This is a genomic window from Corynebacterium appendicis CIP 107643 (genome assembly GCF_030408415.1).
Lineage (GTDB): Bacteria > Actinomycetota > Actinomycetes > Mycobacteriales > Mycobacteriaceae > Corynebacterium > Corynebacterium appendicis.
In genome coordinates, this window is sequence record NZ_CP046976.1 from 1132535 (window position 1) to 1246376 (window position 113842).

107 protein-coding genes, 2 tRNA genes and 1 pseudogene (2 of these 110 cut by a window edge) are annotated in these 113842 nt (G+C 64.6%); 59 read left to right on the forward strand and 51 right to left on the reverse strand.

What is annotated here, in order from left to right; all coding sequences use genetic code 11:
- Nucleotides 1-2804 carry the 3' portion of an excinuclease ABC subunit UvrA gene (gene uvrA, locus CAPP_RS05565; protein ID WP_076598496.1) on the forward strand. 55 nt of this gene lie to the left of the window's left edge, so 2804 of the gene's 2859 nt are visible here — the last part of the coding sequence; its start codon lies beyond the left edge, outside the window; it ends in the stop codon at nucleotides 2802-2804.
- A 24-nt stretch (nucleotides 2805-2828) separates the two neighbouring features.
- On the opposite strand, the gene CAPP_RS05570 is transcribed toward uvrA, so the two are convergent.
- Entirely contained in the window at nucleotides 2829-4859 is a 2031-nt protein-coding gene (locus tag CAPP_RS05570) for a DUF2339 domain-containing protein (RefSeq protein WP_076598497.1), read from the reverse strand.
- Nucleotides 4860-5567: 708 nt separating this feature from the next.
- Between CAPP_RS05570 and infC the strand changes: the two genes are divergently transcribed.
- From infC to CAPP_RS05590, 4 genes are all read left to right on the forward strand, one after another.
- On the forward strand, nucleotides 5568-6146 hold the full coding sequence (infC, locus tag CAPP_RS05575; RefSeq protein ID WP_084560494.1) for a translation initiation factor IF-3: 579 nt from the start codon (nucleotides 5568-5570) through the stop codon (nucleotides 6144-6146).
- Nucleotides 6147-6197: 51 nt separating this feature from the next.
- The gene (gene rpmI / locus CAPP_RS05580) at nucleotides 6198-6392 is read left to right on the forward strand and encodes a 50S ribosomal protein L35 (protein WP_005290299.1); all 195 of its coding nucleotides are present in this window, start codon (nucleotides 6198-6200) and stop codon (nucleotides 6390-6392) included.
- Between the two features lie 59 nt (nucleotides 6393-6451).
- Nucleotides 6452-6835, forward strand: a complete 384-nt coding sequence (gene rplT / locus CAPP_RS05585; RefSeq protein WP_076598499.1) for a 50S ribosomal protein L20 — start codon at nucleotides 6452-6454, stop codon at nucleotides 6833-6835.
- A gap of 196 nt (nucleotides 6836-7031) precedes the next feature.
- On the forward strand, nucleotides 7032-7841 hold the full coding sequence (locus CAPP_RS05590) for a TrmH family RNA methyltransferase (protein ID WP_076598500.1): 810 nt from the start codon (nucleotides 7032-7034) through the stop codon (nucleotides 7839-7841).
- On the opposite strand, the gene CAPP_RS05595 is transcribed toward CAPP_RS05590, so the two are convergent.
- On the reverse strand, nucleotides 7739-8920 hold the full coding sequence (locus tag CAPP_RS05595; RefSeq protein WP_143313826.1) for a dioxygenase family protein: 1182 nt from the start codon (nucleotides 8918-8920) through the stop codon (nucleotides 7739-7741). The two genes, CAPP_RS05590 and CAPP_RS05595, sit on opposite strands and share 103 nt — an antisense overlap.
- Nucleotides 8921-9151: 231 nt before the next feature.
- Here CAPP_RS05595 and pheS point away from each other — a divergent pair, with 231 nt between their 5' ends.
- The 30 genes and pseudogenes from pheS (at nucleotide 9152) to CAPP_RS05745 (ending at nucleotide 39096) form a co-directional block, all read left to right on the forward strand.
- Nucleotides 9152-10240 carry a phenylalanine--tRNA ligase subunit alpha gene (pheS, locus tag CAPP_RS05600; RefSeq protein ID WP_076598501.1) on the forward strand — a complete coding sequence of 363 codons (1089 nt, stop codon included), beginning with the start codon at nucleotides 9152-9154 and terminating at the stop codon, nucleotides 10238-10240.
- A 27-nt stretch (nucleotides 10241-10267) separates the two neighbouring features.
- On the forward strand, nucleotides 10268-12802 hold the full coding sequence (gene pheT, locus CAPP_RS05605) for a phenylalanine--tRNA ligase subunit beta (protein ID WP_076598502.1): 2535 nt from the start codon (nucleotides 10268-10270) through the stop codon (nucleotides 12800-12802).
- 55 nt (nucleotides 12803-12857) lie between these two features.
- A complete protein-coding gene (gene argC / locus CAPP_RS05610; protein WP_076598503.1) occupies nucleotides 12858-13901 on the forward strand; it encodes an N-acetyl-gamma-glutamyl-phosphate reductase in 1044 nt (347 codons plus the stop codon).
- Between the two features lie 54 nt (nucleotides 13902-13955).
- Complete coding sequence (gene argJ, locus CAPP_RS05615) at nucleotides 13956-15116, forward strand: bifunctional glutamate N-acetyltransferase/amino-acid acetyltransferase ArgJ (protein WP_076598504.1); 1161 nt, start codon at nucleotides 13956-13958, stop codon at nucleotides 15114-15116.
- Nucleotides 15117-15132: 16 nt separating this feature from the next.
- Nucleotides 15133-16065, forward strand: a complete 933-nt coding sequence (argB, locus tag CAPP_RS05620; protein ID WP_076598505.1) for an acetylglutamate kinase — start codon at nucleotides 15133-15135, stop codon at nucleotides 16063-16065.
- On the forward strand, nucleotides 16065-17252 hold the full coding sequence (locus CAPP_RS05625; protein ID WP_076598506.1) for an acetylornithine transaminase: 1188 nt from the start codon (nucleotides 16065-16067) through the stop codon (nucleotides 17250-17252). Before argB ends, CAPP_RS05625 begins: the two co-directional genes overlap by 1 nt.
- Nucleotides 17249-17752, forward strand: coding sequence for an arginine repressor (locus CAPP_RS05630; RefSeq protein ID WP_076598507.1), 504 nt, complete (start codon nucleotides 17249-17251; stop codon nucleotides 17750-17752). Before CAPP_RS05625 ends, CAPP_RS05630 begins: the two co-directional genes overlap by 4 nt.
- Before the next feature lie 81 nt (nucleotides 17753-17833).
- Complete coding sequence (locus CAPP_RS05635) at nucleotides 17834-19036, forward strand: argininosuccinate synthase (protein WP_076598508.1); 1203 nt, start codon at nucleotides 17834-17836, stop codon at nucleotides 19034-19036.
- Nucleotides 19036-20472 (forward strand): argininosuccinate lyase, encoded by a 1437-nt coding sequence (argH, locus tag CAPP_RS05640; protein ID WP_076598509.1) that lies wholly within the window; start codon nucleotides 19036-19038, stop codon nucleotides 20470-20472. The genes CAPP_RS05635 and argH overlap by 1 nt, the downstream gene beginning before the upstream one ends.
- 17 nt (nucleotides 20473-20489) lie before the next feature.
- Nucleotides 20490-20633 (forward strand): annotated as a pseudogene (locus CAPP_RS05645) (VWA domain-containing protein); the annotation flags it as partial.
- A complete protein-coding gene (locus CAPP_RS05650) occupies nucleotides 20620-20895 on the forward strand; it encodes a hypothetical protein (RefSeq protein WP_076598511.1) in 276 nt (91 codons plus the stop codon). The pseudogene CAPP_RS05645 and the gene CAPP_RS05650, both read left to right, overlap by 14 nt.
- Before the next feature lie 20 nt (nucleotides 20896-20915).
- Nucleotides 20916-21110, forward strand: a complete 195-nt coding sequence (locus CAPP_RS05655; protein WP_076598512.1) for a Trm112 family protein — start codon at nucleotides 20916-20918, stop codon at nucleotides 21108-21110.
- 91 nt (nucleotides 21111-21201) lie between these two features.
- Entirely contained in the window at nucleotides 21202-22476 is a 1275-nt protein-coding gene (tyrS, locus tag CAPP_RS05660) for a tyrosine--tRNA ligase (RefSeq protein ID WP_076598513.1), read from the forward strand.
- Nucleotides 22477-22512: 36 nt separating this feature from the next.
- Nucleotides 22513-23415: a hypothetical protein gene (locus CAPP_RS05665; RefSeq protein WP_076598514.1), complete on the forward strand. Its 903-nt coding sequence runs from the start codon at nucleotides 22513-22515 to the stop codon at nucleotides 23413-23415.
- A 26-nt stretch (nucleotides 23416-23441) separates the two neighbouring features.
- Nucleotides 23442-24446: an HAD-IIA family hydrolase gene (locus CAPP_RS05670; protein ID WP_076598515.1), complete on the forward strand. Its 1005-nt coding sequence runs from the start codon at nucleotides 23442-23444 to the stop codon at nucleotides 24444-24446.
- A gap of 5 nt (nucleotides 24447-24451) precedes the next feature.
- Nucleotides 24452-24673 carry a hypothetical protein gene (locus CAPP_RS05675; RefSeq protein ID WP_076598516.1) on the forward strand — a complete coding sequence of 74 codons (222 nt, stop codon included), beginning with the start codon at nucleotides 24452-24454 and terminating at the stop codon, nucleotides 24671-24673.
- 3 nt (nucleotides 24674-24676) lie between these two features.
- Nucleotides 24677-25504 carry a TlyA family RNA methyltransferase gene (locus tag CAPP_RS05680; RefSeq protein ID WP_076598517.1) on the forward strand — a complete coding sequence of 276 codons (828 nt, stop codon included), beginning with the start codon at nucleotides 24677-24679 and terminating at the stop codon, nucleotides 25502-25504.
- The gene (locus tag CAPP_RS05685) at nucleotides 25504-26514 is read left to right on the forward strand and encodes an NAD kinase (RefSeq protein ID WP_076598518.1); all 1011 of its coding nucleotides are present in this window, start codon (nucleotides 25504-25506) and stop codon (nucleotides 26512-26514) included. The genes CAPP_RS05680 and CAPP_RS05685 overlap by 1 nt, the downstream gene beginning before the upstream one ends.
- Nucleotides 26515-26559: 45 nt before the next feature.
- Complete coding sequence (recN, locus tag CAPP_RS05690) at nucleotides 26560-28287, forward strand: DNA repair protein RecN (RefSeq protein ID WP_076598627.1); 1728 nt, start codon at nucleotides 26560-26562, stop codon at nucleotides 28285-28287.
- 110 nt (nucleotides 28288-28397) lie between these two features.
- Nucleotides 28398-29795, forward strand: coding sequence for a putative cytokinetic ring protein SteA (steA, locus tag CAPP_RS05695; protein WP_234958714.1), 1398 nt, complete (start codon nucleotides 28398-28400; stop codon nucleotides 29793-29795).
- 20 nt (nucleotides 29796-29815) lie between these two features.
- On the forward strand, nucleotides 29816-30814 hold the full coding sequence (locus CAPP_RS05700; RefSeq protein ID WP_076598519.1) for a copper transporter: 999 nt from the start codon (nucleotides 29816-29818) through the stop codon (nucleotides 30812-30814).
- A gap of 22 nt (nucleotides 30815-30836) precedes the next feature.
- Nucleotides 30837-31505, forward strand: coding sequence for an NUDIX domain-containing protein (locus tag CAPP_RS05705; protein WP_076598629.1), 669 nt, complete (start codon nucleotides 30837-30839; stop codon nucleotides 31503-31505).
- A 24-nt stretch (nucleotides 31506-31529) separates the two neighbouring features.
- Nucleotides 31530-32435, forward strand: a complete 906-nt coding sequence (xerD, locus tag CAPP_RS05710) for a site-specific tyrosine recombinase XerD (RefSeq protein ID WP_076598520.1) — start codon at nucleotides 31530-31532, stop codon at nucleotides 32433-32435.
- 88 nt (nucleotides 32436-32523) lie between these two features.
- Entirely contained in the window at nucleotides 32524-33393 is an 870-nt protein-coding gene (locus CAPP_RS05715; protein ID WP_076598521.1) for a ParA family protein, read from the forward strand.
- 37 nt (nucleotides 33394-33430) lie between these two features.
- Nucleotides 33431-34279, forward strand: a complete 849-nt coding sequence (locus tag CAPP_RS05720) for a segregation and condensation protein A (protein ID WP_076598522.1) — start codon at nucleotides 33431-33433, stop codon at nucleotides 34277-34279.
- Nucleotides 34280-34290: 11 nt separating this feature from the next.
- A complete protein-coding gene (gene scpB, locus CAPP_RS05725; protein ID WP_076598523.1) occupies nucleotides 34291-34890 on the forward strand; it encodes an SMC-Scp complex subunit ScpB in 600 nt (199 codons plus the stop codon).
- An 11-nt stretch (nucleotides 34891-34901) separates the two neighbouring features.
- The gene (locus tag CAPP_RS05730; protein ID WP_076598524.1) at nucleotides 34902-35918 is read left to right on the forward strand and encodes a pseudouridine synthase; all 1017 of its coding nucleotides are present in this window, start codon (nucleotides 34902-34904) and stop codon (nucleotides 35916-35918) included.
- Nucleotides 35918-36643: a (d)CMP kinase gene (gene cmk, locus CAPP_RS05735; RefSeq protein WP_076598525.1), complete on the forward strand. Its 726-nt coding sequence runs from the start codon at nucleotides 35918-35920 to the stop codon at nucleotides 36641-36643. Before CAPP_RS05730 ends, cmk begins: the two co-directional genes overlap by 1 nt.
- A complete protein-coding gene (gene der, locus CAPP_RS05740) occupies nucleotides 36640-38307 on the forward strand; it encodes a ribosome biogenesis GTPase Der (protein ID WP_084560482.1) in 1668 nt (555 codons plus the stop codon). The genes cmk and der overlap by 4 nt, the downstream gene beginning before the upstream one ends.
- 33 nt (nucleotides 38308-38340) lie before the next feature.
- The gene (locus CAPP_RS05745; protein WP_076598526.1) at nucleotides 38341-39096 is read left to right on the forward strand and encodes a CE1 family esterase; all 756 of its coding nucleotides are present in this window, start codon (nucleotides 38341-38343) and stop codon (nucleotides 39094-39096) included.
- 38 nt (nucleotides 39097-39134) lie between these two features.
- Here CAPP_RS05745 and CAPP_RS05750 read toward each other — a convergent pair whose 3' ends face one another.
- Entirely contained in the window at nucleotides 39135-39923 is a 789-nt protein-coding gene (locus tag CAPP_RS05750; RefSeq protein WP_076598527.1) for a class I SAM-dependent methyltransferase, read from the reverse strand.
- Nucleotides 39924-40090: 167 nt separating this feature from the next.
- On the opposite strand from CAPP_RS05750, the gene CAPP_RS05755 reads away from it, so the two are divergent.
- The gene (locus CAPP_RS05755) at nucleotides 40091-41047 is read left to right on the forward strand and encodes a CE1 family esterase (protein WP_084560483.1); all 957 of its coding nucleotides are present in this window, start codon (nucleotides 40091-40093) and stop codon (nucleotides 41045-41047) included.
- On the opposite strand, the gene CAPP_RS05760 is transcribed toward CAPP_RS05755, so the two are convergent.
- Together CAPP_RS05760 and CAPP_RS05765 are read right to left on the reverse strand one after the other, a co-directional pair.
- On the reverse strand, nucleotides 41026-42366 hold the full coding sequence (locus tag CAPP_RS05760; protein WP_159437725.1) for a DUF418 domain-containing protein: 1341 nt from the start codon (nucleotides 42364-42366) through the stop codon (nucleotides 41026-41028). The two genes, CAPP_RS05755 and CAPP_RS05760, sit on opposite strands and share 22 nt — an antisense overlap.
- A gap of 173 nt (nucleotides 42367-42539) precedes the next feature.
- Nucleotides 42540-42616 (reverse strand) — tRNA-Pro (locus tag CAPP_RS05765).
- A 107-nt stretch (nucleotides 42617-42723) separates the two neighbouring features.
- Between CAPP_RS05765 and secA2 the strand changes: the two genes are divergently transcribed.
- The 5 genes from secA2 to CAPP_RS05790 all read left to right on the forward strand — a co-directional run bounded on the left by secA2 (nucleotide 42724) and on the right by CAPP_RS05790 (nucleotide 47722).
- On the forward strand, nucleotides 42724-45021 hold the full coding sequence (gene secA2 / locus CAPP_RS05770; protein ID WP_076598529.1) for an accessory Sec system translocase SecA2: 2298 nt from the start codon (nucleotides 42724-42726) through the stop codon (nucleotides 45019-45021).
- A gap of 109 nt (nucleotides 45022-45130) precedes the next feature.
- A complete protein-coding gene (odhI, locus tag CAPP_RS05775) occupies nucleotides 45131-45562 on the forward strand; it encodes an oxoglutarate dehydrogenase inhibitor Odhl (protein WP_076598530.1) in 432 nt (143 codons plus the stop codon).
- Between the two features lie 105 nt (nucleotides 45563-45667).
- Complete coding sequence (gene ftsR, locus CAPP_RS05780; RefSeq protein WP_076598531.1) at nucleotides 45668-46405, forward strand: transcriptional regulator FtsR; 738 nt, start codon at nucleotides 45668-45670, stop codon at nucleotides 46403-46405.
- Between the two features lie 6 nt (nucleotides 46406-46411).
- Complete coding sequence (locus CAPP_RS05785; RefSeq protein ID WP_076598532.1) at nucleotides 46412-47026, forward strand: bifunctional nuclease family protein; 615 nt, start codon at nucleotides 46412-46414, stop codon at nucleotides 47024-47026.
- 123 nt (nucleotides 47027-47149) lie between these two features.
- Nucleotides 47150-47722 carry a MerR family transcriptional regulator gene (locus CAPP_RS05790; protein WP_076598632.1) on the forward strand — a complete coding sequence of 191 codons (573 nt, stop codon included), beginning with the start codon at nucleotides 47150-47152 and terminating at the stop codon, nucleotides 47720-47722.
- Between the two features lie 82 nt (nucleotides 47723-47804).
- On the opposite strand, the gene CAPP_RS05795 is transcribed toward CAPP_RS05790, so the two are convergent.
- From CAPP_RS05795 to gnd, 6 genes are all read right to left on the reverse strand, one after another.
- On the reverse strand, nucleotides 47805-49283 hold the full coding sequence (locus CAPP_RS05795; RefSeq protein ID WP_076598533.1) for a vWA domain-containing protein: 1479 nt from the start codon (nucleotides 49281-49283) through the stop codon (nucleotides 47805-47807).
- A gap of 39 nt (nucleotides 49284-49322) precedes the next feature.
- Complete coding sequence (locus CAPP_RS05800; RefSeq protein WP_076598534.1) at nucleotides 49323-50195, reverse strand: 3-methyladenine DNA glycosylase; 873 nt, start codon at nucleotides 50193-50195, stop codon at nucleotides 49323-49325.
- A gap of 7 nt (nucleotides 50196-50202) precedes the next feature.
- Entirely contained in the window at nucleotides 50203-51255 is a 1053-nt protein-coding gene (locus CAPP_RS05805) for a hemolysin family protein (RefSeq protein ID WP_076598633.1), read from the reverse strand.
- Nucleotides 51252-52634, reverse strand: coding sequence for a hemolysin family protein (locus tag CAPP_RS05810; RefSeq protein ID WP_076598535.1), 1383 nt, complete (start codon nucleotides 52632-52634; stop codon nucleotides 51252-51254). Before CAPP_RS05810 ends, CAPP_RS05805 begins: the two co-directional genes overlap by 4 nt.
- A gap of 6 nt (nucleotides 52635-52640) precedes the next feature.
- On the reverse strand, nucleotides 52641-53966 hold the full coding sequence (locus tag CAPP_RS05815; protein WP_076598536.1) for a DEAD/DEAH box helicase: 1326 nt from the start codon (nucleotides 53964-53966) through the stop codon (nucleotides 52641-52643).
- Between the two features lie 64 nt (nucleotides 53967-54030).
- The gene (gnd, locus tag CAPP_RS05820) at nucleotides 54031-55533 is read right to left on the reverse strand and encodes an NADP-dependent phosphogluconate dehydrogenase (RefSeq protein WP_084560497.1); all 1503 of its coding nucleotides are present in this window, start codon (nucleotides 55531-55533) and stop codon (nucleotides 54031-54033) included.
- Nucleotides 55534-55648: 115 nt separating this feature from the next.
- Between gnd and CAPP_RS05825 the strand changes: the two genes are divergently transcribed.
- Nucleotides 55649-56083, forward strand: coding sequence for a PaaI family thioesterase (locus CAPP_RS05825; RefSeq protein WP_076598538.1), 435 nt, complete (start codon nucleotides 55649-55651; stop codon nucleotides 56081-56083).
- 3 nt (nucleotides 56084-56086) lie between these two features.
- Here CAPP_RS05825 and CAPP_RS05830 read toward each other — a convergent pair whose 3' ends face one another.
- Nucleotides 56087-57166, reverse strand: coding sequence for a magnesium and cobalt transport protein CorA (locus CAPP_RS05830; protein WP_076598539.1), 1080 nt, complete (start codon nucleotides 57164-57166; stop codon nucleotides 56087-56089).
- Nucleotides 57167-57572: 406 nt separating this feature from the next.
- Nucleotides 57573-58973, reverse strand: coding sequence for an NAD(P)/FAD-dependent oxidoreductase (locus CAPP_RS05835; RefSeq protein ID WP_076598541.1), 1401 nt, complete (start codon nucleotides 58971-58973; stop codon nucleotides 57573-57575).
- A gap of 119 nt (nucleotides 58974-59092) precedes the next feature.
- Between CAPP_RS05835 and CAPP_RS05840 the strand changes: the two genes are divergently transcribed.
- Nucleotides 59093-60409, forward strand: a complete 1317-nt coding sequence (locus CAPP_RS05840; RefSeq protein ID WP_234958716.1) for a class I SAM-dependent methyltransferase — start codon at nucleotides 59093-59095, stop codon at nucleotides 60407-60409.
- Between the two features lie 164 nt (nucleotides 60410-60573).
- Here CAPP_RS05840 and CAPP_RS05845 read toward each other — a convergent pair whose 3' ends face one another.
- Together CAPP_RS05845 and CAPP_RS05850 are read right to left on the reverse strand one after the other, a co-directional pair.
- A complete protein-coding gene (locus tag CAPP_RS05845) occupies nucleotides 60574-61269 on the reverse strand; it encodes a YceI family protein (RefSeq protein ID WP_076598635.1) in 696 nt (231 codons plus the stop codon).
- Between the two features lie 21 nt (nucleotides 61270-61290).
- Nucleotides 61291-61611 (reverse strand): hypothetical protein, encoded by a 321-nt coding sequence (locus tag CAPP_RS05850; RefSeq protein ID WP_076598542.1) that lies wholly within the window; start codon nucleotides 61609-61611, stop codon nucleotides 61291-61293.
- A 143-nt stretch (nucleotides 61612-61754) separates the two neighbouring features.
- Between CAPP_RS05850 and CAPP_RS05855 the strand changes: the two genes are divergently transcribed.
- Complete coding sequence (locus CAPP_RS05855) at nucleotides 61755-62138, forward strand: RNA polymerase-binding protein RbpA (RefSeq protein ID WP_076598543.1); 384 nt, start codon at nucleotides 61755-61757, stop codon at nucleotides 62136-62138.
- A gap of 84 nt (nucleotides 62139-62222) precedes the next feature.
- Here CAPP_RS05855 and CAPP_RS05860 read toward each other — a convergent pair whose 3' ends face one another.
- The 5 genes from CAPP_RS05860 to CAPP_RS05880 are packed head-to-tail and all read right to left on the reverse strand — an operon-like array spanning nucleotide 62223 to nucleotide 67234.
- On the reverse strand, nucleotides 62223-63128 hold the full coding sequence (locus CAPP_RS05860) for a polyprenol monophosphomannose synthase (protein ID WP_076598544.1): 906 nt from the start codon (nucleotides 63126-63128) through the stop codon (nucleotides 62223-62225).
- Between the two features lie 38 nt (nucleotides 63129-63166).
- The gene (gene lnt, locus CAPP_RS05865; protein WP_076598545.1) at nucleotides 63167-64789 is read right to left on the reverse strand and encodes an apolipoprotein N-acyltransferase; all 1623 of its coding nucleotides are present in this window, start codon (nucleotides 64787-64789) and stop codon (nucleotides 63167-63169) included.
- On the reverse strand, nucleotides 64786-65295 hold the full coding sequence (locus CAPP_RS05870) for an FxsA family protein (protein WP_076598546.1): 510 nt from the start codon (nucleotides 65293-65295) through the stop codon (nucleotides 64786-64788). Before CAPP_RS05870 ends, lnt begins: the two co-directional genes overlap by 4 nt.
- Before the next feature lie 27 nt (nucleotides 65296-65322).
- On the reverse strand, nucleotides 65323-66066 hold the full coding sequence (locus CAPP_RS05875; RefSeq protein ID WP_076598547.1) for an SDR family oxidoreductase: 744 nt from the start codon (nucleotides 66064-66066) through the stop codon (nucleotides 65323-65325).
- 37 nt (nucleotides 66067-66103) lie between these two features.
- Nucleotides 66104-67234: a M24 family metallopeptidase gene (locus CAPP_RS05880; protein WP_076598548.1), complete on the reverse strand. Its 1131-nt coding sequence runs from the start codon at nucleotides 67232-67234 to the stop codon at nucleotides 66104-66106.
- A gap of 38 nt (nucleotides 67235-67272) precedes the next feature.
- Here CAPP_RS05880 and CAPP_RS05885 point away from each other — a divergent pair, with 38 nt between their 5' ends.
- Nucleotides 67273-67842 carry a trypsin-like serine peptidase gene (locus tag CAPP_RS05885; protein WP_076598549.1) on the forward strand — a complete coding sequence of 190 codons (570 nt, stop codon included), beginning with the start codon at nucleotides 67273-67275 and terminating at the stop codon, nucleotides 67840-67842.
- Here the strand turns inward: CAPP_RS05885 and CAPP_RS05890 are convergent.
- From CAPP_RS05890 to dop, 8 genes are all read right to left on the reverse strand, one after another.
- A complete protein-coding gene (locus tag CAPP_RS05890; RefSeq protein ID WP_076598636.1) occupies nucleotides 67839-70589 on the reverse strand; it encodes a DEAD/DEAH box helicase in 2751 nt (916 codons plus the stop codon). The genes CAPP_RS05885 and CAPP_RS05890 overlap by 4 nt on opposite strands.
- A gap of 21 nt (nucleotides 70590-70610) precedes the next feature.
- Complete coding sequence (tatC, locus tag CAPP_RS05895) at nucleotides 70611-71582, reverse strand: twin-arginine translocase subunit TatC (RefSeq protein ID WP_084560486.1); 972 nt, start codon at nucleotides 71580-71582, stop codon at nucleotides 70611-70613.
- A gap of 93 nt (nucleotides 71583-71675) precedes the next feature.
- Nucleotides 71676-72002 carry a Sec-independent protein translocase subunit TatA gene (tatA, locus tag CAPP_RS05900; protein WP_076598551.1) on the reverse strand — a complete coding sequence of 109 codons (327 nt, stop codon included), beginning with the start codon at nucleotides 72000-72002 and terminating at the stop codon, nucleotides 71676-71678.
- A gap of 61 nt (nucleotides 72003-72063) precedes the next feature.
- Nucleotides 72064-73017 carry a helix-turn-helix transcriptional regulator gene (locus CAPP_RS05905; RefSeq protein WP_076598552.1) on the reverse strand — a complete coding sequence of 318 codons (954 nt, stop codon included), beginning with the start codon at nucleotides 73015-73017 and terminating at the stop codon, nucleotides 72064-72066.
- The gene (locus CAPP_RS05910) at nucleotides 73010-73966 is read right to left on the reverse strand and encodes a helix-turn-helix transcriptional regulator (protein ID WP_076598553.1); all 957 of its coding nucleotides are present in this window, start codon (nucleotides 73964-73966) and stop codon (nucleotides 73010-73012) included. The genes CAPP_RS05905 and CAPP_RS05910 overlap by 8 nt, the downstream gene beginning before the upstream one ends.
- Nucleotides 73959-75353 carry a Pup--protein ligase gene (gene pafA / locus CAPP_RS05915; protein ID WP_076598637.1) on the reverse strand — a complete coding sequence of 465 codons (1395 nt, stop codon included), beginning with the start codon at nucleotides 75351-75353 and terminating at the stop codon, nucleotides 73959-73961. Before pafA ends, CAPP_RS05910 begins: the two co-directional genes overlap by 8 nt.
- 23 nt (nucleotides 75354-75376) lie before the next feature.
- Entirely contained in the window at nucleotides 75377-75568 is a 192-nt protein-coding gene (locus CAPP_RS05920; protein WP_076598554.1) for a ubiquitin-like protein Pup, read from the reverse strand.
- Nucleotides 75569-75577: 9 nt separating this feature from the next.
- The gene (gene dop / locus CAPP_RS05925; RefSeq protein ID WP_076598555.1) at nucleotides 75578-77089 is read right to left on the reverse strand and encodes a depupylase/deamidase Dop; all 1512 of its coding nucleotides are present in this window, start codon (nucleotides 77087-77089) and stop codon (nucleotides 75578-75580) included.
- Between the two features lie 169 nt (nucleotides 77090-77258).
- On the opposite strand from dop, the gene CAPP_RS05930 reads away from it, so the two are divergent.
- Both CAPP_RS05930 and CAPP_RS05935 read left to right on the forward strand, forming a co-directional pair.
- Nucleotides 77259-77498: a ribbon-helix-helix domain-containing protein gene (locus tag CAPP_RS05930; RefSeq protein ID WP_143313829.1), complete on the forward strand. Its 240-nt coding sequence runs from the start codon at nucleotides 77259-77261 to the stop codon at nucleotides 77496-77498.
- Complete coding sequence (locus tag CAPP_RS05935; protein WP_200803255.1) at nucleotides 77488-77835, forward strand: type II toxin-antitoxin system PemK/MazF family toxin; 348 nt, start codon at nucleotides 77488-77490, stop codon at nucleotides 77833-77835. Before CAPP_RS05930 ends, CAPP_RS05935 begins: the two co-directional genes overlap by 11 nt.
- A gap of 17 nt (nucleotides 77836-77852) precedes the next feature.
- Here the strand turns inward: CAPP_RS05935 and pdxS are convergent, their stop codons facing one another.
- Nucleotides 77853-78752, reverse strand: a complete 900-nt coding sequence (gene pdxS, locus CAPP_RS05940) for a pyridoxal 5'-phosphate synthase lyase subunit PdxS (RefSeq protein ID WP_412459487.1) — start codon at nucleotides 78750-78752, stop codon at nucleotides 77853-77855.
- Nucleotides 78753-78815: 63 nt separating this feature from the next.
- On the opposite strand from pdxS, the gene pdxR reads away from it, so the two are divergent.
- Nucleotides 78816-80243 carry a MocR-like pyridoxine biosynthesis transcription factor PdxR gene (gene pdxR, locus CAPP_RS05945; RefSeq protein WP_076598557.1) on the forward strand — a complete coding sequence of 476 codons (1428 nt, stop codon included), beginning with the start codon at nucleotides 78816-78818 and terminating at the stop codon, nucleotides 80241-80243.
- 241 nt (nucleotides 80244-80484) lie between these two features.
- Here pdxR and arc read toward each other — a convergent pair whose 3' ends face one another.
- From arc to CAPP_RS05960, 3 genes are read right to left on the reverse strand one after another with little or no spacing between them, the layout of a single operon-like run.
- Nucleotides 80485-82041, reverse strand: coding sequence for a proteasome ATPase (gene arc, locus CAPP_RS05950; RefSeq protein ID WP_076598558.1), 1557 nt, complete (start codon nucleotides 82039-82041; stop codon nucleotides 80485-80487).
- Between the two features lie 11 nt (nucleotides 82042-82052).
- On the reverse strand, nucleotides 82053-82886 hold the full coding sequence (locus tag CAPP_RS05955; protein ID WP_076598559.1) for a tRNA (adenine-N1)-methyltransferase: 834 nt from the start codon (nucleotides 82884-82886) through the stop codon (nucleotides 82053-82055).
- Between the two features lie 56 nt (nucleotides 82887-82942).
- Complete coding sequence (locus tag CAPP_RS05960; protein ID WP_076598560.1) at nucleotides 82943-84181, reverse strand: M18 family aminopeptidase; 1239 nt, start codon at nucleotides 84179-84181, stop codon at nucleotides 82943-82945.
- A 27-nt stretch (nucleotides 84182-84208) separates the two neighbouring features.
- Here CAPP_RS05960 and CAPP_RS05965 point away from each other — a divergent pair, with 27 nt between their 5' ends.
- Entirely contained in the window at nucleotides 84209-85117 is a 909-nt protein-coding gene (locus CAPP_RS05965; RefSeq protein ID WP_084560487.1) for a RecB family exonuclease, read from the forward strand.
- A 14-nt stretch (nucleotides 85118-85131) separates the two neighbouring features.
- Here CAPP_RS05965 and CAPP_RS05970 read toward each other — a convergent pair whose 3' ends face one another.
- The 10 genes from CAPP_RS05970 to CAPP_RS06015 all read right to left on the reverse strand — a co-directional run bounded on the left by CAPP_RS05970 (nucleotide 85132) and on the right by CAPP_RS06015 (nucleotide 95693).
- Nucleotides 85132-86805 (reverse strand): formate--tetrahydrofolate ligase, encoded by a 1674-nt coding sequence (locus CAPP_RS05970; protein ID WP_076598561.1) that lies wholly within the window; start codon nucleotides 86803-86805, stop codon nucleotides 85132-85134.
- 37 nt (nucleotides 86806-86842) lie between these two features.
- Nucleotides 86843-88153 (reverse strand): anaerobic C4-dicarboxylate transporter, encoded by a 1311-nt coding sequence (locus CAPP_RS05975; protein ID WP_290172650.1) that lies wholly within the window; start codon nucleotides 88151-88153, stop codon nucleotides 86843-86845.
- Nucleotides 88154-88352: 199 nt separating this feature from the next.
- Nucleotides 88353-89771 carry an aspartate ammonia-lyase gene (aspA, locus tag CAPP_RS05980; protein WP_076598562.1) on the reverse strand — a complete coding sequence of 473 codons (1419 nt, stop codon included), beginning with the start codon at nucleotides 89769-89771 and terminating at the stop codon, nucleotides 88353-88355.
- 21 nt (nucleotides 89772-89792) lie between these two features.
- A complete protein-coding gene (gene hisG, locus CAPP_RS05985) occupies nucleotides 89793-90638 on the reverse strand; it encodes an ATP phosphoribosyltransferase (RefSeq protein ID WP_076598563.1) in 846 nt (281 codons plus the stop codon).
- A gap of 17 nt (nucleotides 90639-90655) precedes the next feature.
- Nucleotides 90656-90919, reverse strand: a complete 264-nt coding sequence (locus CAPP_RS05990; protein WP_076598641.1) for a phosphoribosyl-ATP diphosphatase — start codon at nucleotides 90917-90919, stop codon at nucleotides 90656-90658.
- 235 nt (nucleotides 90920-91154) lie between these two features.
- Nucleotides 91155-91847, reverse strand: a complete 693-nt coding sequence (locus tag CAPP_RS05995) for an HAD family hydrolase (protein WP_412459485.1) — start codon at nucleotides 91845-91847, stop codon at nucleotides 91155-91157.
- Entirely contained in the window at nucleotides 91840-92220 is a 381-nt protein-coding gene (locus CAPP_RS06000; RefSeq protein WP_076598643.1) for a hypothetical protein, read from the reverse strand. The genes CAPP_RS05995 and CAPP_RS06000 overlap by 8 nt, the downstream gene beginning before the upstream one ends.
- Nucleotides 92221-92241: 21 nt before the next feature.
- The gene (mshC, locus tag CAPP_RS06005) at nucleotides 92242-93474 is read right to left on the reverse strand and encodes a cysteine--1-D-myo-inosityl 2-amino-2-deoxy-alpha-D-glucopyranoside ligase (protein ID WP_076598564.1); all 1233 of its coding nucleotides are present in this window, start codon (nucleotides 93472-93474) and stop codon (nucleotides 92242-92244) included.
- 169 nt (nucleotides 93475-93643) lie between these two features.
- Nucleotides 93644-94720, reverse strand: coding sequence for an HNH endonuclease signature motif containing protein (locus CAPP_RS06010; RefSeq protein WP_076598565.1), 1077 nt, complete (start codon nucleotides 94718-94720; stop codon nucleotides 93644-93646).
- A 145-nt stretch (nucleotides 94721-94865) separates the two neighbouring features.
- Nucleotides 94866-95693, reverse strand: a complete 828-nt coding sequence (locus tag CAPP_RS06015) for an undecaprenyl-diphosphate phosphatase (RefSeq protein ID WP_076598644.1) — start codon at nucleotides 95691-95693, stop codon at nucleotides 94866-94868.
- A gap of 104 nt (nucleotides 95694-95797) precedes the next feature.
- On the opposite strand from CAPP_RS06015, the gene CAPP_RS06020 reads away from it, so the two are divergent.
- Together CAPP_RS06020 and CAPP_RS06025 are read left to right on the forward strand one after the other, a co-directional pair.
- Nucleotides 95798-96808, forward strand: coding sequence for a YncE family protein (locus tag CAPP_RS06020; protein WP_234958717.1), 1011 nt, complete (start codon nucleotides 95798-95800; stop codon nucleotides 96806-96808).
- Between the two features lie 57 nt (nucleotides 96809-96865).
- On the forward strand, nucleotides 96866-97942 hold the full coding sequence (locus CAPP_RS06025; RefSeq protein ID WP_076598566.1) for a quinone-dependent dihydroorotate dehydrogenase: 1077 nt from the start codon (nucleotides 96866-96868) through the stop codon (nucleotides 97940-97942).
- Here CAPP_RS06025 and CAPP_RS06030 read toward each other — a convergent pair.
- Nucleotides 97939-98469 carry a YbhB/YbcL family Raf kinase inhibitor-like protein gene (locus CAPP_RS06030; RefSeq protein ID WP_076598567.1) on the reverse strand — a complete coding sequence of 177 codons (531 nt, stop codon included), beginning with the start codon at nucleotides 98467-98469 and terminating at the stop codon, nucleotides 97939-97941. The two genes, CAPP_RS06025 and CAPP_RS06030, sit on opposite strands and share 4 nt — an antisense overlap.
- Nucleotides 98470-98575: 106 nt before the next feature.
- Here CAPP_RS06030 and CAPP_RS06035 point away from each other — a divergent pair.
- A tRNA-Leu gene (locus CAPP_RS06035) sits at nucleotides 98576-98664 on the forward strand.
- 44 nt (nucleotides 98665-98708) lie between these two features.
- Here CAPP_RS06035 and CAPP_RS06040 read toward each other — a convergent pair.
- Nucleotides 98709-99014: a hypothetical protein gene (locus tag CAPP_RS06040; protein WP_143313831.1), complete on the reverse strand. Its 306-nt coding sequence runs from the start codon at nucleotides 99012-99014 to the stop codon at nucleotides 98709-98711.
- A 363-nt stretch (nucleotides 99015-99377) separates the two neighbouring features.
- Here CAPP_RS06040 and CAPP_RS06045 point away from each other — a divergent pair, with 363 nt between their 5' ends.
- Together CAPP_RS06045 and CAPP_RS06050 are read left to right on the forward strand one after the other, a co-directional pair.
- Nucleotides 99378-100058: a TVP38/TMEM64 family protein gene (locus CAPP_RS06045; protein WP_076598569.1), complete on the forward strand. Its 681-nt coding sequence runs from the start codon at nucleotides 99378-99380 to the stop codon at nucleotides 100056-100058.
- 10 nt (nucleotides 100059-100068) lie between these two features.
- Nucleotides 100069-100626, forward strand: a complete 558-nt coding sequence (locus CAPP_RS06050; protein WP_076598570.1) for a MarR family transcriptional regulator — start codon at nucleotides 100069-100071, stop codon at nucleotides 100624-100626.
- Here CAPP_RS06050 and CAPP_RS06055 read toward each other — a convergent pair.
- The 3 genes from CAPP_RS06055 to CAPP_RS06065 are packed head-to-tail and all read right to left on the reverse strand — an operon-like array spanning nucleotide 100601 to nucleotide 103239.
- The gene (locus tag CAPP_RS06055; protein WP_076598571.1) at nucleotides 100601-101920 is read right to left on the reverse strand and encodes an SPFH domain-containing protein; all 1320 of its coding nucleotides are present in this window, start codon (nucleotides 101918-101920) and stop codon (nucleotides 100601-100603) included. The two genes, CAPP_RS06050 and CAPP_RS06055, sit on opposite strands and share 26 nt — an antisense overlap.
- 2 nt (nucleotides 101921-101922) lie before the next feature.
- A complete protein-coding gene (locus CAPP_RS06060) occupies nucleotides 101923-102348 on the reverse strand; it encodes an NfeD family protein (RefSeq protein WP_076598572.1) in 426 nt (141 codons plus the stop codon).
- A gap of 39 nt (nucleotides 102349-102387) precedes the next feature.
- Nucleotides 102388-103239 (reverse strand): DUF3097 domain-containing protein, encoded by an 852-nt coding sequence (locus CAPP_RS06065; RefSeq protein WP_076598573.1) that lies wholly within the window; start codon nucleotides 103237-103239, stop codon nucleotides 102388-102390.
- Nucleotides 103240-103274: 35 nt separating this feature from the next.
- On the opposite strand from CAPP_RS06065, the gene CAPP_RS06070 reads away from it, so the two are divergent.
- Entirely contained in the window at nucleotides 103275-104051 is a 777-nt protein-coding gene (locus CAPP_RS06070; protein WP_076598646.1) for an Rv1486c family protein, read from the forward strand.
- Nucleotides 104052-104067: 16 nt separating this feature from the next.
- On the opposite strand, the gene CAPP_RS06075 is transcribed toward CAPP_RS06070, so the two are convergent.
- The 3 genes from CAPP_RS06075 to CAPP_RS06085 form a co-directional block, all read right to left on the reverse strand.
- On the reverse strand, nucleotides 104068-105132 hold the full coding sequence (locus tag CAPP_RS06075) for a ferrochelatase (RefSeq protein ID WP_076598574.1): 1065 nt from the start codon (nucleotides 105130-105132) through the stop codon (nucleotides 104068-104070).
- A gap of 35 nt (nucleotides 105133-105167) precedes the next feature.
- Complete coding sequence (locus CAPP_RS06080; RefSeq protein ID WP_076598575.1) at nucleotides 105168-107015, reverse strand: DIP1281 family NlpC/P60 protein; 1848 nt, start codon at nucleotides 107013-107015, stop codon at nucleotides 105168-105170.
- 512 nt (nucleotides 107016-107527) lie between these two features.
- On the reverse strand, nucleotides 107528-108037 hold the full coding sequence (locus CAPP_RS06085) for an Rv1476 family membrane protein (RefSeq protein WP_076598576.1): 510 nt from the start codon (nucleotides 108035-108037) through the stop codon (nucleotides 107528-107530).
- A gap of 202 nt (nucleotides 108038-108239) precedes the next feature.
- Here CAPP_RS06085 and acnA point away from each other — a divergent pair, with 202 nt between their 5' ends.
- Together acnA and CAPP_RS06095 are read left to right on the forward strand one after the other, a co-directional pair.
- Nucleotides 108240-111020, forward strand: a complete 2781-nt coding sequence (gene acnA, locus CAPP_RS06090; protein WP_076598577.1) for an aconitate hydratase AcnA — start codon at nucleotides 108240-108242, stop codon at nucleotides 111018-111020.
- A gap of 131 nt (nucleotides 111021-111151) precedes the next feature.
- Nucleotides 111152-111877, forward strand: coding sequence for a glutamine amidotransferase-related protein (locus tag CAPP_RS06095; RefSeq protein ID WP_076598578.1), 726 nt, complete (start codon nucleotides 111152-111154; stop codon nucleotides 111875-111877).
- Here the strand turns inward: CAPP_RS06095 and CAPP_RS06100 are convergent.
- Nucleotides 111874-112551 (reverse strand): SDR family oxidoreductase, encoded by a 678-nt coding sequence (locus CAPP_RS06100; RefSeq protein WP_076598579.1) that lies wholly within the window; start codon nucleotides 112549-112551, stop codon nucleotides 111874-111876. The two genes, CAPP_RS06095 and CAPP_RS06100, sit on opposite strands and share 4 nt — an antisense overlap.
- Nucleotides 112552-112616: 65 nt before the next feature.
- On the opposite strand from CAPP_RS06100, the gene CAPP_RS06105 reads away from it, so the two are divergent.
- Both CAPP_RS06105 and CAPP_RS06110 read left to right on the forward strand, forming a co-directional pair.
- Nucleotides 112617-112886 carry an ACT domain-containing protein gene (locus CAPP_RS06105; RefSeq protein WP_076598580.1) on the forward strand — a complete coding sequence of 90 codons (270 nt, stop codon included), beginning with the start codon at nucleotides 112617-112619 and terminating at the stop codon, nucleotides 112884-112886.
- Nucleotides 112887-112892: 6 nt separating this feature from the next.
- Nucleotides 112893-113842 carry the 5' portion of a PFL family protein gene (locus CAPP_RS06110; protein WP_076598581.1) on the forward strand. The gene runs 421 nt beyond the window's last position, so only the first 950 of its 1371 coding nucleotides appear in the window; it begins with the start codon at nucleotides 112893-112895; its stop codon lies beyond the right edge, outside the window.

Below are 113842 nucleotides of genomic sequence, written 5' to 3' on the forward strand. Positions count from 1 at the left end.
ACGTGGAGCTGCCGCGCGACAAGATGGTGGTGTTCACGGGGCTGTCGGGTTCCGGCAAGTCGTCGCTGGCGTTCGACACGATCTTCGCGGAGGGGCAGCGGCGCTACGTCGAGTCGCTGAGCTCGTACGCCCGCATGTTCTTGGGGCAGATGGATAAGCCCGACGTCGAGTACATCGACGGGCTGAGTCCAGCCGTGTCCATTGACCAGAAGTCGACGAACCGCAACCCGCGCTCCACGGTGGGCACGATCACGGAGATCTACGACTACCTGCGCCTGCTGTACTCGCGTGCGGGCACACCGCACTGCCCGGTGTGCGATGCGGTGATTCAACGACAGACGCCGCAGCAGATCGTCGACCGCGTCATGGAGCAGCCGGAGCGCACGAAATTTCAGGTGCTCGCCCCCATCGTGCGCAAGCGCAAGGGCGAGTTCGTGGACCTCTTCGCGGACTTGTCGGCGCAGGGCTACGCACGCGTCACCGTCGACGGGGAGACGCACCAGCTCTCTGACCCGCCGAAACTGGAGAAGCAGGTCAAGCACAATATCGACGCTGTCGTCGACCGCTTGACGGTCAAGGAGAGCCAGAAGCAGCGCCTCACCGACTCGGTGGAGACCGCGCTGAAGCTCGCCGACGGACTTGTCGCTTTCGATTGGGTCGAGCGCGAGCAGGACGATCCAGGTCGCGTGGAGGTCTTCTCCGAGAAGACGGCGTGCCCGAATGGCCACAAGCTCTCCGTCGAGGAGTACGAGCCGCGCGCGTTCTCCTTCAACTCGCCGTTCGGCGCGTGTCCCGCCTGTGACGGCCTGGGCACCCGCTCGGAGATCGACGAGGACCTCGTCATTCCCGACCCGGACGCGCCTGCAGTCGATGCGTTCCAACCGTGGAACTCGTCGCCGAACAAGGGCTATTTCGAAAAGCTTGTCGTCGCGTTGGCGAAAGCGGAAGGGTTCGACGCGCACGCGCCGCTGTCGTCCCTGAGCGCGAAGCACCGCAAGGCGCTTATCGACGGAACGTCCACCAAAGTCTCCGTCCGCTACAAGAACCGCTACGGCCGGCAGCGTTCTTTCACCTCCGCCTTTGAAGGCGTGAAGGGGTATTTGCAGCGCAAGATCGAACAGTCCGAGTCCGAGCACGCGAAGGAGCGCTACCTGGCGTATACCCGCGAGGTGGCCTGTCCGACGTGCAAGGGCACGCGTTTGAAACCAGAGATTCTCGCGGTGCGCCTGGATTCCACCACTCACGGCGAGAAGTCCATTGCAGGCCTGACGGAGCTGTCCATCGAGGACGCGTCCGAGTACTTGGACCATCTCGTTCTCGGCTACCGCGAAGAGATGATCGCCGGCGCAGTGCTGCGCGAGATCCAGGCGCGCCTGCACTTCCTGCTCGACGTTGGCCTGAACTACCTCACGTTGTCGCGGTCGGCCGGCACGCTCTCCGGCGGCGAGGCCCAGCGTATCCGTCTGGCCACGCAGATCGGTTCCGGTCTAGCGGGCGTGCTGTACGTTCTCGACGAGCCGTCGATCGGCCTGCACCAGCGTGACAACCAGCGCTTGATCGCCACGCTGCAGAAGCTGCGCGACATCGGCAACACCCTCGTCGTCGTCGAGCACGACGAGGACACCATCCGCGCCTCCGACTGGCTTGTCGACGTCGGGCCTCTCGCTGGCGAATATGGCGGCCAGATCGTCTACCAGGGCGAGCCGAAGGGCATCGAGAAAGCGGAGAACTCTCTCACCGGTGATTACCTTTCTGGCAGAAAGGTGATTGAGGTGCCGGAGGAAAGGCGGGGCGTCGATAAGCAGCGCATGCTGAAGATCGTCGGTGCGCGCGAGAACAACCTCGATAACGTCTCTGTGAACGTTCCGCTCGGCGTGCTGACTGCCGTGACTGGCGTGTCAGGATCAGGTAAGTCGACGCTGGTGAACCAGACTCTGGCGAAGACGCTCCAGAACCGCCTCAACGGCGCCCGCCAGGTGCCGGGGCGCGTGAAGAAGGTCGAGGGGCTCGAGCACCTGGACAAGCTCGTGCAGGTGGACCAGTCGCCGATCGGCCGCACGCCGCGGTCGAACCCGGCGACGTACACTGGCGTGTTCGACAAGATCCGCACCCTGTTCGCCGAGACACAGGAGGCGAAGGTCCGCGGCTACAAGGCCGGGCGCTTCTCCTTCAACGTCAAGGGCGGGCGCTGCGAGGCGTGCCGCGGCGACGGCACCATCAAGATCGAGATGAACTTTCTGCCGGACGTCTACGTCCCGTGCGAGGTGTGCGGCGGCGCGCGCTACAACCGCGAGACCCTCGAGGTGCGCTACAAGGGCAAGAACATCGCCGAAGTGCTGGACATGCCGATCAGGGAGGCCACCGAGTTCTTCGAGCCCATCACCTCGATCCACCGCTACCTGCAGACGCTGTGCGACGTCGGACTCGGCTACGTCCGACTCGGCCAGGCTGCCACGACGCTGTCCGGCGGCGAGGCCCAGCGCGTGAAGTTGGCGGCCGAGCTGCAGAAGCGCTCCAACGGACGCACGGTCTACATTCTCGACGAGCCGACCACTGGCCTGCACTTCGAGGACATCCGCAAGCTCATGCTGGTCCTCAACGGGCTGGTGGACAAGGGCAACTCCGTTCTGGTCATCGAGCACAACCTCGATGTGATCAAATGCGCCGACTGGATCATCGACATGGGTCCCGAGGGCGGTTCCGGCGGCGGCACCGTCGTTGCGCAGGGCACGCCCGAGGATGTCGCCACGGTCGACGGCTCATTCACCGGCCAGTTCCTGTCCGAGGTCCTGCCGGCGAAGTAACCGTCGCCTGCGCCCGAGCGTTAGTTAGCGTGGGTCCGCTTCCGGCCCGGCGATGTCACGTCCACTAGCCTCACGGGCGGCGGGAGTGCCGTTGCCTGCTGCCTGGCCGTGCTCGGTGGCTGTCTTAGTCTTTTCGTTGGCCATATCACCGTGCTCGGGAAAGGGGCCTTGGGGCGACTTCTGTTCCGGAGCGGGCTCTGGTCCGCGGCTCACAGCCACACTGATGCGCGGCTCCGGGTTCTCGGTTCCCGGATTTCTACGCTCCGGGGGTTGCGGCGCATCTGCAAAAGCGGGCTGGGACGAAACGTTCGGAAAGGGGTCAACGCCTTCCTGCGTTGCAGAGTCGTCGTACGGATTCGGCACCGCGTTCCCATTTGCTGGGAGAGAGCCTGAAGCAACGTCCTTTCTCCCAGCGCTGTCGCCGTTGCGCTGCTCCCCGAGCACAGCCACTGCGATGAGCAACAGGCCACAGACAACGAAGGTGATCACGCGCGGGATGCCGCTGAGCGAGGCCATGTCGAACAGCACGAGTTTTGCAGTCGCGCAGATCGCGATGACTAGGCCCGCGACGCGGGCAGCCTTTGGATCGGCGCCCGGCCTTGGGCGTTTGACGATGAGCCAGGCCGCGAGTGCCATCCAGGAGATGGAGACGATCATGTGCCCCACGAAGAAGCCGACCTGGAAGCCTTGCGGCCCAGCGCACGCGCTGTCCAGGCCGATTTCGGGAGTGGACGACCCCTTGCTGTAACAGTTCGGCGAAACGAGCTCGCCGATGGCTGTCGAGGCGGTGACAATGCCCACGACGGAGAACAACAGTCCGGCGGCGGCAAAAAGATTTCTCACGGCCGGTTTCAGGGAACGCCACAGCCTGAACTGGCTGGCTGCGAATCCGAGGAACGCGATGAGAGCTAGGCCCACAGCGAGGTCGTAGGCAGATGCATAGCGCGCCAAACTGCTGAAGATCGTGCTTGGGATCCAATTGTGAATGGCGAAGAACAGCGCCACCGACCATGCGGTGAGCAATGGAACCTTGTGCGCCGCTCGGAAACGCATGAGTACCAGAACGGCTGCGAAAACAACGAGAAAAACGACGACAGAGATGGTCTCAGGAAGCGTCCTCCGCTCGGCCGTTGCACCCGCGTCGATGATCACGGGAACGAAGGTGAACGGAAGGATCCCCAGCCATGCAGAAAGACAAACATCGCCGTGAGCGGCCTGCTCCGGGTCGCGTGCTCGGAATCGCAGCACGCCGATGAGAGTGGTGGCAGCGAGCGTGACCACCACCGGCACCCACGGCGAGACCCACCAGATCACAGTGTAAGACGTCAGAATCACGGCTGCGGGCGCATAGATGGACGTGAAATTGCGAGTGTTCAACGATAGCTGCCGGATGGGGAAATAGCGGTCGCCGATGATCAAGAGAAAGACGCCGACGTAAGCAACGAGAGGCACAGAGCCCAAGTCGTTTTGGAACCACGTCACGAATGAAAGCAGAATGAGCTGGCGAATCAGCATGGCCGCGGTGAGCAGTCGAGTGGCCACCGCCAGTCGGGGAGTCGTTGTCGACGGGATGATCCAGGTGCAGACGAGCGCCAATGGCGGGTAGAACATCGGCAGCAGGGCATTGGCGACGCTGTGGTCGAAAATCGGGCCTGCGAAGAAGAGGAAGGCAATGCACATGCACAGCACCAGCCACATGTTCTTTCGCCAGATGGCCATCCCGAGGAACGCTATCCACACAGCTAACGCCGCGACGTTCAATCCGGTCGGCGATAGCCAGTGCTGGGAGTGCGTCATATAGGCGAGGTCAGCGAGGACGACCAAAAACGATGTCGCATACAGAGCTGTTACACCCGGCTGCGCGCCATGGCGGATATCGATCCTCACACCGATGCCGAGAAGAATGAGCGCGAAAAGAAGGGCTCCGACAGCTCGGCCGACAGGCCCGAGCAACCCCGACTGAATAGCGAGAGCGACACCGAAGCTCGCGCCGATGAACGTGATGATCGACCCAAGGACTGCCGCCGCCCGAATGACCTTTTGCTCAGTCGTCAACGGCTGCTTCACTGGCCGGGGCAGCTGCTGAGCAATGAAGGCGGGAGGCTGGCCGGGTGGCGCGACTGGCTGAGTGCCCTGGCTGAACGGCGGTGGTAGCGGACCCGCGGTCGAACCCGGTCCGCGGGGCGCAGCTGGTTGCCTGGGTGGTGCGGGTGGTCCAGGATGCGGCGGGCGCGGCGGTCGATCAGCCGGGGCAGGAGCATCTCCTGGCCCGCCGCTACGAGGGGCCCCGAGGTGATCAACCGGCGCAGGAGGACCGGGGGAACGGAGGTGGTCGAGGTTGAGGGAGAGGTCGTCGATAAGCTGTTGCGCGTGGTCCGAGGTGGACCGCAACTCGGCTAGTGTCTTCTTGATGTGCGCGATGCGCTGGTCGTCGCTGTTCATGGTTCTCCTCGCTGAAATGGGCTTATCCGTTAGACGGTGCGAGGCGGACAAAAGGTTCCCGGCGAACCGAAAGTTTATGAAGATTTTGTCCGGCGGCCCACAAGTGCTACTGTCTTACCCACTACCGCCTGACGCGCCGCAAAGCGCGCGGGTTGCAAGTGGAGTTTCTCCCACCTGATGCCGCCGAGAAAGGAAGGCTAAGGGTAAAAACAACGGTACGAAGCGCACTCGTAATGCGCGGACTGCCGTGTTGAGGATGAGCTCCCACGTGCCACTGCGAAACGACGCAGAGGAACGTGGGTTTTTGTCGTGGAGGGAGCGCTGCACGAGCGATTCGGTAGCGAACAGCACACGTCTTTCTCACCACTAGGAGTTCTCATCAGCGCTGAAGCTCGGATCAACGAACGCATCCGCGTTCCGGAAGTTCGTCTTGTCGGCCCGTCCGGCGAGCAGGTTGGAATTGTCCGTACCGATGATGCACGCAAGCTCGCGTACGAAGCCGACCTCGATCTGGTCGAGGTCGCGCCGAAGGCGAAGCCGCCGGTGTGCAAGATCATGGACTACGGCAAGTACAAGTACGAGCAGGCCCAGAAGGCCCGCGAGTCCCGTAAGAACCAGCAGCAGACGGTGGTCAAGGAACAGAAGTTCCGCCCGAAGATCGATGAGCACGACTACCAGACGAAGAAGAGCAACGTTGAGCGCTTCTTGGAGAAGGGCAACAAGGTCAAGGTGACCATCATGTTCCGCGGCCGCGAGCAGTCGCGCCCGGAGCTCGGCTACCGCCTGCTGGAACGCCTCGCTGAGGACATCCAGGAGGTCGGCCAGGTCGAGTCCCGTCCGAAGCAGGATGGCCGCAACATGACCATGGTTCTTGGGCCCGTTCGCAAGGGTAAGAAGTAGAGTTCCGCCGGCCGGGCCGGCGAAACGAGTAAAGCTAAAGGATTTACCACTATGAAGCAGAAGACCCACAAGGGCACCGCAAAGCGCATCAAGGTCACCGGTTCCGGCAAGCTGCGCCGCGAGCAGGCCGGTAAGCGCCACCTGAACGAGAAGCTGTCAGCGAAGCGTCGCCGTAAGCTGTCCGGCACCACCGACGTCGCCAAGGGCGATGTCAAGCGCACCAAGCGCCTCCTCGGCAAGGCTTAATAGAGCGCCTGCCTTCAGAAATAAACACCTACATCTCTCACAAGTAAGGAAGTATCACTGTGGCACGTGTTAAGCGCTCAGTTAACGCCAAGAAGAAGCGCCGCGACATTCTGAAGTCCGCCAAGGGCTACCGCGGCCAGCGTTCCCGCCTGTACCGCAAGGCGAAGGAGCAGTGGCTGCACTCCCAGACTTACGCGTACCGCGACCGTCGCGCCCGTAAGTCTGAGTTCCGCAAGCTGTGGATCCAGCGCATCAACGCTGCGGCCCGCATGAACGACATCACCTACAACCGTCTCATCCACGGCCTGAAGCTGGCCGAGGTCGAGGTGGACCGCAAGATCCTTGCTGACCTGGCTGTGAACGACTTCGCCGCGTTCTCCGCTATTTGCGAGGTCGCGAAGAACGCTTTGCCGGAGGACGTCAACGCGCCGAAGGCCGCCTAAGAGCTTTTCGCTTATCGACGCCCCGCTGCTCCCGATTCCGCCCCGGGACAGCGGGGCGTTGTGCTGCAATTTGTCGTGTCTGCCGCGGAGCGCCGCCGTGGGCGGGCTCATGGGTAGGCGTAGCTCGGCGGCGGGGAGGGCCGGTCACACAAGGCGTAATAGCGCTGGCGGGATAGTGCTTATACGCTGGGTCAGCATGAGTCTGGATTTCTCGCAGCCTTTCACTGAACGCACGCCGCGCTTGGTCAACGCGGGGAAACTGAAGCGGGCGGCGGGGCGTCGTAAAGCGAAAGCTTTTTTGGCGGAGGGGGAGAACTCCGTTGAGGCTGCTGTGGCGACAGGCGCGGCGACGGACCTGTTCGTGACGGAGGCGGCGGCGGACCGGTTCGCGGATGTGGTGACGGCGGCGGGCTACATGGACGTGTTCACGCACGCGATCACGGACAAGGCCGCGCAGACCCTGACCGACACTGTGCACACGACGGGACTTTTCGCGGTGTGCAAGCCGGTGACGTGGACGCTCGGCTCGATCCTGAAGGGTCGGCCGAAGCTCGTCGCGGTGTGCGTGGAGACGAACGACCCGGGCAACGCCGGCACGATCATCCGGCTCGTGGACGCGCTCGGCGCTGACGCTGTCGTCTTCGCCGGCGACACGGTCGACCCGGAGTCCCCGAAGGTCGTGCGCTCGTCCGCCGGCTCGCTGTTCCACGTGCCGGTCGCCCGCGAGCGCGACATCAAGGGGGCACTCGGGCAGCTGAGGGCAGCAGGCTTATCGACGTTCGCCACCACCATGCACGGCGACGTCAACCTCGCCGATTCCGGTGATGTGCTCGACCAGCCGACCGCGTGGCTGTTCGGCAACGAAGCCCACGGCTTGCCCGAGGACGTCCTCGAGTCCGCCGATTACACAGTCTCCATCCCGATCCAGGGATCGGCCGAGTCGCTGAACCTCTCCACCGCCGCGTCGATTTGCTTGTGGGAGTCGGCGAAGACGCTCGGCGACTGACCCCCAAGTCGATCCGGCGTCAGTGGGTCACCCCTGGGAAGACGGCGGGGGACCAGAGGGTCGTTGCCCGTCTGGAGGCTCGGACATTCCTTCTGGAGGCTGCCCTCCCGGGCCTCCCGGTCCGCCACCGCTGTGAGGGGCAGAATTGCCGCCGGAGTTCGGTGTCGTGGTGTCGTGGTGTCGATGGCGATATCGAGTTCCATGTCGTACCCGCTTTCAATGCTGCCACTGAAACTCGGCAGTTGGCCCTCCCATCCGTCGCTGAAAACATTGTCGGTGTCCAAGGAGGCGCCGGAGTACGGTGTCCGCGACTTCGTGTAGTTGTCTGTTTGATAGACGGCATCGCACGCCTCCGCCGGGACGACGATTTGGGAGGTGAGAAGGGCATTGGAGGCATCCGAAATCTCATCCGCGGATCGGAATATCTCGAAGTGGATATGCGGATAACGTCCCTCGTAACACCCCGGCACAATTGAGGTGAACTCAACCGAGCCGTCGTCACCCGTGACCTGCACTCCGCGCAAGTAGGTCTCGTCCTCGAGCCCCGATGAGTACATCGAATACCTGCCCTCGCCGTCGCAGTGCCAGATGTAGACCGCCGCACCGGCCATCGGTGCATTGCTGTTGACCATGTCGATGATGTTCATCTTCAGCGTCATCGGCACACCGCTCGCGGCGGTGCCGCCGCCGATCGAGCCGCGGATGTCGCGCCGCTGGACACCGACTTCCTCAAGCACGTCGGGTCCGTTCGACCCGTCGCCGGGGTATGGACCCGCAGTTTCCGTTTTGGTTTCGGTGAGGTCGGTGGCGGAAACACCGTCGGTGGTCGACGGGGCGCCGTTCGTTGTGGTGGAAGACGAGCCGTTCCCCTTCTCCGGGTTGTTCGGTGCGCAGGTGGCCAGTGCGGCGGAACCCGCTCCGATGCCTATCAGGCCGAACAACTTACGGCGGGAGAGACGGCTTTCAATTGTCTTCACGTCGAAAGCCAGACCCTGGTCTTCGACGTCTTCGTCCTGTCTGTCGAGGACTCGACCCTCGAATGTCTTCAGACGTGGCTGCGGAAACAGCTCGTTGGACATGTTCAGTTGTCCTTTCCGGGTAGGCCCACTCCGCGGAGATGTCTCTGGATTCTCGGTGCGTAGCCAATCAGGACACTATTTTCTGATTCTTGGGCATCCGTCTCGTTGAGCGGTCGGCAATGCACAGATTCGTCGTGGATTAGCTTGGGCCGATGAGCCAATTGCAATAGGGCAGCCTCGACACCTCAGCGCAGAAGAGCGCGGGTAAGCTAGTCACCGTTTTGAAATCGAATGTCTCGAAAGGCGCGGGTGAACGGCAGCGTGGCTGATCAGAGCACTCCCACACAGGAAATCGAACTGACCGAAGAGAACCTGAACGCGGCGGCTGACGCGGCGATCGCGGCCTTTGAGGCGGCGCTGGATCTGGCATCGCTGGAGGAGGTCAAGCGCGAACACCTCGGCGAGCAGTCTACGATCATGCAGGCACGTAAGTCGCTCGGTTCGATCCCGAAGGACCAGCGCAAGGACGCTGGTCGCTTTGTGAATATGGCGCGTGGTCGTGCAGAAAAGCGCTACAGCCAGTTGCACGCCGAGCGCGAAGCGGAGCACCGCGATCAGCAGCTGCGCGAAGAGAAAGTCGACGTCACCCTGCCGACGTCGCGTGCGCAGGCAGGTGCGATGCACCCGATCACGGCGCTGAGCGAGCAGATCGCCGACATCTTCATCGGCATGGGCTGGGAAGTCGCCGAAGGCCCGGAGGTCGAAGCGGAGTACTTCAATTTCGACGCGCTCAACTTCATCCCGGACCACCCGGCACGCACCCTGCAAGACACGTTCTACGTCGGGGAGGAAGGCTCCCGCCAGGTCATGCGCACGCACACCTCACCGGTGCAGGTGCGCACGATGCTGGAGCGCGACCTGCCGATCTACATTGCCTGCCCGGGGCGCGTGTTCCGCACCGACGAGCTCGACGCCACGCACACCCCGGTCTTCCACCAGGTGGAGGGCCTAGCGGTGGACAAGGGCCTGACAATGGCGCACCTGCGCGGCACGCTCGACCACCTGGCCAAGGTGCTGTTCGGTCCGGAGACCAAGACGCGCATCCGCACCAACTACTTCCCGTTCACCGAGCCGTCTGCCGAGGTGGACGTGTGGTTCCCGAACAAGAAGGGCGGCGCCGGCTGGATCGAGTGGGGCGGCTGCGGCATGGTCAACCCAAATGTGCTCCGCGCGGTCGGAATCGACCCGGAGGAGTACTCCGGCTTCGCGTTCGGCATGGGCATCGAGCGCACGCTGCAATTCCGCAACGGTCTGACGGACATGCGCGACATGGTCGAAGGCGACGTGCGCTTCACACTGCCGTTCGGTGTTCAGGCGTAACAGGGAAAGGTCTAAGGAGAGTAGAAAATGCTGATTTCTCAGAAATGGTTGACGTCCCTGCTGAACAACGCCGGTAATCCCGGCTGGTCCGTGAGCCCGGAAGAGCTCGACGCAGGCTTCGTCCGCGTCGGTTTCGAGACGGAAGGCTACGAGCCACTGCCGGAGACGACCGGTCCGCTCGTAATCGGCCGTGTGGAGGAGATCGAGGAGCTCACCGACTTCAAGAAGCCGATCCGCTACTGCCAGGTCAACGTCGGCGACGCTAACAGCACCGGCGAGCTGCAGGGCATCATTTGCGGTGCGCGCAACTTCAAGTTGAACGACCTCGTGGTGGTCTCCCTGCCGGGCGCAGTCCTGCCGGGCGGCTTCGAGATTTCCGCGCGCAAGACCTACGACCACATCTCCAACGGCATGATGGCCTCCGAGGCGGAGCTGGGCTTCACCTCCAAGAGCGACGGCATCATCGTTCTTCCGGAGGGCGCCGGTGAGCCTGGGCAGGATGCCCGTGAGGTTCTCGGCGGCTTCGACGACACGGTCTTTGAGGTCAACATCACCCCGGACCGTGGCTACGCACTCTCCGCGCGCGGCTTGGGCAGGGAAGTGGCTTCCGCCTTCGGGTTGGAGTACACGGATGTGGCAGTGGAGCCGTCGATAAGCGGCATTGATTTGTCCGCCGTTACGGAGCCTGCGGGCGACGTGCTGCCGATCACCGTCGAGGAGTCGACCAAGGCCCTGCGTTTCGGTCTGCGCAAGGTTGAGGGCATCGACCCGTCCGCCCAGGCGCCGTTCTGGATGAAGCGCGCGCTGATGCTCGCCGGTATCCGCTCCGTCAACGCCGCGACAGACGTGACCAACTACATCATGCTGTTGCTCGGCCAGCCGATGCACGCCTTCGACGCGGACAAGATCGCCGGTGGTCTGCGGATCCACAATGCCGCTGGCGGCGAGGAATTCGAGACCCTCGACCACGTGAAGCGCACGCTCACGCCGGGCGACGTGGTCATCTCCGACGACAACGGCATCCAGTCGCTCGCCGCGATCATGGGCGGCACGACCTCCGAGATCGCCGACGACACCACTGATGTCTACTTCGAGGCCGCGACGTGGGATCCGCTGACCGTCGCGCGTTCCGCACGCCACCATAAGCTGAGCTCGGAAGCTTCTCGACGCTTCGAGCGCGGCGTCGACCCCGCCATCGTCGAGGTCGCGCTCGACTTGGCCTGCGGCCTGCTGGTGTCCATCGCCGGCGGCACCGTGGTGGATAAGCGCACGATCGTGGGTGACGCGCCGCAGCGCGATGCGATCCGTCTGCGCGCGTCCCGCCCGTCTGAGCTGATCGGCGTGGATTACTCGGTTGAGACCGTGGTCAAGCGCCTCGAGGAGGTCGGCTGCTCCGTCGAGCAGGATGAGGAGAACGGCGAGACCGTTCTTTCGGTGATTCCGCCGACGTGGCGCACCGACCTGAATGAGCCGGTGGAGCTCATCGAGGAGATCGTCCGCCTCGAGGGTCTCGACGAGATTCTGCTCGAGCTGCCGACTCCGCGCGGCGGCCGCGGCCTCTCGCCGCTGCAGCGCCGCCGCCGTGCCGTGACGCACGCGCTGGCGTACTCCGGCTACGCGGAGGTCATCCCGACGCCGTTCATGTCCAACACTGTGCTGGACGCCTGGGGCCTGGATGCGGACGACGACCGCCGCCGTGTTGTGAAGGTGCAGAACCCGCTCGATGCCGACTACGGCGTTCTCGCGACGACCCTGCTGCCGGCGATGCTCGAAGCTGTCGGCCGCAACGTTGCCCGCGGCCGCAACGACCTGTCGCTGTTCTCCGTCGCGCAGGTCGCGTTCAAGCAGGCTGATTCCTCGCCGATGCCGGATGTTGCCCAGCGCCCGGACGACGCCGAGATCGAGGAGCTCGTTTCGTCGCTGCCAAAGCAGCACCTGCACGCGGCCACTGTCGCGACCGGCAACACGGAGCTCGAAGGCCCGTGGGGCGGCGGCCGCACTTACACGTGGTCCGATGCAGTCGAGTCTGCACAGATCGTGGCTCGTTCAGCTGGTGTGGACTTGGAGATTGCTTCCGCCGAGGAATTGCCGTGGCACCCGGGCCGTTGCGCTGAATTGTCCGTCGAGGTCGAGGGCGAAAAGGTCGTTGTCGGCCACGCCGGCGAGCTGCACCCGCAGGTGCTCGAGGCACTCGGTCTTCCGACGCGCACCTGCGCGATGGAGATCGACCTGACCTCTCTACCGCTGACCGAGAAGCTTCCCGCACCGGTGCTGTCGTCCTTCCCGGCACTGCACCAGGATGTCGCGCTCGTGGTCGACGAGGAGATCCCGGCGGAGTCCGTGCGCCGTACGCTTGAGGCTTCGGCAGGCGATCTCATCGAAGATGTCACGCTCTTCGACGTGTACCGCTCCGAATCTCTCGGCGCGGGCAAGAAGTCGCTCGCGTTCGGGCTCGTGTTCCGCGCACCTGACCGCACCCTGACCGAGGACGAGGCATCTGAGGGGCGTCTCGCCGCGGCAGAGGCGGCGAAGAAGGAATTCGGCGCGGAGATGCGCGCATAAAATTATTTGCAATGAATTAATTGCAAACCGCGCGGGTGCTGTGTAGCCTGACGCTATGACCATCACAGTCGCAGTCGCAGGCGCCACCGGCTACGCGGGCGGAGAGATCCTCCGCCTGCTCGTCGGGCACCCGCGCTTTCTTGACGGAACGCTCGAGATCGGCGCATTGACCGGCAATTCTAATGCGGGCCAATCTGCGGCTGACGTGCTACCGCACATCCCGCAGCTGGCGGACCGCGTGATCGACGAGACCACGGTCGAGGTGCTGGGAAAGCATGATGTCGTGTTCCTCGGCCTCCCGCACGGTTTCTCCGCGGAGATCGGTGCCGCGCTGCCGGAGTCGACGCTCGTGCTCGACTGCGCGGCCGATTTCCGTCTCCGAAATGCAGAGGATTGGACTGCATATTACGGATCCGATCACGCCGGGCACTGGCCGTATGGCATTCCCGAGATGCCGGGGCACCGCGAGGAAATCAGGTCGGCACGACGCATTGCCATTCCGGGGTGCTTTCCCACGGGCGCGACTTTGGCCGCGCTGCCAGCAGCTGACCGGAGTTTGGTGGACCCGTCGTTCAGTGTCGTTTCGGTGACGGGTGTCTCTGGCGCAGGCAAGAAGGCGAATGTGGACCTGCTTGGCGCGGAGACGATGGGCTCGGTCAAGGCGTACAACACTGCGGGCAAGCACCGCCACACCCCGGAGATGGTGCAGAACCTCTCCGAGGTGACTGACGAGAATGTCTCGGTCAGTTTCACACCGGTGCTGGCGCCGATGCCGCGCGGGATTCTCTCCACGGTCACGGCCCCGTTGCGGGACGACGTGACGGAAGAGCAGGCGCGCGCGGCCTACGAGGACTTCTACGCGGGCGAGCCGTTCGTGCGCTTGTTGCCTGAGGGGCGTCAGCCGCAGACCCAGCACATCGTCGGCACGAATATGTGCCTGATGCAGGTGGAGGTCGATGAGGGCGCCGGTGTTCTGTTGTCTACCTCGGTGATCGACAACCTGACCAAGGGAACCGGCGGGGCAGCGGTGCAGTGCATGAACCTCGCCCTCGGCTTCGACGAGACCGACGGCCTGCCACTGGCAGCGGTCGCGCCGTAAAAGTGAATCTTCAGTGAAACCCTCACGCATTCGCGGACAGTTAAGGAACTAGACATGGCTACAACAGGTGTGACAGCCCCCGCCGGATTCTCCGCGGCAGGCGTCACGGCAGGAATCAAGCAGTCCGGAAAGCCGGACATGGCGCTCGTGGTCAACAACGGCCCGCGCTTCGACGCGGCTGCCGTGACCACCCGCAATAAGGTCGTTGCCGCACCGGTCAAAGTCACCCGCGACGCGCTGAACAACGGCACGCTGACCGCCGTGGTGTACAACTCCGGCAACGCCAATGCGTGCAACGGCCGCCAAGGCGACCTCGACGCGGCGGAGATGCAGGAGGCCACCGCACGCGAACTCGGCGTGAAGCCGTCCGAGGTCGCAGTCTGCTCCACCGGGTTGATCGGCGATCTGCTGCCGATGGACACGATCCGCGCCGGCATTTCGAAGCTGGGGGAGAACCTCGGCGACAACGGCAACCTGGCCGCTGAAGCGATCCTGACCACCGATCTTGTAGCCAAGGAAGCGATTGTTTCCCGCGACGGTTGGTCTGTCGCAGGCATGGCCAAGGGGGTGGGCATGATGGCGCCGTCGTTGGCGACGATGCTGGTGTGCATCACCACCGACGCTGTGGTCAGCTCCGCCGTGCTGGATTCGGCGCTGCGCGATGCATCGGGCGAGACGTTCAACACCCTCGACATCGACGGCGCCACCTCCACCAACGACACCGTCGTCGCTATGGCATCGGGCGCGTCGAGTGTTCAGCCGACCTCCCAGGAATTCGCCGAAGCGGTCACGGAGCTCTGCGAGGAGCTGTCCCGCCTACTCCAGGCCGACGCAGAGGGCGTGACCAAGCGCGTCGTCATCACCGTGGAAGGCACCGCGGACAACGCGCAGGCGCTCAACGCGGCGCGCACCATCGGCCGCGACAACCTGGTCAAGTGCGCCATGTTCGGCTCGGACCCGAACTGGGGCCGCGTGCTCGCCGCTGTGGGCATGGCGGATGCGGAGATGGATCCGGAGAAGATCACTGTCTCCTTCAACGGAACCCCTGTGTGCATCGACAGCACCGGTGCGCCCGGGGCACGCGATGTGGATCTGAGCGGGGCGGATGTCGAGGTTCTCGTGGATCTGGGCACCGGCGGCCCGGGCCGCGCCAGTGTGCGCACCACGGACTTGTCGTACTCGTATGTGGAAATCAACTCGGAATACTCGACGTAGGAGCGGAAATTCACCCATGAAGCTGAGCAATCAGGACCGCGCGCACGTCCTCGCTGAGGCGCTGCCGTGGCTGCAGCACTACCGCGATAAGATCGTCGTGGTGAAATACGGCGGTAACGCCATGATCGACGACGACCTGAAATCCGCGTTCGCCGCGGACATGGTCTTCTTGAGGACTGTCGGCGCGAAACCCGTTGTCGTGCACGGTGGCGGCCCGCAGATCACCGCGATGCTGGGGCAGTTGGGCCTCGACGGCGGGGAATTCATCGGCGGGTTCCGCGTGACCACCCCGGAGATCCTCGACGTCGTCCGCATGGTGCTCTTCGGCCAGGTCGGCCGCGATCTTTTGGGCCGCATCAACTCCCACGGTCCTTACGCGGTGGGCACCTCCGGCGAGGACGCAGGACTATTCACCGCGCAGAAGCGCTACGTCGACGTCGACGGGGAGAAGAAGGACATCGGCCTGGTCGGCGAGATCGTCGACGTGGATCCGTCGGCTGTCATGGACATCATCGAGGCGGGCCGCATTCCGGTCGTGTCCAGCATCGCCCCGGGCGACGACGGGCATGTCTACAACGTCAACGCCGATTCTGCTGCGGGCGCTCTGGCGGCTGCCCTTCGCGCGGAGCGCCTCGTGGTGCTCACCAACGTCGAAGGGTTGTACACCGACTGGCCGAATAAGGACTCGCTGCTGTCCAAGATCACGCTGAGCCAGCTGGAGGCCATGGTGCCGGACCTTGATTCTGGCATGATCCCGAAGATGGAGGCGTGCATGACAGCGGTGGGCGGCGGCGTGAACGCGGCGCACGTCATTGACGGCCGGATCCCGCACTCGGTGCTTCTGGAGCTGCTGACCATGGGCGGCGTCGGCACAATGGTGCTGCCGGACAACTACGAGAAGGACGACTATCCCGAAGGAACCGTGTTCAGGAAGGATGATCCGCAGTGATGAGCAATCAGGACGCGCTGAACCAGTGGTCGGATGTGTTCATGAACACCTACGGCACGCCGCAGCTCCACCTCGTCAAAGGAGGGGGAGCGACGGTCACCGACGCCGACGGCAAACAGTACGTGGACATGCTCGCCGGCATCGCGGTGAACTCACTGGGGCACGCACACCCGGCACTCGTGAGCGCTGTGGCGACACAGGCCGGCACGCTGGGCCACATCTCCAATTTCTTCGGCTCCGACTCGGCGCTGCACGCGGCGACGACCCTGCGGGAGCGCTTAGGCGACAAGGACGCCAAGGTCTTCTTCTGCAACTCCGGGGGCGAGGCCAATGAGGCCGCGTTCAAGCTGACCCACTTGACGGGTCGAACGACCGTGCTGGCTGCCGAGAACGGCTTCCACGGACGCACGATGGGTGCGCTGTCGCTCACAGGCCAGCCGGGCAAGCGCGAGCCTTTCGCGCCGCTGGTGCCGGGAGTGGAGTACTACCGTTATGGTGACATCGACCATGTTCGCGAACTCGTGGAGAAGCACGCGGGCGATGTTGCGGCGATCTTCCTGGAGCCGATTCAAGGTGAAGTCGGGGTCGTCCCGGCACCGGACGGGTTCCTGCAGGACATTCGCGCGTTGTGCGATGAGCACGGAATCCTCATGGTGGTCGACGAAGTGCAGACCGGTGTCGGCCGCACCGGCGACTTCTTCGCGTTCACTCAGTCGGGTGTGCAGCCGGACATCGTCACCATGGCGAAGGGGTTGGCCGGCGGCATGCCGATCGGAGCCGTGATAGCCAACGCGAAAACCGCCGCATTGTTCACCCCGGGTGCGCACGGCACTACCTTCGGCGGAAACCCGATCGCCTGCGCCGCCGCCAATGCTGTGCTCGGCATTGTCGACGACGCGTTCTGCGCGGCGGTGAAAGAGAAGGGCGAGGGGCTGGCGCGCGCCGTCGATAAGCTGCCCGGCGTCGACCATGTGCGCGGCCGCGGGCTCATGCTCGGCGTTGTTCTCTCCGCACCGGTGGCGAAGGATGCGGTGCGTGTCGGGCTGAAGCACGGGGTGATCCTGAATGCGCCGACGGACACCGTGATCCGACTGACTCCACCGCTGACGATCAGCGACGAGGAGCTTCAGCGCGCTGTGGACGCGATCGAGGCGACGCTCGCCGAGTGCACCGAGGAGGCGCGATGACGACCCCGAATTCACGCACTGTGCGTCAGGCGAAGATCCTGGCCATCCTTGACCACACCCGCGTGTCGTCGCAGGTGCAATTGTCCGAGCTGCTGCTCGACGAGGGCATCGACATCACCCAGGCGACCTTGTCGCGCGACCTCGACGAACTCGGCGCGCGCAAGGTGCGCCCGTCAGGCGGCGGGCGCTCGTACTACGCCGTGGGCGAGGAGGCCCAGTCCTTTCAAGCCTCCCCGAAGGGCCCGCGCGACAAACTGCGCCGCATGCTGGCGGAGCTCGTCGTGTCCATCGATCACACGGGCAATATCGCTGTCCTGCGCACCCCTGCGGGCGCGGCGCAATACCTGGCAAGCTACATTGACCGGGTGGCGCTCGAAAAGGTGGTGGGCACCATCGCGGGCGACGACACAGTCTTCGTCCTCGCGCGCGAACCGCTCACAGGCGCAGACCTGGCCGCCGAGTTCATGGGCGACGTGCAAAGCGAGCCCAGCGACGACTAGCCGGACAACCCTGCTAGATAACTGAGCTGAAATCCTAGACCTGAATATCTCGCACTGCTGATTTAAGGAGCATTGACTGTCATGACAAACCGCGTTGTTCTCGCGTATTCCGGCGGACTGGACACCTCCGTGGCCATCCCGTACCTGGCTGAAATGACCGGTGGCGAAGTCGTCGCCGTGTCCCTCGACCTGGGCCAGGGCGGCGAGGACTTGGAGTCTGTGCGCCAGCGCGCGCTGGACTGCGGCGCTGTCGAGTCCATCGTCGTCGACGCGCGCGACGAGTTCGCCGAGGAGTACTGCCTGCCCACCATCAAGGCGAACGGCATGTACATGAAGCAGTACCCGCTCGTCTCCGCGATCTCCCGCCCGCTGATCGTGAAGCACCTCGTCGAGGCGGCCAAGGAGCACGGAGGCACCCACGTCGCGCACGGCTGCACCGGCAAGGGCAACGACCAGGTCCGCTTCGAGGTCGGCTTCGTCAACCAGGACCCGGACCTGGAGATCATCGCTCCTGCCCGCGACTACGCCTGGACCCGCGACAAGGCCATCGAGTACGCCGAGGGCAAGGACCTGCCGATCGAGCAGTCCGCCGCATCCCCGTTCTCCATCGACCAGAACGTGTGGGGCCGCGCGGTTGAGACTGGCTTCCTCGAGGACCTGTGGAACCCGCCGACAAAGGACCTCTACGCCTACACCGAGGACCCGGCGCTGGGCAACGCCCCGGACGAGGTCATCATCTCCTTCGAGGGCGGCAAGCCGGTCGCCATCGACGGCCGCAAGGTCACCGTCCTCGAGGCAATCGAGGAGATGAACCGCCGCGCCGGCGCCCAGGGCATCGGCCGCCTCGACATGGTCGAGGACCGCCTGGTGGGCATCAAGTCGCGCGAGGTCTACGAGGCACCGGGTGCCGTTACACTCATCACCGCGCACGAGGCGCTCGAGGACGTCACGGTCGAGCGCGAGCTCGCACGCTACAAGCGGCTGATCGACGCCCGCTGGTCCGAGGAGGTCTACGACGGCCTCTGGTTCGCCCCGCTGAAGCGCTCCCTGGACGCCTTCATCGACTCCACCCAGGAGCACGTCACCGGCGATATCCGCATGGTGCTGCACGCCGGCTCCATCACCGTCAACGGCCGCCGCTCCAACCACTCGCTGTACGACTTCAACCTGGCCACCTACGACACCGGCGACACCTTCGACCAGACCCAGGCCAAGGGCTTCGTCAAGCTCCACGGCCTGTCCTCGCAGATCGCCAACAAGCGCGACCGTGAGGCCGGTAAGTAATGGAGCAGCACGGCACTAACGAAGGCGCCCTGTGGGGCGGACGGTTCTCCGGCGGCCCGTCGGAAGCCATGTTCGCCCTGTCGGTGTCCACGCACTTCGACTGGATCCTGGCACCGTACGACGTGCTGGCCTCCAAGGCCCACGCGAAGGTGCTCAACCGGGCGGGTCTTCTGACCGACTCCGATCTCGAGGTGATGCTCGCCGGGCTGGACCAGCTCGGACGCGACGTCGCCGACGGCTCCTTCGGTCCGCTGCCGGCCGATGAGGACGTCCACGGCGCGATGGAGCGTGGCCTTATCGACCGCGTCGGTCCGGAGCTCGGCGGCCGCTTGCGTGCCGGCCGTTCCCGTAACGACCAGGTCGCGGCGATGTTCCGCATGTGGGTGCGAGATGCGTTCCGCGATGTCGCCCAGGACGTGTGCGACCTCGTGGACGTGCTCAGCACGCAGGCCGCAGCACACCCGGATGCCATCATGCCGGGCAAGACCCACTTCCAGGCGGCGCAGCCGATCCTGCTCGCGCACTCGTTGCTCGCGCACGCCCAGCCGCTGCTGCGCGACCTGGAGCGCATCCGCGACCTGGACAAGCGCGTCGCTGTCTCGCCGTACGGCTCGGGCGCTCTGGCGGGATCCTCGCTGCAGCTCGACCCGGAGGCGATCGCGGAAGAACTCGGCTTCGACTCCGCCGCCGACAACTCGCTCGACGGCACGTCCTCGCGCGATTTCGTGTCCGAGGGCGCGTACGTGCTGGCGCAGATCGCCGTTGACATCTCGCGTTTGGCCGAGGAGATCATCGCGTGGTCCACGCCGGAATTCGGCTATGTCACGCTGGACGATGCCTGGTCCACCGGCTCGTCGATCATGCCGCAAAAGAAGAACCCGGATGTTCCGGAGCTCGCCCGCGGCAAGTCGGGCCGCCTCATCGGCAACCTGACAGGGCTTCTGACCACGTTCAAGGCTCTGCCGCTGGCGTACAACCGCGACCTGCAGGAGGACAAGGAGCCGATCGTCGACTCGGTCAACCAGCTTCGCATCCTCCTTCCGGCGATGACCGGCCTTGTGTCCACGCTGACCTTCCACGAGGACCGCATGCGCGAACTCGCGCCTGCCGGCTTCACGCTAGCCACCGATCTGGCCGAGTGGATGGTCCGCCAGGGCGTTCCGTTCCGCGAAGCCCACGAGGCATCCGGCGCATGCGTCCGCGTCGCGGAGGCCCGCGGGGTAGACTTGGTGGATCTGACGGATGAGGAGCTCGCTGGCGTCGATAAGCGCCTCACCCCTGATGTGCGCGAGGTGCTCACGATCGACGGTGCCGTGGCCTCCCGTGCGACGCGCGGCGGCACCGCTGCTGTCCGCGTCGCCGAGCAGCGCGCGCGTGTCGACGAAGCGAATGCCGCGGCGCGCGCATGGGCGGAGAAACCTGTACGCGCCGCTTAACGCCGCCGGGCACGGGATCCATCCCAGTCTTCGTCATTCTTTACGGCGAGGCCAATGAGGGCGACATGAAGGAGCTTGCCGACGTCACCGGCGGCGCCGTCTTCGACGCGATCAACGATGATTTGAGCGACGCATTCAAGGAGATTCGTGGCTACCAGTAACTCCTACAACCCCGCTTCCGCCGGCGGAAACAACGCCGGGAACGGCAGCTTTTTCACATCCCGTAAGAACCTCGTCGGCATGACGCTGGCGACGCTGGTGAGACCCTGCGTCCGCTCTACCGGGTCCGCCCGCCGCGCGATGACGTCGGCTTCGGAGAAAGTGAAACAAGGCATTCTCGGCCAGAACTTTCGGGCGATGGATTCGCAGGCGCGCACTCTGCGCGAAGCCTTCGGCTACCTGTCGGGTCTGGAGGACACCTAAGCAGGGTACGATGAACGACCATGACGGCCGACACACCGACGCTTGACCCGCAGCTTCTCGATATTCTTGCGTGCCCGCAGGACAAAGGGCCTTTGGAGTACCTGCATGACGAGCAATTGCTGGTCAATCGCCGGCTCGGTGTCGCGTATCGCATCGACGACGGCATCCCGGTTTTGCTTATCGATGAAGCGCAGCCGTACACCGGCGGCGCCTAATCCCGTCCCGGGGCTGCATTAACCCGGGACTGCACAACTGACTGAGCGAATTTTCCACCTTTACGTGAACGAGGCTTGAAGGAACTGCTTTATGGCTGACAGCGCAACGATCATCGACGAGCTTGAGTGGCGCGGACTGATCAACCAGTCCACCGACTTGGATGCCCTGAAAGAGGCGACGGCTACGCCGATCACGCTATATGCCGGTTTCGACCCCACCGGCCCGTCGCTGCACGCCGGCCACCTCGTTCCGCTGCTGATGCTGCGCCGCTTCCAGGAGGCAGGCCACCGTCCGATTGTGCTCGCCGGTGGCGCTACCGGCATGATCGGCGACCCGCGCGACGTTGGGGAGCGCACCATGAACTCCGCCGACACGGTGAGCGATTGGGCTGGCCGCATTTCCGGACAGCTGAGGCGCTTCGTCGACTTCGAGGGCGATAACGCCGCCACCCTGGTCAACAACGCTGACTGGACTAACGATATGACCGTCGTCGATTTCCTGCGCGATGTGGGCAAGCACTTCTCTCTGGCGACGATGCTCTCCCGCGACACCGTGAAGCGCCGCTTGGACAACGACGGAATTTCCTACACGGAGTTCTCATACATGCTGCTGCAGGCCAACGACTACGTGCAGCTGCGCCGCAGGATGGGCTGCACGCTGCAGGTCGGCGGTTCGGACCAGTGGGGCAACCTGGTCGCCGGTGTGGACCTGAACCGCCGCATGGACGGTGAGACCGTCCACGCGCTCACCGTGCCGCTGGTGACGGACTCTGAAGGCAAGAAGTTCGGCAAGTCCACCGGCGGCGGCTCGCTGTGGCTCGATCCGGAGATGACCAGCCCGTACCGCTGGTACCAGTACTTCGTCAACACCGCCGACGCCGACGTGATCCGCTACCTGCGCTGGTTCACTTTCCTGACCAAGGAGGAGCTGGACGAGCTGGCTGTCGAGGTGGAGGAGCGCCCGTTCAAGCGCGAAGCCCAGAAGCGCCTCGCCCGCGAAATGACTGACCTCGTCCACGGCCCCGAGGCCACCAAGGCAGTCGAGCTCGCCTCCCAGGCGCTGTTCGGCCGCGCGGAGCTAGCCGAGCTCGACGAGCCGACTCTCGCCGCCGCTGTCTCCGAGACCGAGGTCTTCACCGTCGAACCGGGCGCCCCGCGCACGATCGTCGACCTCATGGTCGGCACGGGCCTCGTCGATTCGAAGGGTGCGGCACGTCGCGCCATCAAGGAAGGCGGCGCTTACGCCAACAACGCCCGCATCGAGTCGGAGGACTGGGAGCCGGGCGAAGACGACCTGCTGCACGGCCAGTGGATCGTGCTGCGCCGCGGCAAGAAGAATTTCGCCGGCGTGAAGATCGCCAACTAAGCAACCGGCCAGTCAGACAGGGAGGACGTGGAACGCATGAGCTACGACAACCGCGACCGCAACGACCGCCGCAATAACCGCGGCAACCGCAATAACGACCGCCGGGGATACGGTCGTGACCGTGACAACGAGCGCAACTACCGCGGACGCGACGGTGAACGCGGCGACCGCCGATACGGCGACCGGCGCGATGATCGTCGCGGCGGCAACAAGGTGCGCCACGACCGCTCCAACCCGTACCGCCAGGGCTTCCGTGAGGACCGCATGGCGCAGAAGGAGAATGAGCCGGCGATCCCGGACGATATCGACGTCGCGGACCTCGATCCGTCGGTGCTGCAGGACCTGCGCGTGCTAGCCAAGGACAATGCGGACCGCGTGGCCAAGCACATGATCATGGCGGCGACGTGGATGGCGGACGATCCGCAGCTGGCGCTGACGCATGCGCGAGCGGCGAAGAACCGCGCGGGCCGAGTCGGTGTCGTGCGCGAGGCGGCCGGCATCGCGGCGTACCACGCAGGGGAGTGGAAAGAAGCGCTCTCAGAGCTGCGCGCTGCGCGCCGCATGAGCGGTGGACCGGGTCTGCTCGCCGTCATGGCGGACGCCGAGCGTGGCCTCGGCCGCCCGGAGAAGGCACTCGAGATCGGCCGCAGCCCGGAGGTGCGCGACCTCGACGACGACTCGAAGATCGAGCTCGCCATCGTCATGGCCGGCGCGCGCCACGACATGGGCCAGCACGAATCGGCCCTGGCGACGCTCCAGCAGCTCAACCCGACGATGAAGGGCGACAGCTTCGAGCACATCCGTCTGGCCTACGCCTACGCTGACGCGCTCGCGCAGGTGGGCCGCACCGACGAGGCTCGCACGTGGTTCGAGCACGTGGCCAAGGTCGACACCGACAAGCTGACCGACGCCGCTGACCGTCTCAAAGAACTCAAGTAGCGCCGGATAAAGGGGAGAGATTCGCAGTGAAGATCACGCAGCTTTACGACGCACTGTTGCTCGACCTCGACGGCACCGTCTGGACGGGCGACACCGCCATTCCGAATGCGGTGAAAGCCGTCACCCAGGCGAAAAAAGCAGGTGTGGCCGCCGCTTACATCACGAATAATGCCTCGCGCCCTCCCGCTGAAGTAGCCGCAAAACTGACTGGCATGGGATTGGCGAGCGAACCGGCAGATGTGTTGACGTCGGCTCAGGCCGCGGTGCAGCTGGCTACCAAGCACGCAAGCGAGGGCGATCCGATCCTCGTCGTCGGTGCCCCATCCTTTGCCGACCTTGTGCGCGAGGCAGGCTTCGTTCCGGTCACGTCCGCCGACGAGCACCCCGCAGTCGTGCTCCACGGCCATTCGCCGGACAACGGCTGGCGTCAGCTCTCCGAAGCAGCGCTCGCGGTCGCGCAGGGCGCGACGTACATCGCCAGCAATCTGGACACGACCCTGCCGATGGACCGCGGCTTGATGGTCGGCAACGGTTCCATGGTCGCGGCGGTGACCAGCGCGACCGGCGTGGTCCCACAGGCGGCCGGCAAACCGGAACCCGCCATGTTCGACCTCGCGAAAGAGAACCTCGGCTCCGCACGTCCGCTCGCAGTCGGCGACCGCCTGGACACGGACATCGCCGGCGGTGTCGCGGCGCAGATGGATGCCCTCCACGTACTCACGGGTGTCTCCGGCCCACTGGCGCTCATCGCGGCGCCGTCGACGCAGCGCCCGACGCTGATCGCGGAGGATTTGAGCGTGCTCATCGACGACGTGGACGTGGATGACCTCCGCCCTGCACCGCAGGGAGGATTCACCGCTCGTCGCGACGGCGACGAGATCGTGCTCGACGGAGGAGATACAGGGGCGACACCGCTGCAGGCACTGCGCACAGCGCTCTTCGTCGCGTGGGCAGATGAAAAGGATAACGCGTCAGTCGTCGTCACGCCTGCGTCCGATGCGGCGCGTGCCGCGACCCAGGCATGGTGGTGAGCGACATGGCACCGTCCGCCCCGAAACCCCATGACCCGCGCACACCGTCGATCAGCGTCGACGATCTGCGCGGGCAGTACGACGCGGCGCTGTTGTCCGACCCGCACTTGACGGAGCAGGGGCCAGACGGTGAAGAAGCGGCCGTCACTGACGAACTGGCTCTCGAGCTCGCGCGCTACGAGGCGGCGTACGGGGTCCTGGCATCCGCACTGCAGGACGGGGCGTAGCGCATGCCGCCAGGAAGAAGAAGGCTCGACGCCGAGCTCGTCCGCCGCAAGATCGCCCGTTCCCGCGAGCAGGCCGTCGACTGGATCAAAGCAGGGCGTGTGGAAGTCGGCGGATTCGTGGCCAAAAAGCCGGCGACCATCGTGGAGCCGGACGCGTCCATCAAGGTCGCAAAAGCCGACGACGATGACTGGGCGTCGCGCGGTGCGCACAAGCTGCTCGGCGCGCTGGAAGCTCTCGAGCCGCAGGGTCTGACGGTCGAGGGCAAGCGTGCGCTGGACGCCGGAGCGTCGACAGGCGGCTTCACGGACGTGCTGCTGCGCCGCGGCGCCAGCGAAGTCGTCGCTGTAGATGTCGGCTACGGGCAGCTGGTATGGCGGCTTCAAAATGATGACCGCGTGAAAGTGCTCGACCGGACAAATATCCGTCACCTGACGCCTGAGCTCATGGACGGGCCCGCCGACCTGATGGTGGGCGACCTGTCGTTCATCTCGCTCGAACTGGTCCTCCCCGCGATCGCGGAGTGCATGTCCGACGGCGCGGACCTGTTGCCGATGGTCAAACCCCAATTCGAAGTGGGCAAAGACCGCCTCGGCACTGGCGGCGTGGTGCGGTCGCCGGAACTGCGCGAGGAAGTGACTCTCGATGTCGCGCGGAAGGCACTCGAGCTCGGACTCAGCTGCAGAGCGGCAACGGCATCTCCGCTTCCCGGGCCGAGCGGGAACGTAGAATACTTCCTATGGCTCGTCCGCGACGGTGGCGCAAGCGCACCGGGCGACGATGAACTAGCCCGGATGATTTACCGGGCGGTAGAGGAAGGACCGATGAACTGATGGCCGCAGATGGTGCCCAGGATCATGTCGGCGGCGAGGTAACCTCCGCCGACAATAGCGACCGCATCGTCCTCCTCGTTCCGCACACCCGTCGCGAAGGAAATATCGCCTCGGCGAACCGCGCCACCGAGCTCCTGCTGGAAGCGGGACTGACGGTGCGTCTGCTCGGCGACCGCGACGTTCCCTTCACCGACAACTACCCGGCGCTCGCCAGCCTAGACACCGTTGACCCCGGGCCGGAGGCGGCGAAGGACTGCGAACTCGTGCTCGTCCTCGGCGGCGACGGCACTTTCCTGGGGGCGGCCGGCATGGCGCGCGAACAGGACGTGCCGGTGCTGGGCATCAACCTGGGCCACATCGGCTTCCTCGCCGAATGGGAGGAAGACAGCCTGGAAACGGCGATCCGCCGGGTCATCGACCGCAACTACAAAGTGGTGGACCGCATGACCATCGACATCACGGTGCACGATTCCAACAACGACCTGGTGGGGGAGAGCTGGGCGCTCAACGAGGCGAGCTTGGAGAATATCGACCGCAGCGGCGTCCTCGATGCGATTCTCGAAGTGGACTTCCGCCCGGTGAGTTCCTTCGGTTGCGACGGTGTGCTCATTTCCACCCCGACGGGGTCGACTGCTTATGCCTTCTCAGCGGGCGGCCCGATTCTGTGGCCGGAGCTCGACGCCATCCTGGTGGTGCCGAATAACGCGCATGCGCTGTTCACCACTCCGCTCGTGGTCGCGCCCGAGTCGACAGTGGCGGTCGAGTCGTTGATCACCACCACGTACGGCAAGGTCGTCGCCGACGGCATCCGCCAGCTGGACATGCCGCCAGGCTCGCGCTTGGAGGTCGTGCACGGCCACCGCCCGGTCCGCCTCGTCCGCCTCGACGACAGCCCGTTCACCGACCGTCTCGTGCGCAAGCTGCACCTGCCGGTCAACGGTTGGCGCGGCCCGGTGGTCAAAGACGACAACTCGTATTCTGATTCCGTCACCCGCCGCGAAGCGCACTAGCGCATGCCGCGGCATTCGTCCCCGAAGAAACGCGACAAGGTCTGCATGCTCGTAGAAATCTCCATCGACAACCTCGGCGTCATCCCGCATTCGCACGTCGAATTCGCCCCGGGCCTCAACGTGCTCACGGGTGAAACGGGCGCGGGTAAGACGATGGTGGTCACTGGTCTGCGCCTTCTCACCGGCGGCCGCGCCGACGCCTCGAAGGTCCGGACGGGCGCTGAGAAGGCAGGCGTCGAGGGAGCTTTCAACGCGGATGCGCTCGACGAAGGAACCAAGCAACGCATCGTCGCGCTTATCGACGACACCGGTGCTTCCCCCGACGAGAACGGCGAATACCTTGCCGCCCGCACGGTGAAAGCCTCCGGCCGCTCCCGGGCGCACCTCGGCGGGCGCACCGTGCCTGCGGCGACGCTGGCCGACTTCACTGGCGAACTGCTCACTATTCACGGCCAAAACGACCAGCTGCGCCTGCTGTCTCCGGCGGAGCAGCTCAATGCACTCGACTCATACGACCCTGAAATCGCCCCGTTGAAGGAGAGCTACCGCGAAGCGTTCACCGCCTGGCGGGCGGCCTCCAAAGATCTCGAGGAGCGCGTGAATAAGCGCCGCGAGCTCGCCCAGGAAGTCGACCGCCTGACCTTCGCTGTGGGGGAGATCGACGAGGTCGCCCCGGAGGTCGGGGAGGATGCCGAGCTGGTCACAGCCGTCAACCGTCTGCAGGACGTGGATGCGTTGCGCGAGGCCGCTCAGGAAGCGATCGTGGCCATCGACGGCCCGGATGCTGTCGGGGAATTCGGCGGCGACGATGACACAGCCTCTGATCTCGTCGGCCGCGCTGCGTCGGCTCTGAGCGGTTCGAGCGACGAGCAGCTGCGCGCATTGGGTGAGCAGCTCGGGGAGGTCGCCTCGGTGCTGTCCTCGGTGTCGGGTGAGCTCGGCATGTACCTTTCCGAGCTGCCCAGCGATCCGGAGGAGCTCGAGCGTCTCTTGCAGCGCCAGCAGGAATTGAAGGGGCTCACCCGCAAATACGCCCCGGATATAGAAGGCGTGCTTGCCTGGCGCGATAAAGCGCAGGCCCGCCTCCAGTCGATCGACACTTCTGCTGAGGCGCTGGACAAGCTGAAAAAGCAGGTCGCCGAACACAAGAAGGCCATGGTCGCGCGGGCGAAGAAGTTGACTAAGGCCCGCACGGCCGCGGCAGCCACACTTGCCGATGCAGTGACAGAGGAGCTGCGCGGTCTGGCGATGCCGAAGGCCCGGATCACGGTGAATGTGGAGCCCCAGGACTACGACCGTACTGGCGCCGACGCCGTGGAACTGCGCCTCGCCCCAAACGACGCGCTGGAACCGCAGCCGCTGGCGTCAAGCGCATCGGGCGGCGAGCTCTCCCGCGTGATGCTGGCTCTCGAAGTGATTCTCTCCGCTCAGCGCGGCGGAGCCACCTTGGTCTTCGACGAGGTAGATGCCGGTGTCGGTGGACGCGCGGCCGTGGAAATCGGCCGCCGGCTGGCGCGCCTGGCGCTCAACAACCAGGTCATCGTGGTGACGCACCTGCCGCAGGTCGCCGCCTATGCCGACAACCACCTGCACGTGTCCAAGAATGTCGGCGACGAGGCAGTCACCTCAGGCGTGAGGGAACTGCACGGCGACGAGCGCGTCGACGAGCTCGCCCGCATGCTCGCCGGCATGGACGATTCCGCATCCGGCAAAGCCCACGCCGCCGAGTTGCTCGACAAGGCCCGCGCCGACGTGGAGAGCTACCGCGCGTAAATAACTGGACCGGCACAGCGTTTCCCTCGGCGATTCCCGCGGTGTTTTCTTGAACGTCTCTCCGCGCGCCTTCACCGAATAGCCTGCGCCGACGGGCAGAATCGTTAGCCATGAGCTCAACTTCCCGTACTCCCTCCGCCGACAAGAACGGCACGAAGGCATCCACCTCCGGCAGCGCATCCAGCAGTACGAAGGTGACGGCGCAGCCGGAGAAGAAGACTGCGCAGAAGCCAGCCAAGAAGACAGTTGAGAAAACTGCCGAGAAGCCAGCTAAGAAAGTCGAGACGTCCACCAGGCAGACGGTAGACAACCCGGTCAAGAAGACCGCCGACACTACGGTCATCACTGAGACGATCACCGGCTCCCTGCGCGACTGCACCCCGCAGGGTAAGGGCATGCGCAGGTTCCACGAAGGGGATATCGCCATCGTCGACGCGCCGGACATGAGCCGCCGTGAGGCGCAGGCGCTCGTCGAAAAACATCCCTCCGCAGTGGTCAATATCGCGCAGTTCTCCACGGGTAATATCCCCAATTACGGGCCGCAGCTGCTGCTCGACGCCGGTATTCCGCTGCTGGAGAACGCCGGTGCAGCGACCCGCGGTTCTTTCCGCGACGGTAAGAAGGGCTCCGTCACCGCCGACGGCGAGGTGCGAGCCGGTAAGAAGCCTATCGCGCAGGCCGACGCTGTCGACCGTGCATTGGCCGACAGCTCCTTCGATGAGTCGCAGCAGCACCTCGTCGACCACATGGAGGCGTATTTCGGCAATTCGATCGAGTTCATCCACACCGAATCGCCGTTGCTTGTCGACGGCGTCGGCGTGCCCGAGCTCGGCGACGCGATGGAGGGGCGCAGGGTTCTCATCGTCAGCCCGACTGCGAACACCCGCGAGCGCGTGGAACCCATGCGCAACTTCATCCGCGAATTCCAGCCGGTCATCATCGGCGTTGGAGCCGCGGTGGACGCGCTGCTGGATAGCGGGTACTCCTGTGATTTCATCGTCGGCGACCCGGCGGACATCTCCAACGACAACCTGCGCGGCGATGCCCGCGTGATTCTTCCGGCGGACCCGGACGGACATGCCGCTGGTTTGGAGCGAATTCAGGACCTGGGCGTGGGTGCCGTGACCTTCCCGGCTGCGACGGATTCTCCGACTGATCTCGCCATCCTGCTCGCTGTATTCCACGATGCAGAGACCATCGTCACCGTCGGCGACGGGCTCGACCTCGACCGCATCTTCGCCGGCGACGAGGATGCGACCCCGGCGGCAATGCTCACCCGTCTGAAGGCCGGCAACCGCATCGTCGACTCCCGCGTCATTGAGAACCTCTACGCGAAGTCTTCCTCCGGTGCGGGGCTCGCGTGGGCGTGGGCCATCCTCGGCCTGCTCGTCGCGGTCGCCACCGTGATCCTGATTGTCGGTCTGGTGGGCAACGGTTCGTTCGTGGACAACCTCATCGACACGTGGAATAACTTCGCCCTGACAGTTCAGAACCTGTTCTCGCGCTAAAAGAGAGGAATCGCTTCAACATGCCGAAGAAGAAGACCGGAGCACCGGGTTTGGTGGCAAGCGGCCTCGCGTGGGGCGTTGCAGCCGGCATTGCATTGGGCGCGCTCGTCGTCGCACCGTCCATGGCGCCGATCGCCGACAACAGTTTCAACAACATCACGGGCAGCTCGTCCGGCGAGGCCGGAAGCGGCACTGCCACAGATGAGGCGTCACAGCGCCAAGTCGACGCGGCCAACGCATTGCTCGGAAACACCTCCACCGAGATCGTCAACGGCGCGCTCGATCAGCGTCCGTTCATGATCATCCGCACGCCGGACGCCAACGCCGACGATGTGGACGTGACCAGCTGGCTGGCCAAACAGGCTGGCGGAATTGGCTCGGGCCAGATCACGCTCACCGATAAATTCCTGTCCGCAGAGGGAGCGGACGAGCTTCGATCGGTCATTGCCACGACTCTGCCGGCCGGCGCGCAGCTCTCCGTTGACAACCAGGCACCCGGTGTCCACGCCGGCGAATCCCTCGGGGCAGCGTTGATGTTCGACCCGAAAGGCGACCAGCCGCTGGCCACCGTCGACGACCGGGCTGTGGTGCTCCAGGCACTACGCGACGCCGGGTTCATCGAGTACGAGGACGGCACGATCACCCCGGCACAGGGCATCATCCTGGTCACCGGAGGCGCCCTCAACGAGGACGAGGCCGAGAACAACAAGGACGAAAGCAACGCCTACTCCGCTACCGTGATGGCCGACTTCGCCCGCGCGCTCGACTCGAAGGGCGACGCAGTGGTGCTCGCTGGTCGCCGTGGCGCCGCAGCCGAGAAGGGCTCGATCGCGCAGCTGCGCTCCGACGAGAAGTCGAAGGTCTCCACCGTCGATTCGCTGGAGTCCGAGACCGGCCGCATCTCCACCGTTCTGGCACTGGCCGAGCAAATCAACGGCGGTTCCGGGGCATACGGTTCGGCGTCAAACGCGAACGCTGAGATGCCTGCGCCGAAGCCGGCGCCGCGCCGCGAGAACTAGTCGCGGCGCTATCGTGGGCACCATGTCTGATTCCGCACAGCGCCACCAATTCAAGGTCACGGATTCGGAGTTGCTTATCGACGCTCCGATTCTCGCCCTCCGCCGCGACACCGTCACCATGCCAGGTGGCACGACGGCCACGCGCGAGGTGGTGGAGCACTTCGGCGCCGTCGCTGTCGTGGCCGTCGACGAGAACGATCGCATCGCCATGGTGGAGCAGTACCGCCATACCGTCGGCCGCCGCCTCTGGGAGCTTCCGGCGGGCCTGCTCGATTTCGACGGTGAGGACGCTCTCACCACCGCGAAGCGCGAACTCGTCGAGGAAGCAGGGCTTGAGGCGGAGAACTGGTCGGTGCTGGTGGACTTGGTCACCTCGCCGGGCTTCGCCGAAGAAGCTGTCCGCGTCTTCCTGGCCACCGGGCTCAGCGAGACGGAGCGCCCGGAGGCCGAGGACGAGGAGGCGGACATGGAGTTCGCGTGGGTGCCCCTCGATGAAGCCCGCGCGGACGTGATGGCTGGAAGGATCTCTAACTCGATCGCGATCGCAGGCATTCTCTCGGCCTCCGAGGTACTGGCAGGACGCACGGAGGCGCGCAGCACGGACACACCGTTCGAGCTTCGTCCCACGCACATGCCGGAGCGCCGCAGTGCACAGGGAATCACGCCCGACATGAAGAAGATCCAGAACTAGCAAGCACGAAACTGAAGGTCACCAGTGGACGCACGCACGGTCGGGCAGTTATGGCTCGACCACCTCGCCGTCGAGCGCGGAGTATCCCCCAACACGCTGAGCAATTACCGCCGCGATGTGGAGCGCTACCTGGACTGGCTCGAGGACGCAGGCATAACAGACCTGGGCGAGGTCGCGTCGACGGACCTTGAAGACTATGTCGCGGATCTGCGCCGTGGGGGAGACGGGAAGAAAGGATTGGCGGCGTCGTCGGCAAGCCGTGCGCTTGTCGTCGCGCGTGGCCTGCATAAATTCGCGGTGAGCGAAGGAGCTGTCGCAGCCGATGTCGCGGCAGGAGTGTCACCGCCGAAGGTGGGGGAGAAGCTACCGGACACGCTCACCATCGACGAGGTGGGCAAGCTTCTCGACGCTTGCCCCGACGAGACTCCCGCGCAGTTGCGCGATAAGGCGCTGCTCGAGGTGCTCTACGCCACCGGTGCACGTATATCCGAGCTCCTGGCGCTGGTCGTGGACGATATCGCGGAGACCCGCGACTTCATCAAAGTCACGGGCAAGGGCGATAAGCAGCGCATCGTGCCCGTGGGCGGCGCGGCGCAACGGGCTCTCGAGGCTTACCTCGTGCGCGGCAGGCCGGCGTTGACGACCGGCAAGTCCCATGCCGTGTTCTTGAATAAGCGTGGCGGGGCGCTGTCCCGGCAGAGCTCGTGGACGATCATCAAGGACGCGGCTTCGCGCGCCGGCCTCGACAAAGCGATCTCCCCGCACACGATGCGCCACTCGTTCGCCACCCACCTGCTTGAGGGTGGGGCAGACGTGCGTACGGTCCAAGAGTTGCTCGGCCATGCCTCTGTCACGACGACTCAGATATACACCCACGTCACACCAGAAAACTTGCGTGAAGTATGGACTTCGTCGCATCCCCGTTCGTGACTGCGGACAAATGACAGCCGTGTAAGATGACCATCAACAGCAAGGCGCATCGTTCGCGTTGACGCACGCGGGAAACGAAGGAGTGGCGGTGACAGAAGACGGACTTTTCAGCGCTTCGGAGACGGAGGTCGGGCTGACAGGTCGGCCGCTGCGTGAATTCCCGCAGCCGAAGCCCCTGGACAAGCATGGCCCCGCGACGATCATCTCGATGGTCAACCAGAAGGGTGGCGTGGGCAAGACCACCTCGTCGATCAACTTGGGCGCGTGCCTGGCGGAACAGGGCCGTAAGGTGCTGCTGGTCGACTTGGACCCGCAGGGTGCGCTGTCCGCGGGCCTGAATATCTCGCACGACGAGGACCAGGTGACGGTCTACGACCTGATGCTGGACAACACCTCGTCCATCCACGCCGCGATCAAGCACACGAATGTCTCCGGCCTGGATATGGTTCCGGCGAATATCGACTTGTCCGCCGCGGAAATCCAGCTCGTCAACGAGGTAGGACGCGAGCAGACCCTCGGTCGTGCGCTGCGCCCGGTGCGGGGCGAGTACGACTTCATCATCATCGATTGCCAGCCGTCCCTCGGCCTGCTCACCGTGAACGCATTGGCGTGCTCGCAGGGAGTCATCATCCCGATGGAGTGCGAGTACTTCTCTCTGCGCGGGCTCGCACTACTCACCGACACGGTGGAGAAGGTGCGCGACCGCATCAATTTCGACCTGGACATCGTGGGCATCCTGGTGACCATGTTCGACCGCCGCACTACCCACGCGCGCGAGGTCATGGACCGCGTGGTGGAGGTGTTCGGCGACCGCGTCTTCGATACAGTGATCACCCGCACCGTCCGCTTCCCGGAGACCTCCGTGGCCGGCGAGCCGATCATCACGTGGGCACCGAATTCGCCCGGCGCGGAGCAGTACCGCAACCTTGCCCTCGAGGTCATCGAGCGCACCTCGTAAACAGCGCCTGCTGTTGTCGCGTGAGGTTCACTGAGTTATGACCACGGCGAAACCGATCGATTCCAAAGACCCCGCATACACGGGCCAGGGTTACCAGCCGGAGATCACCGGCTTCACTCTCGTGCTCAATAATTTCGAGGGACCCTACGATCTGTTGCTCAACCTGATCAGCTCCCGCAAGCTGGACGTCACCGAGGTGGCGCTGGCGGAGGTCACAGACGAGTTCATCGTCTATGTCAAGCAGTTGGGAGAGACAGCGGAGCTAGATGAGATCACCGAATTCCTCGTCACCGCGGCGACGCTGCTCAATTTGAAGGCGCAGCGCCTGTTGCCGCGCAACGGTGACGATGACGAAGAGGACCTCGAGCTCCTGTCCTCCCGCGACCTGTTGTTCGCGCGTCTTCTGCAGTACCGCGCGTACCAGCAGGTGGCCGACCAGTTCGAACGCTGGCAAGCGAGCGCCCGTCGCCGCTATCCCCGCGCCGTCGGCATGGAGGAGAGCTTTGCCGACGTCCTGCCTCCAGTGTCGCTCGGGCACACGCCCGGCTCATTCGCCGAGCTCGCCGCGTCCGTCTTCCGCCCGAAACCACCGGAAGAGGTCCGGGTCGACCACTTGCACACTCAGCCGGTCTCCGTGCCGGAGCAGGCAGGCAAGCTGCTGGACACGCTCAAACTCGCCGGTGCGCAGCACTGGCTCACTTTCACCGCGCTCACACGAGACTGCACACGCTCAATGGAGATCGTTGGCCGCTTCCTCGCCGTGCTGGAGCTCTACAAGGCCCACGCCATCGACGCCCAACAGGTAGAGGCCCTCGGACAGCTGGATATCTCGTGGACGGGCAAAGACGTCGATCCCGCGGTGGTAGCGGCAGCGAACTGGGAGTAGGAGAGAGGCTTATGGGCGATAACGCGCCAACCGAAGAGAAGACAGATCAGTCGCGGCCAGCAGCGCTCCCCATGGTGAGCCAGCTGCGCTCCCAGATTGAATCGATCCTGTTGGTCATCGACACCCCGGCGTTGGCGGCGGATATTGCGGGCGCATTGAATGCGGGAGAGCAGGACGTCACTGCGTGCCTGCAAGAGTGGGCGGACGAGCTCGACGAGCGCGGCTCGGGCATGGACCTGCGCGAGACTTCCGAGGGCTGGCGCCTGTACACGCGGAACGGTAACGCGGATGCCGTGGAGGCATTTCTCGTCGATGGAACGCACACCAAGCTCAGCCGCGCCGCAATGGAGACTCTCGCCGTGGTCGCGTACCGTCAGCCGGTCACGCGCGCGCAGGTCGCCGCCGTCCGCGGCGTGAACGTCGACGGCGTCATGCGGACGCTGACCCTGCGTGGACTCATCGCGGAAGTCGATCCAGACGAGGCGACGGGAGCCCACCGCTACATCACCACTGAACTGTTCTTGGAGCAGCTCGGCATCGATTCACTCGACCGTCTTCCGGACTTGGCGCCGCTGCTTCCGGAAGTCGATTCCATCGAGGAGAGCTGGTAGTTTAGGGAGCCATGACTCCACCCGCTCGCCGAGAAGGCACACCGGACACAACCAAGGACGAGAAGTTCTATCTCTCCAACGCGAAACCCGCAAAGCACCAGAACGTCAGCCTGAGCAAACGGCGCGAGAACGCCGAGAAAAACGCAGAAGAAGCCGCTGACGAAAACCAGGAACCGCATCCGCTCGCCGATAACTGGTGGGACGAGCGCGAAGATCCCGTCGCCCCGCTGGGCAAAGCTATCGAGGACGGCGATGAGGACGGTAGGTCCCGCCGCGCCCCGAAGCGAAAAGCTAACGAGGGGATCCGCCTGCAGAAGGTTCTCGCGCAGGCAGGTGTGGCATCCCGCCGCCACTCCGAGGTGATGATCGACGAGGGCCGCATCGAGGTCAACGGAAAGATCATCCGTAAGCAGGGCGTGCGCGTGGACCCGAACGTGGACATCATCCGCGTCGACGGTGTGCGCGTGAACGTCAGCGAGGAGCACCAGTACTTCGCGCTGAATAAGCCCCGAGGCATGCACACCACCATGGAAGACGACCTGGGCCGCCCGTGCGTGGGCGACCTGGTCGCCGACCGCATCGTGTCGGGCCAGCGCTTGTTCCACGTCGGCCGTCTCGATGCCGACACCGAGGGCTTGCTGCTGCTCACCAACGACGGCGAGTTGGCCAACCGGCTCATGCACCCGAAGTACGAGGTGGCTAAGACATACCTGGCCACTGTCCTCGGAGAAGCGAAGCCTGCGCTCGTCCGCGAGCTGAAAAAGGGCATCGAGCTCGACGACGGCATTGCCAAGGCCGACTACGCGCAGATCGTGGACACATACCAGGGGCAGTCACTGGTCCGACTTGAGATCCATGAGGGACGCAAGCACGTGGTGCGCCGCATGCTCAAGACGGCCGGTTTTCCGGTGCAGCGCCTCGTGCGCACGAAAATTCACACGGTCCAGCTCGGCGAACTCAAACCCGGTGCAATGCGCGCCCTGAACGATTCCGAGCTCACGGCGCTTTACAAGGCGGTGGATATGTAATGGCTGGCACTGATAACGCCAACAACACCAAGGCCCTGTCCAATATGCCCGACGGCGGGCTGGTCCTCGCTGTCGACGGACCGTCCGGCACCGGCAAGTCGACGACGTGCCGCGCGCTCGCGAAGCAGCTGGACGCGAAGTACGTCGATACCGGCGCAATGTACCGCGTGGCCACGCTCGCCGTGCTCCGCGCGGGCATCGACCCGGGCAACACCGACGCCGTCATCGATGCCACGCGCGATCTTCCGCTGGAGATTTCCGACGACCCGGATTCCACCGAGGTCATTCTCGACGGTGAGAATGTCGCGGGCGAGATCCGCGGCCGTGAGGTCACCCAGAATGTCTCGGCCGTCTCCGCCATCCCGGAGGTCCGCACCAACCTGGTCGAGCTGCAGCGTAAGCTCGCGCGTGAAGCGCACCGCGCGATCGTCGAGGGCCGCGATATCGGCACCGTGGTGCTTGTCGACGCCCCGGCCAAGGCCTTCCTCACCGCCTCCCCGGAGGTTAGGGCCACGCGCCGCTACAACCAGGACATCGCAGCCGGCCGCGACGCCGATTACGACACTGTGCTGGCCGATGTGATCCGCCGTGACGAGCTCGACTCCTCGCGCGCGACCAGCCCGCTGCGCCCGGCGGACGACGCGAAGATCATCGACACCTCCGAGATGGACAAAGTCGAGGTCCTAGGCGCGTTGATCTCCCTGATCGAAAGGAGCGCGCGATGACGGAGCAGAACGAACAAAACCGGCCGCGCGACGAGCGCGGCGCGAACACCGAGCCTGAAACCGAGTTCCAGTACACCCAGTTCAACCCCGCGGACTACGCCGGCGAGGTCGTCTCCGAGTACGAGGCGTACGAGCAGGCCTACGAAGCCGATATCGACGAGGAATTCGGCGACGAATTCGAGGGCTTCGACGGCGAGAACTACGGTGAGTCCGAATTCGGCCCCGCGGAATTCGGCGACGATGAAGAGCACGACTCCGACTCGGAAGACCACGAGTACACCGACGAGGAGTGGGAGGAGATCGGACAGGCCTTCGGCATCAACCCCGACGGCCACATCGAGGAGGCCCTGCCGACCGTCGCGATCGTCGGCCGGCCCAACGTGGGCAAGTCCACTCTGGTCAACCGTTTCCTCGGCCGCCGCGAAGCCGTCGTCGAGGACCACCCGGGTGTCACGCGCGACCGCGTGAGCTACCTCGCCGACTGGAACGGCCAGCGCTTCTGGGTGCAGGACACCGGCGGCTGGGACCCGGATGCCAAGGGGATCCACGCGTCCATTGCGCACCAGTCTGAGGCGGCGATGGACGACGCCGACGTCATCGTCATGGTCGTCGACGCGCACGTCGGTGTCACCGACTCCGACGCGTTCATGGCCCGCAACCTGCAGCGCTCCGACGTTCCGGTGTTGCTGGTGGCCAATAAATTCGAGTCCGAGTCCCAGTGGGGCGACGTCGCCGAGTTCTACTCGCTCGGCCTGGGCGACCCATGGCCGGTCTCCGCGCTCCACGGCCGGGGCGGCGCCGATGTTCTCGACGAGATCGTCAAGGTCTTCCCCGAGATGCCGAAGGCCGCGAGCTCGATCACCGAGGGACCGCGCCGCATCGCGCTCGTCGGCAAGCCGAATGTGGGCAAGTCCAGCCTGCTGAACAAGCTCTCCAAGTCGAAGCGTGCCGTCGTGGACAACGTCGCCGGAACCACCGTCGACCCGGTGGACGAGCTGATCCAGCTCGACCGGCGTCTGTGGCGCTTCATCGACACCGCGGGCCTGCGCAAGAAGGTCAAGAACGCCACGGGGCACGAGTACTACGCGTCGCTGCGCACACGCGGCACCATCGATGCCGCCGAGGTCTGCGTCGTGCTTATCGACGCCTCCCAGGAGATCACCGAGCAGGACCAGCGCGTGATTTCCATGGTCCTCGAGGCGGGCAAGGCGATGGTCATCGCCTTCAACAAGTGGGACCTCATGGACGAGGACCGGCGCTACTACTTCGACCGCGAATTCGACCTGCAGCTCAACCAGCTGCCGTGGGTGTCTAAGATCAATATCTCCGCCGAGACGGGCCGCGGCCTGCACCGTCTCGAAAAGGAAATGATCACCGCCCTGGAGAACTGGGACAAGCGCATCTCCACCGGCCAGCTGAACAACTGGATGCGCGAGGCGATCGCGGCGAACCCGCCGCCGATGAAGAACAACCGCCTGCCGAAGGTCCTGTTCGCCACCATGGTGAGCACCCGGCCTCCGACAATTGTTTTGTTCACCACCGGATTCCTCGACGGCAGCTACCGCCGCTACCTGGAGCGCAAATTCCGCGAGCAGTTCGGCTACCATGGCACGCCCGTGCGCTTCGCCGTCCGCGTGCGCGAGCGTAACCCGCGCCGCCGCTAGGACACGCACCGACGAGGAAAGGACGCACGCCCGATGCCCGACAAGGCCGACCTGAGCCGAAGCCGCAGGTTCGCACGCACCGTGACGGTGGACGGCATCGAGCGGTCCTACCAGTGCTCAGTGCCCGCATCCCTTTGCGAGGGTGCCGGCGGAGACTCTGCTGAGCCTGTGCCGGTCATCCTCGCGGTCCACGGCAAGGGCGATAACGGCCTCGACTTCCTCATCGGCACCGATCTGGGCACCGCCGACGCCGTTGTCGCCGCGCCCACCGGCCAGGGCCTAGCATGGAGCCCCGCGCCGTACGCCGTGACCACGATCGAGGAAGACACAGCGCTGATCGATGCCGTCGTCGCCGACATTACTGCCACCTATCCCGTCGATCGAGACCGTATCTACCTCGCCGGATTCTCCAACGGCGGCGGATTCGTCGTCGAGCTCGCGGTCAATGCGCCGGAGGCATACGCCGGCGTGGCGACCGTGGCCGGTGCGATCCGCACCGACATCGAGACGATTGAGTCCGGCGCGCCGATCGACTACCTGAATATCCACGGAACCTGGGACGATGTCGTGCCGTACGGCGGCCAGGACCGCGGCTCCCTCGGCCTGATTCGGCCGGCCCAGGAGATCACCGACGCGTTCCGCGGTCGCAATGGGGGCCACGCCCGCGCCGACCACATTCCGGTGGAAGGCATGGGCCACGAATGGCCGGCCGGCGTGTGGGCGCAACACCGCGGCATCGATGTCACCGAGACGGTCCTCGACTTCTTCGGCATCCCCACGCTCGACTGACCGCGGAAGACAACGGCGGCTACCAGAGCTACCGGAGGCTAGCGGCGGTAAAGGAAAGCGTCGGTGCGGTAGGGAAGCGGGATCGGCTGGCCTTCGTCGAAACCAAGCCGCTCGTAGAGGTACCAGCGCAGATTCTCGGTCACTTTGGCGCGCGTCGTGTCGCTGGCGCGGAGCCAATAGGAACGGGTGCGGGCCAACGCGAAGAGATGCTCGGGCGTGACGGGTTGGAACCAGCGCATGCGGAGCTCGTCGATAAGCGTCCACGGCGCACTGACAGCGGGGTAGAAGCCTTCGCGGTGCACGTCGCCTGAGTGGCTGATGCGCGACAGGCGCAGCACCCACGGGTGGGAGACGTCGAGCGTGTTCCAGCACAGCATCAGCGATCCGCCGTCGGCGACGACCCTATCCGCTTCGGCGCTCGCTGCTGCCGTGTCCACCCAGTGCCACGTCTGCGCGCTGACATAGGCGTCGACGGTGTCATCCGCAAGACCGGTCGCCTCCGCTGTGGCTCGCCACACCAGGGTGTCCGGATGGCGGGCGCGCAGCACCTTGAGCATGTTCTGGGAGGGGTCAAGAGCGAAGATCTCGCGGCCAGGTTTGATCAGCGTGGAGGTGAGTTTTCCGGTGCCGGCGCCGACGTCGATAAGCGAATGGGCGCTACCGACGAGTTCTGCGACCTTATCTGGATACGTTGGGCGCACGTCGTCGTAATCGTCGGATCCGGACGTGAACGCGCCCGCGGTGTACACGCGTGCGGCGGCGCTGGCGAAGCCCGGCGATTCTTTGCCGCTGGGGGTGAAATGTCGCGGCTCCGGGTGCGTGTCCATGTCGTGAAATCTACCTGCTTGCGCGTGGCGGGTGAATTCACTGTGAACGCGTGCGGCGCGCATCGCGAAAAACACTCTTGGCTTATACGATGGCGTAGGTTGGCCAGCGAGCCCCTCCAATCACCCCCGCATTGATCGCTAGCGACCGAAGGATGACTCCCACTCCCGTGAAACGCCGTATCCGCCCAGCTGCCGCTTTCGCGGTGGCCCTGCTTTCGATCTCGGCGCTCGGCGCATGCGGGGAGAAAAAGGAAGACCTCCAGGTCACGGACGCAGCAAACGAAGCGCGTGAGGAGTTGGCCGAAGTCGAGGCGGATTTCTCCGGCGACCCGAGCACTTTCGCGCAGACCACAACGATCGGTTCCCGTGAACGCGAGTACATGGTGACCACGCCGCCGAATGTCGAGGAACGCGAGAACTTGCCGCTGATCTTCGTCTTCCACGGCTACAAAATGACCGACGACTCCATGCGCCGGATCACGGAGATGAATAAGGCGAACGCCGTGGTCGTGTACATGCAGGGCGTCAACACCGCGTGGGCTCCAGCGCCGTACGCGACAACATCCGGTGACGAGGACCTCGCGTTCTTCGATGCGGTGCGTCGGGAGATGCTGGACAAATACCCCGTGAACCCGGCGCGGGTCTTCGCCGCTGGACACTCGAACGGCGGCGGATTCGCGGCATATACGGCCTGCCACCGGTCCCACCAGCTCACTGGCATTGCCACGGTGTCCGCCGCCTACTACGACGAGGTCTTCGAGGATTGCGCGCCGATCCCGACAAAGCAAATCGACTTCCACGGCACCAAGGACAACACCATCAAATACGACGGCGGCGTGCGCCACGGCGCCGACTACATGCCCGTGAGTCAAGTGATGGAGAAAGCCGCCGAGCGCAACCACTGCGCGCCTGAGCCGAATGTTGCGGAGTACTCGCGACCTGGCGAGGAATTCATCTGGCAGCGGTGCGACGCCGCTTTGCGCCATTACCGCTTGGATGGCAGCACCCACATCTGGCCGGGAGCCGACGGCGACAAGGGGCCGGGGGAGAACACCGCCGACGACTTCGCCACCCGCGAGATCCTCGACTTTTTCGGTGTGTCCTACCGCGACACGCTGGGGTAGGGTGCCGGCAGCGCGACCTGCCAGGTGCCGTCCACTTTCTGCTTGTAGCCCGTCTTGATCCGCTCAGGGCCTCGCTCGAGTTCTTTGTGCGTGAGCTCGTAGTGCTGCGGCAGTCCGTTCTTCCCGTAGGACATCGTGCGGTGGAGTTTCTCGAACGGACCTGGCATGCCGCGGCGTTCCATCAGCCATGTGACCAGAAGGGTCACCAGCCACACAGCCGTGGCGAAGATCATTTGCCCGGCGATGGGCCATCCGTGCCCGGTATTGAGCAGGAAGACGGCGGTGACGGGGAACAGGATGATGGTCTGCCCGAGGTAGCCCGTCATCGAACGCTTGCCCAGGGCATTGAATGCGCTGAGCCATTCCGGGATCGGCTCGCCGTGAGCGATGCGGCGCTGGATCGGGCGCATCGCCAACATCACCGCCGCGAGGATGCCCGGTCCGGTGAGGCGGCCGAAGGCTTGATTGAGAATAGCGAAGCCTGGCTCCCATTCGTATGGAAGCACACCCACCGACGACAGGCCGAACGGGATGCCGACAAACAGGATGACGAGCAGCGTGACGACCACCCAGCTCCAGAGACGTGTGGCGTACCTATCGACGTCCTCCATGACGCGCTCCCGGCCCCACACGAAGCCGAGGAGAATCATGGGCAAGATCGAGATCGTCGGAAACGCAATTCCCTGCAAGGTTTCCAAGCCCCTGTGGATCTGCTCCGCGTAGGTGGCGCTGACCTCCCCGTAGAACATATCCATGGTGAGCGTTGGTGCCCCTGGCCCCTCGATGAAGATCATGAGCGCTCCTAGCGCACACCACGCGCACCACAAGCCGAGCATGATGCCCGCAATGATTCTCAGCATCCTGTCGCTGCAACCGATGAGCAAGGCGGTGATCATGCCGCAGATGCCGTAGGCGGTGAGGATATCGCCGGGGAAGAAGAAGATCAGGTGGACGACACCGAAACACAAGAGGAAGAAATAACGCTTGGCGATCACCTTCTTCGCCGCGCGGTTGGTGAAACCGCGCCGCCACAGGCTGCCCAAGATCATGCCGATGCCCACACCCAGCAACACGGAGAACATCGACAACCCGCGCACGTGGACGAACATCGCCTGAAAAACGATCAGGATCTTGTCGAGCATGCTCGGATCAGACCCCGTGCCGCCGAAGAAGCCCGAGTGCGCCGCGTCCTGGGTGGCGAGCCAGTTCGTCGGCACATTCGCAATCACAATGCCGAGCAGCGCCAGCCCTCGCGCCACATCGGGTGCGACGTAGCGCGCCTTGTTCAACCTCGCGCCTTGCTGCGTCCGGGTAACCATGACCGGATCCTTCCTCATTGAGCCCAGAAAGGGTGATGACGTGCTGGTTTTAAGAACCGATCATACGCAACTTTTGGGTGGCTATATTCCGGTCCAGCCGGAGTCACCCCCCGGCGGAGAACCGTGCGAGGCAAGTGAAAATCCCACACCGTGTGAAATGGTGCGGGAGAAAATGGTCGGGCTGACAGGATTTGAACCTGCGACCCCTACACCCCCAGTGTAGTGCGCTACCAAACTGCGCCACAGCCCGTTGTCCATCGTGCGGAGCATGCGGGGGCATGCCGTACGCGGAACGTCGGATAGATTACCGCACGGTCGGGTGATTGAAGTAATCGGCTGGTCACGTAAAGTTGCCCCATGGGCAAGTTTGACTGGTTCTGGAAGGCGATGGGCTCCTCGTCGGAGCGCAACGACAAGAAGTCGAAGGGCATCGTGTCGCAGGCGCACGGCCTGATCGCCAACTACGAACAGCGCAGCGACGCGGAGTTGGTCGACGCGATCCGGGGGACAGTCGCTGACGGCCAGATTGAAAAGAAGCCGGAATTTTTGGCTGTGCTGACGGTGGCGTCGGCACGCACGCTCGGCATGACGCCGTTCGAGGTGCAGAACCAGGCGGTGCTGCGCCTGCTTGAAGGCGACGTGACCCAGATGGCAACGGGCGAGGGCAAGACGCTCGTCGGCGCGATGGCGGCTACGGGATTCGCGCTCACCCGCAAGCGGGTGCACCTCATCACGGTCAATGACTACCTCGCAGCGCGCGACGCGAACTGGATGCGTCCTCTCGTCGAGTTCTTCGGACTCAGCGTCGCGTCCGTCACGGAGGCGTCCACACGCGAGGAGCGCGTAAACGCCTACCGCAGCGATATCGTCTACGCGCCAGTCACAGAAATCGGCTTCGACCACCTGCGCGACAACCAGATCACCCACCGCGACCAGACGGTTCAGGTCGCAGCCGATGTCGCGCTCGTCGACGAAGCGGACAGCGTGCTTGTCGACGAAGCCTTGGTGCCCCTCGTCCTTGCCGGCTCCAAACCGGGGGAGCAGGCCACTGGGCAGATCACCGAGGCAGTGTCCCACCTTGTCGAGGGCAAGGACTACACCATCGACTCGGACCGCCGGAACGTCTTCCTCACCGACGACGGCGCGTCGAAGATCGAGCGTGCTCTCGGCATCGATTCGCTGTATTCCGACGAGAATATCGGCACCATCCTCGTGCGCGTGAACCTCGCGCTCCACGCGAAGGCGCTGCTGATCCGCGATGTCCACTACATAGTCAAGGACGGCAAGATCGACCTTGTCGACGCATCCCGCGGCCGTGTCGCCGAGCTCCAGCGCTGGCCCGACGGGCTGCAGGCCGCAGTGGAGGCCAAGGAAGGCTTGGATGTCTCCGAAGGCGGCCGCATCCTCGACCAGATCACCTTGCAGGCGCTCATGCGGCGTTACCCGCTGGTGTGCGGCATGACCGGTACCGCCGTTGAGGCCACCGACCAGCTGCGCCAGTTCTACGATCTCCACGTCTCCGTGATCGACCGTGCCAAGGAGCTGCGCCGCTTCGACGAAGCCGACCGCATCTACGCCACCATGGACGAGAAGTTCGCGGCCATCGTCGAGGAGATCGCCCACATCAATTCCACCGGCCAGCCGGTGCTTGTCGGCACGCGCGATGTCGCCGAGTCCGAGGCACTGGCAGATGCACTGGAAAAACGCGGTGTGAACGTCAACGTCCTCAACGCCAAGAACGACGCGGAGGAAGCCCGCATTGTGGCCGAGGCCGGCGACCTGGGGCGCGTGACCGTGTCCACCCAGATGGCGGGGCGCGGCACCGATATCCGCCTCGGTGGCGCCGACGAATCCGACCGCGACGCTGTCGTAGAGCTCGGTGGACTCGCCGTCATCGGTACCGCGCGCCACCGCACGGCACGGCTGGACAACCAGCTCCGCGGCCGCGCCGGACGACAGGGTGACCCGGGTCTCAGCGTGTTTTTTGTCTCACTCGAAGACGACATCGTCACCGCAGGCGGCGCCGATGAGCGCGTCAGCGCCCAGCCCGACGAGCATGGCCTCATCGAATCCAAGCGCGTCCAGGACTTCATCGAGCACTGCCAGCGCGTCACCGAAGGGCAATTGCTCGAGATCCACGCCCAGACCTGGAAGTACAACCAGCTGCTGGCGGACCACAGGGAGATCGTCGATAAGCGGCGTGCGTCGCTGCTGGATACCGACCAAGCGTGGCGCGAGCTCGCCGAACGCAACCCAGCGCGCGCCGCTGAGTTGGAAGGACAAGGAATCGATCGGGTAGTGCTCGAACAGGCTGCGCGCGAAATCATGCTTTTCCACCTCGACGACGAATGGTCCGAACACCTCGCACTCATGGACGACGTGCGCGAATCGATCCACCTTCGCGCCATTGCGCGCGAAACTCCGATCACCGAGTTCCACCGGATTGCCGTGCGCGAATTCAAAGATCTCGCCAACCGTGCTGTTGAGCGCGCCTCCGAGACCTTCGACACCGTACTTATCGACGCCGACGGTGCGCATCTCGCGGATGCCGGTTGGAAGCGCCCCAACGCGACTTGGACCTACATGGTCTCCGATAACCCGCTCGCCGGCGGCGGAAACTCCGTAATATCCGGCATAGCCAGCATCTTCCGCTGATGATGACTCCCGGCAGTGGTGTCCCGACCGCGCGCCGGGAGCAGTTGTCAGTATGATGGTCGTGGACTTAAATTGAAATTTGTATCCGTCGAAAGCGTCAGGAGAAGAGATGAGCGAGAATACCGGCACACCGGAGACACAGGTAGAAACCACCTCTGTTTTCCGTGCGGATCTTCTGAAGGAGATGGAGACGGGAGCTAACACCGCCTCTGACCACGTAGGCGGCGCTGAAGGCCTGCCGGCAGACGCGGCGCTCCTCGTGGTCAAGCGTGGCCCGAACGCAGGCGCACGCTTCCTGCTGGACCGCGACACCACCACCGCTGGCCGCCACCCGGAGGCGGACATCTTTCTCGACGATGTCACCGTCTCCCGTCGCCACGCCGAATTCCGCCGTAACGACGGCGAGTTCGAGGTTGTCGATGTCGGATCCCTCAACGGCACCTACGTGAACCGCGAGCCGCGCAACTCCCAGACGCTCTCCACCGGCGACGAGATTCAGATCGGCAAGTTTCGCCTCGTCTTCCTCGCTGACGAGGACTAAACCCCGGTGAACGGGCTTCGGCCCGCACCGCTTTGTGAAAGTTTTTCAGGTCCATCCTGATTAAATCTAGCCATTGTTGATCAGAGTTAGACAGAATTAGACACTGTGAGCGCAATCCGGAAAACGAAGCCGAGCAATCCGGCACCCCGCTCGGGCACCAAGACCATGTCGATTGGCGTGGTGATCAAGTGCCTCAGCGAGGAGTTCCCGGATGTGACCGTGTCCAAAATCCGTTTCCTCGAGTCTGAAGGACTGATTACGCCTGAGCGCACGCAGTCCGGGTACCGCCGCTTTACCGAGGACGATGTTGAGCGTCTCCGCTACATTCTGATCACCCAGCGCGACAATTACCTACCGCTGAAGGTGATCCGCGAGCAGCTCGAGGCAATGGACTCCGGCAAGGTCACCGCCGTGATGACGGGCCAGAACGCCGCCGATCCGCTGATCGCGCCGGAGCAGTTCGCCGCTCCTGCAGCGACCCGTCTGACTGACGAGGATGTTGCCGCTCAAGCTGAATGCGACCCCAGTGTCGTAGCGCAGTGCATCGATGCTGGCCTGATCGTCCCCGATGCATCCGGTCTTTTCACCGTCGACGACGTTCGCGTGGTCTCCACCGCGGTCTCACTCACCGATTTCGGGCTCGAAACCCGCCACCTCAAGCGCATCCGCCAGTCTGCGAGCCGCCAGGCAGACCTCATCGAGCAGGTCACCGAGCCCGTAGCCAAGTCGGGCCGCGCCGCCGCCAAGCAGGAAGCCGGTGAGATCAGTCAGCAGATGACCGCTCTCGTCGTGTCCCTCCACGCCGCGCTGGTGAAGAACGAACTGCGCCGCGGACTCAACTAGAACACTATGAGCACTGTTCCAGTATCTTTATGCGGCGTTTTCCCCGTCGGGCCCGAGAATTTCCTCTGCGCTGTACTGCTGTGGGAGGAGCGCCGGCGCTTCCTGCCGATTTGGCTCTCGCCCGTTGGCGGCACGCAGTTGCTCGGCCGGATCGGGGAGTGGGAACCTGCCCGGCCCGACACCCACAATCTGCTATTGGACGTCATCGAGCAGTCCACCACCGGCGTTGCCGCCATTGAACTGACTAGTTATTACAACGGCGTGTACCTGGCGCAGGTGACCATGGAAGACGGCGCCGAATTCGATTGCCGCCCCACCGATGCGCTGGTGTTGTCCCTCATGCTCGACATGCCTATTGAAGTCGAGGAGGAGGTTCTCAACCAGGCCTCCCTGTGGCTGAACGCCGAGGACGCCTCCGATTACTTCGATATTCAATTCGACTCGGACATCGCAGACGGCACTGGTAACGGTGCCGACTCCAGCAGCAATTCCGCCAGCGGCGATAAGCAGGCGGATCTCGACTTCGAGAACCTCATGCGCGAACTCGGTGTCGAAGAGGAAGATCTGGGGTTCGGGAGTACTGGTGATACTCAAGATGAAAACGGGGAAGAGGAACCTTAAAGTTAAAGTTGAGGTTAAAAGTTCGGCGTGTTGAACGCCGTGGTCTTGACCGGAGCATATGCTTGCCTTTAAATAACCTTTAGGCTCTTTCCTAAACTTCATGGGAGTAATTACGTGAGTACGATCGATAACGTCACCGCCGCCGACGGTGCTGAAGCCCCTGTTCAGGAGTCGCTCTTCGACATCGGTCCGTCCGACGAGGTCGGCTACCGCGTCCCGATCGCCTGCCAGGTCGCCGGCATCACCTACCGCCAGCTCGACTACTGGGCACGCACCGATCTGGTTCGCCCGTCCATCCGCAACGCGACCGGCTCCGGCTCGCAACGCCTGTACTCCTTCAAGGACATTCTGGTCCTGAAGATTGTCAAGGGCTTGCTCGACACCGGTATTTCCCTGCAGAACATCCGCCTCGCCGTGGACAAACTCCGCGACCGCGGCATCAACGAGATCTCCGAGATCACTCTCGTCTCCGACGGCACCACCGTCTACGAGTGCCGTAGCAACGATGAGATCATCGACCTCCTCGGCGGCGGCCAGGGTGTCTTCGGCATCGCCGTCCCGCAGATCGTCAAGGAGCTCACCGGCACCATCTCCGCTTTCCCGTCCGAGCGCATCGGCGCCGCTGCCGAGGACGATAGCGACAATATCGTTGCACTCGACGAGCTGGCTGACCGCCGCCGTCGTCGCAGCTCCTAAGAGCTCGCACACTCCCTGAGGTTTCAAAGGGTGCGGTTCCCCGTGGTGGGATGCCGCACCCTTTTGCTATGTCCGGGTGGAGCTACTTCACGCCAGCTGCGGAGCGGATGGCAGCGACGAGGTCGCCGGGGGTGGCGGCGTCGGTGGTGAACTCGGCGGCGTCGGCGAGCTTCTCGTCGGGTTCACCGTCGCCGGAGCGGACGATAGTCAGGGAGACACCCTTGTCCCTAGCCTCGGCGAGAGCCTGCTCGGCGTATTCGTCGGCGATGTCGGACGAGCCGGAGGTGATCAGGACGATGCGGACCGGCGCGTCGGGAGCCGCCTCGGACTCTGCGTAGGCGACGGCGGCGGCGACTGCCTCTCGGGTTTGTGGCTGGCCGTCATTGAGGAACCGGGATGCGGTGCCAGTGACTGCATCGGCATCACCGGTGAAACCGACATTGGTGCGGTAGCCCTGGGTCACGCCCGGGGTGAGCGGGGAGGAGTAGTTCCACAGGGCGACTTCGTGGCCGGCGCCGGTGATCTCACTGGTGGCGGCGTCAATAGCTTCGGCTGCGGGGTCGTTGAACCCGGTCATGGCTGCCGAGGTGTCGAGGAGGAAGAGAGTCTTCATGGGCTCGGACGGTACGCCGGCTGCGGCGGTATCGGAGTTCCCGTCTCCGTTTCCGTCGGCGCTGTCGGTGTGTTGACCGGTATCTGCGGCAGCCGGGTCGGTGATGCGCTTGCCGCCTTCAGGCATGGCGGCGGACCAGACGGGCTCGCTGACGTCAGCCGGCTTCGTGTCGGCGTCGCCGTGGGAGTCAATGAACATCTTGCCGCTGTAGTCGGAGAAAGCCTGGGCGGCGCGGGTTTGCTCCTCATTCACGCTGTCGGTTGTGTTCAGGGGGAAAGCGGCGTAGACGAGTTCCTTGTCCTCGAGCGGGGTGAAGGTCAGCCCCTCGGGAGCGGCATCTTCTGTAGTGGCGACGGCCTTGTCTTTTTCCGCTGCAGCGGCAGCAACGGTCTGGACGCGCTGGTCGGTGAGAGCCTTCGCGGCAGCCTCATCAGAGTCGGCCAAGGCTTGCGCGACGAGGGCGGAGGTCTCGGGCTGCTCAGCAGTGGGGAAGAGAACAGTCTCGAGGGCGGCTGCGGCGGCGTCAGCGGCGGCGGTGCCGACCGGTGTGGCATACACAGCGGCAGGTTCGCTCGTCGCAGAGCTCCGGTCGGCGGAAGTGATCTCCTCGTTGGACACCGGGGAGACAGGTGCGACGTAGACGGCGGCTTCCTCGATCGAGTCGACGTATTCCGGCTTCACGCAGTAGTCGCGGACGACAGGGTTGGACGAGGCGTAGTCGTCGATAAGCTGCTCGCCCACGGACTTGCTTGCAGCGGCGACAGGGAGCGCCAGGTCGCCGGACACGCACTCAGCCTGGTCGCCGGAGGCGGTGTCGGAACCGTTGCCGCTATCGCGGAGGAACAGCCACGCGACAGCGGCGGCGATCACGAGGGCGACAGCCACAATGATCGCTATGACCTCCTTGGACAAGGAGTAGTTATTCTTTCCGGTGGAGTGCCGTCCCATGGCCCAGGCCCCTTTCGAGCAGACATCTTCCCGGATAGTTTAGCCCGCAAGGACCTCTTCGAGGATCGCGACAAGGCGGTGTCGCAGGGGTTTTGCGCGCTCGGAAAAGGACCGCTGGCGGGCGACGTATTCCGCTTTTCCCTCCGGCGTCTCAATCGGAACGACGCCGTAACCGAGTTCCCGGCAGTCGTGGGGGGATGCCTCCATGTCGAGCAACCGGATGTCGCGGGCGAGCTCGAAGCAGTCTAGGAGGAGGTCGCCGGGAACAAGCGGCTCCATCTTCGCGGCCCACTTGTAGAGGTCCATCCCGACGTGCAGGCACCCGGCCTGCTCGTGGTCGGGTCTGGTCGTGTTGTTGAGAACAGTCAGGTTGAGCGGCTTCGCGGGCGGTGTGAAGAAGCGGAAGGCATCGAAATGCGTGCACTTGATGTCGTGCTCCTCGACCACCGCGTCGGTGTCGGCCTGACTCAGGCGCAACGGCAGCGGGTGGCGGTGCTTCTCCTGACGGTAGACCATGGCCCACTCATGCAGGCCGAAGCAGTCGAACTGGGCACGGTTAGCCTCAGTGGCGCGCAGGAGGGTGAGCACCTTGTCCACCGCGTTGCCGCGGTGGGCGAGAAAGCTGTCGACATCGGCGCTCACAGTGCCGCCGGGGCTGACCGCATAGTCGCGCCAGCGTGTGTGGGGCGCATCGGCGGCGTCGATAAGCGTTGCGTGCAGCCCTGGGTGCCAGCGCATCACGTGCGCGGGGCGGATGGAGTAGTAGTCGAAGAGGAAGTCCCAGATGGGGTGTTTCTCCCCGCGGGACCGGCGCGCGAGGTGCGGGTCGATCCATGTGCGGGCACGCTCCTCGTGCTCCTCCATGCGGTCGGTCCACTCCGCGCGGGTAAGCGACTGCGTTGTGGTGGGCATGCGCGTGCTACTCGTCCTCGTGGGTCCAGTCGGACACCGTGCCCACGTACTCCTCGATCAAGTCCTCGAGCGCGAGGACTCCGACGAGTTCCCCATTGTCGCGGACTTGGGCCATGTGGGCGGAGCGGCGGTGCATCGATGTCAATGCGTCGTCGAGGCTGCCGGAGCCGTCGACGATGCTCAGGCGGCGGATGCGGTTTCGCGGGATCACCGGATTCGCGGCATCTGCTTCGAGCAGGTCGAGAACGTCCTTGACGTGGATGTATCCGAGCAAAGCGCCGGCGGAGCCTTCCACCGGATAGCGCGAATAGCCAGTTTCCTGTACCGCCCTCTCCAGCGCGGCGAGAGGAATGCCACCGCGGGAATCGGGGATGGTCACCACTTGGTCGATGGGGATCATCACCTCCTTGAAGCTGCGGTTCTCCGAGGACAGCGCATTGGCCAAGCGGGCGGTCTCCTCAGCGTCGAGGAGCCCCTCCTGGCGGGACTCCTGGATCATGCTGGCTAGCTGTTCCTGATCCACGGTGGAGTCCAGCTCGTCGCGCTGCTCGACGCCCATGAGCTTGAGCGTGAAGCGGGCGATTTCGTTCAAGGCATAGATCAATGGGCGGGTGAGTTTCACCCACACATCCATCGCCGGAGTGAGCCACACGGCCAGCGTTTCCGGCCCCGCGATGGAAATATTCTTCGGGATCATTTCGCCGAAGATGATGTGGAGCACCGTGATGATCATCAAGGCGATCACGAAGGAAAGCGGGTGCAGGAGGTTCTCCGGCACCCCGAGGCCGGTAAAGGGCGCTTCGAGGAAGTGGGCCACGGCAGGCTCGGCGACTTTACCCAGGATCAGCGAGGCGATGGTGATTCCGAATTGCGCGCCGGCCAGGTAGATCGACAGGTGTTCCGTCGCGTTTAGCGCGCGGCGCGCACCTGTCTTCCCCTGCGCCAGCATCGATTCGAGCCGGTCCTTGCGGGAAGACACGAGCGCGAACTCCGCTGCGACGAAGAAGGCGTTGGCCAACAGCAGCGCGATAATGAGGAGTGTTGCTACCCAGATATTCATGCGGACCACCTCGCAGCTTCCTCGTCGGACACAGGGGTGAGAATCGCCTTGTCCAAGCGGCGGCCTTCCATGACGGAAACGCGGGCGAGCCAGCGGCCGGCGTTACCGGACTCAAAATCGTCCTGAACCTCGTTATCGGAGACCGGCAGAAGCACGGTGTCGCCGACCTGCGGGACACGGCCGAGCGCGGACATGAACAGGCCACCTAAGGTTTCGTACGGCCCGTCCGGGGCGAGATAGCTGGTGCGTTCAGCCAGTTCGTCGAGACGCACGAGGCCGGAGACCTCCCACGAGGCGCCGAAGCGATGGAAATCGCGCTCCGATTCACGGTCGTCGTGCTCGTCGTAGACCTCGCCGAGAATCTCCTCGACGACATCCTCGATAGTGACAATGCCCTGGGTGCCGCCGTATTCGTCGGCGACCAGCACCATTTGCGAACCGGCAGAGCGGACCTGGTTGAGCACGGCATCGCCGTCGAGGGTGCCGGGAACGAAGGACACCGGTTTGGCCAGGGAGCTCAGCAATGTGGTGGGCCGCTGGTCATGCGGGACGGAGAACGCGTCCTTGATGTGGACGAGTCCAACGGTGTCGTCGAGGTCGCCGCGGCGGACGGGGAAGCGGGAGTGCCCGGTCTCGGTCGCCAGAGCAATGAGGTCGCTGACGGTGTCTTCCACGTCGAGGGAGTTGACGGTGGAGCGCGGAGTCATGACTTCTTCCGCGGTGGTCTCACCGAATTGGAGGGACCGGTCGAGCATCTTCGCCGTCGCGGCGTCGAGGCCGCCTGCCTCAGCGGAGCTGCGCACCATGGCGCCGAGCTCCGGACCGGAGCGGGCCGAGGCGAGCTCGTCGGCCGGCTCGATGCCGAGCTTGCGGACGAACCAGTTGGCGGAGGCGTTGAGGCCCTTGATAAACCAGGCGAAAACGGTGTTGAACGCGTTGACCGGCGGCACGACGAAGCGGGCGGTGTCCAGGGGGTTGGTGATCGCCAGGTTCTTCGGCACGAGCTCGCCGAAGACCATCGACAGCGTCGTCGCCACAATGAGCGCGAGCACCAGGGCCACGGGGCGCGAGGCGGACTCATCAAGTCCGACGAGCTCGAGTAGAGGCGTGAAAAACCGCGCGAGCACGGGCTCGGCCAGAAAGCCGGTGGCTAGTGTCGTGAGCGTGATGCCCAACTGTGCGCCAGAAAGCACGAAGGAGAGGTTGCCGTGGTCGCGCTGCACGGCACGGGCGGTTTTGTCGCCCTTCTCCTGCACGTGGTTCTCGATCGTGGAGCGCTCGAGGCCCGTCATGGCGAATTCGATCGCGACGAAGAGACCGGTGGATGCCGTGAGCAGCACGAAGCCGATCAGGGCGAGGATGGATATCAGTATGTCCATGAATGTTTAATTCTCTTTGCGCCTGGAACTCCTTTGTCGGCGGCGCCCACCGTTGCTGTTGGTGCGGGTGCGAGAGTTGCTCTGTTGCCGTCCGCGCCGCGGACCTCCCGAGCGCTGGTTGCGGGGTTTCGGGGAGGCCTGTGCTTGGCCCGGCGGCGGCAGCGGGTCGCCGTTCGGCTCCCGCGCTCCTGTGATTTTAGCAAGCTCGGCGGCCCCGGCAGCAACCTGGACTTTCTTCGCGTCCACTCCGGCTTTCCGCAGGAGCTGGTCGACGTCTTTGCGCTGCTCGTCCATGACGAGGGTGACTACGGTTCCGGAGGTCCCCGCACGGGCTGTGCGGCCGGCGCGGTGCAGGTAGGCCTTGTGCTCCGCGGGCGGGTCGATGTGCACGACGAGCGAGACATCGCTGATGTCGATGCCGCGCGCGGCGATATCTGTGGCCACCAGCACGGGCAGGGAACCGCCGGCGAAGCCCTCGATCGCGCGGGTGCGCGCGCCCTGACCCTTGTCGCCGTGGAGACCCTGGGCGTTGATGCCGACGCGACGCAGTTTTTTCACCTGGCGGTCCACGCCGTGCTTGGTGCGCATGAACATGATCGTCTTGCCGTCGCGCGCGGCGATCAGTGGCACGATGGCATTGCGCGACTCGCGGTCGCCAACGAGCAGCTGGTAGTGCTCCATCGAATCCACGGCAGCAGCCGCGGGCGCAGTCGAATGCGTCACGGGATCATCGAGGTAGCGGCGCACAAGCTTATCGACGTCGCCGTCCAGCGTCGCTGAGAACAGCAGGCGCTGGCCGGTCTCAGGGGTGGCGTCGAGAAGCTTGCGCACCTGGGGGAGGAAGCCCATGTCCGCCATCTGGTCGGCTTCGTCGATAGCCGTGACAGCGACGTCGTCGAAGCTGAGCTTGCCCTGGTTGATCAGATCTTGCGCACGGCCCGGGGTGGCGACGAGAACGTCGGCAGGCGCCGCGAGCGCGCGGATGTGGTTGTTGATGTTGACGCCGCCCACGACCTCAATGACGCGTAGGTTCATGGCTGCGGCGGGATCGTCGAGGCGCTGGCGGATCTGCGCGGCGAGCTCGCGCGTGGGGGCCAAAATCAGACCCCGCGGGCGGCCGGGGCGGGACGGTTTGCCGGCGAGCAGCGCGAGCATCGGAAGACCGAAGGTGAAGGTCTTGCCCGAGCCCGTTGGGCCCCGGCCGAGCACGTCGCGGCCGTCGAGCACCGCGGGAATCGCCGCTTCTTGGATGGGAAAAGGTTCGGCGATGCCCTGGGTGTCCAGGACATCGATGATGGGCTTCGGCAGCCCTAAATCAGAAAAAGAAGGCACCGGGGGAAGTCTACCGATCTCCCCGCGGTGCCCGCGTCAGCGCAACGCTAGTGATGTGGCGCGCTTAGTAGCTGATCTCCTCGCGCTCGCCGGACCACGTCGTGTGGTACGTGCCCTCTATGTCGACGCGCTTGTAGGTGTGTGCGCCGAAGAAGTCGCGCTGGCCCTGGATGAGCGCAGCCGGCAGGCGGTCGGAGCGCAGCGAGTCGTAATAGGACAGGCTAGAGGCGAAGACCGGGATTGGCAGACCCAGCTGGGTAGCGGTGACGACCACGCGGCGCCAGGAGTCGATCAAGCCGTTTTCCAGCTCGCCGCGGAAGTACGGGTCGAGCAGCAGCGACGGCAGCTCCGGGTCGTTGTTGTACGCCTCGGTGATGCGGTTGAGGAATTTCGCGCGGATGATGCAGCCTCCGCGCCAGATGGTGGCCAGATCCTGCGGTTTGAGCCCCCAGCCGTATTCCTGGGAGCCAGCGTTGATCTCGTCGAAACCCTGGGCGTAGGCCACGAGCTTGGAAGCGTAGAGGGCGCGGCGGACATCCTCAACGAACTGTTCCTTGTCCACACCGAGGGACTCCAACGTCGCGGTCTCGCCGGCCGGCAAGCCCGTCTCCTTGACTGCCTCGCGTTGCGCGAGGGCCGACGAGAGCGCGCGGGCGAAGACGGCCTCGCCGATGCCGGTGGTGGGCACACCCAGGTCGAGAGCCTCCTTCACGGTCCACCGGCCGGTGCCTTTCTGGCCGGCGGCGTCGACGATGACGTCGATGAATGGCTTGCCCGTCTTCGCGTCCACCTGACGCAGGACCTCAGCGGTGATCTCGATGAGGTACGAGTCCAGGTCGCCCTGGTTCCACTCGGAGAAGATCTCCGCCAGCTCAGCCGGCTCGATACCCGCGGCGTAGCGCAACAGGTGGTAGGCCTCGCCGATGACCTGCATGTCGGCGTATTCGATGCCGTTGTGGACCATTTTGACGAAGTGGCCCGCGCCGTCCGGGCCGATGTGCGTCACGCACGGCACACCGTCGACCTTTGCGGAAATGTCCTCGAGCAAGGGGCCGAGCGTCTCCCAGGATTCCTTCGGGCCGCCCGGCATGATCGAGGGGCCGCGCAGCGCTCCCTCCTCGCCGCCGGAAATGCCGGCTCCCACGAAGTGACGCCCCTTTGCCGCGACCTCTTTTTCGCGGCGGATCGTGTCGGTGAACAGCGAGTTGCCGCCGTCGATAATGATGTCGCCCTCATCCATCGCCTCGACGAGCTGGTCGATCACGGCATCGGTCGCCTTGCCCGCCTGGACCATGATGACGGCTTTACGCGGGCGTTCCAGGGAGGCGACGAAATCCTCGATCGTCTCCGACGGGATGAACGAGCCCTCGTCGCCGTATTGCTCCATGACTGCACGGGTCTTCTCTGGGGAGCGGTTGAAGATGGCCACCGTGTGACCGCGGGAGGCGAAATTGCGGGCCAGGTTGGAGCCCATCACAGCCATGCCCACGACACCGATTTGTGCTTGGCCGGTCGCCGAGGTTCCGTCAGTGGCTGCAGTAGCGGGGGAAGCGTCATTCGAAGTCATGTCTTTGAGCATACGCACGCAGTATCTGGCGGTCAGCCAACCGGGGAGCAAAATTGCCCAGAGGATTTTCTGAGTCCACAATTACGGACTAGTTTCGTTGCTAAAGTCAGTTTCTATGGACATCAACGACCTCATGCACCTGCAGAACCGCCAGCTCAACGACGATGAAATCGCAATGCTCAACTCAGCCGCGACCGAGTTCGATTCTTTTATCGGCCTGACATTCACCGAATTCGGCCCGGAAAAGATGGTCGCCACCATTCAAGCGGCGCCGAAGCACCACCAGCCAGCGGGCATGGTCAACGGGGGAGTGTTCTGCTCCATTGGCGAGACAATGGGCTCTTTCGCAGGCTTTGTCGCCGCCGGTGGACCCGTGGTGGGCATGAACAACAGCACGGACCTGCTGCGCAGCGTCACCGACGGCGTGATCGAGGCTGAGACGACTCCGGTGCACGTCGGCCGCCGTACCCAGCTGTGGCGCACCGAGATGCGCTCGGACGGCAAGCTCGTCGCAGTGTGCACCCTGCGCACGATGGTGATGGGGGCGTAGCGCCTAGAGCCAGTGGTTCTTGCGAAACCACCAGTACATGCCCAGAATCGATCCGAACATGACCAGGAGCACGACGGGGTAGGCGTAGTGCCAGCTGAGCTCGGGCATGTACTCGAAGTTCATGCCGTACACACCGGCGATCATGGTCGGCAGCGCCGCCATGCCGACGACAGCCGAGATCGTGCGCATGTCGGAGTTCTGCTGCATGGACACTTTGGCCACGGAGGCGTCGAGAAGCGATGAGAGCCGCTCGTCGAATGCCGAGATATTGTCGCTGACGATCATGGCGTTGTCCTGCACGTCGCGCAGGTACGAACGGATCGGCTTGCTCAGCAGGTCCTTGTGCAGCGTCAGACCGGAACGCAACGCCGGCCCGAGCGGATCCGTGGCGTGGCGCATCTCCAGGACCTCGCGTTTGTACATGTAGATCTTGTCGATGTTGATCAACTGGCGCGGCGTGAACACCTCGTTCTCCAGCTCGTCGACGTCGCTGGAGAGGAATGTCGTGACCTTCATATAGTTCTCCACGATGTGGTCCGCGACCTTCCATGCGACCGCTGCGGGGCCGAGCGACGAGATTTCCTGGTCCTCAATGAGCTCCTGGGTAAGGTTCGGCAGCTGCGCATTGTGGCGGATGGTGATCACGAAGTCGTCGCCGACGAGCATCTGCACCTCGCCGGTGGAAATGATTTCGCGCAGGTCGGTGACTTCCTCGTCGTCGCGGTAGACGACCGTGCGGATGACGATGAAGAGCTGCTCGCCGTAGCGCTCGACCTTGGGGCGCTGGTGCGCGGTGACGGCATCCTCCACAATGAGGTCGTGGATGCCGAATTCCTGGGCGACGCGCTCCATTTGTTCCGCGCTCGGCTCGCGCAGCGACAGCCACACATAGCCGTTGTCCGCTTCCTTCACGCGTTCCATGGCACTGGTGTAGTGCATCGAGCCCGGCAGGGCCTTGCCCTCGACGAAAACTCGGCAGAAGTCGACGGAGCGTTCCACCGGGACTGGCACGGGCCGCTCGGCCTGTTTCTGCTTCGCCTGCGATTTCGCTTTATTGCGGGGCAGAGGAATTTTCGGCGGCATAGCGACCCCCTTCGATCACAGGCTCGGCGACGGACAGCCGGAACGTGGACCCGCATTCGCTTATCGACGAATCCAGCCACCCCGGCCTTGAACTAAACAGATCATACGCCTTGCTCGCCCTGAAACGTGCACCGAGAGCCTGGGCGGTAGGTGAGGGGCATCACCGCTTTTTGTAGAACTCCACGAGAGCGTCAATGGGTTTTCGGCGTCGGGCATTGCGCCGGTTGCGCCGACGCCGCGCCTCCGATTTACCGGCCAGAACGATGCTGATGAATGCGACCCCGCCGATGAAAAGGAGCACGAAGAGCACCCCTAGCGCGATGAAACCGATAAGGAAAGGGTCCATGTCGGCGAGGGCTCATATCGTGCTCGACCCCTGTTAATAGGGGGGAGGGGAGGAGAAAGTTTAGTTCTCTCCGTTGATGTCGCGCAGCTCCGAGTACTTCTCGGTGTCGTTGTCCGTCTCCTTGGCCAGGTTGAGCAGTGCAGTGCGCGCGTGCATCTGCTGCAGCGTGGTCGGCAGATTGTAGCGCTTCGGGGTGAGCGCGTTGAGCGTCCAGGTGAACATGGACACGATGCGGTTGCGCTTGGACACCAGGAAGGAGACGTGGACGAGCAACCACATGATCCAGCCCAGGAAGCCGGCGATTTCGACCTTGCCCATCTTCACCACGGCATGGAAGCGGCCGACGATGGCCATTGAGCCCTTGTCGAAGTACTCGAATGCTTCGCGCTGGTCGGGTTCCTGGTTCTCCTCGACGCCGGCCTTGATCGCCTTGGCGGCGTACTCGCCGGACTGGATCGCGACCTGGGCGACGCCCGGCAGCTTGTCCAGGTTCATCATGTCACCGACGACGAAGACGTTGCGGTGGTCGCCGACGGAGAGGTCCGGGTTCACGGGCACCTTGCCTGCGCGGTCGACCTCGAGGCCTGCCTGCTCGGCGACGGTCTTGCCCAGCGGGGAAGCGGCCACACCGGCGGACCAGATCTTGGTGTAGGAGTCGATCGTGGTCTCTTCCTCGGTCTTCATGTCTTTGTAGGTGACCGTGGACTCGTCGATGTTGGTCACCATCGCGTTCAGGCGGACGGTGACGCCCATCTTCTCCAGCTCGCGCTGGGCCTTGCGGCCGAGACGCTTGCCGAACGGCGGGAGCACCTGCGGCGCGCCGTCGAGAAGAATGATCTTCGCGCTGGACGGACGGAAGTTCGAGTACTCGTCTCGGAAGCTGCGGTGGGCCATCTCGGCGACCTGGCCGGCGAGCTCGACACCGGTCGGGCCTGCGCCGACGATGACGAAGGTGAGCAGGCGCTCGCGCTCTTCCGGATCATCAACGATCTCGGCGCGCTCGAACGCGGAGACGAGGCGGGAGCGGATCTCCAGGGCGTTATCAAGGGTCTTCAGGCCGGGAGCGAACTCGGCGAAGTGGTCGTTGCCGAAGTAGGACTGGCCGGCGCCGGCAGCGACGATCAGCGAGTCGTATTCGTACGTGCGGGTCAGCGCACCCTCTTCGAAGGTGACGGTGTTGTTCTCCAGGTTGATGTCGGTGACATCGCCGCGGACGAGGTCCGTGTTCTTCTGCTTGCCCAGAATCTGGCGGGTCGAAGTAGCGATCTCGCCTGTGGACAGAAGGCCCGTGGCCACCTGGTAGAGCAGCGGCGGGAAGAGGTGGAAGTTTGTGCGGCTAATCAACGTGACGTCTACGTCAGCTCCGTCGAGCTCGCGAGCTGCGAAAAGCCCGCCGAAGCCGGAACCGATGATGACGACGTGGTGGCGATTTCCTGCGGGGCGGTAGGGCTTATCGGACATTAATCTGTACTCCTTGTGGCAATTGCATGCTTATCCGCCATGAGATCATACGCCCGTTTGCGAACTCCGCGCGCCGTGGCTCCCATGAGGCGGGCTGCCGTCGGTCTATGGTAGACGGCGTGTCCGACAACCCCGCGATCCCCATGCACTTAGCCACCATCGACGCTGAACAGTGGCCGAATATCGCGGCAGTGCCCACAGGCCGGTTCATGGGCCTGCGCGCCCGCCGCGCGGAAGCCTCGTTCGCCGCCGCCTGTTCCAAAGCGGGGCTCGAGCTCGACCCGGACAACGGTCCGGATCTCGTGGTCGACCACGCCGAGCTGTTTGAGCGCATCGCGGCCAACGGGTGGATCGGGCTGGCCGAGGGCTACATGGCAGGAGAGTGGCGGACAGACACGCCCGACGACCTGGTCCGTGTGCTGGGCAAGCTGCTGGAGGTCGGCTTCAATCCGGCAACGAAGCTTGGCCGCGAGGCGAGGTTTGCCGGAGGCGAGGTACCGCCGGAACTCGTCGCTAAGTTCTCCGGCGACGGCATGAGTGCTTTTGCCGGCCATTTCGCGACGGGCGTGCCCACGATGGAGAGAGTGAGCGTGCCGTCGCATTCGCCTAGTGCAGGCCGCGGCAAGGAGCCCAAGAACTATTTCGTTTCCAAGACTAACTACAGCGCGCCGCTCGAGACGGAGAAGCTCGACCTCGCCGACGCTCAGGCCCGCAGCGTCAACATGCTTCTCGACGCCGCCGTGGTCCGTCCCGGCACACACCTCGCCGAAGTTCCGTCATCCGGCGGTGCTGTTGCTATTGCTGCTGCATCCCGCCGCGCGACCGTCGACTCGGTGGTAACGGACCCGGCTGTCCTGAATGCGCTGCGCGAGCGTCTGACACTCGGCGGGGCAGAGGACGCCGTGCACGTGAACGTCGTGGAGGACCTGCCGCGCGGCATGGACCGGCGCAAAGCGCGCTACGACGCGATCGTCTCCGCCGAACACCTCGAGACCATGCCCACGCGTATGCAAGCGCATTATTTCGCACTTATCGACGGGCTGTTGGCCCGCTCCGGCCGCGCCACCCTCCAAACCATCGTGTCGACGGGGAAGATGAGCCGCCCAGCCGAATCCGCCCTAGAATCGCTGCGCGCTTATATCTGGCCGACGCTGAACTATCCGACAGTCGACGAGATCCGGAAGACTGTCGACTCCCGCAGCGGGCTCCGCGTCATCGCCCAGACCCATGCGCCGGACCACTTGGCGCTTTCGCTCCAGCATCAGCGGACCGTCTTCCAGAGCCAGCTCCGAGAAGCCGCCGCCGACGGATTCGACGCGGTGTACCGCCGGCTGTGGATGTGGCAGCTCGCTCTGCGCGAAGCTATGGCGCGCGCAGGCATGCTCGACGTGGTCCAATTGACGCTCATGCACCGACACCGCCGGGGAGTGCGGTAGAGGCGGCGTAGACGGTCAATGCCTTCAATGCTTGAGCGATTCAGGGGTAGAGCGCACCCTCAACATTACTTGACATAATGCACATTATCGGACAGAGATGGCAGTAATCGAGGAAACGCGGGCCAGACTGCCCGCGCATTCATTCCCTGTCCTGCCGTGTGCCGCTAGCCTTTCTTCTCGAGCTTGAGGCGGATATTCACTTCGCCTTCTTCCGCGATCTTCGCCGCGACGAACTCCGGTGTCTCCACTCCGTAGTCCAGGCGGTTGATCGGCACGTCCGCGTGGACGACGACATTGTCTCCGGTCCGCAGCGCGGTGAACTCTTGTGTGACGCTGTTCGTCTCGCCATGGATGGTCAGGTCTCCTGTGAGCGTCACCGTGCCTGTGGTGCCGTCATCCGGAAGCTGGGACACGTCTGCCGGTTCAGTGAGGACGAATGTGGACTCCGGGTACTGCTCCGCGTGAAGGATCTTCCTCCGCACATTTTCGTCACGGACATCTTTATCCGTGACGATATTGCCCATATTCACGGTCACTTCGCCGGCGGTCAAAGAGCCGCCTTCGATGGTCATTTCGCCCTCGACGTCCTGGGTCGACCCAGATGTCGTCCGTTCGTCGCCCGGCAGTAATTCGTAGAATGTGAATCCGGCCGACGTCATATTCTTGCCCGGCTTCGTCGTCACAACCCATTTGCCGTCGACGTCCGTGGATGCGGCCTTTGCGCCGTCGGCGTCAATCGCTTCCGTCTTCACGCCCGGGTGCGACACGAGCGAAATGAACAACGGCACCAACGCCAACAATGCCAACACGACGATCACCGCCGCGCCGCCGATGACAATGAGTTTCTGGTTGGTCCGCATGAGCATTCCTCTCTGATTGCCTTATTGCAGCCTCTCGAGCTTCTTAGCCATGGTAACCAGCTCGTCGCACAGAGACTGAATCTCCTCTGGCTCCGCACCTTCGCCCGTCGCCGTGACGATGTCTTCGGCCGCGCACCGCAGCTCAAAGAGCTTGTCGCGCAGCGTCTCTCCACTGATGACCCTAACAGTTTTCTGACCTGCCAAAACAGAGTGCCGTTGCTCATAAGCGCGCTGTTTGCACGAATCACTGCAGTACTTCCGTGGCCTGCCGCGGCCCGGCGTGAGCTGAATCTCTTTGCCGCAGTACTGGCAGGTCGGCGGATTCCCGGTGTGCTGGTTCATGATCGAGACTGATCATATCCTCTCTGTCCCACCGACAATGATCGTGACGCCACGGAACAATCGATGCGGTCCGCGCGTTGGAGAAGATGGCCGTTATACTTTGATGGTCGCGACTGATTCTTCAACGAAGGGATAGATGCAGCATGGCTGATCGGGTGCTACGTGGTAGCCGCATGGGCGCAGTGAGCTACGAGACGGATCGTGACCACGATCTCGCCCCGCGCAGGATGGCGAAGTACCGCACCCCGAACGGCGAGATCTACGAGATCCCGTTCGCAGACGACGCCGAAATCCCCGAAGAGTGGCCGTGCAAGAACGGCCAGGTGGGCACCCTCGTCGAGGGTGAAGGCGTCGAGTCGAAGCCGGTGAAGCCGCCGCGCACCCACTGGGACATGCTCCGTGAGCGCCGCAGCCTTGAGGAACTCGACGAGCTGCTCGAAGAGCGCCTGGAGCAGCTCCGCAAACGCCGCCGCGCCGCCGCGCGCATCGCCAAGGAGCAAAAGGAAGCTCAGGAGAACGCGAAGTAGACGCTCATCCCGCGTCTTCTCCTTCTCCCCTTACACATAAATCAAAGCCGGCAGATTCTCCTGCCGGCTTTTTGTTGCACGTGATTAGTGGCGGTTATTCACAGCGCGGTTGAACTCGTATTTGGCCAGCTTGGCGCCTTCCTCAATGAGGTCGCCGGCGACACCAGCAGCGCGGGTCACCTTGCCAGGCACCTTGTTCACGCCGAGCTCATCGAGCTGGTAGCGGCCGAGACGAACGAGCTCGCCCGCCATCTCGGAGATCTGGGTCGAGCGACGCTTCCAGCCCCACTTGGTGACCTCGGCTAGGGACTCGCCGGCGAAGCTCGCGTCGAGCTTGGACTCGCCCAGCTCACGGTCGACGAAGGTGATGGGCACCTCGCGGACGTCGAAGCCTTCCTGCACAGCACGGTCAGCCAAATCGACCTGGAAGATGTAGCCCTTCTTCGACAGGGTCTCCAAGTCGATAGTCTCCAGCACTTCGCGGCGGAAGGCACGGTAACCGGCGGTCATGTCCGCGACATCGTCGCCGAGTGCGACGGAGATGTACAGGTTGCCTAGCTTGGAAAGCAGATAACGGTTCTTCGGCCAGTTCACGGCCTCGCCGCCGTCGACGTAGCGGGATCCGATGACTAGATCAGCGCCCTCGTCGATCGACGACAGCAGGCGCGGCAGCTGCTCTGGGGCGTGGGAGCCGTCGGCGTCCATCTGGCAGAGAACGTTGTAGCCGCGCTCGAGGCCCCAGTTGAAGCCAGCGGTGTAGGCGCCGAGCAACCCTGTCTTCTCCTCGCGGTGGATGACGTTGACGTGGCTGTCCTCGGCTGCCATCTCGTCGGCTTTGTCGCCGGTGCCGTCCGGGGAATTATCGTCGATGACCAGAATGTCCACGTCCGGGTTCGACTCGCGCACGCGACCAATGATCAGAGGCAGGTTCTCCACCTCGTTGTAAGTCGGGATGATCACGAGGGTCGAATCGGTCGGTTTCTCTGCCACAGTGTGTCTCCGTTTCCTTCGCCCTGTTTGTAGGGCACTTAGTTTTCGTTGTCAGTCTGTGCGGCTTCCGCCGGCTGCTGGCTCCTGCTAGAAGCATACCCGCGCCGTGCTCCCACGCTCGCGGCGAGCATCACCGCAATACCGGCTGCGGCGAGAAGCCACTGGATGAACTGGCCGTACTTCACGGCGAAGGTGACTGAATCCCGCAGCGGGAGTTCCTCGACGAGGAAATCAGGCGTGAAGATCTCCGTCTCCTGCGAGACGGTGCCGTCCGGGTGGACAATCGCTGACGCGCCAGAGGTCGCCGACACCACCACTGCCCTGTCGGTCTCGATGGCGCGCATGCGGCTCATCGCCAGCTGTTGGTAGGTCATGTCGGTGAAGCCGAAGGTGGCGTTATTCGTCGGGGTGGTCAAGATCTGCGCGCCGGCTTTGACCGCATCGCGGTAGGCGGCGTCGAACGCGACTTCGTAGCAGGTTGCCACGCCGACGACATGGTCTCCCATGCGCACCGTGCCGTCACCATCGCCGGGCTTGAAGTCTCCGGCCATGTCAACGTACGAGGAGAAGATACGGAAGAAGTCGCGCATGGGCATCCACTCGCCGAAGGGTTGCAGGAACCTCTTGTGGTGCATGTCCCCGGCACCGGTGTCCGGATCGAAGACGACTGCGGTGTTGCGGTCGCCCACCTCGTCCTTGGTCAAGGTGCCCACAAGGACAGGCGCATCGACGGTATTGACCGCATCAGTGATCAGGTCACGGGCTTCCCTGTCCCGGAACGGATTCACATCGGAGGAATTCTCGGGCCAGAAAACCAGATCGGGGCGCTCCCCGCTGGCGCCGAGATCCTTCGTCACGTTGACGTGGTTGGCGAGGACTGCACGGCGCTGCGCGTTGAAGTCTAATCCCATGCGAGGGACGTTGCCCTGGACGGCGGCGACCTTCACGTTGCCGGTCGTCGGTTCAGGAGTAGCCACCCCGAGCCCGGCGAGCAGGCCGAGGCCGATGACGATTCCGGTGGCGGACATCGCCGGCGTCGCCAGCGAGATCTTCCCCGACTGCTCCCCGACAAATGAAAGCAGGATGGCAGCGAAAGAGGCGCCGAGCAGCGCCGCCATGAAGGTGACGAGTGCCGGTCCGCCCCACGGCGCAAAGTTCGCCAACGGGCCGTTGATCTGGCCCCACGCCAGACGCACCCAGGAGAAGCCGCCGAAGGGGAAAGACGACAGCAGGAATTCCACTGCGGAATACATCAGGGCGAAGGCGATGAAGCCGTAGCGCCACCGCGCGACGAGAACGCCGAAGATGCCCGTCAGGATCGTCCAGAGCGCCAGCGTGAGCGATAGAGCGATCCACGGCAGAGCCCCGACGAATTCGCCGACCCACGGAAGCAGCAGAACGTACGCGCAGAATCCGTGCAGGAAACCGAGCAGCGCGCCCTTTTTCGCGGGAGGACGGGAGCTCGCTACACCGCCCACGCCCGGCCACGGCGCGAGAGAGATATAGAACAGCGCGATGCCCAGCACGCCCATGAACGCCAAGCCGTACGGCTCGTAAGAGAAGTAGACGGCCACGCCTCCGAGCCCTGCGAGCACAATGCGGGCGATTGCTGCGAGCTTCGGCGTGGCCGTGCGCGAGTCTGTTTTCACCGCCGTGGTCATTTCTTCGGGTCTCCGAAGTCCTCCGGACGGGCGTTCTGCGACCAGTTCTCGATGTCCTCGTCACTCGGGTCGGGTTCAGCGTCGATGACCCCTTCCCCGTCGCCGAACGTGCCGTAAGAAGCACCGTGGCGCTTCATCGGGGAGACATCGTAGACCTGCACACCGAAGTCCTCGACGCGCTTCTGCAGGGATTTCGCCATGGATTTGCGCACGAGTTCGCGGGTGGGGCGAACAAGCAGCAATAGTCCGGTGAGCGAAGAGACGTATCCCGGGATGATCGCCAGCGCCCAGCCGGCGGCGACGAGCGCGGTGCCGCCGGCGAACTGGCCGACGGACCCCTTCCCCGCCTGTGCGCGCTCGAGTTCGGAGCGCAGAGCGGGCGAGGCCGCCAGCGCACCTAAGAGCATGAGCGCGAAAATTCCGAAGAACGCCCAGCCGACGCCAATCAGCTGACTCACTCCCCAGAACGCGAGTGCTTCGATCAGGAAATACGCGAGAATCGGCATGGGCACAGACTACCTGCCGTCGCGGGCTCACCGGGGCATCCGGCGCCAGATCGGGCGTGGCACGCAGCGCATCACCCACGCGAGAAGTTGGAGCGACCGCGGGATCCAGATGGTGCGACTCCCCTTCCCCATCGCCGCGACGACGGCGTCGGCGACCGCATCCGGGGTGACAGACAATGGCGCGGGCTTCATGCCCTCAGTCATCGAGCCGATGACGAATCCGGGACGTGCGGTGATCAGAGACAGGTCGGTGCCGTGGAGACGGTCGGCAAGCCCCTGGCAGAAGGCGTCGAGTCCAGCTTTGGTCGAGCCGTAGACATAGTTCGCGCGCCGGGCGCGCCACCCGGCGATCGAGGAGAAGGCGAAGATGTGGCCGGAATCCATGACGTCGGCAAGCACGGTCAGCATGCTCACTTGCGCGACGTAGTCGACGACGGCGATGTGCGCGGCGTGCTCTTCGTCGTGCTCGGCGCGGGCCTGGTCGCCCAGGATCCCGAAGGCTACGATCGCGTCGGTGACAGGGCCCGATTCACTGGCGCGCTCAACGACCGCGCGGTGCGAGGCGAGGTCGGTGGCGTCGAATTCGATCGAGCGCACACTCGTCGCGCCCGCATCGCGCAGACGCTTATCGACGTCCCCCAGCGCCGCCGTATTCCGCGCCGCCAGCACCACGTCCCGGCCGTCGCAGACGCGCACTGCCACTTCCCTGCCGATATCGCTAGTGCCACCGAGCAGCAGCACGGTGCCGCGCGTGTTTCCCTTAGAGCTCATGTTTGCCAACTATAAGTGCTGGTAAAGCTCACGCAGCCTATTTGGCGCACGTTTTGAGGGGACGGGCGCCGTCCTCCTCCAGCACGACGATGTCCTCGATGCGCATGCCCCACTTGCCGGGGATATAGATTCCCGGCTCGATGGAAAAGACCATGCCGGGCTCGAGGACGGTCTCGTTGCGGGCGATGATGAACGGTTCCTCGTGCAGCGCCAGGCCGATGCCGTGGCCGAGCCGGTGCGTGAAGTAGGTGCCGTACCCGGCTTCGTTAATGCGATCCCTCGCGACAGAATCGAGCTCTCCTGCCGTCATGCCGGGGCGTGCGGTGGCCATAGCGTCTGCTTGAGCGCGGCGCAGCGTGTCGTAGGCTCGGCCGAATTCGGAATCGGCCGAATCGACAGTCGTGCCGCCGCCGACGACGTAGGTGCGGGTGCAGTCGGAGTGGTAGCCGGCGCCGACCGTGCCGCCCAGATCCACCACGACAGGGTCGCCTTCGGCGAGGACGCGGTCGGAAAAGTCGTGGTGCGGATCCGCGCCGTTGGGCCCGGAGCCGACGATGATGAAGTCGGTGCGGGAGTGTTCGCGGAGAATCAGTGCGTCGAGCTCCGCGGCGATCTCGCGCTCGTTGCGCCCCGGCTGGAGCAACTCCGGCACAGCTGCATGGACGCGGTCGATAGCGGATGCCGCGAATTCGAGTTGCTCGATCTCCTCTTTGCCTTTGACCATGAATGCCGCGGCGAGCACGTCGGTGGCCAGCACCACCTCCCCGCACGTCTCCTGCAAGCGCAGCACGTGGTCCGCGGTCAGCGAAGTTCCCACGGCGACTGTGCCGCTGCCGCACGCCCGTTCCGCTAGCGCGTAGGGGTTCTCTCCGTCGCGCCAGGTGACCAACTCGATGCCCGGCATCTCTCCCACAGCCGACAATGCGGTCGCATCGGTGGCGGGCGCGAGCAAACGCGCATTGCCGGACGGTGGGACGATCAATGCCGTGAGGCGTTCGTGCGAAGAGGTCCACGATCCGGTCAGGTAGGCCAGTTCCGGTCCGCTGCCGATGATCACACCGCCGAGGCCACGGTCGCGCAGATGCTGCTGCACGCGCGTCAGGCGGCGGGAGTAGATTTCCTGCGGGAAGATCTCGGGCAGTTTCACGGAGTCGTGTGGATCGGTCATGGTCTCATGCTAGAACTTTCCCACCTACGATCGTGGGCATGTTCCCCGACGTGCTGGTCCGCATCGCCGCCCGTGGCGCATACTGCAGCGGCACGCTGCTGGCGCCGGATGTGGTGCTCACGTGCAACCACTTCTTCCGGGAGAACGCGGACGGCGCGACAGTGCGGGTCGGGAAGAAGATCCGCACCATCCGCACCGTGGAACCTGTGGACGGCGCCGATATCGCGGTGGTACGCACGCGTCCTTTCCAGCATCTCGAAGGCGCCGACTTCCCTGCCCTCGGCAATGCTCCGCTGATAAGGACACCGACGGTCACCTTCGGGTACGGGGGCCGAGCGAAACACCTCCAGGCGCGCGACGGTCACCTGCTCTTGCCGTTGCCGGTGGCGATCTCGCGGACGGGATCGCTCGTGCGGCCGGCCGGCATCGTGTTCAACCGGACACCGGCGATCAAAGGCGATTCCGGCGGGCCGGTCCTGGCCGGCGGAAAGATTGTGGGCGTGCAATCGCTCATCGTCGACCCCTTCGGGCGCAATTCCCATTTGGCGGTGGTGAATTTCCTCCCAGCCGCGCTGAGACAGCGGCTTGAGGACGAGCTCAGCGGCTAGTTGCCGATCGCCACGACACCGCGGCGGATCGCCTCCACAGCGCGACGGGCGTTGTGCTTGATCTCGTTGGAGTACCCGGTCTGCACGATCTGCTCGAGCAGGTCGATGACCTGGCGGCACCAGCGCACGAAATCACCCGGGGTGAGCTCCGCGCCCGATTCGGCGGCTGCAGCCAGGGCGTAGCCTAGCGGAGCACCCGCAGCCCACTGGTGGAGCGACAGCGCGAAACCGGGATCCGGCATATTCGTCGGCGGAAGACGGTGGCGCTGCTCGTCGCTGGCGAGCTCGCCGTAGATGCGCTGGGTGGCGTTCATCGCGTCAGCCATGCGGTCGGTGGCCGCCTCCGGGGAGCCGCCGGTGGCCTTGCGGTTCTCGAACACGCACATGGACGCCACACCGGCCAATTCCGCCGGGTCGAGCTCGTCCCAGATCCCGCGCTTCAAGCACTGCGCGACGAGCAGGTCGGAGACATTGTGGATCCGGGCGAGGCGCTCGCCTTCTTCGGTGACGGTGGGTTCGCCGTCGATAAGCTCGACGTAATCCATCTCCGTAAGCAGGCCGATGATGCGCTCGAACATGCGGCCCAGGGTGTCGGTCTGGGTATCCACATTCGCCTGCGCCGCCGCCAGGGCGCGTTCCTCCCGCACGAGGTCCTCGCCGAGGCGGGCGAGCCGCTCACGGTCGGCGGCGGGCCACGCGTGGACCGGGTGCGCACGGATCGCGTCGCGGAGTTCCAGCACCTTCTTCGAGATCCGCGTCCTCGCCTTTTCCTTCAGTTTCTTCGGCGGACGGAAATTGCCCTTGGCCAACGCCTGCACCACGCGTCGGGTGTGGCGGCGCGGTTTGTGCGCGACATCGCTCGGCACCTTGATGTGCCCCACGACGACCGGAGCGTTGCCGAAGGACGCGGCGTCGATGCGTCCCGACCAGCCGCGTTCGGTGGTGATCCACGGGCGCGGGTCGTCCTTCCTGCCCGCCGGCGCGACAACGGCGGCGAGCTCCGGCCTGCGCTTTGACGGCAGCGCGATGACCTCGCCCACCTGGAGACGGCCGAGCACCTTCTGGATCTCCTTGTGGCGCTCGTCGATCGAGCTCTTCTTCGCGCGCTTCTCCTCCTCCGCCAGGTCGCGGCGCAATCGAGTGTAATCGACGAGGTCCGCGGCGATATCCCCGTCGGCCTCGCCGAAGCCGAGCTCGTCCACGGCGGCGTCGAGTTCAGCGCGCAGCTTTTCGACGCTCCCCTTCTGCCGCTCAATCTTTCGCACCTCCCCGACGACGCTGCGGTCCGTCTGGAACTGGGCGAAGGACTTCTCGATGAGCCGGATGGAGTCCTCGAACCCGTTCATCTGCAGCATGTTGATGGCCATGTTGTAACCGGGAGTGAACAGCGAGATGAGCGGGTACGTGCGGGTGGAAGCGAGTCCTGCGACCTGGCGCGGGTCCATGGCCGGTGCCCACTGCACAACGGCGTTGCCGATCGAGTCGATGCCGCGGCGGCCCGCACGGCCCGTCAGCTGGGTGTACTGGCCGGGTGTGAGGTCCACGTGGGCGTCACCGTTGAACTTGACCATCTTCTCCAGCACGACAGTGCGCGCCGGCATGTTGATGCCCAACGCCAGCGTCTCTGTGGCGAAGACGACGCGGACGAGCCCCTCAACGAAGAGCTGCTCCACGATGTGCTTGAAGGCGGGAAGCATGCCCGCGTGGTGCGCCGCGAAACCGCGCGACCAAGCGGTGCGCAGCTGGCGGTAGTTGAGCACGTCGAGGTCCTCCTCGGGAATGCCCTCCACGCCCTGGTCGGCGATCTCCTTGATGCGTTCGGCTTCCTCCGGAGTGGTCAGCTCCTTGCGGGAGCGCAGGCACTGGAAGAGCGCGCCGTCGCAGCCTGCGCGGGAGAAAATGAAGACGATGGCGGGCAGCATGTCGCGGCCTTTGAGCGCCTCGACGACCTCAGGGCGGCCCACCGGGCGGACACGGTCCTGCGGGCGCCGCCCGCCGCTGCGGCGTCCTCCCCCGGAACGGGAACGGAACCCGCGGCCTTCCTCGAAGTCGCGGCGGCCCTCGTCCGCGCCAGTCTCGATACGCTCGATGGCGCGCTCTAGGTCGCGGTTCACTTTGTCGGAGCCGGGCTCGAACAGCGGCATGATTTTGCGCTGCACCATCATGAACTGGTTCAGCGGCACGGGTCGCTTCTCGGAGACGATCACGTCGGTGTCGCCGCGGACCTCGTCGAGCCATTCGCCGAATTCCTCGGAGTTGGACACGGTCGCCGACAGCCCGATGATGCGCGCCGACTCGTCGAGGTTGAGGATGATCTCCTCCCACACGGCGCCCCGATCGCGGTCGGCGAGGTAGTGGATTTCGTCCATCACCACGTGCGACAACCGGTCGAGAGCCGGCGATTCCGCGTAGATCATGTTGCGCAGGACCTCAGTGGTCATGACCACAATCTCCGCGTTGCCGTTGATGCTCGTGTCACCGGTGAGCAAGCCAACGGCGTCCTCGCCGTGCTCGTCGACCAGGTCGTGGTATTTCTGGTTGCTCAGCGCCTTGATCGGCGTAGTGTAGAAGCATTTCGTGCCGCGCGACAGCGCCAGCGACACCGCGAATTCGCCGACTACGGTCTTGCCGGAACCGGTCGGGGCGCACACGAGCACGCCGCGGTCGGCTTCGACGGCTTCGCACGCCTCGATTTGGAAATCGTCGAGGGGAAAGGGCTTGCTCGCGCGGAACTCATCGAGGTGCATGCCCACCACCCTAACCGAGTATCAGAGCACGTCGTCGAAGAAGTTCGGAGTACGAGCGCGCCCGCTTATCGACGTCGGCCCGTAGCCCCCAGCGTCTGGTTCAGCGTCAGTGGAAATCGGTGCCGGACGGTCGATGGCGTTCGCCGTTCCCAGGCCGGACGCGGCACCGATCGGGGCGGGAGCATCGATGGGGCCGGAAGCTTCTTCGTCGTCAAGCTCGGCCCACTCGCGTGTCCGGATACCTGCGCGCTTGTCGTGGATGCGGCAGAACTGGAAGGCGAGCTCGACGAGCAGCGTGAGCGACAGAGCGAGCACCACCATGGAGAACGGGTCCTGGCCCGGGGTGATCACGGCGGCGAAGATGAACAGAGCCACGATGATGATGCGGCGCTTGTCTCTGACCTGGTCGTAACGCAGCAGGCCCGCGAGGTTGAGCATGATGACCACCAGCGGAACCTCGAAGCTCACGCCGAAGATCACGATCAGCGCCAGAACGAAGTTGTAGTAGAGCTGACCCGACAACGCCGCGATCTGGTACTCCTTGCCGATCGACATAAGGAGCTCCAGCCCCTGATCGACGATGAAGTACGCAATCACCGCGCCGGACACGAACAATGTGACGGCGAGGCTGACGAAACTCAAGGTCCAGCGGCGCTCGTTCTTGTGCAGGCCCGGCGTGATGAACGCCCAGATCTGGTACAGCCACACGGGTGACGCGAACACGAGGCCCGCCAGGAAGCCGACCTTCATGCGCAGCATGAACATCTCGAACGGCGTCGTCGCGATCAGGCGGCACGAGCCGTCTGCGGTCAGGTCGGCACGCAACTCGGGCGGAAGAGAGCAGTACGGCCGGCGGATGAGCTCGCCGAGCGGCATGACCGGACCAGGCGCCCACTGGTACCAGATGAAGCCGACGATGGTGCCCGCGAGGATCGCCAGCAGCGAGACGACCACACGGCGGCGCAGCTCCTGAAGGTGCTCCGTGAGCGACATGATCCCCTCGGGATCACGCTTTGCCCGCACCTTGGGGTTTTTCCGCGCCCGTGTCGGGCGCTTTGGTGAAACCTGTTGTCCCACGGGGTGCGCTTAAGCGTTCGGGTTCGTGCCCGGCTGGTTCGGCTGCTGCTGGTTCTGCGGCTGGTTCCAGAAACCCTGCTCGACGCTCTGCTGCGCCTGGTTTGCCGGGCCCTGGGTGATCTCGCGCGGCTGCTCGTTTTGCTGCGGCGCGTCTGTCGTCGCAGTCGCTGCACCTGCGCCCTGCTGCTTGCCGTCGTTCTGCATCTCGTTGACCTCGGACTTGAAGATGCGCGCGGAGCGGCCTACCGAGCGGGCGAGCTCAGGCAGCTTCGTCGCGCCGAAGAGAAGCAGGACAACGAAGACGACGAGGAGGATTTCCCATGGGCCAACACTCATTGGTTTTCCTTTCGGAGTATTTCTATGTGCGCCTTCGAGCGCGGGGCGCGTCGTTCAAGCCTTAAGCATAACGCTCGAGCCCCGCGGATCCTGCAGCGGCGACGGCTTGTGCGATATGCGGGGGTGAAACCACTCTCACGCGGTCGGCTTGACTCAGGCAGAATCGGATCAGCCAATCGTCGCTTCCGTACGGCATTGTCGCAGCGACCCAACCGTGCTCGGTTTCATTTTCGCTGCGTGTATCGGCTAGCTCGATCTGCCAGTAGTCCGCCAGCCACGTCGCCTCGGAGGCGATCCGCAGCTCCGCCACATTCGCCTGGCGGAAGCCGAAGGGGTCGTCGGCGTCGTAGGTGACTTTGGGGGCCGGGGTGGACGGGACGTCGAGAAGCTGCGCATCTTTGATGCGGTCCAAGCGGAACGTCTTGGCGTCACCGTCCTCGAAGGCTGAGAGGTACGTGTTGCCGTCGCGGTGGAACAGCCCCATCGGCGAGACCGCGCGGGCGCGCAGCGTGTCGGAGGTCGCGGAATAGTACGTCAGTTCCAGCATCCGGCGCTGCGAAAGAGCCTGGGAGACCACAGCTTCCGGGCCCGAAGTCTGCGGCTGTTCCGCATCGGGGACGCCTTTTGCACGCATGACGTCGCGGAGTTTCTGCGCCGCGGAATTGACTGCGCGCTGATCCACCAAACCCGGCATGGTCTCCAGCGACTCAAGGGTGAGCAGCAGGGCATTCGCTTCCGTAGGTGTGAGGCGCAGCGGCGTATTCAGCCCCTGATCGTCGATGACCGTGACACCGGTCCACTCGGCGGCTAAGTCGATGAGCTCGCCCGGGCCGCTGCCCACGCCAGACATCTGCAGGCGGCGCAGGTCGTCCATCACCTCGGCCGGCGAGTGCCCCAGGTCGCGGGCGATCTCCATCGGCGTGGCGTGCGGGTGCTGGTGCAGATACGGAATCAGGTTCAGCGCCCGCACCAAGGCTGCGAGCTTTTCCGGGCTGTCTTTTCTCGCCTCAGCCATGAGCGCTCTCCCCTCTTGCTGTCTGTTCCGCGGCGGCACGAAGCAGCGCGACGACATCGGCGCGGACATCGGCCGGCTCCACCACCACGGCATCGGGCGCGGAGCTCGCAGCCGTGCGCACGAGCCAGTCGCGTTCAACGTTGGTGAGGGCCACGGTGCCGTCGTCACGCATTGTGCCCGCGTTGACGAGCTCGTGCGAAGTTCCTTCCTCGACGCGGATCACGGCGTCGACGACGGGGCCACGCAGGGAATCTTCGACGACGTGCTGCAACGGCCTGTCCGGTTGGTGGAAATCGTCCGCCTTGACCTTGCGGACATCGCTGACCCGCACGGCGCGGAAACTCCGCTCGGCGCCGCGCTCCACGTCGAAACCCACGACGTACGCGCGGTTGTTGAGCGCGACAATCCCCCACGGGTCCATCGTGCGCGTCTGCGGAGTGGCCGTCGGTGAGGGACGGTACGTGAAACGCATGCGGGTGTTCGAGCGCACGCATGCGGTCACGGCGGTGACGGTGTCCGCGTCGAGGCGAGAAATATCGTTGTCTAGCGCGGCGATGGGCGGCGCGTCGAAGGTGCGGGTGGCGCCGCCCGCGGCGATCTTCGTCCACCCGGAACGCGCGAAGGCGCCGAGGCTTCCTGCCGTGCCGAGGTCGCCGGCGAGGCCGAGCACAAACGCTTCGTCGTCCGTGAACGCAATGGGCGGCAGCTCGTAGACGTCCTTATCCACCCAGATCAGGCCGTTCTCCATGCGGGCGGGCACGCCTGCGCGGCGCAGGGAGCGCACGTCGCGGCCGAGCATGCGCGTCAGCGCGATATCGGTGCGGTCCTTGTACCCCTCGACGTGGGTGCGCACCCACTCGTACTCGCGGGGTGTGGCGGAGCCGAGCAATGCGAAGGTGAGGTTGGTCAGCCTCTCGATGACATCGATGTGGCCCGGCGTGTCAGCCACGGATCCCTCCCTGCGCGTCGTTCAAGTGCTCGCGGTTAGTCTCCATATAGCTAAGCAGATCGTCGACGCGCGCGTCGGACGTGGCGAAGGGATCCTGCAGGTCTACCGTCTGCGGCTCCGGGCGATCGACCTTGAGATGCACCCAGTCCACTGTGTAGCGGGCGCCGAGCTCCCGGGCGCGGGCCAGAAATTCAGCGCGCATGGCGGCACGAGTCGTCTGCGGCGCGGTGTGCGCGGCCTGCGCGATCGCCTCATCCGTGGTCCACCGATTCACCATGCCTTTTCGCTGGAGCAGGTAGAACAATCCGCGCTCGCGGTCGATGTCGTGGTAGGCCAAATCGATTTGCGCGAGCTTCGGGTGGTCCCAGTCGCCGCCGAGGCGCGCGCGGTAGCGCTCAAGCAAGTCGCGCTTGATCACCCAGTCGATCTCGCCGGCGACAGGCCCGAAGTCCTGGCTCTCGACGCAGGCCAGCACTCGGCCCCACAACTCCACGACGCGGGCGAGTTCCTCGTTGGGCGTGCCTTCATCCGGGCGCTGATCCAGCCACTTTTCTGCGGCGGCGTGCACGGCGCGCTGGACCTTCAACGCCGTGACCGTGGAACCGTCCTTCAGCTCCAGCGGAGTCTGGCCGCTCGGATCGAGGGCGATCTCCTTGATGTGCGCGATCGGGTCGGAGACGTCGAAGGCGGGCATCTCCCAGTCCGCTTCGAGCATCTCGATGACCAGCTGCGTCGAGCCCACTTTTAGCGCGGACGTCGGCTCCGCCATATTCGAGTCGCCCACGATGACGTGCATGCGGCGGAACCGGCTCGAATCGCCGTGGGGCTCGTCGCGGGTGTTGATGATCGGCCGCGTCCTCGTCGTCGCCGACGACACCCCTTCCCACACTTGGCCCGCGCGCTGGGACAGCACGAACTGCCCGTCTTTGGTGATCATGCCCGCGCCGCACAAAAGCTGGCGGGTGATCAAAAAAGGCAGCAGCCGTTTACCGAAGTGCTTGAGCGACAGCTCCCGGCTGATCAGGTAGTTCTCGTGCGTGCCGTAGGAATTGCCGGCGGAATCGACATTGTTCTTGAACAGGTAGACATCCCCGCCGATGCCCTCCGCCGCGAGCGCTTCCTGCGCCTGCACGGCAAGCTCGTTGAAGATCAGCTCACCCGCCTTGTCGTGGTTGAGCAACTGCGTCAACGAGTCGCATTCCGCGGTCGCGTATTCCGGGTGCGCGCCCACGTCGAGGTAAAGCCGCGCGGCGTTCTTAGTGAAGATATTCGTGCTCTTATACTGCGCCACGACCGGGCGGAAGAGGTACCGCGCGATCTCCTCCGGCCGCAGAACAGCGGCGCCGCCGCGGATGGCGGTGAGACCGAATTCGGTCTCGATGCCCATGATGCGGCGCGGGTACACCGCCACTACTGGCCGCCCTTCTGCACGTAGGAGCGGACGAATTCCTCGGCGTTGGTGTCCAGCAACGCGTCGATCTCGTCGAGCAGGTCGTCGGTGCCGGTCGTATTCACGTTCACCTGGCCGGCGTTTCGCGCGTCGCCCGGCTCGCCTTCGCCGTTATCGCCGCCGCCAGAAATATTGATCTGATCCTGTGCCATGCCTCTACCCTACTTTCCGTCCACGAGCGCAGCGACGAGGTCGTCCACGCCCGCCGCACGATCGAGCAATTCTCCGACTTCCACACGCGTGAATCCGTCTACCGCGTTCAATGCCACCGTCCGCGGGCCCTGCGCGGTGTCGAATTGGATCGACTGCCAGCTCGACGCGATCACATCTTCGCCGAATTCGGCTGCGACGCGTCCACGGAAATACGCCCGCGAATTCTCCGGCGGGTGCGCGGCGGCGTGCGCGATCTCCTCCTCGCTCGCCAGCGTGCGCATCCGCCCCGCGCGCACGAGTGCGTGGTACAGCGACTTCGCTGGGTCAATATCCGCGTACTGCAGATCCACCGCTTTCAACTTGGCGTCGCTCCACGGCAGGCCGCGGTCGACATACCCCTTGCTCAGCGCGTATTTCGCCGTCCAATCCAACCTGTCCGCTGTCGACAACGGGTCGCGCTCAAGGTCGCCCAGCACCTCGTCCCACAGTTCGAGCACGCGCTTATCGACGTCTGACTGTTCCCCTTCCCCACCGCTAACCCGGCGCAGATACTCGCGCTGAAGGGAGATGGGGGTAAGACAGCGGCCGTCGCTAAGCGAAAGCTCGTGGGTGAGCGTGAGGTCGCGCGATGTGGCCTTGAGTTCGGCGACCGGGTTTTTCAAGCGCAGGTCGCTGAAATCGACGCCGTTTTCGATCGCGTCGAGCAAGAGCTTCGTCGCGCCGATTTTCAGGAAATTCGCGTAATGCGACATATTCGCGTCGCCGATGATGACGTGCAGGCGGCCGAACTGCGTCGCATCCGCGTGCGGCTCGTCGCGCGTGTTGATGATGCCGCGGTTCAGGGTCGTCTCCAGCGAGACCTCCTGGAAGAAATAGTCCGCGCGCTGCGAAATCTGGAAGCCGTCTTCTTCACCTTCCTCCCCGATGCCGACGCGGCCCGCGCCCGCGAAGATCTGCCGGGTGACGAAGAACGGGATGAGCCCCGCCGCGATGTCCTCGAACGGCGTGTCCCGCGAGTACTGGTAATTCTCGTGCGAACCGTACGAGGCGCCCTTGCCGTCGACGTTGTTCTTATAGAACTTCAACGGCGGGCACGGATCGTGCCCCTCGAGCACGCTGACGCCCTCGTGATAAAGCTGCGCGACACGCTCCGCCGCCTGGCGCAAGATGAGGTCCCCCGCCGCGTCGTACACCATCGCGCTGTACGCGTCCGCGACCTCCGGCGAAGAGTATTCCGGGTGCGCGTGGTCGACGTAGAACCGCGCCCCGTTGGAGGTGACCACGTTGGCCACCCCAATCGCATTCGGTGCCACTACCGGGACTGTCTGGTAGCGCTTCAAATCGAAACCGCGGCTGTCTTTGAGCGGGTGCTCGGCCTGGTAATCCCAGCGAGCGCGAGCCGCCGTGTTCATCGCCGCGTACGCCACCACCGCATGCGTCGAGCTCACAATCGGACTCAACGCTTGGTCGTCTGGCGTGGTGATGCCGTATTCCGTCTCGGTACCCATGAAACGCGTCATGGTTTCCGAGCCTAGCGGGTCATACTCTCCACGGTTCTGCCGGATCGCTGGCCCGATCATTCGCCTTTGTCGCCGACGGAACCGAGGCTTCAGGCTTTGCGGCACTCCCCCTCATCGCATCGACACATGTGGGTTCTATTGCATCCCATTTTGGGGTACATTCCGGTATATGAGGTCAACGACTAGGCAAATCTCCCTCCGCATCTCTGAGCCGCTCGTAAACGCGATGGACGAAGCAGTCAAGTCCGGACTGGCGAAGAGTCGGGCCGAGCTTGTTGACGGAGCGGTTGAGCGCGAACTCCGTCGCCTCATCACCCTGCGGGATCTCGAGACCATTGCCGCGGATCCCGACCCCGAGATTGACTTCATTGTCAACGCCGCGAAAGGACGTGTCCGCTTTGACGATTGACGCGGGCGATAAGCCAAGAGCCTACGAGCGCCGCGAGATCAGGATGGTCAGACTGGATAAAGTCCGCCCAGCAGTGATCCTTACGCGTCAATTGGCAGTGGGCCGTTTGTCCACTGTCACCGTCCTGCCCGTCACGTCGACGATCCGGGAATTGGCCACCGAGGTCGTTCTCGATGAAACCAACGGTCTCGACCACGTCAGCGTCGCCAACACCGACAACGTGATGACCGTCCCCTTTAATGACGTCTTGCACCACGTCGGCTACCTCTCCTTCACGCAGGAGAACCAGCTCGCATCCGCACTGGCCTTCGCGTTCAACCTCGAAATAAGGCTCTGATCTGAGTCGCCTGTGCGTTACCACCCGCGCTCGGCGAGGCGGTGCGGCGCCGGGAGATCTGCGACGTTGATGCCGACCATGGCTTCGCCCAGGCCGCGCGAGGCTTCCGCGACGGCGGCGATGTCGTCGTAGTTCTTCGTGGCCGCGACGACGGCGGCCGCACGCTCGGCGGGCTTGCCGGACTTGAAGATGCCGGAGCCCACGAACACACCGTCCGCGCCGAGCTGCATCATCAGCGCGGCATCCGCCGGAGTGGCCACACCGCCAGCGACGAACAGCGGCACCGGAAGACGGCCGTGTTCCGCGACCCACGCGACCAACTCGTACGGTGCCTGAAGTTCCTTGGCCGCGACGTAGAGCTCATCGCGGTTGCCGTTCCACTTCGCCTGCAGCCCGGTGATCTCAGCGGTGATCGTGCGCAGGTGCTTCGTTGCCTCCGACACATCACCCGTGCCCGCCTCGCCCTTGGAGCGGATCATCGCCGCACCTTCGTTGATGCGTCGCAGGGCCTCCCCCAGATTCGTCGCGCCGCACACGAACGGCACGTCGAAACTGCGCTTGTCGATGTGGTTGACGTAGTCTGCCGGGCTCAGCACCTCTGACTCGTCCACATAGTGGACACCGAGGTGCTGCAGGATCTGCGCTTCCACGGTGTGGCCGATGCGGGCCTTCGCCATGACGGGGATGTCCACCGCAGACAGGATCCCCTCGATCAGCTCCGGATCGGACATGCGCGCCACACCGCCCTGCGCACGGATATCAGCGGGCACGCGTTCGAGCGCCATCACTGCGACAGCGCCGGCATCGGCAGCGATTGTCGCCTGCTCCGGCGTGACCACATCCATGATCACTCCGCCGCGGAACGAATCAGTCAATTCAGTGTTGGACATATCAGTTGTAAACGTCATGCGCTCCAGCATCGCCCGCCGACTGGTAGATTCCAAGAGCCAGCACTCCGCGATTTCTTTGGACCAGTTGCATTGCTTATCGACGTCACCCGCTCCCTCCCCATCCCCCTGACCGCCCAAGTCGCAGCCTCTCTCCGGTCAGCGATCGCCTCCGGCTCCCTGCGCCCCGGGGACGAAGTTCCCTCCACCCGTGTGCTCGCCCGCCAAGCAGGTGTGTCCCGCGGCACCGTCGTCACCGCCTACGACCAGCTGGTCAGCGAAGGATATCTCGTGGCCACCCAAGGTGCGCCGACCCGAGTGAACCCCTCCCTACCCGCTGCGCAGGACGCCGAAACCCCACGTGCGTCCGGGTTCGGCCTGTCGCGCACCTCGCAGCCGAGGCAACCTGCGCCGACACCCGCTACTGCGACTCACCGGCGCCCCACCGCGACGATCTCTCTCAAGCCGTCCTCAGGCCAGGCCGGCGCGATCCGACCCGCTGCGTGGAGGCAGGCATGGCGGGAAGCGGCAGCGGAACCCGGCATCGCGACGGAGCCGACCGGTCAAGAACAGCTTCGCGAGGCCATCGCGGAGCATTTGAGGATGGGGCGGGGGTTGAACGTCGATAAGCATGATGTCGTGGTGACGGGCGGAACCCGCGAAGGGCTGGTTCTCGCGCTCATGGCCTTGGGCTCCGGCACGCGCCTCCGCGTGGGAGTGGAAGATCCCGGCCACCCGGGACTGCGCAATGTCGTTCCTCTCACCGGAAATACGGTCGTGCCGTGCGCCGTCGACGAGGCCGGCGTGGACATTGACTTAACTCCGGACGATCTCGACGCCCTGCTGGTCACCCCGTCGTACCAGTACCCCCTCGGCGCATCGATGCCCGCCGCGCGACGCCGCGCACTGCTCGACTGGGCCGCAGCTACCGGCACAGTCATCATCGAAGACGATTTCAACGCCGAGCTGCGGTACCGCACCTCCCCCGTCCCTCCGCTCGCCGCGCTTCGGGACGAAGCGGATGTGGTCACCCTAGGCACCTTCACTACCCTGCTCAACAGGTCGGCCGCATCCGGGTATGTGGCTGCATCAGCGCCTCTTGCAGACGGCATCCGACGCACCCGCACTGTCATGGGCATGCCGGTTTCCGCAGTCACCCAGCTCGCCATCGCTCACCTGCTGCGAAATGGTCATGTGCGCCGAAATACAAAGGCGGTGCACAACCGCCTCGCCAAGCGTCGCGAGATCGTCGCCGCCGAGATCATTCCGGAACTCACGCGGCGTGGCGCCACGGTGACCGAGATGGCCGAATCCAACGGCGTCGATCTCGCCATCACCTTCCCCTCCCCCGCCGCGCGCGACGCCTACGCCCGCGAACTATCGGACCAGGGCATAGAAAGCGGCCGCCTCGACGCCCTGTGGTCAGGACGCGACGACGGCCTTATTGTGAGCTTCGCCCACCTCACCGAACCAGACTTCCGCAGAGTGCTCGAGGTGATGCGAAGCGGCAGCTCAACTTAGAACGGGAGCTTGAACGGCAGGTTGCCGCCCTGAGACTGCAGGAAGTTGAAGATGCCTGCAAGCAGTGCCAGGCCTGCCAGGCCACCGAGCACACCGTCAAGGATCTTCTTCTGTTTGTCGCCGAGGGAGGAGCCTTCACCGATGCTGGAGCCGTCGCCGGAGCCCTTGCCGATGCTGGAAAAACAGTTTTGCCCACAACTATTTCGTTGATTTTCGTGGGAACGTCCTGTCAGTTCACTGGCTACAGCACTTCAGCAGCGACAACGCGCTTGCCCGTCCGGCCCGTAATGCGCGCCCACTCATCCGGATTGGACACGTTCGGCATGTCTTCGCTCTCGTCCTGCTCGGCGCGCACAGCCGCGCGCAGGTGTTCTGCAGTCACGCCGCGTCCCTGACCGTCGATCTCGGCCTTGATCGCCAGCTTCTTCGCGCGATCGACAATATTCGCGATCATCGCGCCCGAAACGAAGTCCGCGTAGTGCAAGGTCTCGGCAGTGCCGTCCACCAGTGTCAATTTCACAAACGGGCGGGGGGCAAAGAGCTTGTCGACGGCAGCGTCGATAAGCATTTCCGTGCTTTCCTCATGGGGGACGCTGTCTGTGAGGTAACGCGCGAAGATTTCCCGCGCTTCCGCGCGATCCGGGCGGTCGATGCGGATCTTGATGTCCAGGCGCCCCGGGCGCAGAATCGCCGGGTCGATGAGCTCTTCGCGGTTGGTCGCGCCGATCACGATGACGTTCGCGATATCCTCGACGCCGTCGATTTCGGTGAGCAACTGCGGCACCACGGTGGTCTCCATATCGGAGGAGACGCCCGATCCGCGCGTGCGGAAGATCGACTCCATCTCGTCGAAGAAGATGATCACCGGGCGCCCCTCCCCTGCGAGCTCGCGGGCGCGCTCAAAGATGAGGCGGATCCTGCGCTCCGTCTCGCCGACGTACTTATTCAGCAGTTCCGGCCCCTTGACGTTGAGGAAGTGCGCCGAGCCGCCGTCGCCGATGCGCGTCGACAGTGAATTCGCCACCGCTTTCGCGATCAACGTCTTGCCGCACCCCGGCGGGCCGTAGAGCAGCACGCCTTTCGGCGGCTTCAGATCATAGGTCTTGTACAGATCCGGGTGCGTGAACGGAAGCTCCACTGAGTCACGGATGGTTTCGATCTGGCTATGCAGACCGCCGATATCGTCGTAGGTCACGTCCGGAATCTCCTCAAGCGAGAGCTGGTTGACTTCCGTCTTCGGGATCCTTTCGAAGGCGTATCCCGCCTTGGCATCGATCAGCAGCGTGTCGCCTGCGCGGGCTTTTTCCTGGAGCCTCTGCGTCAGGTGCACGACTTGCTCGGCACCTTGCATATCCGCGACGATCGCGCGGTCGTGGCCGATGCGCTCGGAAAGCGTCGCCAACTGGCCGGTCGTGGAGAACCCGCACGCCTCCACGACGACCGAGCCTTCCCCGAGACGGACCAGCCCGCCCGGTGCCAGCGTCCCTGGCTCCACCGACGGCGAAACGTTCAGCCGCATGCGGCGGCCAGAGGTGAACACCTCCGCCTCGGTGCCACGACGCGCAGGAGCAAGGTAGATCCCGTAGGTTGATGCCGGGTCGCCGAGCGCCTCCACCTGGGCGTTCAGGTCCTGCAGTTTGTCCCGCGAACTCTTGAGCAGCTCTGCCAGTTGCTTGTTCCGCGCGGACAGGGCGCGGTTCTGCGCCTTCAGCTCTGCGAGGCTCAGACCGGTAGTGCTGTCAGCCCCGCTCGAGCGGGCTGCAGGATGGGAATTTCGGGTGCTCCGGGACTCCGTCATACCTACCGAGCTTATCGACGAGCCCGGCGCTGAGGACGCGGCGGGGTCACGCCGTCGGCAAGCCGGCGCGTCCACACCAGGAACGCGGTGTGCGCGTTCATGCGGTGCTCCGGGCGGGTGGCCAATCCCTCGACCTTCCATTCGCGCAAGAGCGTCTCCCAGGAGCGGGGCTCGGTGAAGCACTTCGCTTCGCGGATTGTTTCGACGATATTCATCAGCTGCGGGACCGTGGCCACGTACGTCATGAATACGCCGCCGGGGATGAGCACGTCTTTGACCGTGTCGATGAAGTGCCACGGCTCAACCATGTCCAAGATGACGCGGTCAACCGGACCGCCGAGATCCTCGGTGGTGATCTCCCCGAAATCGCCGAGCTTGGGCGTCCACCACTCGGGTTCGCCGCCGAAGTAGTCGGAAACATTGTCGCGGGCGTAGGCGAGGTGGTCGTCGCGGATTTCGTAGGAGAACACGTGGCCTTGCGGCCCGACGGCGCGCAGCAGCGACATCGTCAGCGCGCCGGAGCCAGCGCCCGCCTCGAGCACGCGCGCGCCCATGAAGATATCGCCCTCCACGAGAATCTGGCCGGCATCCTTCGGGTAGATGACGGCAGCGCCGCGCGGCATGGACAGCACATGGTCGACGAGCAGGTGGCGGAAGCAGAGGAAGTCGGCGCCGAGCGTCGACTTCGCGACTGTTCCCTCATCCGCCCCGATAATGTCGTCGTGGTTGACGATGCCCTTGTGAGAGTGGAACTGTCCGCCCGGGGTGAGCTCGATGGTGAAATGGCGGCGCTTCGCGTCCGTCAGCTGGACTTTATCGCCGGGTTGGAAAGGTCCGGAGTACATCGTTCTCCTTTTGAGCTCGTGGGAAGGTCGCGGTGGCCACGTTGCGTTGCGGTGCTTTACGCGCCAGAAAAGTATGCCGTAAGAGCCTCGGTGAACCATAGCTGGTCCTGGATGCCGACGAGTTCGCGCGCCGAGTGCATCGACAGCAGCGACACGCCCACATCGACGGTGGGAATGCCCAGACGCGTCGCGGAAATCGGCCCGATCGTCGACCCGCACGGCACAGCATTGTGCCCGACGAAGGTCTGCACCGGCACATTCGCGGCGCGGCACGCGCGGATCCACGCCGCCTCCGTCGCGGCGTCGGATGCGTAACGCTGGTTGGCGTTTATCTTCAGCACCGGGCCGCGGTTCATCAGCGGGCGGTGCGTCGGGTCGTGCTTGCCCGGGTAGTTCGGGTGCACGGCGTGCGCCGCGTCAGCCGAGGCGAGCAGCGAGTTGGCGTAGACCTCGAGCGGGTCGGCGTGGAGGGACGCAGCGATCTTCGACAGGACGCGCTCGAGCAGAGGCCCGCCGGCACCGGTCGTCGATGCGGAGCCGACCTCTTCGTGGTTGAACGCGGCCAGCACGAGAACCTCTTCAGCATCGCCCGACGAGGCCGCCGCGAGCATCGCCTTCAGCGACGCGTGGACACTGCTCAAATTGTCCATCCGCCCGCCCGCCAGGGTGTCGCCGAGGACCTCGGGACGCTGCGCGTCACCCGAAATGAGCTCGTGGGACACGATGTCGTCGGCGCTCACCTCGGCGCCGTCAGGCCCGGTCACGCCATCGGCGCGCAGCTGCTCGGCAACGATCTCGAGCATTGGCCGGTCCACGCCCATCACTGGCTGCGTGTGCAGCTGGCGGTCGATTTCGGGGGCGTCGCCGCGGTAGAGGTGGATTGCCAGATTCGGCACGCGGGCGATGGGAGGGGTGGAGACGGTGTGGGTGGTGCCGTCGAGAAGCGCGACGCGTCCTGCGAAGCGCAACTCGCGGTCGAACCACGAGCTTAGGATCGGCCCGCCGTAGACTTCGACGGCGAGCTGCCGGAACCCTTCGCGCACGACGTCGGGGTCAGGCTTGAGCATGAGCCCCGGTGAGTCCGTGTGCGAGCCGATGATGCGCATCGCCGCGCGCGGCCGCTCCGGCACCCACCACGCGACGACCGCGCCGCCCTGCACGAGCACATGGCCGCCCGGCGTGGTTTCCGTGTCTTCGCCAAAGCCCGCCGCGACGAGCTCGTCGCGCACGTTCTCCGCCGCGTGGAACGCGCTCGGGCTCGCCGCCAGGAAGTCTGCGAAATCGCTGATCTGCATGAGCCCTACTCTAGGATGTAGTCCGATATGACTCCACGACCGCTCGCCTTGTCCCCCTCCCGCGCCAACGACTACCAGCAGTGCCCGCTGAAATACCGGCTGCGCGCAATCGACCGCATCCCCGAACCGAAAACAGAGGCGCAGGTCAAAGGCACCCTCGTCCACGCCGTCCTCGAGGCGATGCACGCATGGCCGCGCGAGGAGCGCACCTTCCCCGCCGCCGTCAAGCAGCTCAAGCCAGCATGGGCGTCGCTTATCGACGACGACGCCTCCGTCGCCGACCCCATTTCCGACGAGCACCAATTGCTTGTCGACGCCCGCGACCTCCTCCGCGGTTACTTCCACATGGAAAACCCGCTCGGTTTCGACTCGCACGAGCAGGAGATGTACGTCGATACCGTCCTGCCCAACGGCGTGCCCGTGCGCGGGTTCATCGACCGCGTCGACATCGCCCCCACGGGAGAAATCCGCGTCGTCGACTACAAGACCGGGAAGAAGCCTCTCCCCCGGTACTCAGCGGAGGCGCAATTCCAGATGCGCTTCTATGCGCTGGTTTACTGGCGTTTGTTCGGCACCATCCCGCACCAGCTGCGTCTGATGTACCTGAAGGTGATGGACTCCATGTTCCTCACCCCCTCGCGCGAGGAGCTCGAGTACTTCGAGCGCGACCTCGGTGACCTGTGGACCAAGATTGAAGCCGACGGCCGCTCCGGCAATTTCCGCCCGAAGACCTCGAAGCTGTGCAACTGGTGCTCGTTCCAGAGTCTCTGCCCTGCCTTCGACGGCACGCCGCCGCCGTACCCCGGATGGCCGGGGTCCACCGCAGAATTATTCGGCACGCCTGAAAGTGGCGCCGGCGCAGCTCGACTGAACGGCACGAACGCGAATACGCCCGGTGTCGGGGAGGCACCCGCAGGCGAGCACCCCACCGATTAGCTCGGGCGAGCCGGCTAGAACAGGCCGCTGATGGTTCCGCTGGCGTCGACGTCGATGTTGTTGGCGGCGGGCACCTTCGGCAGACCCGGCATGGTCACGACGTCGCCGGTGAGCACTACGACGAAGCCCGCGCCGGTGCGCGGCAGCAAGCGCTGGACGTGCAGAGCGTGGCCCTCCGCGGCACCGAGTGCGGACGGGTCGTCGGAGAACGAGTACTGCGTCTTCGAGATGCACACCGGCAGGGTGTCCCAGCCGTTGTCCTTGAGCATCTGCAGGTCGCGCAGGGCTGCGGCGGAATACTGGACGTCGTCGGCGCGGTAGATTTCGCGGGCGATCGTCTCGATGGACGATTCGGTGCCCGCAGCCGGGTCGTACAGCGGTTTCGACGTCCCGGTGCCGAGGGCGCCCGCCAGGGTCTCGGCGAGGGCGGTCGCGCCGTCTCCGCCCTGCGCCCACACCTCGGCCTCCTCGAGAGCGACGCCGAAGTCTGCGGCCCAGTCGCGCATGAATTCGCACTCCGCGTCAGTGTCGGAGACGAACAGGTTCAGGGCCACGACCGGCTCGACGCCGAATTTACGGATATTCTCCACGTGGCGCTCAAGGTTGACGATGCCGGACTTCAGGGCATCGAGGTTCTCGTCGGTAAGCTCCTGCTTTGGCACGCCGCCGTTGTATTTCAGGGAGCGGATGGTCGCGACGACGACAGCGCCCGCGACGTCGAGGTCTCCGTAGCGCGCCTTGATGTCGAAGAATTTCTCCGCGCCTAGGTCGGAGCCGAAACCTGCCTCCGTGAGCACAATGTCGGCGCGCTTGCGGGCAGTTTGCGTGGCGACAAGCGTGTTGCACCCGTGCGCGATATTCGCGAACGGTCCGCCGTGGATGAAGGCGGGGGTGCCGCCGAGAGTCTGCACGAGGTTCGGGTTGATCGCGTCCTTGAGCAGCGCGGCCATCGCGCCTTCGGCCTTTAGGTCGCCCGCGGTGACCGGCTCCTTGTCGTAGGTCAGGCCGACGGTGATGCGCGCGAGGCGCTGCTTGAGGTCCTCGAGGTCGGTGGCGAGACCGAGAATCGCCATGATCTCGCTGGCGGCGGTAATGGTGAAGCCGGTCTCAGCGGGCGCCCCGCTGCCGGGGCCGCCCAGGCCGGTCACCACGTTGCGGAGCGAGCGGTCGTTGACGTCGAGGCAGCGCTGCCAGGTGACGCGGCGGGCGTCGATACGCAATTCGTTGCCGTGCTGAATGTGGTTGTCGACGATCGCAGCGAGCGTGTTGTTCGCGCTCGTGATCGCGTGGAAGTCGCCCGTGAAGTGAAGGTTGATGTTCTCCATGGGCACGACCTGCGCGTATCCGCCGCCCGCAGCGCCGCCCTTGATGCCCATGACCGGGCCGAGCGACGGCTCGCGCAGCGCGACAGCGGCGTTGTGCCCCAGCTTCGCCAGCGCATCCGTGAGCCCGATGAGCACCGTCGACTTGCCCTCTCCCGCCGGTGTCGGCGACACGCCGGTGACGAGCACGAGCTTGCCCAAAGGCGCGCCGTCCAGCTTGGTCACGTCGACCTTGGCCATGGAGCGGCCGTACGGGATCAGCGCGTCGTCGGGGATCCCCGCCTTCGCGGCGATGTCCGCGATCGGTTCGAGGGTGTGGGCCTGGGCGATTTCTACGTCGGATTTCACGTCGGTGTTCGAAGTCATGCCCCCAAGCCTAGGCCAGACAGCGAGCGGAGTTCCGCTAGATCAGCACCGCGCCGAAGGCGTAGCTGAGCAGCACCGACAAAGCGATGCAGATCACGCCGGGGACGATGAACGGGTGGTCGAAAACGTACTTGCCGATTCGCGTCGAGCCGGTGTCGTCCATCTCGACTGCGGCGAGCAGCGTCGGGTACGTCGGCAGGACGAACAGCGCGGACACTGCCGGGAACGCGGCGACTGCGGTGAGCGGGCTGACGCCGATCGCGAGAGCTGCCGGCATGAGCGCTTTCGCCGTCGCGGCCTGCGAGTACAGCAGGGATGCCGCGAAGAACAGCACCACCGCGAGCAGCCACGGCTGCGACTGCAAGACAGTGCCCGAGATATTCTGGATGTCCTGAATGTAGTGGTTGATGAACGTCGTGCCCAGCCACGCGACGCCCAGCACGCACACGCACGCGGACATGCCGGAACGAAACACCTGCGTGCCGAGGATCTCGGCGGAGGGAATCTTGGTCACGACCACGATGATGGTGGCAGCCGCCAGCATGATCGCCATGATGGCCTCGTTGCGCGGGATCGTCGGGTCAGCAATCAGGCCGACCTGCTCGGAGATCAGCGTCGCGTAGATCATCACCACGACGATCGCGAGCAAAAAGACGCTTACCGACGTCTTCGCCGCCCTCGTCGGCTCATACCCCACCTCGGACGCCGGCGGCCGCACCAGACCGTCCGCCATGCGCTTCTGGTACACGGGATCGTCGGCAAGGTCCTTGCCCATGCGGTTGGCAATCCAGGCAGTCGGGAAAATCGCGAGGAAGGTCGCCGGGATCATGACCCCGAGCAGCTGGAGGTAGCCGACGCCGAGGGGTTCGAGGATTCCCGCCAGGAACACCACCGCCGCGGAAATCGGCGACGCCACGATCGCCATCTGGGATGCGATCACCGCCACCGACAACGGACGCGACGGGCGCACCTTGCCCTCCTTGGCCACCTCGACGATGACCGGCAGCGTCGAGAACGCCGTGTGGCCGGTGCCGGCGAGAACCGTCATCAGCCAGGTCACGATCGGCGCGTACAAGGTGATGCGCTTCGGGTCCCTCCGCAAGAACTTCTCCGCCAGGTAGACAAGGTAATCCATGCCGCCGGCGAGCTGCATCGCTGAAATCGCGGCGATGACGCACATGATGATGCCGATGACGTCGAACGGAATATCCTCCGCCGTCACCGTCATGCCCGTCATGCCGAGCAGCAGCACACCTAGGCCGCCGGCGAAACCGATCGCGATTGAACCGTACCGGGCGCCAAGAACGATCGCGCCGAAAAGAATGATGAGTTGGAGAACCAACAACATGATGTGAGCCTTTCAGTCACGCTCCCGGCTGCCGGATCAAGCGCGATGAGCGTGACGAAATCGTGGAGGCAGCCGCATCTGAATCCAGTATGAAACGCGAAGAACCGCCCGGCCAACATGGCGGGGCGGTTTTGGGCCCGATTGTGTCCGGTTTAACAGATTGAGAACCGAACCTTATGCGGGAAAGACGCTCAGACGATTAATCGAGGTAGAGCTTTCCCCGGTATTCCGGGTGCATGAGGTTTTCCTTGGAGAGGATCTGGTCGAGGGTTTCTTCGTCGAGAAGCTCTTTTTCGAGCACGAGCTCGCGGACGCCCTTGCCCGTCGCCGCCGCCTCCTTGCCGATCAGATCGCCGTTGTGGTGGCCGATGAACGGGTTGAGGTACGTGATGATGCCGATGGAATTGTCCACGTAGCCCTGGCACACGTCCTCGTTCGCGGTGATGCCGACGACGCATTTCTCCCGCAGCGTCTTCGCGGCGTTGCGCAGCAGGTCGATCGAGCCGAACAGACTGCGCGCAATGACCGGCTCCATGACGTTGAGCTGGAGCTGGCCGGCCTCGGCAGCCATGGAGACCGTGACGTCGTTGCCGAAGACCTTGAAGCACACCTGGTTGACCACTTCGGGGATGACCGGGTTGACCTTCGCGGGCATGATCGACGAGCCGGCCTGGCGCTCCGGGAGGTTGATCTCGTTGAGGCCGGCGCGCGGGCCGGAGGACAGCAGGCGCAGGTCGTTACAAGTCTTGGACAGTTTCATCGCCGCGCGCTTGAGAGCGGAATGCGCCATGACGTAGCTGCCGGTGTCCGAGGTCGCCTCGATCAGGTCCGGCGAGGTGGCGATCGGCAGACCCGTGACCTCGCGCAGCGCCGCGATCACCTGGTCGCGGTAGCCGCCCGGGGTGTTAACGCCAGTGCCGATCGCGGTGGCGCCCAGGTTGACCTCGAGCAGATCCGTCGCAGCCTGCTGCAGCTTGTCCTGCTCCTCGGCGAGGTTCGCGCCGAATGCCGTGAACTCCTGGCCCAGGGTCATCGGAACGGCATCCTGGAGCTGTGTGCGGCCCATCTTGAGGATGTCGGCGAACTCGTCGCCCTTCGCGCGGAATGCCTTCTGCAGCTCGTCGAACTCCGCGATGAGCGTCTGCATCGAGTGGTACAGGCCCAGTCGGAACCCGGTCGGGTACGCGTCGTTCGTCGACTGGGACATGTTGACGTCGTCGTTCGGATTGAGATCGTCGTAGCTGCCCTTCTCCTTGCCCAGGATTTCCAGCGCCAGGTTCGCGACAACCTCGTTGGTGTTCATGTTCACCGACGTGCCGGCGCCGCCCTGGTAAGCGTCGGTCGGGAACTGGTCCATGCACGCGCCCTCGTCGAGGATCTTGTCGCAGGCCGCGATGATCGCATCAGCCTTGTCCTTCGGCAGGGTGTGCAGACGGCGGTTCGCCATCGCCGCAGCCTTTTTCACCATGACCATGCCGCGGACGAAATCCGGGTAGTCCTGGATCTTCGCGGACGACATCTGGAAGTTGTCGATCGCACGCATCGTATGCACGCCGTAGTACTTGTCGTCGGGGACCTCGACGGTTCCGAGCAGGTCTTCTTCTGTTCTGTAACCCATAGGCCCCAGTGTAGAGAAGAATTAGATTCGGGCGATTTGCAGTTCCGTAGCCAGGATCGCCTCGGCGCCAGCCGCCGCGAGGCTGTCCATCAGCTGGTTCGCTTCCTTCCGGGGCACCATCGCGCGCACCGCGACCCAGTTGTCTCGCTGCAGTGGAGACACCGTCGCGCCCGTCAACCCCGGGGTGATCTTCACGGTGGCGTCGAGGTTGTCTCGCGAGACGTTGTAATCGAGCATCACGAAATTGTGCGCTGTGAGTATGCCGCGGATACGCGAGAGCAGTACCTCGTCGTCGGCAGTAAGCTCACGGTCTTTCCGCTTGACGACGACCGCCTCACTCTCCACAATCGCCTCCCCGAACGGCTCCAGCCCTTGCTGGCGGAGAGTCCGTCCCGTGGAGACCACGTCGGCGATCGCGTCCGCTACACCGAGCTTGATGGAAATCTCCACCGCGCCGTCCAGGCGGATTACCTCAGTGCTGATGCCCCGCTCGGCGAGGTAGTCCTCGGCGAGGTGGGGGTAACTCGTCGCTAAGCGTTTGCCCTCGAGGTCCTCGATCGACCACGTCTCCCCCGCTGGCGCCGCGAAACGGAACGTCGAGCCACCGAAGCCGAGCTCGAGCACTTCCTCCACCTCCGCGCGGGAGTCGAGCGCGAGATCTCGCCCGGTGATGCCCAAGTCCAGGTGCCCCGCCGCGACATAGATCGCGATGTCCTTCGGACGCAGGAAGAAGAACTCGACGTTATTCGCCTCGTCGACGATGTTGAGCGCCTTGCTCTGCCCGCGCCCCTTGTATCCGGCTTCCTTCAGAATCCCGGTGGCCGCTTCCGACAAAGAACCCTTATTGGGCACAGCGATCTTGATCATGGTGGGCGGAGACTCCTTTAGAGGTACTTGTAGATGTCGTCGGGGGTGAGACCACGGTGAATCATCATCACCTGCGTCCAGTACATGAGCTGGCTCATCTCCTCCGCCAACTCCTCGTCCGACTGGTACTCGGCGGCGATCCACACCTCGCCAGCCTCCTCGATGATCTTCTTGCCGATGAAATGCGGCCCCTTATCAAGCGCCTCCACCGTGCCCGAGCCTTCCGGCCGTTCAGCTGCTTTCGTGGACAGTTCCGCAAAAAGATCGTCGAAATTCTTCACGCAGATCACTCTAACCCATCTGCCGCGTGCGCTGGCCGAGTTTCATGCGTACCCACTGCTCGCTCCGGCTGCGCTGTGCGCAATCAACGCCCGGCAGCGGTGGCGGACGCGGCGTGCGCAAGGGCTGTGCAGAGGCGCGAAGCGTGCACACGGACCGGACGCAGGCGCGGGGCCTGCCCGGGGACTGAACGGATCTGCGGGGTGGGCGGATTACCAGGCTTGACAGATTCGCGGGCTAGGCAGTTTCCCGGGCCAACTTGGCGGATTCGAACCACTCCGCGACGTCGCCGGCGTGCGCGCCGACGAAACGCGCAGGATCGAAGGGCTGCGCACCCTCAGGCACTGAGTTGGCGGGAGCGAGCCCGAGAACGACGCACCCGGCGGCGGCTGCAGCGGACATGCCCGCCCAGGAGTCCTCGAAGACGAGGCAGTCGGCGGGGTCGGCGTCCACCATCGACGCGGCTTTGAGGTACATGTCGGGCGCAGGTTTCGGGTTCGGCACCTCGTCCCCGGTGATGGATCCGGCGAACAAGGCGCGGCCGACGGCATCGATGCACTGGTCGGCGAGTTCGCGTTCAGTGTTGGTCGTCACGAGCATCGGCATGCCGGCGGCGTGAAGCGAAGACAGCAGCTCGCGCACGCCGGGATTGGGCACCAGCTGGCCGGAGAACAACTCCGCCATACGGCCAAACATCCAGGACCGGTGGTGGTTGTAGTCGAGTTGGGACGTCGATAAGCCAGCCCATTCTGCGCAGACGCGCAACGTGTTCGGGAAGCTTCCGCCGATCGTTTCCTCGCGCTTTTCGGCGCTCAGGCGGCGGCCGAGGCGTTCGGAGAGTTCGTACGTCGCCACACCCCACAGGGGTTCGGTGTCCACCATCGTGCCGTCCATGTCCCAGAAGACGGCGCGTGGCCCGCGGCTAGTCAAGCTCAGGGAGGGAGTTGAGGGCCTCGTCGTCGGCGCCGGTCGCCGCGGCGGCACGGTACGAGAGATCCTGCAGGTCAGCCTTTTCTTCCGGCTCGAGCACGGCGTCAGCATGCTTGGCGTTGAAATCGTGCAGGCTGTTGAAGAAGGGGTCGACCACGGAGGCGAGCTTGTCGCCGTCCGGGTCGTCCCCGATCAGCTCCAACGCGTCGAGATAGCCCTCGATGAGCTTCTTCAGGTCGGGCAGCACAGCCGGGTCGAACGGCTCCTCCCACAGCTCTTTGTCGTCGTCCTTGAGGTAGGAGCCGGTGGCGAAGGTGGTCAGGTCATCGATGAACTCGTCGACGTCGGATTGGAACTGATCGCGAATGGTCATGTCCGCCATCATTCCCCAAGTTCAGCGGAGCTGCACGCCAAGCAATCCGTCGAGGGCGCCCGCGATGATTCCGTTGTGGTCGCCGGTCGCGTCGTCGATGGTTTTCAGGGCGGTGACGGTGTCGAGGTCGTCGGCAAGCGCTGCGCGCAGCTTATCGACGACTCCCATCGCCTCCCCCTCACTCACCTCCTCGCTGAGCGCCTCACGCCACCTGGACAAACGCGCCTCCGCCTCGTCGAGGATGTCGTATGAGAAATCGCGATCCTCGCGGTAGTGGCCGGAGAACACGGCGAGACGGATCGCCGCCGGGTCGTGGCCCTGCTCCGAGAGTTTGTGAACGAAGACAAGGTTGCCGAGGGACTTCGACATCTTCACTCCGTCGAGAGCGATCATGCCGGTGTGGACGTAGTGACCGGCCATGCGGTCGACGTCGTAGGTGGCTTCGGCGTGCGCCGCGGAGAATTCGTGGTGAGGGAACGCGAGATCGCTGCCTCCGCCCTGAATCGAAAACGTCGTGCCGAGACGGTTCGTCGCGATCGCCGAACACTCGATGTGCCAGCCCGGGCGACCTGCACCGAAAGGCGCGTCCCACGCTGGCTCACCCTCACGGTGACCGCGCCACAGCAGCGCGTCGAGCGGGTCGCGCTTGCCGTCACGGTCAGGGTCGCCGCCGCGTTCGGCAAAGAATTTCTCCATTGTGGCTCGGTCGAGGTTCGATTCGTAGCCGAACTGCTCGGTCGCGGTAATGGGGGCGTAGATGTCGGTGGCGCCGGAGGTGTCGTCGATAAGCGAGTATGCGATGCCCTTGTCCAGCAACGTTTGCACCATGTCGACGACTTCGTCGACGGCCTCCATCGCGCCGATGTAGTCGCGCGGCGGGATGACCGAGAGGATCTCCATGTCGCTGCGGAACAGGTCGATTTGGCTGGTGCCCAGTTCGCGCCAATCGATGCCGTCGCGCTCCGCGCGCTCGAACAGCGGGTCGTCGACGTCTGTGATGTTCTGCACGTAGTGGACCTTGTGACCGTTCGCGAACAGCTGCCGGTACACGAGGTCGAATGTCAGGTACGTCGCAGCGTGCCCGAGGTGCGTCGAATCGTAAGGCGTGATGCCGCAGACGTACATGCCGACTTCGCCGTCCGCGTTTCCACGCGTGTCGACGACCCTCACACCCCCATCCGCCGTGTCATACAACGCGAGCGGCACCGGCGTGCCTGCCACAGAAGGAACCGCGGGAATAGGCCAAGAATGCATGCAGCCCACCCTACAACCCCTGACGCGGGGATCTCCGCGGAGTCCGGTTCGGCCGTGTTCAGCCTGCGTCCATTTCCCGCGTCTATTTCATGCGCCGGGTTTGCGCGCGCACCGATATGGCCGCAGGGCTGTTTCGCCCTCGGCCTGGTGGTGTGAGTTAGGTTCCGAGCTAGCTTCCGAACAACAGGTGCATGGCACCGTATTGGTGGGTGGTGTTCGGGACTGGTGTTCCGCGCGGGGAGACCCATGTCGGGGTTCCTCCGCGCATGTGTATTCGACCCCGGTGGTGTCTGTGGGGGTCGTCGTCGTTGGTGCGGTTGTGGTACCTGCACAACACCGACAGGTTGTCCATGTTCGTCGGCCCGCCGCGGGCCCACGGTGTGATGTGGTGGACCTCGCAATTATCCGCCGCGTGCCGGCAATCCGGCACCGGACAGGTTGTCAGCGTCGCCCGGGCCAGGTCGCGTTGCTTGGCGTTGGCGAACCGCTTCGCGTGGTACAGGTTCACCGCACCTGCCTGCGGGTGGAACAACGCGACCTCCAGGTCCTTCGCGTAATAGTGAGTCAGATACTCCGCACCAGTCATGGTGGTGCCGTCCGACAACCCCAGGATGGTCTCATCCCCTTCGCCGGCGAGGATCCTGGTGTGCTCGGAAAGCGGGACCTGGATCAACGGGCGCGGCACAGCCTCCGCGACCCCGGCACCGCCGCGCAGCAACTCCGCGAAGGCTTCGTACATTTGCGGGCCCTCAGGGCGATCAGGGTCGAGCTTTCCCCGCAGGGCGTGTTCCAGGTCGGCGATGACACGTTCTTCACCGGTGGCGATGACCGTCCGCTTGCCCTTCCGCGTCCGGCCAAACCGGACCGTGGACTCCGGGGCGGGTGTATCGGCGTCCGGGTCGGGGACGATGTCTTTGGCGCGGCGCTGCAGCGTCTTGTAGTCGCCGCGCACCGACAACAACGCCAGGCGGAGCTTCCACGTCTCCCGGTCGGAAGACACAGCACGCACTTGCTGCTCAATGAACAGAATCTGATCCAGAGACTTCCCCGTCTCTCGCGCGATACGCACCGCTTGCGCCTGCTGACGCTTGAAACGGGTGGCACCGAAGTACACCTTGCGGGCCTTCTCACCCTCCACAGCAACGGAAGATTTGATTCCGGCATCGACAACGGCCTGGCGGTCGAAACCGGCCAGGACATCCATCGGTCGAGTAGCGGAAGCGAGAAACGCATCGAAATCGTTCATGCCCCACACGCTAAACGGAGTCAACCCACCACGAAATACGCAGCGCGCAATCCTGTGGATAACCCCGCCCAAAGCCAAACTTATCCACAGGCAAACGGACGGAAACCTGCTCCCACCTGCAGTTCCGTCAGCGCAAGAAATTCTCCTAGTAGGCGCTCATGACCCCGGTGGCGAGCAGAATCATGACGATGATGCCCAGCGGAATGCGGTAGGCGGCGAACCAGGCGAACGAGTGGTTGGAGACGAACTTCAGCAGCCACGCAATGGAGATGTAACCGAGGACGAAACCGATGACGGAGCCGACCAGTAGTTGGGCGCCGGTGGCGGACTGGCCGGCTTGAGGGGCGAAGGCGTCGGGAAGCGAAAAGAGCCCGGACGCGAGGACCGCCGGAATGGCGAGCAAGAAGCTGAAGCGCGTGGCCACCTCGCGGTCGAGGCCGAGGAAAAGGCCGCCGGAAATGGTGCCGCCGGAGCGGGAGACGCCGGGGATCAGCGCGAGGCATTGGAACAGGCCCATGACGACGGCGTCTTTCATAGTGAGTTCTTCGTAGCCGCGCTTCTTCGAGCCGACGCGCTCGGCGACGATGAACACGAAGGAGAACAGGATCAGCACGGTCGCGGTGATCCACAGGTTGCGGAAGTTCTCGCGGATAAGGTCTTTGAGCAGCACGCCGGCAAGGCCGACGGGAATCGTGCCGACGATGACCATCCAGCCCATGCGGTAGTCGAAGCCGCGTTTCGACGGGTTGAACAAGCCCGCGAACCAGCCGGAGAGGATCTGCCAGATCTCCTTGGCAAAGAACACGAGTACCGCAAGTTCGGTGCCCAGCTGGATCACGGCGGTGAAGCTCGCGCCTGCGTCTTGGCCCCAGAACAGCTGGGAGACGATGCGCAGGTGGCCGGAGGAGGACACCGGCAGGAATTCGGTGAGGCCCTGGACGATGGACAGGACGATGACCTGCATCCAGGACATGGTTTCGGACGTTGCTTCAATCACGGACGACACCCTACCGCCGCGCGGTCTGCGGGAAGAAGCGCGACGCGGCCGAAAAGAGTGCGGTTGATAAGCTTGGACGCGTGAAATTGCGCCGTGTGTTGACGAAGAAGTCCGCGGGGCCGGCGGCTGTGCTGGCTGGTTCCGCCCTGTTGTTGGCTGCGTGTTCGCAGCCACCCGGGGTGCCGCAGGAGGCGCCGGACATGGGCAATGCTGAGCCGGCGCAGTCCCCGCCCGCGAGCGACATCGAGGGCGAGAAGGTCGACTACCCGGCAGTGGGGGACCTCGAATTCACCGACGGGATGATCGGAGTACGCGCCGACGGGGTGCTGCGCACGGGCACGCTCGACGAGGTTAAGGACGGCGCAGGTACGACGCACGAGCTCGCGGATTCGTGCGGGGACGTTACGGCCAACGCGGGAGCGTTCGTCACGGTGTGCGACGGAGAGGTACGCGTCTTCACAGGCGCAGACGAGCGGACGTTCACGCCGGACGAGCCGGTCACCGTCGCCGCGCCGCTTCCCGACGGCCGCGTGATCGCCGGGTCCGCCGAAGAGGCCAAGGTCTGGGTTTTCGACACCGACGGAAACCAGACCGGGCGCATCACAGTGGCGCGGCCGTCGGACTTCGTGCTCGCGGGCCAGGACAGGGTCGTGCGTCTGAACCGCTTCGACACGACGATCCAGGATATTCAGCTGGACAAGGACCGCCAGGGTGGCACGCTGCGTGTGGGCCTCGGCGTCGGCCAGGCGAAATTCGGCGACGACGGACTCGTCCTCGCCTCCGACGCGACGGGTAGCCAGCTGCTGGTCTACACCACGGACGAGGTCGTCCGCCTGCACCAAACCGTCCCGACGGACCCCCACCCGTGGGCCGTGGCGTGGGATCCGGCGAACAAGCTCGCCTGGATCACGTCGACGGAGGCGAACACGGCCACGGGCTTCGATATTTCGAAGGGCGTGCCGCGCGAGCAGCGGAAGGTGGGCACAGTCGCGGACGCGCAGCACATGATCTCGCTTGACGACGGCACCATCCTCATCGCCTCCTCCTCCGGCGACGGCCTGCAGATCATCCCGCCGGACTCCAACAATTGACCTCTATCAACTGACACCGAACACGGAAACTGACAACAGAGACTGAAGGGTTTTCTCATGGGCGCGTACGACAAACTACTCAAGGTCATGTTCCTTCTCCCGCCGGAGCGGATCCACGGGATTATCAGCGGTGCACTGAGCGCCCTGAATGCCGTGACCCCGGCAAACCGTGTGATGGAGAAGGTGGTGCGGGTCCACGACACACGCCTTGAGCAGGAGCTGTTCGGGGTGAAGTTCCCGGCGCCGCTGGGACTGGCGGCGGGCTTCGACAAGAACGCCACTGCGGTCGATGCGTGGGGTGCGGTGGGCTTCGGCTACGCGGAGCTCGGCACTGTCACTCCCCGCCCACAGCCGGGCAATCCTGCGCCGCGTCTGTTCCGCCTGCCGGAAGACAAAGCGATTTTGAACCGCATGGGCTTCAACAACGACGGGGCTCTCAAGGTCGCGACGAATCTGGAACGGAAGAAGTCAGGCGATGTGGTGGGCATCAATATCGGCAAGAACAAGACTGCCGAGGACGCCGTCCGCGACTACCGCACCGGCGCGAGCCTGCTTGGTGCGCTGGGCGACTACGTGGTGGTCAACGTCTCCTCCCCCAACACTCCGGGTCTGCGCGACCTGCAGGCGATCGAGGAGCTCCGCCCGATCCTCGCTGCTGTCAAGGACGCGACCGACACCCCTGTCCTGGTGAAGATCGCGCCGGATTTGAGTGACGAGGATGTCGACGCTGTCGCCGATCTCGCTCTCGAGCTCAGCCTGGCCGGAATCGTTGCCACGAACACCACGATCAGCCGTGATGGCCTACTCACCGACACCGACGAGGTTGCTGCAATGGGTGCAGGCGGCATCTCGGGTGCGCCGCTGAACGACCGCTCCCTCGAGGCCCTGAAGCGTCTCCGCGCCCGCGTCGGTGACGAGCTGGTGCTGGTCAGTGTCGGCGGAATTTCGACACCCGAGCAGGCGTGGGAGCGCATCGCCGCCGGTGCCAGCCTACTGCAGGGCTACACCCCGTTCATCTATGGCGGTCTGGGCTGGATCCGCCGAATTCACCGCGGCCTAGCCAAGCAGGTCGAAGCCCACGGCTTGAACTCGATCGGTGACGCCGTGGGCAGCGGACTGGACTGGAAGGACTAATTCTCGTCCCAGCCCCAGATGATGGCGCGGCCGAGCGAGTGGAAGTTCAGGTTGAAGCCGAGCTGCGTCGGGTTGGCGACGCCGTCGGCCGGCAGCTCCGTGTCCACCGCGTGCACGGCGAAGAGGTAGCGGTGCGGCCCGTGGCCCTCCGGCGGGTTGGAGCCGTAGTAGCCCTGCACGCCGGAATCGCCGGTAAGAACGACGGCGCCGACGCCGAGGCCCTCCTTCGAACCCGCGTCGGTGGGCAGCTCCGTCACGTCGACGGGAATGTTGAAAGCGGCCCAGTGCCAGAAACCGGAGGCAGTCGGAGCGTCCGGGTCGAAGCAGGTCACGGCGATGGATTTCGTGCCCTCCGGCAGGTCGGACCACGCCAGATGCGGGGAAACGCCGTCGTCGCCGGTCTGGGCGTCGGGAAGCTTCTCTCCGTCGACCAGGTCGGTGGAGGTGACGGGGAACGACGGGACGTCGACAAGCGGCGCGTACGGGTCGGGGCCGGGGAAACGGTCGGAATCATACGAAACAGTCATGGTTCCTTTGTACCGGTATTTCGCGTTTGACGTGGCGATTTGCTGGACACGTGCGCTACGTCCTATAGTTCTACGAGTGCCCAGCCGAGAGGCTGAAACACCCAAAGCCCGGGTGGCGGAATGGCAGACGCGCTAGCTTGAGGTGCTAGTGTCCTATTAACGGACGTGGGGGTTCAAGTCCCCCCTCGGGCACCACCAGATCGCCCCTTTCGGATCGGCCGGAAGGGGCGTTTTCGCTGCTAGAAGGTGCTCCAGTCGGTCGAAATGCCGCCGCCGGAATTTCCTTCCCCGCCGCCGGGAACGAGCTCGTAATTCTTGGCTAGCTGGGCGAAGACGGCGAAGATCAGCGCCGCCACGACGATTTCCACGGCGCGCGCGAGCGAGACACCTCCGGCGACGATTACTGCCTCAGCCCCCAGAAGCAGGCTGGCCCCGCCAAGAAGCAGAATGACGAAGCGCGGAATGGCGGAATGACGGCCACGGTGATGGCCGCACACAACGCGAGGAAGATTTTCCGCCCCTCCATCCCGGCGCCAAGCACGCATGCGCAGCACACTGCGAACATGGGCGCAGCCGCGGAAAGCGCGGGAAACATCGTGGCGATGAAGAACATGTCGGGCCCGCCAGGCTGCCACGCGCTGAGCGCCACAGCGACCGCGATGCCGAGCACGACCAGCGCACAGGCGCCGATACCACGGCCAGCACGGGTACGGGCCGTGAACATGCACGCGAGCACCCCTGTTCCCGCGGCGAGGACGCTCAACGCGACCTTGAGCAGAACGGAATCGAGCGCGACTGCCGCGGTCGCCGCAGCGAGGCACAGGATGAATAGCAGGGCCGGTTGTTGTGGATCACCAGCGCACCTCCACGAGTTTGGCCCCAGCGTACGCGCGGGGGAAGATTGTGGCGTGAATTTTCGCCAGACGGGACCGTGCAGCAAAGCGGTTGTCGGGCTCGTTGCAGCCGCACTGTTCATCGCGACGTGGTCGCTTATCGACGTCCCGTCGCTTACCCAGCTCCGCGCCTGGTCTGACGCGACTGGGCCGTGGTTCCCGGTGGTGTTTTGGCTGGCGTACGTGGTGATCACGCAGTTCCCGGTCCCCCGCACACTGCTGACGGTCTCGGCGGGCGTCCTGTTCGGCGCTGTCAAAGGGATCGCGTTGGCATTGACGGCGACGACGGTCTCAGCGGTGGTCTCGCTGCTGCTGGTGCGCTTCCTGCTGCGCGACTGGGTGGAGCCGCGGTTGACGCACCCGGCGGTGCAGCGCATCAACCGCCGCTTGGAGGAACGCGGCTGGCTGGCGGTCACGAGCCTGCGCATGATCGCTGGCGTGCCGTTCTCCGTGATGAACTACGCGGCGGCGCTCACGCGCGTGCCGGTGGTCCCCTTCGCTGTGGCCACCCTGGTGGGCTCGGCGCCGGGCACGATCCTGGTGACCATGTTCGGGCAGACGCTCACCGGCGACCCGGACCCGGTCTTCGTGGGCATCATGGCGATACTCGCGCTCGTCGGCGTCGGGGGCCTGCTCATTGACGCCGCCACGCCCACCCGTCAAGCCTCCACCGTGGACCAGGGGGCGGGGGTCTAGACTGTCCCCCATGATTGCCGTCCACGCCCGCTACCGAGGCCGCGACTCGCGCCGCGCCGACCTCGTGAAGCGCTCCGCCGAAGCGCTGTCCACCCTCGACGGCGTCGGGCGTTTCGAAGTCGTCGGAGTCGAAGACATCCGCGCCCACGTCGACAATGCCGAGGCCGCCTGCATGCTCGTCATGGCGTTGTTGTCCGATGGCAGCTGGGCTGTCGGCATCGGCATCACAGACAATGGCCCCGCCGTCTACACCGCATCGGATGCGGTGGGGACGAAGGCGGGGTCGGTGGGGGTCGTCGTCGATAAGCACGAGCCCGGAACGGACGCCGCGGACATTGCATCTGCGTTCGCGTTGCTCGGGCATGTTCTCGTCAAGCGCACGGTCGAGGGACGCGAGGCGACCTCGTTGGTGCGCTCCGGGCTGAACCAGAACGAGGCCGCGGCCGAACTGGGGATCTCGCTGCAGGCGATGAGCCAGCGCCTGCAGGCCGCCGGGTGGCAGGCCGAGCAGGCAGGCTGGCAGCTCGCCGTGAACCTGATGTCTAGGGCTGCGGGGGACGCTCGTTAGGCAGCTGCGGCGGCTGGCCCGGCTGCTGCGCGTGCTGCGGCGGGAATTTCGGCGGCTCGTACTGCGGCATGTCGATGGACGGGCGCGACGGGGCGTCGTCGGACTCCGTCCCGGCTTTCACGCGGCTTGAAATCGGTGCTGCGGTAGAACCGTTGCTGCCGCTGCTTCCTGCCCCCGTCGCGTCGTGGTCGAGGGTGGATCCAACGGGCTTGTTCGCGACGGCGCGCGCCTCGGCGACCGCCTTCGCGATCTCGGGGTCGGTCGCTGTCTCGAACCATGCGTCGGTGTCTTCCTGGGTGGCGATCTCCTTCGCCTCCGGATCGATCTGGCCGGGCTCGTAACGGAACACTCCGTCGTCGTCTTTCTTGGCAAAGGCCTTGGCGAACTCCTCCAGCGAATCGCCGAACTGCGACGGGATCATCCACATCGTGGAACCGTTGCCCTCGGCGATCTTCGGCAGCTTCTCCATGTACTGGAATGCCAGCAGCTCCGGGGTGACGCCGGAGGACTTGATGGCGGCGTTGACCTTCTGGATGGCGCGGGCCTCACCCTGCGCCTCGAGGAATTTCGCGGCGCGCTCACCTTCGGCGCGGAGAATCGTCGCCTGGCGCTCGGCCTCTGCCGCGAGGATCGCCGCGTGCTTCTCGCCCTCAGCGGACAGGATGCGGGACTGCTTCTCACCCTCGGCGGTCTTGATGTCGGACTCACGGCGGCCCTCAGCGGTGAGAATCATGGCGCGCTTCTCTCGGTCCGCCTTCATCTGCATCTCCATGGACTGCTGGATGGACGGCGGCGGATCGATCGCCTTGAGCTCCACTCGGCTAATGCGCAGGCCCCACTTCGCGGTGGCGGCGTCGAGCTCGCCGCGCAGGCGGCGGTTGATGGTTTCGCGGGAGGTCAGGGTCTCCTCCAGCGTCATGCCGCCGACGACGTCGCGCAGTGTCGCGGTGGAGATCTGCTCCACACCCACGATGTAGTTGTCCACGCCGTAGATCGCGCGGGCCGGATCGTTGACCTGGAAGGTCACCACCGTGTCAATGGCCACGGTCAGGTTGTCCTGCGTGATCACTGCCTGCGGCGGGAAGGACACAACGCGCTCTCGGGTGTCCACGCGCTCACGGACGCGGTCGATGAACGGCACCAGCAGTGTGATGCCGCCGGAGACCGTGCGGGTGTAGCGGCCGAGCCGTTCGATCACCGCTGCCTCGCCCTGCGGAATCAGGGCGATAGCGCGGAACACGACGACGAAGATGAAGACAAGTAGGACGAACAGTAAAACAAGCGTTGGTGTCATGATCACTCCTTCCAGACGACGGCGGTGGGGCCGTCAATATCAGCGACGGTGACGTGCTCACCGGCGGGGATGATGAAAGCGGGGTCGATCGCGCGGGCCGACCAGATCGACCCGTCAAGGCGGACCTGGCCGCCAGTCCTGGTGATGTCCTCGAGCACTTCAGCTTTGGCACCGACGAGAGCTTTCGGGGACGTGTCCAGAGCTGCCGGCTTTCTGAAGCGGCGGTGCAGCCACGGGCGGAGAAACAGGATGAGGGCACCGGACGCGAGTCCGAAGATGACGATCTCCGCCCACAGCGGAATGCCGAACAGGCTTGCGCCGGTGGTTACCAACGCACCCCCGGCGAGCATGAGAAATGTGAACTCGCCAGCCGCTAATTCGAGGCCGGCGAGCACGAGCGTGCCAATGAGCCAAATAACTGTTCCCACAGGGTCAGGTTAACGCATTTTCGGGCGTCGATAAGCTACTCAAAAGCTTTCTTTGGGCAACTCCGGTGTTGTCACGAAATCAACGAGCCGCTCGACGGCGCCGATGAGGGTGTGGTCGAGGTCGCGGAAGGTCTCAACGGCGTTGTACACGCGGCTCCACCCCTCGCGCGGGTCCGACCAGCCGGCGCGGCGGCAGATGCCGGTTTTCCAATCCTCGCCTTTCGGCACGTCGGGCCATGCGCGCAGGCCAAGCCGCTCAGGCCTGACCGCCGCCCAAATATCCACGTACGGGTGACCTGTGACCAGCACGTGCGGCCCGACGTCCGCGACGAGCCGCGACTCCTTCGAGCCCTCGATGAGGTGGTCGGCCAGCACCCCGATGCGGCGGCCGGGCCCCGGCTGAAATTCCGCGAGCCGCTCCGGCAGATTGTCCAGGCCTTCCAAGAACTCCACGACGACACCCTCGACGCGCAGGTCGTGCCCCCACACCTTTTCCACGATCGCCGCGTCGTGCACGCCCTCGACCCAGATGCGCGACGGCATCGCGACCTTGGCCTGCACGTTTTTCACGCGACGCGATCCCGAATTCGACCGCTGCGGCTCCCGCTTCACAACGGGCCGCGTCAACGTCACCCGCTTCCCCTCCACGAGGAACGCGCCCGGCAGCATCTTGAACAGCCTCTGGGTGCCGTGACGGTCTTCGAGCCGCACGAACTCGCCGTCGTAGGTGCGCTCTACCCCGACGACGAGCCCCACGAAATCATCCCCGAACACTTCCGCGACCACGTCTCCCGTGGCTTCCACCTGCGGGTACACCTTCGGGCGCTTACGGGCGTGGCCGGCGAAGATATCGCCTCCGTACGGGTCTGCGTGGCTGTTGAATCCGCTCATAGTGGGCCAGAGTGTATCCCGTATACTTCGCCACCGTGAGTACGCGCGCCGAAGTCTATTCTCCCCTGCAGAACACTGCCGTCTGGCTCGCGGCGTGGCTCTACGGTCACGAGCCCTCCGACGCGCTCGTCGGCGCCATGACGGAATTGCACGGCAGGAACAGCTACCAGGGCGAACCGCTCGCGCATTTGCTTCACGACGTCCGCGTCTCCACCGATCTTTCCACCCCCGGCCCCGCCGTCCGGCTCATCTTGTCCGGGCCCGGCCAGCCCCCGGAGCTGCCCGCCGGTTCGGAATCCGCGCTGGCCGCCGCCGAGGTCAGTGGCGGTAGCGCAATCGTGCTCCGCGGGGAGGGCGACATATCCCATATTCTGGTGCCCGATGGCTCCGGGGAGCTGGGGCGAAGCGGCGAGGAGGGTGTCGCCTGGCGCTGGTTCGAGGAACCCGGCCCGCTTCCCGAGCCCGCGTGGCTCTCCCCCGGCGAGGCCGACGCATTGCTCTCGCGCGCAACCAATGAGGCCGCAGTGTTGATCGAGGCGGCAGGCGGGACGCGGGCGGAGCTTGCCGATCCCCGGTTAACGGTGGGAACTCTGGCCGATTTCTACGACACGCCCGGTCTGCCCATGGGCACGCCGCCCCGCGCCGCGAAACTCTTTGCGCGGGCGGATGCTGTGGCGGCGGTGATCGAGACCGTCGTCGACCGGCTCCACGACCACAGCTTCGACCCGCAACTATTCAGCCTGTGGCGCCACATCCGCACCGCGCGGATGGCTGGTGTGGCCGACGCGGTTCTGGAATACCAGCGCGCTTAGGCGGAGCGCTCGGGAACTAGGCCTGAGCGGCGGCCGCAGCGGGCTTCGGGCGCTGGGGTGCGCAGCAGCCTTCCTTGCACGGGGCGCCATTGAGGGTGCAGCCCTGGACGGTGATCGTCGACAAGCTTTCCGGCTCCGTGCCTGCGGCCGTGTTGTCGACGAGGTCGAGGACGAGCTTCGCGAAGGCCGGCTCCAGCCCCACCGTCGGTGTGCGGGTCAGGGTCATGCCGCGCTCCTCGCATGCTTCCTTGAGCTCGGTGTCGAGGTCCCAGATGACCTCCATGTGGTCGGTGATGAAGCCGACCGGCACGCAGATGATGTGCTTCACACCCTCATTAGCGTCGTCGATCTCCTCGGTGCGGTCGACCACGTCGGGCTCGAGCCACGGGGTGCGCGGGTCGCCCGAACGGGACTGCCAGACGACCTCGTAATCCGGGACGCCGGCCTCGAGCGCGATGAGGCGCGCCGCTTCCGCGACCTGACGGGAGTAGAGGTTCGCGTCGTCGGGGCCGCCGGAGGCGTCGTCTGCGACATTCGGTACGGAGTGCGCGGCGAAAAGCACGCGTGTGGCGGACTGGTCTGCCGCCTCCCATGCTGCGCGGACGTGGTCCGCCATGAGTTTGATGAAGATCGGGTGGGCGTAGAACTGCCACAGCTTGGTGAACTCGAGCTCCGGGTGCGCCTCGCGAAGCTTCACGATGTCCTCGTCGTACTGGCGGCACGCCGAGTACCCGCCCCACGCCGAGGTGGCGAAGACCGCGATGTTCTTGTGGCCGTCCGCCGCGATCTGGTCGGCGGCGTCGGCGGCGTACGGGTGCCAGTTGCGGTTGCCGAAGTAGACCGGCAGCGTCTCACCGCGCTGCGCGATCTCCGCTTCGACGTTTGCGATGATCTCGCGGTTCTGGCCGTTGATCGGGCTCACGCCACCGAAGTTGAAGTAGTGCTCGCCCACTTCAGCGAGGCGCTCACGCGGAATCCCGCGGCCGCGGGTGACATTCTCCAGAAATGGAATGACCTCGTCTTCTCCCTCAGGGCCGCCGAAAGAAAGGACGAGGAGTGCATCAAATTGGATTTCAGACATGATGCCAGTCTAGATCAACCGAATGGTGTAGGTGCCTAGATCAGGCGAACAGCCATCGGTGCCATGCCGCTGCGGCGGACCGCCGTCTTCTGCACGTTCATTCCGGTCTGCGGGGCTTCGAGCATCATGCCGTCGCCCAGGTAGATCGCGACGTGCTGGTTGCCGCCGTTGCCCCAGAACAGCAGGTCGCCGCGCTCAGCTTCATCGACCGGGATTTGGGTGCCTCGCTGATATTGGTAGCCGGTGTAGTGCGGCAGCGAGATGCCAGCGCCGGAATAAGCGTAGAGAACAAGACCGGAGCAGTCGAAGCCGGCCTCGCCGTTGTAGCCCTTGCCGTCGAGCCCCATGGTCGCGCCGGTGGCGTCGCCGCCGCCCCACACGTACGGGGTGCCGATCTGCGATTCAGCGCGCGCGATGACAGCCTCGATCTGCTGTTCGCGGTTGCCGTCGGAGGCGGTCTCATCGCCGCGTAGCTTCTCAGAAACCTGCTCCTCGTCATCGACTTCCGGCAGGACTTCGGCGACACTCGTGCCTTCCTGCTCGTCGGTTTCCGCGACCGACTCATTCGCGTTTTCGCTTGACGACGGCGCCGCGATTCCCTCCGAATCCGATTCCCCGTCCGAGTTCTCGGAACTGTCCGCGTACGGGTCCTCGAAGCTGGTGTGCTCCGCCTGAGACTCTCCGACCGCCTGAGCGAAAGCGTCGAGCGCCGACTGGACTGTGTCAGGGTTATCGAAGTCCTCGAGCGACGGCGCAGCCGGTGCCTCCGGTGCTTCCTCTGCCGTGACCGCCGAAGAACCTTCAGATTCAGTCGCTGCTTCCGCCTCCGGTCCGCCTTCGGCGGGCGCAGACTCCGAATCAATTTCGGACTCGGACTCGGTGGATTCCTCGCCTGCAGTTTCAGTCTCTGCCGCCGGGGTGTCCCCGCTCGATTCCTCTTGCTCGGCCGGCTCAGCTTCTGCGGGCTCCGACACAGAATCGGACTCGGACTCGGAATCAGCGATCGACTCAGACTCTGCCGCCGCTTCCGGTGCGGAGTCCTCAGCCTCAGATTCAGCAGACGGCCGTTCAGCAACGGGCTGGCCAGCTGGATCGGCGGGCGCGGCATCGTCAGCTTCGATGCCCATCGCTTCGGCAGACTCAGGACGCTGCTCGACGAGCTCGGCCTGCGCCTCCTCCAGTTCGGTGGAGGTGGCGTCGCGCTCAGCAAGGAAGGAATCGAGAGAGCTCAGCGACTCGTCGAGGGCGCTGCGGGCGTTCGTCTCGGCCTCCTCGGCCGCGGTGGCGCGCTCGTCGGCAAGCCTGCTGGCTTGACGCAAAGTGGATTCGTCATTGGCGGCCTCGGTGCGGACGCGCTGGAGATCCTCGAGCGCGCGCTGCTTATCCTCGGATTCCTTGCGCAGATAGGTCTGGCGATCAAGGGAATCTTTGCGTGCGTCGGCGTCCGCTTGGACGCGCGTGCCGGTGGCACCGCTGGAGCGGTACGAGGAACGGGAGATCTGGTCGAGCTCGTCCTGGGCGCGCTCGACATCGGCCTGGGAATCGTCGAGACGCTTGCGCGCTTCGGCGGCGCCTTGGCGGGCCTGCTCCGCGAGGGACTGCGCGTCGTGGAGGTCGACGAGGGCCTGGTTCACGGCTTCGCGGAGGTTGCCGATCTCCAGGTTGATGCGGTCCATGTCCGCCTCGTGGCGGGAGATCTCCGAGATGATCGCCGTCAGGGGCGATTCCTGTGCGACGGCTTCGACATGGGTGGCCGCCATGGACAGGGTGGCCGCGCAGGCAGCTGCCGGCACCAAGGTGCGGATCCTGAATTTACGGGACAGGCGGGGCCGCGCTGCTGCATTGTTTGCAGTGCCGCGCGCGGAACGGACGATGAAATCCACGGAGGTTTTCCTCTCACCGCACACTTCATAAACAGCTCGCGCCTGGACATAGGAATGCCCGGGAGACGAGCCGTGAATAAGCCAGGTGTCAAGGCTGGCGTGCGGACGATTGAACGATCACGGATGTGAACCCGTGGACTCACGCGCAGCAGCGTCCGCGCGAACATAACGCTGCGATCCTTGGCGTGCTTCCCCACATGCCCGAACCATGCGACTGTTACGTCTGCGCCTAGTTGTTGCGGCTATCAGCCCACGAGCTGACATGGAAACCATAGGTCACATAACAAGTCTGTTGCACACGCTTTACCAATTTTCACACGCGTCAAGTGAAATCACATGACTGTGAGGTTTGCACTTACTGGGCTTTTAGGGCGGGAGTATCTAACTGTGACTTACGGCACACTGATGGGATCGCCTATCACGTTTCGGTCACAATGCTCCCCCGACACGCCGTTTCCCACTTGACGACGCGCCAAATTCCCGCCCATTCGTCAACCATTGAGGGTTGACGATCAGCTATCGCGCGTCGCCGCCAGAAATGACGTTGCTGCAGCGATCGCGACGAGCGCCGAGAACATTACGGTGACGAGCACCCACGGGACGGCGAAACCGCCGGCTTCAGCGGAGAAGGCGCGGAGGCCTTCCGCATAGTCCGGTTCACCGATCAGCGCGTACTGCCCTTTTTCCACCTGCGCGCGGGAGAGACTATCGCTGACGGCCGCGGTGGAGGCCGGGGTGCGGACAATCACCGTGTCGAAAGCGGCATCCGCATCCGTCACGTTCTTCAGGTCCTGGGCGAGATCCCGCAACTGTCCGGCGGGCTGTCCCGTCTGTTCGAGGACGACGACACCGACACGTCCGGCGGGGCCGGCGGCGCCAGCCTCCCCCGCCCGGATATCGGAAAGGGCGCTCAGCACGTCCGCCTGGAGCGCGTCGTTGACGGGATTGTCGGTGCCGAAGGCTACGGCATCGTCGATAAGCTGTGCTCTCAAGCTGTCGAAATCGGGCGCGCTGGGATCCATGATGTCCGATCGTATCGGGCCGCCGATAGAGTGCCGGGTGGGCGCGCCGAGGGTAGGCGGGGTAGCTGAAAGTCTTAGATAATTGATTGTGTGTGACCAAATACCACCCAACCAACGTGTGTGGCCTAACATTGACGTGTAGGGACCCTGATGGGTCACACACCTAGATTTTCAGTTTTTGACAACGAGAAACGGAGCTCACGTGTCTGAAAGCAAGAACTCCTTCAACGCGAAGAAGACGCTCGAGGTCGGCGGAAAGTCCTACGACTACTACGCCCTCGACGCCGTCGAAGGCATGGAGAAACTGCCCTACTCCCTGAAGGTGCTCGGTGAGAACCTTCTGCGCACCGAAGACGGCAAGAACGTCACCGAGGAACATATTAAGGCCATTGCCAACTGGGATCCGGCCGCGGAGCCGTCCGTGGAAATCCAGTTCACCCCGGCACGCGTCCTCATGCAGGACTTCACCGGCGTTCCCTGTGTGGTCGACCTTGCCACCATGCGTGAGGCAGTCTCCTCCCTCGGCGGCAACCCGGACCAGGTCAACCCGCTGAACCCGGCCGAGATGGTCATCGACCACTCCGTCATCATCGAGGCGTTCGGCTCCGAGAGCGCTCTGGATAAGAACGTTGAGATCGAGTACGAGCGCAATGAGGAGCGCTACCAGTTCCTGCGCTGGGGTGCGGAGAACTTCTCCAACTTCCGCGTTGTCCCGCCGGGAACCGGCATTGTCCACCAGGTCAACATCGAGTACCTGTCCCGCGTCGTCTTCGACAACGACGGCGTTGCCTACCCGGACACCTGCATCGGCACCGACTCCCACACCACCATGGAAAACGGCCTGGGCATCCTGGGCTGGGGTGTCGGCGGCATCGAGGCTGAGGCGGCAATGCTCGGCCAGCCGGTCTCCATGCTCATCCCGCGCGTCGTCGGCTTCAAGCTGACCGGCGAGATCCCGGTCGGCGTTACGGCTACCGACGTCGTGCTGACCGTCACCGAGATGCTCCGCGAGCACGGTGTGGTCCAGAAGTTCGTCGAGTTCTACGGCGACGGCGTCAAGGAGATCCCGCTGGCGAACCGTGCCACCATCGGCAACATGTCTCCGGAGTTCGGCTCCACCTGCGCGATCTTCCCGATCGACGAGGAGACCATCAACTACCTTCACCTCACCGGCCGCGACCAGGAGACTATCGACCGCGTCGAGGCGTACGCCAAGGCTCAGGGCATGTGGCTCGAGCAGGGTGCTGAGGAAGCTAAGTACTCCGAGTACCTCGAGCTCGACCTGTCCACCGTCAAGCCGTCCATCGCGGGCCCGAAGCGCCCGCAGGACCGCATCCTGCTGGAGGAGTCCAAGGACACCTTCCGCAAGCAGCTGCCGGACTACAACACCGCTGGCGAGGGTGCCGCTGAGCCGGTCCGCGCCGAGAAGGTCGACGCGGTCGACTACAACGTCTCCTGGCCGGCGAACGGTGAGTCCGCCGCCGAGGGCGCTGAGGGCCGCGCTTCCAAGCCGGTCATCGTCGAGTCCCCGCAGGGCGGCGAGTACACCCTCGACCACGGCATGGTCGCCATCGCCGCGATCACCTCGTGCACCAACACCTCCAACCCGTCGGTCATGATCGGTGCCGCTTTGCTGGCTCGCAAGGCCAACGAAAAGGGCCTGAAGCCCAAGCCGTGGGTCAAGACCTCCATGGCACCGGGTTCCCAGGTTGTCGACGGCTACTACAAGCGCGCCGACCTCTGGAAGGACCTCGAGGCAATGGGCTTCTACCTCGCTGGCTTCGGCTGCACCACCTGCATCGGTAACGCCGGCCCGCTGCCGCAAGAAGTCTCGGATGCCATCAACGAGCACGGCTTGACCGCAACCGCCGTGCTCTCCGGCAACCGCAACTTCGAAGGCCGCATCTCCCCGGATGTCAAGATGAACTACCTGGCATCCCCGCTGCTGGTCATCGCCTACGCCATCGCCGGCACCATGGACTTCGACTTCGAGTCCCAGCCGCTCGGCCAGGACGCTGACGGCAACGACGTCTTCCTCAAGGACGTCTGGCCGTCCCCGGAGGAGATCGAGGGCGTCATCGCCGACACGATCTCCCGCGAGATGTACGAGAAGGACTACGCCGACGTCTTCAAGGGCGACGACCAGTGGCAGGCACTCGATGTGCCGGAGGGCAAGACCTTCTCCTGGAACGAGGACTCCACCTACATCCGCAAGGCACCGTACTTCGACGGCATGCCGGACGAGCCGGAGGCGGTCGAGGACATCGCTGGTGCACGCGTGCTGGCGAAGCTGGGTGACTCGGTCACCACCGACCACATCTCCCCCGCTTCTTCCATCAAGCCGGGCACCCCGGCGGCGAACTACCTCGACGACAACGGTGTCGCCCGCCACGACTACAACTCGTTCGGTTCCCGCCGCGGTAACCACGAGGTCATGGTCCGCGGCACCTTCGCGAACATCCGCCTCCGCAACCAGCTCGTCACCGACGCTGGTGGCTACACCCTGGATTTCACCCAGGAAGGCAACCCGCAGGCGTTCATCTACGACGCCGCGCAGAACTACGCCGAGAAGAACATCCCGCTGGTCGTCCTGGCTGGCAAGGAGTACGGCACCGGTTCTTCCCGTGACTGGGCTGCGAAGGGCACCAACCTGCTTGGCGTCCGCGCCGTCATCACCGAATCCTTCGAGCGCATCCACCGCTCGAACCTGATCGGTATGGGCGTGCTGCCGCTGCAGTTCCCGGAGGGCGAGTCCCACGAATCCCTGGGCCTGGACGGCACCGAGACCTTCGACATCTCCGGCATCACCGCATTCAACGACGGCGACACCATCCCGGAGACCGTTCACGTCACCGCCACGAAGGACGGCGGCGAGACCGTCGAATTCGACGCCAAGGTCCGCGTCGACACACCTGGTGAGGCTGAATACTACCGCCACGGCGGCATTCTCCAGTACGTGCTGCGCCAGATGGTCAAGAGCTAAGCTCGAGCCGCTAAAGGCCGGATCTCCCCCTGGGGGTCCGGCCTTTTGTTGTGCGCATTTCGCTTATCGACGACACCGTCACCCGCCCCCGAATTCACGCCAACTAGACCAAGCGGTATAGAATCGCCGTCATGTCTCGTCTGCTCTTCCTGTCCCTGCGCGACGGCGCGATCGGCCCTGATGTGTCGATGGCCGAATACAACGATGTCCTCAACGCGACAGGCCTCATGCCGGAGCAGCTCGAACGCCGCATGATCCCCGACGAGCACACACCCTTGGGCAGCCTGGACGGCTTCGACGGCATCATCGTCGGCGGCAGTTCCCTGAATATCACCAACGACGAGTGGTCCCCGTGGCAGCACCACGTCGACGAAGTCCTCGGCGAGGTCGTCGCCGGGCCTCTCCCGGTCTTCTTCGTCTGCTTCGGCCTGAGTTGGCTCACCCACCACCTGGGCGGCTCGGTGGCGCACACGCATCCGGAGGCGGCGGGGCCGACCGTCGTCAAGCTCTTGCCTGCTGCTGCGCAGGATCCGCTGACTGCCGGACTGCCCGCAGAATTCGCGGCGCTGACCGGGCACACGGAAAACGCCGAGCCGCACCCGGCTGAGCTGGAGTTACTCGCCAGCGGCCCGACGTGCCCCGTTCAGATCGTCCGCTACGGCGACCACGTGTGGGCCAGCCAATTCCACGCGGAAATGGACCACGCCGCTATGAAGGCGCGCATGGATTTCTTCTTCGACTACGGCTACTTCCCCGCCGAGGAATACGACGCGATCGTCGCCTCGCTCCCCGGCGTGAACACCACCTACTCCAACGAGCTGCTACGGCGTTTCACCGCGTACTGCGGCCTGAATTAGGCCTCCGACACCGGCGTGGAGCCGTCCTCAAATTCGAACGGGTTCGGCTCGAGCCTACCGCGTTCGACAGCCTCCACGATCACCCGCGCGACGAGCTCGCGCGATGTTGTCGACTCCGCGTCACGCGACTCCGTCAGCACCGCGAGCCCCTTCGCGGGCTCGTCGGTCAGACGCGTCGGACCCAGGATTGTGAACGGCAGGTCCGAAGCAAGCAGACGCTTGTCGACGGCCTTCTTCGACTCCACATACGCGTACCACGATCCACCGTCGTCCTCCGTGGTCGCCTCGGAAGCACCTGCGTAGGAGACCATGATGAAGTGGGGTGCGAATTCGCCGAGCTCCTCTAGAGCGTCAATGGCTTTCAGTGCCGCGTCGCGGTCCACCGCGTAGGTGCGCTCCGCGCTGCCGCCGCCGGCACCGGCGGACCACACGACGGTGTCGAACGGGGTCATCAGGCGCGCCCAGCCCTCCTCATCGAGGGTGGTGAGGTCGTGGACGATGACGGTAGCGCCGGCGTCGATAAGCGCCTGCGCGTGGTCTGGGTTGCGCACGAACGCGGCGACCTTGTGCCCCGACTCAATAAGCAGCGGGACCGTGTGCTTCGACACGTTGCCGCCAGCGCCGAGGACGAGGACGAACTTGCTTGCTTCTTGCGTCTTTTCTTCGGTACTCATGGCTTCCACCGTAGCGATGAATCCCGAACGCTGCTGCCGCCCCAGCGCGCCGTAGGATAGGGCGCATGTACGCGATCATTACCACCACCGGACCGGACCGCGTCGGCATCATCGCCGGCGTCTCGCAGGCAGTCGCCGACCACGACCTGAATATCGTCGACGTCTCCCAGACCATCATGGACGACTTTTTCACCATGATCATGCGCGCCGAGCTGCCGGCCGAGGGCTTCGATCTGGCCGGCCTCCAGGACACGATGATCGAGCTGGGTGGAAAACTCGGCGTGGAGATCCGCGTCCAGTCCGAGGACCTGTTCACCGCCATGAACGAGGTTTAGGAGACGATGGCGAACCAACTCAATTTCAAGGCCTCCAGCATCGTCGATGTCATCTCGATGATCGAAGACTACCGCCTCGACATCCGCACCGTCACCATGGGCATCTCGCTCATCGGGTGCACGCGCGCCACGATGGAAGCGACTGCGGAGGCAGTCTACGACCGTGTCACCGCCCGCGCCGCCCGTCTCGTCGAAGTCTGCGAGGGCATTGAGCGCGAACTCGGCATCCCGATCGTGAACAAGCGCGTGTCCGTCTCCCCCATTGCGCTCGTCGCAGCAGGTGTCGACGGCAACCTCGCCGACATCGCCCGCGCGTTGGACCGCGCGGCGAATGAGCTCGGCGTGAACTTCATCGGCGGCTACTCCGCGCTGGTGGAAAAGGGCGCGACCGAGGCGGATTCCCGCCTCATCCACTCCATCCCCGAGGCCCTGTCGGAGACCAGCTTCGTCTGTGGCTCCGTCAATGTGGCTTCCTCCCGCGCCGGCATCAACATGGATGCTGTAAAGACCATGGGCGACGTGATCAAGGACGCTGCCGCCCGTACCGCCGACGAATCCTCCATTGCCTGCGCCAAGCTCGTCGTCTTCGCCAACGCTGTCGGCGACAACCCGTTCATGGCAGGCGCATTCCACGGCATCGAGGAGCCCGACACCGTCATCTCCGTCGGCGTGTCCGGTCCCGGTGTCGTCGACCGCGCCATCACGCCGCTGAAGGGCAAGTCGCTGAACGAGGTCGCCGAAGAGATTAAAAAGGCCGCCTTCAAGATCACCCGCGCCGGCCAGCTCGTGGGCAACCTCGCCGCTGAGCGACTCGGCGTTCCCTTCGGCATCGTCGACTTGTCGCTCGCCCCCACCGCGGAGATCGGCGATTCCGTCGCCCACATCCTCGAGCACATGGGCCTTGGCCAAGTGGGCACGCACGGCACGACCGCCGCGCTCGCATTGCTTAACGACGC

Coding starts and splice junctions, on each gene's coding strand:
- CAPP_RS05835 (WP_076598541.1), bottom strand. CDS start 58,973: ATGTCCGATAAGCCCTACCGCCCCGCAGGAAATCGCCACCACGTCGTC.
- CAPP_RS05890 (WP_076598636.1), bottom strand. CDS start 70,589: ATGCACCTCGATGAGTTCCGCGCGAGCAAGCCCTTTCCCCTCGACGAT.
- hisG (WP_076598563.1), bottom strand. CDS start 90,638: ATGATCAAGATCGCTGTGCCCAATAAGGGTTCTTTGTCGGAAGCGGCC.
- steA (WP_234958714.1), top strand. CDS start 28,398: ATGAGCTCAACTTCCCGTACTCCCTCCGCCGACAAGAACGGCACGAAG.
- CAPP_RS05975 (WP_290172650.1), bottom strand. CDS start 88,153: ATGTTGTTGGTTCTCCAACTCATCATTCTTTTCGGCGCGATCGTTCTT.
- CAPP_RS06100 (WP_076598579.1), bottom strand. CDS start 112,551: ATGAGTACCGAAGAAAAGACGCAAGAAGCAAGCAAGTTCGTCCTCGTC.
- CAPP_RS05930 (WP_143313829.1), top strand. CDS start 77,259: ATGAGGTCAACGACTAGGCAAATCTCCCTCCGCATCTCTGAGCCGCTC.
- CAPP_RS06075 (WP_076598574.1), bottom strand. CDS start 105,132: ATGTCTGAAATCCAATTTGATGCACTCCTCGTCCTTTCTTTCGGCGGC.
- CAPP_RS05750 (WP_076598527.1), bottom strand. CDS start 39,923: ATGGACACGCACCCGGAGCCGCGACATTTCACCCCCAGCGGCAAAGAA.
- CAPP_RS05920 (WP_076598554.1), bottom strand. CDS start 75,568: ATGGCACAGGATCAGATCAATATTTCTGGCGGCGGCGATAACGGCGAA.
- CAPP_RS05665 (WP_076598514.1), top strand. CDS start 22,513: ATGAGCTACGACAACCGCGACCGCAACGACCGCCGCAATAACCGCGGC.
- CAPP_RS05655 (WP_076598512.1), top strand. CDS start 20,916: ATGACGGCCGACACACCGACGCTTGACCCGCAGCTTCTCGATATTCTT.
- CAPP_RS05760 (WP_159437725.1), bottom strand. CDS start 42,366: ATGGTTACCCGGACGCAGCAAGGCGCGAGGTTGAACAAGGCGCGCTAC.
- tatC (WP_084560486.1), bottom strand. CDS start 71,582: ATGTCGCTCACGGAGCACCTTCAGGAGCTGCGCCGCCGTGTGGTCGTC.
- CAPP_RS05830 (WP_076598539.1), bottom strand. CDS start 57,166: ATGCCGCCGAAAATTCCTCTGCCCCGCAATAAAGCGAAATCGCAGGCG.
- argH (WP_076598509.1), top strand. CDS start 19,036: ATGGAGCAGCACGGCACTAACGAAGGCGCCCTGTGGGGCGGACGGTTC.
- CAPP_RS06065 (WP_076598573.1), bottom strand. CDS start 103,239: ATGAGCGGATTCAACAGCCACGCAGACCCGTACGGAGGCGATATCTTC.
- CAPP_RS05905 (WP_076598552.1), bottom strand. CDS start 73,017: ATGGCTGAGGCGAGAAAAGACAGCCCGGAAAAGCTCGCAGCCTTGGTG.
- CAPP_RS05845 (WP_076598635.1), bottom strand. CDS start 61,269: ATGCGGACCAACCAGAAACTCATTGTCATCGGCGGCGCGGCGGTGATC.
- argB (WP_076598505.1), top strand. CDS start 15,133: ATGAAGCTGAGCAATCAGGACCGCGCGCACGTCCTCGCTGAGGCGCTG.
- CAPP_RS05880 (WP_076598548.1), bottom strand. CDS start 67,234: ATGACCGATCCACACGACTCCGTGAAACTGCCCGAGATCTTCCCGCAG.
- tatA (WP_076598551.1), bottom strand. CDS start 72,002: ATGAGTGTTGGCCCATGGGAAATCCTCCTCGTCGTCTTCGTTGTCCTG.
- recN (WP_076598627.1), top strand. CDS start 26,560: ATGCTCGTAGAAATCTCCATCGACAACCTCGGCGTCATCCCGCATTCG.
- argC (WP_076598503.1), top strand. CDS start 12,858: ATGACCATCACAGTCGCAGTCGCAGGCGCCACCGGCTACGCGGGCGGA.
- CAPP_RS05730 (WP_076598524.1), top strand. CDS start 34,902: ATGACTCCACCCGCTCGCCGAGAAGGCACACCGGACACAACCAAGGAC.
- CAPP_RS05785 (WP_076598532.1), top strand. CDS start 46,412: ATGAGCACTGTTCCAGTATCTTTATGCGGCGTTTTCCCCGTCGGGCCC.
- aspA (WP_076598562.1), bottom strand. CDS start 89,771: ATGGGTTACAGAACAGAAGAAGACCTGCTCGGAACCGTCGAGGTCCCC.
- cmk (WP_076598525.1), top strand. CDS start 35,918: ATGGCTGGCACTGATAACGCCAACAACACCAAGGCCCTGTCCAATATG.
- pafA (WP_076598637.1), bottom strand. CDS start 75,353: ATGGGCATCGAGACCGAATTCGGTCTCACCGCCATCCGCGGCGGCGCC.
- CAPP_RS05850 (WP_076598542.1), bottom strand. CDS start 61,611: ATGAACCAGCACACCGGGAATCCGCCGACCTGCCAGTACTGCGGCAAA.
- CAPP_RS05680 (WP_076598517.1), top strand. CDS start 24,677: ATGCCGCCAGGAAGAAGAAGGCTCGACGCCGAGCTCGTCCGCCGCAAG.
- CAPP_RS05700 (WP_076598519.1), top strand. CDS start 29,816: ATGCCGAAGAAGAAGACCGGAGCACCGGGTTTGGTGGCAAGCGGCCTC.
- arc (WP_076598558.1), bottom strand. CDS start 82,041: ATGACGGAGTCCCGGAGCACCCGAAATTCCCATCCTGCAGCCCGCTCG.
- CAPP_RS05625 (WP_076598506.1), top strand. CDS start 16,065: ATGAGCAATCAGGACGCGCTGAACCAGTGGTCGGATGTGTTCATGAAC.
- CAPP_RS05965 (WP_084560487.1), top strand. CDS start 84,209: ATGACTCCACGACCGCTCGCCTTGTCCCCCTCCCGCGCCAACGACTAC.
- CAPP_RS05800 (WP_076598534.1), bottom strand. CDS start 50,195: ATGCCCACCACAACGCAGTCGCTTACCCGCGCGGAGTGGACCGACCGC.
- CAPP_RS05595 (WP_143313826.1), bottom strand. CDS start 8,920: ATGTCCAACGAGCTGTTTCCGCAGCCACGTCTGAAGACATTCGAGGGT.
- CAPP_RS05635 (WP_076598508.1), top strand. CDS start 17,834: ATGACAAACCGCGTTGTTCTCGCGTATTCCGGCGGACTGGACACCTCC.
- lnt (WP_076598545.1), bottom strand. CDS start 64,789: ATGACCACGGCGGTGAAAACAGACTCGCGCACGGCCACGCCGAAGCTC.
- CAPP_RS05630 (WP_076598507.1), top strand. CDS start 17,249: ATGACGACCCCGAATTCACGCACTGTGCGTCAGGCGAAGATCCTGGCC.
- argJ (WP_076598504.1), top strand. CDS start 13,956: ATGGCTACAACAGGTGTGACAGCCCCCGCCGGATTCTCCGCGGCAGGC.
- CAPP_RS05805 (WP_076598633.1), bottom strand. CDS start 51,255: ATGAATATCTGGGTAGCAACACTCCTCATTATCGCGCTGCTGTTGGCC.
- CAPP_RS06040 (WP_143313831.1), bottom strand. CDS start 99,014: ATGCGTGCTTGGCGCCGGGATGGAGGGGCGGAAAATCTTCCTCGCGTT.
- CAPP_RS06025 (WP_076598566.1), top strand. CDS start 96,866: ATGGGCGCGTACGACAAACTACTCAAGGTCATGTTCCTTCTCCCGCCG.
- CAPP_RS06015 (WP_076598644.1), bottom strand. CDS start 95,693: ATGTCCTGGATGCAGGTCATCGTCCTGTCCATCGTCCAGGGCCTCACC.
- CAPP_RS05970 (WP_076598561.1), bottom strand. CDS start 86,805: ATGACTTCGAACACCGACGTGAAATCCGACGTAGAAATCGCCCAGGCC.
- CAPP_RS05720 (WP_076598522.1), top strand. CDS start 33,431: ATGACCACGGCGAAACCGATCGATTCCAAAGACCCCGCATACACGGGC.
- pheT (WP_076598502.1), top strand. CDS start 10,268: ATGCTGATTTCTCAGAAATGGTTGACGTCCCTGCTGAACAACGCCGGT.
- CAPP_RS06055 (WP_076598571.1), bottom strand. CDS start 101,920: ATGACACCAACGCTTGTTTTACTGTTCGTCCTACTTGTCTTCATCTTC.
- pheS (WP_076598501.1), top strand. CDS start 9,152: ATGTCTCGAAAGGCGCGGGTGAACGGCAGCGTGGCTGATCAGAGCACT.
- dop (WP_076598555.1), bottom strand. CDS start 77,089: ATGACGCGTTTCATGGGTACCGAGACGGAATACGGCATCACCACGCCA.
- CAPP_RS06030 (WP_076598567.1), bottom strand. CDS start 98,469: ATGACTGTTTCGTATGATTCCGACCGTTTCCCCGGCCCCGACCCGTAC.
- CAPP_RS05685 (WP_076598518.1), top strand. CDS start 25,504: ATGGCCGCAGATGGTGCCCAGGATCATGTCGGCGGCGAGGTAACCTCC.
- CAPP_RS05875 (WP_076598547.1), bottom strand. CDS start 66,066: ATGAGCTCTAAGGGAAACACGCGCGGCACCGTGCTGCTGCTCGGTGGC.
- CAPP_RS06095 (WP_076598578.1), top strand. CDS start 111,152: ATGTCTCGTCTGCTCTTCCTGTCCCTGCGCGACGGCGCGATCGGCCCT.
- CAPP_RS05825 (WP_076598538.1), top strand. CDS start 55,649: ATGGACATCAACGACCTCATGCACCTGCAGAACCGCCAGCTCAACGAC.
- secA2 (WP_076598529.1), top strand. CDS start 42,724: ATGGGCAAGTTTGACTGGTTCTGGAAGGCGATGGGCTCCTCGTCGGAG.
- CAPP_RS06085 (WP_076598576.1), bottom strand. CDS start 108,037: ATGGATCCCAGCGCGCCCGATTTCGACAGCTTGAGAGCACAGCTTATC.
- der (WP_084560482.1), top strand. CDS start 36,640: ATGACGGAGCAGAACGAACAAAACCGGCCGCGCGACGAGCGCGGCGCG.
- CAPP_RS05810 (WP_076598535.1), bottom strand. CDS start 52,634: ATGGACATACTGATATCCATCCTCGCCCTGATCGGCTTCGTGCTGCTC.
- CAPP_RS06000 (WP_076598643.1), bottom strand. CDS start 92,220: ATGACCATTCGCGATCAGTTCCAATCCGACGTCGACGAGTTCATCGAT.
- CAPP_RS05675 (WP_076598516.1), top strand. CDS start 24,452: ATGGCACCGTCCGCCCCGAAACCCCATGACCCGCGCACACCGTCGATC.
- CAPP_RS05870 (WP_076598546.1), bottom strand. CDS start 65,295: ATGCCGATTCTCGCGTATTTCCTGATCGAAGCACTCGCGTTCTGGGGA.
- tyrS (WP_076598513.1), top strand. CDS start 21,202: ATGGCTGACAGCGCAACGATCATCGACGAGCTTGAGTGGCGCGGACTG.
- mshC (WP_076598564.1), bottom strand. CDS start 93,474: ATGCATTCTTGGCCTATTCCCGCGGTTCCTTCTGTGGCAGGCACGCCG.
- rpmI (WP_005290299.1), top strand. CDS start 6,198: ATGAAGCAGAAGACCCACAAGGGCACCGCAAAGCGCATCAAGGTCACC.
- CAPP_RS05955 (WP_076598559.1), bottom strand. CDS start 82,886: ATGTACTCCGGACCTTTCCAACCCGGCGATAAAGTCCAGCTGACGGAC.
- CAPP_RS06010 (WP_076598565.1), bottom strand. CDS start 94,720: ATGAACGATTTCGATGCGTTTCTCGCTTCCGCTACTCGACCGATGGAT.
- CAPP_RS05590 (WP_076598500.1), top strand. CDS start 7,032: ATGAGTCTGGATTTCTCGCAGCCTTTCACTGAACGCACGCCGCGCTTG.
- scpB (WP_076598523.1), top strand. CDS start 34,291: ATGGGCGATAACGCGCCAACCGAAGAGAAGACAGATCAGTCGCGGCCA.
- CAPP_RS05855 (WP_076598543.1), top strand. CDS start 61,755: ATGGCTGATCGGGTGCTACGTGGTAGCCGCATGGGCGCAGTGAGCTAC.
- CAPP_RS05745 (WP_076598526.1), top strand. CDS start 38,341: ATGCCCGACAAGGCCGACCTGAGCCGAAGCCGCAGGTTCGCACGCACC.
- CAPP_RS05960 (WP_076598560.1), bottom strand. CDS start 84,181: ATGCAGATCAGCGATTTCGCAGACTTCCTGGCGGCGAGCCCGAGCGCG.
- CAPP_RS05705 (WP_076598629.1), top strand. CDS start 30,837: ATGTCTGATTCCGCACAGCGCCACCAATTCAAGGTCACGGATTCGGAG.
- odhI (WP_076598530.1), top strand. CDS start 45,131: ATGAGCGAGAATACCGGCACACCGGAGACACAGGTAGAAACCACCTCT.
- CAPP_RS05885 (WP_076598549.1), top strand. CDS start 67,273: ATGTTCCCCGACGTGCTGGTCCGCATCGCCGCCCGTGGCGCATACTGC.
- CAPP_RS06105 (WP_076598580.1), top strand. CDS start 112,617: ATGTACGCGATCATTACCACCACCGGACCGGACCGCGTCGGCATCATC.
- CAPP_RS06050 (WP_076598570.1), top strand. CDS start 100,069: ATGATTGCCGTCCACGCCCGCTACCGAGGCCGCGACTCGCGCCGCGCC.
- CAPP_RS05795 (WP_076598533.1), bottom strand. CDS start 49,283: ATGGGACGGCACTCCACCGGAAAGAATAACTACTCCTTGTCCAAGGAG.
- gnd (WP_084560497.1), bottom strand. CDS start 55,533: ATGACTTCGAATGACGCTTCCCCCGCTACTGCAGCCACTGACGGAACC.